Annotated in this window: 94 protein-coding genes, 1 tRNA gene, 2 pseudogenes, 1 CRISPR repeat array, 3 riboswitches and 1 other annotated feature (1 of these 102 running past the window's edge); of the genes and pseudogenes, 72 read left to right on the forward strand and 25 right to left on the reverse strand. The window is 37.9% G+C overall.

Annotated elements, in window-relative coordinates; all coding sequences use genetic code 11:
- Positions 1 to 987: 987 nt before the first annotated feature.
- The 7 genes from CBF29_RS02820 (at position 988) to CBF29_RS02850 (ending at position 9,614) form a co-directional block, all read left to right on the forward strand.
- Positions 988 to 2,793 (forward strand): nucleoside-diphosphate sugar epimerase/dehydratase, encoded by a 1,806-nt coding sequence (locus CBF29_RS02820; protein ID WP_126807416.1) that lies wholly within the window; start codon positions 988 to 990, stop codon positions 2,791 to 2,793.
- A 15-nt stretch (positions 2,794 to 2,808) separates the two neighbouring features.
- Complete coding sequence (locus tag CBF29_RS02825) at positions 2,809 to 3,921, forward strand: DegT/DnrJ/EryC1/StrS family aminotransferase (protein WP_126807105.1); 1,113 nt, start codon at positions 2,809 to 2,811, stop codon at positions 3,919 to 3,921.
- The gene (locus CBF29_RS02830; RefSeq protein WP_281272906.1) at positions 3,918 to 4,604 is read left to right on the forward strand and encodes a sugar transferase; all 687 of its coding nucleotides are present in this window, start codon (positions 3,918 to 3,920) and stop codon (positions 4,602 to 4,604) included. Before CBF29_RS02825 ends, CBF29_RS02830 begins: the two co-directional genes overlap by 4 nt.
- Positions 4,605 to 5,259: 655 nt before the next feature.
- Complete coding sequence (locus CBF29_RS02835) at positions 5,260 to 6,408, forward strand: glycosyltransferase (RefSeq protein WP_126807109.1); 1,149 nt, start codon at positions 5,260 to 5,262, stop codon at positions 6,406 to 6,408.
- A 12-nt stretch (positions 6,409 to 6,420) separates the two neighbouring features.
- Complete coding sequence (locus CBF29_RS02840; protein WP_126807111.1) at positions 6,421 to 7,557, forward strand: glycosyltransferase WbsX family protein; 1,137 nt, start codon at positions 6,421 to 6,423, stop codon at positions 7,555 to 7,557.
- Complete coding sequence (locus tag CBF29_RS02845; protein ID WP_126807113.1) at positions 7,544 to 8,458, forward strand: glycosyltransferase family 2 protein; 915 nt, start codon at positions 7,544 to 7,546, stop codon at positions 8,456 to 8,458. Before CBF29_RS02840 ends, CBF29_RS02845 begins: the two co-directional genes overlap by 14 nt.
- 22 nt (positions 8,459 to 8,480) lie before the next feature.
- The gene (locus CBF29_RS02850; RefSeq protein ID WP_126807116.1) at positions 8,481 to 9,614 is read left to right on the forward strand and encodes an EpsG family protein; all 1,134 of its coding nucleotides are present in this window, start codon (positions 8,481 to 8,483) and stop codon (positions 9,612 to 9,614) included.
- Positions 9,615 to 9,681: 67 nt separating this feature from the next.
- On the opposite strand, the pseudogene CBF29_RS02855 reads toward CBF29_RS02850, so the two are convergent.
- The 4 genes and pseudogenes from CBF29_RS02855 to CBF29_RS02870 form a co-directional block, all read right to left on the reverse strand.
- A pseudogene (locus CBF29_RS02855) lies at positions 9,682 to 9,983 on the reverse strand (transposase); the annotation flags it as partial.
- Between the two features lie 157 nt (positions 9,984 to 10,140).
- Positions 10,141 to 10,353, reverse strand: coding sequence for a DUF2922 domain-containing protein (locus CBF29_RS02860; protein WP_126807118.1), 213 nt, complete (start codon positions 10,351 to 10,353; stop codon positions 10,141 to 10,143).
- Between the two features lie 22 nt (positions 10,354 to 10,375).
- Complete coding sequence (locus tag CBF29_RS02865) at positions 10,376 to 10,582, reverse strand: hypothetical protein (RefSeq protein ID WP_126807120.1); 207 nt, start codon at positions 10,580 to 10,582, stop codon at positions 10,376 to 10,378.
- Between the two features lie 118 nt (positions 10,583 to 10,700).
- Positions 10,701 to 11,219, reverse strand: a complete 519-nt coding sequence (locus CBF29_RS02870) for a sigma-70 family RNA polymerase sigma factor (protein ID WP_126807122.1) — start codon at positions 11,217 to 11,219, stop codon at positions 10,701 to 10,703.
- A gap of 274 nt (positions 11,220 to 11,493) precedes the next feature.
- On the opposite strand from CBF29_RS02870, the gene CBF29_RS02875 reads away from it, so the two are divergent.
- The 4 genes from CBF29_RS02875 (at position 11,494) to ntdP (ending at position 15,257) form a co-directional block, all read left to right on the forward strand.
- Positions 11,494 to 12,276 (forward strand): hypothetical protein, encoded by a 783-nt coding sequence (locus tag CBF29_RS02875; protein ID WP_126807124.1) that lies wholly within the window; start codon positions 11,494 to 11,496, stop codon positions 12,274 to 12,276.
- A gap of 306 nt (positions 12,277 to 12,582) precedes the next feature.
- Positions 12,583 to 13,380 (forward strand): recombination regulator RecX, encoded by a 798-nt coding sequence (gene recX / locus CBF29_RS02880; protein ID WP_126807126.1) that lies wholly within the window; start codon positions 12,583 to 12,585, stop codon positions 13,378 to 13,380.
- Between the two features lie 25 nt (positions 13,381 to 13,405).
- A complete protein-coding gene (gene mutY, locus CBF29_RS02885; RefSeq protein WP_126807418.1) occupies positions 13,406 to 14,623 on the forward strand; it encodes an A/G-specific adenine glycosylase in 1,218 nt (405 codons plus the stop codon).
- A gap of 100 nt (positions 14,624 to 14,723) precedes the next feature.
- Positions 14,724 to 15,257, forward strand: a complete 534-nt coding sequence (gene ntdP / locus CBF29_RS02890; protein ID WP_126807128.1) for a nucleoside tri-diphosphate phosphatase — start codon at positions 14,724 to 14,726, stop codon at positions 15,255 to 15,257.
- Positions 15,258 to 15,412: 155 nt separating this feature from the next.
- On the opposite strand, the gene CBF29_RS02895 is transcribed toward ntdP, so the two are convergent.
- A complete protein-coding gene (locus CBF29_RS02895; protein ID WP_126807130.1) occupies positions 15,413 to 15,862 on the reverse strand; it encodes a GNAT family N-acetyltransferase in 450 nt (149 codons plus the stop codon).
- Positions 15,863 to 16,044: 182 nt separating this feature from the next.
- Here CBF29_RS02895 and CBF29_RS02900 point away from each other — a divergent pair, with 182 nt between their 5' ends.
- Positions 16,045 to 17,208 (forward strand): AI-2E family transporter, encoded by a 1,164-nt coding sequence (locus tag CBF29_RS02900; protein WP_126807132.1) that lies wholly within the window; start codon positions 16,045 to 16,047, stop codon positions 17,206 to 17,208.
- A gap of 196 nt (positions 17,209 to 17,404) precedes the next feature.
- Complete coding sequence (locus CBF29_RS02905; protein WP_126807134.1) at positions 17,405 to 18,754, forward strand: hemolysin family protein; 1,350 nt, start codon at positions 17,405 to 17,407, stop codon at positions 18,752 to 18,754.
- Between the two features lie 235 nt (positions 18,755 to 18,989).
- Here the strand turns inward: CBF29_RS02905 and dhaS are convergent, their stop codons facing one another.
- Positions 18,990 to 19,541, reverse strand: a complete 552-nt coding sequence (gene dhaS, locus CBF29_RS02910; protein ID WP_126807137.1) for a dihydroxyacetone kinase transcriptional activator DhaS — start codon at positions 19,539 to 19,541, stop codon at positions 18,990 to 18,992.
- 161 nt (positions 19,542 to 19,702) lie between these two features.
- On the opposite strand from dhaS, the gene dhaK reads away from it, so the two are divergent.
- The 7 genes from dhaK (at position 19,703) to CBF29_RS02945 (ending at position 26,938) form a co-directional block, all read left to right on the forward strand.
- Complete coding sequence (gene dhaK / locus CBF29_RS02915; protein WP_126807139.1) at positions 19,703 to 20,689, forward strand: dihydroxyacetone kinase subunit DhaK; 987 nt, start codon at positions 19,703 to 19,705, stop codon at positions 20,687 to 20,689.
- Positions 20,690 to 20,709: 20 nt separating this feature from the next.
- A complete protein-coding gene (gene dhaL / locus CBF29_RS02920; RefSeq protein WP_126807141.1) occupies positions 20,710 to 21,288 on the forward strand; it encodes a dihydroxyacetone kinase subunit DhaL in 579 nt (192 codons plus the stop codon).
- A gap of 1 nt (position 21,289) precedes the next feature.
- Positions 21,290 to 21,658, forward strand: a complete 369-nt coding sequence (gene dhaM / locus CBF29_RS02925) for a dihydroxyacetone kinase phosphoryl donor subunit DhaM (RefSeq protein ID WP_126807143.1) — start codon at positions 21,290 to 21,292, stop codon at positions 21,656 to 21,658.
- Positions 21,659 to 21,795: 137 nt separating this feature from the next.
- Complete coding sequence (gene dhaQ, locus CBF29_RS02930; RefSeq protein WP_126807145.1) at positions 21,796 to 22,797, forward strand: DhaKLM operon coactivator DhaQ; 1,002 nt, start codon at positions 21,796 to 21,798, stop codon at positions 22,795 to 22,797.
- Between the two features lie 128 nt (positions 22,798 to 22,925).
- Entirely contained in the window at positions 22,926 to 24,638 is a 1,713-nt protein-coding gene (locus CBF29_RS02935; protein ID WP_126807420.1) for a phospho-sugar mutase, read from the forward strand.
- 69 nt (positions 24,639 to 24,707) lie between these two features.
- Entirely contained in the window at positions 24,708 to 25,034 is a 327-nt protein-coding gene (locus tag CBF29_RS02940; RefSeq protein ID WP_126807147.1) for an ArsR/SmtB family transcription factor, read from the forward strand.
- 326 nt (positions 25,035 to 25,360) lie between these two features.
- Positions 25,361 to 26,938, forward strand: coding sequence for a peptide chain release factor 3 (locus tag CBF29_RS02945; RefSeq protein WP_126807149.1), 1,578 nt, complete (start codon positions 25,361 to 25,363; stop codon positions 26,936 to 26,938).
- 150 nt (positions 26,939 to 27,088) lie between these two features.
- Here CBF29_RS02945 and CBF29_RS02950 read toward each other — a convergent pair.
- Both CBF29_RS02950 and CBF29_RS02955 read right to left on the reverse strand, forming a co-directional pair.
- Positions 27,089 to 27,253: pseudogene (locus CBF29_RS02950) on the reverse strand (transposase); the annotation flags it as partial.
- Between the two features lie 122 nt (positions 27,254 to 27,375).
- The gene (locus CBF29_RS02955; RefSeq protein ID WP_126807151.1) at positions 27,376 to 27,849 is read right to left on the reverse strand and encodes a helix-turn-helix domain-containing protein; all 474 of its coding nucleotides are present in this window, start codon (positions 27,847 to 27,849) and stop codon (positions 27,376 to 27,378) included.
- 583 nt (positions 27,850 to 28,432) lie between these two features.
- On the opposite strand from CBF29_RS02955, the gene proS reads away from it, so the two are divergent.
- Together proS and CBF29_RS02965 are read left to right on the forward strand one after the other, a co-directional pair.
- Complete coding sequence (gene proS / locus CBF29_RS02960) at positions 28,433 to 29,875, forward strand: proline--tRNA ligase (RefSeq protein ID WP_126807153.1); 1,443 nt, start codon at positions 28,433 to 28,435, stop codon at positions 29,873 to 29,875.
- A gap of 242 nt (positions 29,876 to 30,117) precedes the next feature.
- Complete coding sequence (locus CBF29_RS02965; RefSeq protein ID WP_170169972.1) at positions 30,118 to 30,633, forward strand: DUF308 domain-containing protein; 516 nt, start codon at positions 30,118 to 30,120, stop codon at positions 30,631 to 30,633.
- Positions 30,634 to 30,784: 151 nt separating this feature from the next.
- On the opposite strand, the gene rlmD is transcribed toward CBF29_RS02965, so the two are convergent.
- On the reverse strand, positions 30,785 to 32,161 hold the full coding sequence (gene rlmD / locus CBF29_RS02970) for a 23S rRNA (uracil(1939)-C(5))-methyltransferase RlmD (protein ID WP_126807158.1): 1,377 nt from the start codon (positions 32,159 to 32,161) through the stop codon (positions 30,785 to 30,787).
- A gap of 230 nt (positions 32,162 to 32,391) precedes the next feature.
- Positions 32,392 to 32,645: a binding site (T-box leader), on the forward strand.
- Between the two features lie 53 nt (positions 32,646 to 32,698).
- Here rlmD and CBF29_RS02975 point away from each other — a divergent pair.
- The 12 genes from CBF29_RS02975 to CBF29_RS03030 all read left to right on the forward strand — a co-directional run bounded on the left by CBF29_RS02975 (position 32,699) and on the right by CBF29_RS03030 (position 45,668).
- Positions 32,699 to 34,363 carry a peptide ABC transporter substrate-binding protein gene (locus CBF29_RS02975; protein ID WP_126807160.1) on the forward strand — a complete coding sequence of 555 codons (1,665 nt, stop codon included), beginning with the start codon at positions 32,699 to 32,701 and terminating at the stop codon, positions 34,361 to 34,363.
- A gap of 89 nt (positions 34,364 to 34,452) precedes the next feature.
- Entirely contained in the window at positions 34,453 to 35,673 is a 1,221-nt protein-coding gene (gene pepT / locus CBF29_RS02980; RefSeq protein WP_126807422.1) for a peptidase T, read from the forward strand.
- A 192-nt stretch (positions 35,674 to 35,865) separates the two neighbouring features.
- A riboswitch (purine riboswitch) is annotated at positions 35,866 to 35,963 on the forward strand.
- A 90-nt stretch (positions 35,964 to 36,053) separates the two neighbouring features.
- Positions 36,054 to 36,635: a xanthine phosphoribosyltransferase gene (locus CBF29_RS02985; RefSeq protein WP_126807162.1), complete on the forward strand. Its 582-nt coding sequence runs from the start codon at positions 36,054 to 36,056 to the stop codon at positions 36,633 to 36,635.
- Positions 36,636 to 36,661: 26 nt separating this feature from the next.
- Entirely contained in the window at positions 36,662 to 37,960 is a 1,299-nt protein-coding gene (locus tag CBF29_RS02990) for a nucleobase:cation symporter-2 family protein (protein ID WP_425469882.1), read from the forward strand.
- 611 nt (positions 37,961 to 38,571) lie between these two features.
- Positions 38,572 to 38,835, forward strand: a complete 264-nt coding sequence (locus CBF29_RS13640) for a hypothetical protein (protein ID WP_148112406.1) — start codon at positions 38,572 to 38,574, stop codon at positions 38,833 to 38,835.
- Positions 38,836 to 38,910: 75 nt separating this feature from the next.
- Positions 38,911 to 39,351 carry a hypothetical protein gene (locus tag CBF29_RS03000; RefSeq protein WP_126807168.1) on the forward strand — a complete coding sequence of 147 codons (441 nt, stop codon included), beginning with the start codon at positions 38,911 to 38,913 and terminating at the stop codon, positions 39,349 to 39,351.
- Positions 39,275 to 39,697, forward strand: coding sequence for a beta propeller repeat protein (locus tag CBF29_RS03005; protein WP_126807170.1), 423 nt, complete (start codon positions 39,275 to 39,277; stop codon positions 39,695 to 39,697). The genes CBF29_RS03000 and CBF29_RS03005 overlap by 77 nt, the downstream gene beginning before the upstream one ends.
- 252 nt (positions 39,698 to 39,949) lie before the next feature.
- The gene (locus CBF29_RS03010; protein WP_170169973.1) at positions 39,950 to 40,498 is read left to right on the forward strand and encodes a nucleotidyltransferase family protein; all 549 of its coding nucleotides are present in this window, start codon (positions 39,950 to 39,952) and stop codon (positions 40,496 to 40,498) included.
- A 79-nt stretch (positions 40,499 to 40,577) separates the two neighbouring features.
- On the forward strand, positions 40,578 to 41,645 hold the full coding sequence (locus CBF29_RS03015) for a bifunctional transcriptional activator/DNA repair enzyme AdaA (RefSeq protein WP_126807174.1): 1,068 nt from the start codon (positions 40,578 to 40,580) through the stop codon (positions 41,643 to 41,645).
- The gene (locus CBF29_RS03020; RefSeq protein WP_126807176.1) at positions 41,626 to 42,186 is read left to right on the forward strand and encodes a DNA-3-methyladenine glycosylase I; all 561 of its coding nucleotides are present in this window, start codon (positions 41,626 to 41,628) and stop codon (positions 42,184 to 42,186) included. The genes CBF29_RS03015 and CBF29_RS03020 overlap by 20 nt, the downstream gene beginning before the upstream one ends.
- A 132-nt stretch (positions 42,187 to 42,318) precedes the next feature.
- Positions 42,319 to 42,933: a cyclase family protein gene (locus CBF29_RS03025; protein WP_126807178.1), complete on the forward strand. Its 615-nt coding sequence runs from the start codon at positions 42,319 to 42,321 to the stop codon at positions 42,931 to 42,933.
- Positions 42,934 to 43,070: 137 nt separating this feature from the next.
- Positions 43,071 to 45,668, forward strand: coding sequence for an HAD-IC family P-type ATPase (locus CBF29_RS03030; RefSeq protein WP_126807180.1), 2,598 nt, complete (start codon positions 43,071 to 43,073; stop codon positions 45,666 to 45,668).
- Positions 45,669 to 45,715: 47 nt separating this feature from the next.
- Here CBF29_RS03030 and CBF29_RS03035 read toward each other — a convergent pair whose 3' ends face one another.
- Both CBF29_RS03035 and CBF29_RS03040 read right to left on the reverse strand, forming a co-directional pair.
- Complete coding sequence (locus tag CBF29_RS03035; protein ID WP_126807183.1) at positions 45,716 to 46,570, reverse strand: hypothetical protein; 855 nt, start codon at positions 46,568 to 46,570, stop codon at positions 45,716 to 45,718.
- Between the two features lie 179 nt (positions 46,571 to 46,749).
- Positions 46,750 to 47,169: a helix-turn-helix domain-containing protein gene (locus CBF29_RS03040; protein WP_126807185.1), complete on the reverse strand. Its 420-nt coding sequence runs from the start codon at positions 47,167 to 47,169 to the stop codon at positions 46,750 to 46,752.
- Positions 47,170 to 47,914: 745 nt separating this feature from the next.
- Between CBF29_RS03040 and CBF29_RS03045 the strand changes: the two genes are divergently transcribed.
- Positions 47,915 to 50,557 carry an ABC transporter ATP-binding protein/permease gene (locus CBF29_RS03045; RefSeq protein WP_126807188.1) on the forward strand — a complete coding sequence of 881 codons (2,643 nt, stop codon included), beginning with the start codon at positions 47,915 to 47,917 and terminating at the stop codon, positions 50,555 to 50,557.
- Positions 50,558 to 50,669: 112 nt separating this feature from the next.
- Here CBF29_RS03045 and CBF29_RS03050 read toward each other — a convergent pair whose 3' ends face one another.
- The 4 genes from CBF29_RS03050 to CBF29_RS03065 form a co-directional block, all read right to left on the reverse strand.
- Positions 50,670 to 51,446, reverse strand: coding sequence for an ABC transporter permease (locus CBF29_RS03050; protein ID WP_126807190.1), 777 nt, complete (start codon positions 51,444 to 51,446; stop codon positions 50,670 to 50,672).
- Positions 51,424 to 52,080: an ABC transporter ATP-binding protein gene (locus CBF29_RS03055; RefSeq protein ID WP_126807192.1), complete on the reverse strand. Its 657-nt coding sequence runs from the start codon at positions 52,078 to 52,080 to the stop codon at positions 51,424 to 51,426. Before CBF29_RS03055 ends, CBF29_RS03050 begins: the two co-directional genes overlap by 23 nt.
- Positions 52,081 to 52,189: 109 nt before the next feature.
- Entirely contained in the window at positions 52,190 to 53,197 is a 1,008-nt protein-coding gene (locus CBF29_RS03060) for an alpha/beta hydrolase (protein WP_126807194.1), read from the reverse strand.
- 41 nt (positions 53,198 to 53,238) lie between these two features.
- Positions 53,239 to 53,991, reverse strand: coding sequence for a MurR/RpiR family transcriptional regulator (locus CBF29_RS03065; protein WP_126807196.1), 753 nt, complete (start codon positions 53,989 to 53,991; stop codon positions 53,239 to 53,241).
- A gap of 231 nt (positions 53,992 to 54,222) precedes the next feature.
- On the opposite strand from CBF29_RS03065, the gene CBF29_RS03070 reads away from it, so the two are divergent.
- The 10 genes from CBF29_RS03070 to CBF29_RS03115 all read left to right on the forward strand — a co-directional run bounded on the left by CBF29_RS03070 (position 54,223) and on the right by CBF29_RS03115 (position 66,224).
- Positions 54,223 to 55,557, forward strand: a complete 1,335-nt coding sequence (locus CBF29_RS03070; RefSeq protein WP_126807198.1) for a 6-phospho-beta-glucosidase — start codon at positions 54,223 to 54,225, stop codon at positions 55,555 to 55,557.
- Between the two features lie 230 nt (positions 55,558 to 55,787).
- Positions 55,788 to 56,561, forward strand: a complete 774-nt coding sequence (locus tag CBF29_RS03075; RefSeq protein WP_126807201.1) for an ABC transporter ATP-binding protein — start codon at positions 55,788 to 55,790, stop codon at positions 56,559 to 56,561.
- A gap of 1,374 nt (positions 56,562 to 57,935) precedes the next feature.
- Positions 57,936 to 59,294: an aspartate ammonia-lyase gene (locus tag CBF29_RS03080; protein WP_126807203.1), complete on the forward strand. Its 1,359-nt coding sequence runs from the start codon at positions 57,936 to 57,938 to the stop codon at positions 59,292 to 59,294.
- Positions 59,295 to 59,323: 29 nt separating this feature from the next.
- Positions 59,324 to 60,496 carry an NAD(P)-dependent malic enzyme gene (locus tag CBF29_RS03085; protein ID WP_126807205.1) on the forward strand — a complete coding sequence of 391 codons (1,173 nt, stop codon included), beginning with the start codon at positions 59,324 to 59,326 and terminating at the stop codon, positions 60,494 to 60,496.
- A gap of 82 nt (positions 60,497 to 60,578) precedes the next feature.
- The gene (gene fumC / locus CBF29_RS03090; protein WP_126807207.1) at positions 60,579 to 61,937 is read left to right on the forward strand and encodes a class II fumarate hydratase; all 1,359 of its coding nucleotides are present in this window, start codon (positions 60,579 to 60,581) and stop codon (positions 61,935 to 61,937) included.
- A 100-nt stretch (positions 61,938 to 62,037) separates the two neighbouring features.
- Complete coding sequence (locus CBF29_RS03095) at positions 62,038 to 62,388, forward strand: hypothetical protein (RefSeq protein ID WP_126807209.1); 351 nt, start codon at positions 62,038 to 62,040, stop codon at positions 62,386 to 62,388.
- 341 nt (positions 62,389 to 62,729) lie between these two features.
- Positions 62,730 to 63,101, forward strand: coding sequence for a GntR family transcriptional regulator (locus CBF29_RS03100; protein WP_126807211.1), 372 nt, complete (start codon positions 62,730 to 62,732; stop codon positions 63,099 to 63,101).
- Positions 63,102 to 63,103: 2 nt separating this feature from the next.
- Positions 63,104 to 63,955: an ABC transporter ATP-binding protein gene (locus CBF29_RS03105; RefSeq protein WP_126807213.1), complete on the forward strand. Its 852-nt coding sequence runs from the start codon at positions 63,104 to 63,106 to the stop codon at positions 63,953 to 63,955.
- Positions 63,952 to 64,602 carry an ABC-2 transporter permease gene (locus CBF29_RS03110; RefSeq protein WP_126807216.1) on the forward strand — a complete coding sequence of 217 codons (651 nt, stop codon included), beginning with the start codon at positions 63,952 to 63,954 and terminating at the stop codon, positions 64,600 to 64,602. Before CBF29_RS03105 ends, CBF29_RS03110 begins: the two co-directional genes overlap by 4 nt.
- A 160-nt stretch (positions 64,603 to 64,762) precedes the next feature.
- Positions 64,763 to 64,835: riboswitch (Fluoride riboswitch) on the forward strand.
- Between the two features lie 186 nt (positions 64,836 to 65,021).
- Positions 65,022 to 66,224, forward strand: coding sequence for a chloride channel protein (locus tag CBF29_RS03115; protein ID WP_126807218.1), 1,203 nt, complete (start codon positions 65,022 to 65,024; stop codon positions 66,222 to 66,224).
- A 346-nt stretch (positions 66,225 to 66,570) separates the two neighbouring features.
- On the opposite strand, the gene asnA is transcribed toward CBF29_RS03115, so the two are convergent.
- A complete protein-coding gene (asnA, locus tag CBF29_RS03120; RefSeq protein WP_126807220.1) occupies positions 66,571 to 67,575 on the reverse strand; it encodes an aspartate--ammonia ligase in 1,005 nt (334 codons plus the stop codon).
- A gap of 256 nt (positions 67,576 to 67,831) precedes the next feature.
- Between asnA and CBF29_RS03125 the strand changes: the two genes are divergently transcribed.
- The 11 genes from CBF29_RS03125 (at position 67,832) to CBF29_RS03175 (ending at position 80,041) form a co-directional block, all read left to right on the forward strand.
- Positions 67,832 to 68,581, forward strand: a complete 750-nt coding sequence (locus CBF29_RS03125; RefSeq protein WP_211334241.1) for a tRNA 2-thiocytidine biosynthesis TtcA family protein — start codon at positions 67,832 to 67,834, stop codon at positions 68,579 to 68,581.
- Between the two features lie 154 nt (positions 68,582 to 68,735).
- Positions 68,736 to 70,310 (forward strand): glucosyltransferase domain-containing protein, encoded by a 1,575-nt coding sequence (locus tag CBF29_RS03130; protein ID WP_126807222.1) that lies wholly within the window; start codon positions 68,736 to 68,738, stop codon positions 70,308 to 70,310.
- Positions 70,311 to 71,019: 709 nt separating this feature from the next.
- A complete protein-coding gene (locus tag CBF29_RS03135) occupies positions 71,020 to 72,075 on the forward strand; it encodes an ABC transporter substrate-binding protein (protein WP_126807224.1) in 1,056 nt (351 codons plus the stop codon).
- A 98-nt stretch (positions 72,076 to 72,173) separates the two neighbouring features.
- Positions 72,174 to 73,832, forward strand: coding sequence for an ABC transporter permease (locus CBF29_RS03140; RefSeq protein WP_126807226.1), 1,659 nt, complete (start codon positions 72,174 to 72,176; stop codon positions 73,830 to 73,832).
- Complete coding sequence (locus tag CBF29_RS03145) at positions 73,807 to 74,754, forward strand: ABC transporter ATP-binding protein (protein WP_126807228.1); 948 nt, start codon at positions 73,807 to 73,809, stop codon at positions 74,752 to 74,754. The genes CBF29_RS03140 and CBF29_RS03145 overlap by 26 nt, the downstream gene beginning before the upstream one ends.
- Positions 74,755 to 75,990: a glycosyltransferase family 4 protein gene (locus CBF29_RS03150; RefSeq protein ID WP_126807230.1), complete on the forward strand. Its 1,236-nt coding sequence runs from the start codon at positions 74,755 to 74,757 to the stop codon at positions 75,988 to 75,990.
- 467 nt (positions 75,991 to 76,457) lie between these two features.
- Positions 76,458 to 76,853, forward strand: coding sequence for a hypothetical protein (locus CBF29_RS03155; RefSeq protein ID WP_126807237.1), 396 nt, complete (start codon positions 76,458 to 76,460; stop codon positions 76,851 to 76,853).
- Positions 76,837 to 77,238 (forward strand): acetyl-CoA carboxylase biotin carboxyl carrier protein subunit, encoded by a 402-nt coding sequence (locus CBF29_RS03160; RefSeq protein ID WP_126807239.1) that lies wholly within the window; start codon positions 76,837 to 76,839, stop codon positions 77,236 to 77,238. Before CBF29_RS03155 ends, CBF29_RS03160 begins: the two co-directional genes overlap by 17 nt.
- Positions 77,239 to 77,256: 18 nt before the next feature.
- The gene (locus tag CBF29_RS03165) at positions 77,257 to 78,378 is read left to right on the forward strand and encodes a sodium ion-translocating decarboxylase subunit beta (RefSeq protein WP_126807241.1); all 1,122 of its coding nucleotides are present in this window, start codon (positions 77,257 to 77,259) and stop codon (positions 78,376 to 78,378) included.
- A 30-nt stretch (positions 78,379 to 78,408) separates the two neighbouring features.
- Positions 78,409 to 78,546, forward strand: coding sequence for an OadG-related small transporter subunit (locus CBF29_RS03170; RefSeq protein ID WP_126807244.1), 138 nt, complete (start codon positions 78,409 to 78,411; stop codon positions 78,544 to 78,546).
- Between the two features lie 103 nt (positions 78,547 to 78,649).
- Entirely contained in the window at positions 78,650 to 80,041 is a 1,392-nt protein-coding gene (locus CBF29_RS03175) for an oxaloacetate decarboxylase subunit alpha (RefSeq protein ID WP_126807246.1), read from the forward strand.
- Positions 80,042 to 80,132: 91 nt separating this feature from the next.
- On the opposite strand, the gene CBF29_RS03180 is transcribed toward CBF29_RS03175, so the two are convergent.
- Together CBF29_RS03180 and CBF29_RS03185 are read right to left on the reverse strand one after the other, a co-directional pair.
- The gene (locus CBF29_RS03180) at positions 80,133 to 81,440 is read right to left on the reverse strand and encodes a PTS sugar transporter subunit IIC (RefSeq protein WP_126807249.1); all 1,308 of its coding nucleotides are present in this window, start codon (positions 81,438 to 81,440) and stop codon (positions 80,133 to 80,135) included.
- 18 nt (positions 81,441 to 81,458) lie between these two features.
- Positions 81,459 to 82,832 (reverse strand): glycoside hydrolase family 1 protein, encoded by a 1,374-nt coding sequence (locus tag CBF29_RS03185; RefSeq protein ID WP_281272907.1) that lies wholly within the window; start codon positions 82,830 to 82,832, stop codon positions 81,459 to 81,461.
- A gap of 165 nt (positions 82,833 to 82,997) precedes the next feature.
- On the opposite strand from CBF29_RS03185, the gene CBF29_RS03190 reads away from it, so the two are divergent.
- Together CBF29_RS03190 and CBF29_RS03195 are read left to right on the forward strand one after the other, a co-directional pair.
- Positions 82,998 to 83,795 carry a MurR/RpiR family transcriptional regulator gene (locus CBF29_RS03190; RefSeq protein WP_126807253.1) on the forward strand — a complete coding sequence of 266 codons (798 nt, stop codon included), beginning with the start codon at positions 82,998 to 83,000 and terminating at the stop codon, positions 83,793 to 83,795.
- A 60-nt stretch (positions 83,796 to 83,855) separates the two neighbouring features.
- Entirely contained in the window at positions 83,856 to 85,943 is a 2,088-nt protein-coding gene (locus tag CBF29_RS03195) for a cation:proton antiporter (RefSeq protein WP_126807256.1), read from the forward strand.
- Between the two features lie 228 nt (positions 85,944 to 86,171).
- Here the strand turns inward: CBF29_RS03195 and CBF29_RS03200 are convergent.
- The 3 genes from CBF29_RS03200 to CBF29_RS03210 all read right to left on the reverse strand — a co-directional run bounded on the left by CBF29_RS03200 (position 86,172) and on the right by CBF29_RS03210 (position 87,455).
- A tRNA-Leu gene (locus CBF29_RS03200) sits at positions 86,172 to 86,255 on the reverse strand.
- 143 nt (positions 86,256 to 86,398) lie between these two features.
- Entirely contained in the window at positions 86,399 to 86,854 is a 456-nt protein-coding gene (locus CBF29_RS03205) for a pyridoxamine 5'-phosphate oxidase family protein (RefSeq protein WP_126807258.1), read from the reverse strand.
- On the reverse strand, positions 86,844 to 87,455 hold the full coding sequence (locus CBF29_RS03210; protein ID WP_126807260.1) for an ECF transporter S component: 612 nt from the start codon (positions 87,453 to 87,455) through the stop codon (positions 86,844 to 86,846). Before CBF29_RS03210 ends, CBF29_RS03205 begins: the two co-directional genes overlap by 11 nt.
- A gap of 101 nt (positions 87,456 to 87,556) precedes the next feature.
- A riboswitch (FMN riboswitch) is annotated at positions 87,557 to 87,672 on the reverse strand.
- A 196-nt stretch (positions 87,673 to 87,868) separates the two neighbouring features.
- On the opposite strand from CBF29_RS03210, the gene CBF29_RS03215 reads away from it, so the two are divergent.
- Complete coding sequence (locus tag CBF29_RS03215) at positions 87,869 to 88,615, forward strand: nitroreductase family protein (protein ID WP_126807263.1); 747 nt, start codon at positions 87,869 to 87,871, stop codon at positions 88,613 to 88,615.
- A gap of 475 nt (positions 88,616 to 89,090) precedes the next feature.
- On the opposite strand, the gene CBF29_RS03220 is transcribed toward CBF29_RS03215, so the two are convergent.
- A complete protein-coding gene (locus tag CBF29_RS03220) occupies positions 89,091 to 90,719 on the reverse strand; it encodes a peptide ABC transporter substrate-binding protein (protein WP_126807265.1) in 1,629 nt (542 codons plus the stop codon).
- A 313-nt stretch (positions 90,720 to 91,032) separates the two neighbouring features.
- Here CBF29_RS03220 and cas9 point away from each other — a divergent pair, with 313 nt between their 5' ends.
- The 4 genes from cas9 to CBF29_RS03240 all read left to right on the forward strand — a co-directional run bounded on the left by cas9 (position 91,033) and on the right by CBF29_RS03240 (position 96,999).
- Positions 91,033 to 94,443, forward strand: coding sequence for a type II CRISPR RNA-guided endonuclease Cas9 (gene cas9, locus CBF29_RS03225; protein ID WP_126807267.1), 3,411 nt, complete (start codon positions 91,033 to 91,035; stop codon positions 94,441 to 94,443).
- A gap of 281 nt (positions 94,444 to 94,724) precedes the next feature.
- Entirely contained in the window at positions 94,725 to 95,639 is a 915-nt protein-coding gene (gene cas1 / locus CBF29_RS03230) for a type II CRISPR-associated endonuclease Cas1 (RefSeq protein WP_126807269.1), read from the forward strand.
- Positions 95,640 to 95,665: 26 nt separating this feature from the next.
- Positions 95,666 to 95,959, forward strand: a complete 294-nt coding sequence (gene cas2, locus CBF29_RS03235; RefSeq protein ID WP_211334243.1) for a CRISPR-associated endonuclease Cas2 — start codon at positions 95,666 to 95,668, stop codon at positions 95,957 to 95,959.
- A complete protein-coding gene (locus CBF29_RS03240; protein ID WP_126807272.1) occupies positions 95,959 to 96,999 on the forward strand; it encodes a P-loop NTPase family protein in 1,041 nt (346 codons plus the stop codon). The genes cas2 and CBF29_RS03240 overlap by 1 nt, the downstream gene beginning before the upstream one ends.
- A 23-nt stretch (positions 97,000 to 97,022) precedes the next feature.
- Positions 97,023 to 97,324: direct repeats of the CRISPR family, unit length 37 nt; unit sequence GTTTTTGTACCCTATATAATTTCCTATCAGTAAAACT.
- 213 nt (positions 97,325 to 97,537) lie between these two features.
- Here CBF29_RS03240 and CBF29_RS03245 read toward each other — a convergent pair.
- Positions 97,538 to 98,719, reverse strand: coding sequence for an ROK family transcriptional regulator (locus tag CBF29_RS03245; protein WP_126807275.1), 1,182 nt, complete (start codon positions 98,717 to 98,719; stop codon positions 97,538 to 97,540).
- 209 nt (positions 98,720 to 98,928) lie between these two features.
- On the opposite strand from CBF29_RS03245, the gene CBF29_RS03250 reads away from it, so the two are divergent.
- Positions 98,929 to 99,828, forward strand: a complete 900-nt coding sequence (locus CBF29_RS03250; protein WP_126807277.1) for a DUF7916 family protein — start codon at positions 98,929 to 98,931, stop codon at positions 99,826 to 99,828.
- 37 nt (positions 99,829 to 99,865) lie between these two features.
- On the forward strand, positions 99,866 to 101,146 hold the full coding sequence (locus tag CBF29_RS03255; RefSeq protein ID WP_126807279.1) for a PTS sugar transporter subunit IIC: 1,281 nt from the start codon (positions 99,866 to 99,868) through the stop codon (positions 101,144 to 101,146).
- Positions 101,147 to 101,511: 365 nt separating this feature from the next.
- Here CBF29_RS03255 and CBF29_RS03260 read toward each other — a convergent pair whose 3' ends face one another.
- Positions 101,512 to 102,870 carry an aminotransferase-like domain-containing protein gene (locus tag CBF29_RS03260; RefSeq protein WP_126807281.1) on the reverse strand — a complete coding sequence of 453 codons (1,359 nt, stop codon included), beginning with the start codon at positions 102,868 to 102,870 and terminating at the stop codon, positions 101,512 to 101,514.
- Between the two features lie 131 nt (positions 102,871 to 103,001).
- Between CBF29_RS03260 and CBF29_RS03265 the strand changes: the two genes are divergently transcribed.
- The 4 genes from CBF29_RS03265 to CBF29_RS03280 all read left to right on the forward strand — a co-directional run bounded on the left by CBF29_RS03265 (position 103,002) and on the right by CBF29_RS03280 (position 109,903).
- Positions 103,002 to 104,324 (forward strand): PTS sugar transporter subunit IIC, encoded by a 1,323-nt coding sequence (locus CBF29_RS03265; protein WP_126807283.1) that lies wholly within the window; start codon positions 103,002 to 103,004, stop codon positions 104,322 to 104,324.
- Positions 104,325 to 104,342: 18 nt separating this feature from the next.
- The gene (locus CBF29_RS03270; protein WP_126807285.1) at positions 104,343 to 105,248 is read left to right on the forward strand and encodes a DUF7916 family protein; all 906 of its coding nucleotides are present in this window, start codon (positions 104,343 to 104,345) and stop codon (positions 105,246 to 105,248) included.
- A gap of 408 nt (positions 105,249 to 105,656) precedes the next feature.
- Positions 105,657 to 107,615 (forward strand): heavy metal translocating P-type ATPase, encoded by a 1,959-nt coding sequence (locus tag CBF29_RS03275; RefSeq protein ID WP_126807287.1) that lies wholly within the window; start codon positions 105,657 to 105,659, stop codon positions 107,613 to 107,615.
- A 635-nt stretch (positions 107,616 to 108,250) separates the two neighbouring features.
- Positions 108,251 to 109,903 carry a peptide ABC transporter substrate-binding protein gene (locus tag CBF29_RS03280; protein ID WP_170169974.1) on the forward strand — a complete coding sequence of 551 codons (1,653 nt, stop codon included), beginning with the start codon at positions 108,251 to 108,253 and terminating at the stop codon, positions 109,901 to 109,903.
- A 269-nt stretch (positions 109,904 to 110,172) separates the two neighbouring features.
- Here CBF29_RS03280 and CBF29_RS03285 read toward each other — a convergent pair whose 3' ends face one another.
- On the reverse strand, positions 110,173 to 110,928 hold the full coding sequence (locus CBF29_RS03285) for an alpha/beta fold hydrolase (protein ID WP_126807292.1): 756 nt from the start codon (positions 110,926 to 110,928) through the stop codon (positions 110,173 to 110,175).
- Positions 110,929 to 111,090: 162 nt separating this feature from the next.
- Between CBF29_RS03285 and CBF29_RS03290 the strand changes: the two genes are divergently transcribed.
- From CBF29_RS03290 to nagB, 3 genes are all read left to right on the forward strand, one after another.
- A complete protein-coding gene (locus tag CBF29_RS03290) occupies positions 111,091 to 112,443 on the forward strand; it encodes a DEAD/DEAH box helicase (RefSeq protein WP_126807294.1) in 1,353 nt (450 codons plus the stop codon).
- Between the two features lie 326 nt (positions 112,444 to 112,769).
- Complete coding sequence (gene glmS, locus CBF29_RS03295; RefSeq protein ID WP_126807297.1) at positions 112,770 to 114,590, forward strand: glutamine--fructose-6-phosphate transaminase (isomerizing); 1,821 nt, start codon at positions 112,770 to 112,772, stop codon at positions 114,588 to 114,590.
- 148 nt (positions 114,591 to 114,738) lie between these two features.
- Positions 114,739 to 115,343: the 5' portion of a glucosamine-6-phosphate deaminase gene (gene nagB / locus CBF29_RS03300; protein WP_126807299.1), read on the forward strand. The gene runs 106 nt beyond the window's last position; 605 of the gene's 711 nt are visible here — the first part of the coding sequence; its start codon is at positions 114,739 to 114,741; its stop codon lies beyond the right edge, outside the window.

Raw genomic sequence — 115,343 nt, forward strand, 5'->3', positions numbered from 1 at the left:
TTAGGCGCTTTAACCATAACAGATTGGGGCTCTTTTTGTACACCCAAAGGGTGTTAAAATAAAACAAGATAAACACCGTCACAAAAGTGTTTATCTTGTTTTTTCAAATAAGTATGAATTATCCAGGATAAAGATAAAAAAGTATTCAAATTAATGACAGAATTTCCCTTTATATTTGTTGAGAATATGTGATCTTTTATAAGAACCTAATTTCTTAGTGAATTATCCGGGAAAAAATGATACAATATTAATGTTATTGTATTAATTTGGTAAAATACCGTTTTTTTAAAAATACAGTCTACTGATAAAATAATGTACCGGTAAAAAACAAAGAAATTAGAGTTTGGTGGTCAGGAAACTATGACAGTTGATTTGCTGTTCTGAGTTTGTCAATCGATGCACACTAATAATTGTTTTTCAACTGCTGAGGAAGTACTTCCCAAAGCAGTGAAGTTGCATTGTTGATCTTTTGGAATAATTGGTATTTTAAAGTGCGACTGAGACATTACTTAAAAAAACCGTATTATTCGAAGAAATAATCACCAGTGACGAATATTAACATAAGAAGAGTCAACTTCCTGTCTGCTATTTTAAACGCAAACTTCAAATGGCTGGAAAACCTGTCATAAATTAATTACTTATTGGAGAGAGACAATAAAAACTTATTTGGTATATAGACTTGGGAGAAAACTTTTTTGGAGCAATCCGTGAGTACGTTTCAAAAAATGCTGATTAATTATTCTGAATATTGTGTATAATTTTTTTGTTTTTATACAGTCAGCATCTAAGGACATCTGAGTTTTGGAATCCAAAGCAACCTTTGCAGGTGTATTTACTGCAACGGGCAGGAGGAAGGTTAGAGAAAAAACTGTACATCTTAGAAGTTACCGAGGATTAATTGTTACCGAGTTGTGTTTCAAAAAAGGGGCGAATGATATATTCGGAGAAATATATCATTCTAAAAAAAGTTTGGAAGAGTGGTTTTTTATGTCCAGAAGGGTGAAAATTTGTTTAATTTTTTTTATTGATTCATTGTTTATTGTTATGGCAAACTTATTTGCACATATCTATATGAATCCTTTGGTATTTATTACTCCTAAAACATGGATGCTGACCTTAATGGTTCAATTAGGTATCTATTGGATTTTAGGAGCAGTGCTTAACATTTTTAATAGGGTTAACCGTCAAGCCAACTTGAGGGAGATCATTGCCATTTCCACATCACTATTTGTGGGGCTGATCGTGGAGTTGGCATTTTTGGCCGTAGTCGGTGACAGTTATAGTCTTCGTTATGTTTTGCTGACATATGTATTTAGTGTGATTCTGATATGCGGCAGCCGTATCGGCTGGAAACTCTTTATTGAATATCGCATCCAACATGGGAATAAAATTTCTCATGGGAAAAGGACCTTGATTATTGGTGCCGGTGCCGGTGGAATAATTTTGATTGAAACGTTGAAACATTCTGTTACAAATGATGAGATTGATGTAGTAGGTTTTATCGACGATGATAAAGACAAACACGGCATTGTTATTTGCGGAAAATCAGTACTAGGTACGATAGATGACTTGCCCCAAGTTATTGATGATTACGAGATAGAGCAGTTAACGGTGGCCATACCTTCTTTACCTCCATCCGGCTATGAAAAAATTGTTGATATTGCTCAGCAAAAGCATATTAAAGTGAACTCCATGCCATCTATTGAAGACATCGCTTCTGGGGAAGTGCGTATGAATAAGTTGCGGGAGATTGATGTGGTTGATTTGTTGGGGCGTGAAGAAGTGGAATTAGACATGGCTATTATTTCTAATCAACTAACGGACAAGGTCGTGATGGTGACAGGTGCAGGCGGGTCAATCGGTTCTGAAATATGCCGGCAAGTCCTGCGTTTTTCTCCCAAACAGTTGCTGCTTTTAGGCCATGGAGAAAACTCTATTTATCAGATCAATCGTGAGTTAAATAAAGTAAATACTAAAACAGAAATTATTCCTTTAATAGCAGATATTAGAGATTACAATCGCATGTTTGAGGTTATGAGCAGGTATCGTCCAAATAAGGTTTACCATGCGGCGGCTCATAAGCATGTTCCCATGATGGAGTATAACCCGGGAGAAGCATTAAAAAATAATGTTTACGGTACTAAAAATACAGCAGAAGCAGCAGTAGCTAACAATATAGATTCTTTTGTGATGATTTCCACAGATAAAGCAACTAATCCACCGAATGTGATGGGAGCAACAAAAAGGATTGCTGAGATGCTCATAACAGGACTGAATGGTAGAGGAAAAACAAAATTTTCTGCGGTACGTTTTGGCAATGTTTTAGGCAGCCGTGGCAGTGTGGTTCCGGTGTTCAAAGAGCAAATCGAAAGTGGTGGTCCAGTGACCGTGACAGATTTTGAAATGACCCGCTACTTTATGACGATTCCTGAGGCAAGTCGGTTAGTTCTTCAAGCAGGAGCCTTAGCAAAAGGTGGAGAAATATTTATTCTCGATATGGGCGAGCCAGTGAAAATATATGATTTGGCCAAAAAAATGATTCAGCTGAGTGGCTATTCTACTGATGATATTGAGATCGTGGAATCAGGTATCCGCCCAGGTGAAAAGCTCTATGAAGAGTTATTGGTGGATAAAGAAAGAGCCGATGTGCAAGTATATGATAAAATATTTGTTGGGAATGTCAACGGGTTTGGCTACGATGAAGTATTAGCGCGAGTAGAAAAATTTAATAAAGAGAATGAGAAACAGTTAACGAAAGAAATCATAATGCTGGCGAATGAGTCGATAAATTAAGGAGTAAATAAACTTATGAATGAGAGAGTTTTTTTATCTTCTCCTCATATGAGTGAAGAAGGTTACGAAAAGGAATATATCAATGAAGCGTTTGAAACAAATTGGATAGCTCCTTTAGGAGAAAATGTGAATAAGTTTGAAGAAGAATTGGCACATTATGTGGGAGTCAGATATGCCGCAGCATTGTCATCCGGAACAGCTGCCATTCACTTAGCTTTAAAGGCTGTAGGAGTGAAAGCAGGAGATATTGTATTTTGCCAAAGTTTGACTTTTTCTGCGACAGCAAATCCTATTCTTTATGAAGGAGCTGTGCCTGTTTTTATTGACAGTGAAAGAGAAAGCTGGAATATGGACCCAGTAGCATTAGAAGAAGCGTTTCAGAAATATACGCCTAAAGCAGTGTTGGTGGTTCATCTTTATGGGCACCCAGCTAAATTAGATGAAATTAAATCAATTTGTGATAAATATCATACGGTACTTATTGAAGATGCTGCCGAAAGTTTGGGAACAACTTATAAAGGACAATTAACAGGCTCGATTGGCGAATATGGTATTTTCTCTTTCAATGGCAATAAAATTATTACGACATCAGGTGGGGGTATGCTAGTCTCCAATCATGAAGAACGTATCAATAAGGTGCGTTTTTGGGCGACACAAAGTCGCGATAATGCTCCTCACTATCAACACTCGGAAATTGGTTACAACTACCGTATGAGCAATGTGTTGGCCGGGATAGGAAGAGGACAGCTGAAAGTTTTGGAACAAAGAGTGGATAAAAAAAGGGCGGTTTTTCACCGATATCGGGATGAATTATCTGATTTGTCAGGTGTATCATTTCCAGAAGATTTCTCATGGGGAGTTTCCAATCATTGGCTAAGTGTCATGACGATAGATGGTGATATTACGCCAACTATGATTAGAGAAGAACTAGAAAAGCATAATATCGAAAGCCGTCCTATTTGGAAACCTATGCATATACAACCAATTTTCAAGAAATACGAATATTTTGGCAGTGGAGTATCAGAAGAGTTGTTTGCTAAGGGAATTTGTTTACCAAGTGATACTAAAATGACTGAAGAGCAGCAAGATGAAGTTATCAAAATTATTAAGAATTTATGGGATAGATAAATATGAAACAAACTTTTTACTGTAAATACGGGAAGAGATTTTTGGATATAGTTTTATCGGGATTGGCTCTATTAGTATTTTCACCGGTTATTTTATTTGTTGGAATCTTAGTGAGAGTTAAATTAGGATCTCCGGTAATTTTTTCGCAAAGTCGTCCAGGATTAAACGAGAAAATATTTAAAATGTATAAATTTAGGACTATGACTGCTGAAGAAGATCAAGATGGAAATTTGCTTCCAGATGAACAAAGATTGACAAGGTTTGGGAAATTATTAAGAGCCACCAGCTTAGATGAATTACCTGAATTGTGGAATATATTAAAGGGTGATATGTCCATTGTGGGGCCAAGGCCACAGTTAATAAAGGATTTGCACTTCATGTCAAGTGTAGAAAAAAAAAGGCAAGCTGTCTTACCAGGATTAACTGGTCTTGCTCAAGTGAATGGTAGAAATGCAATAAGCTGGGGGAAAAAATTAAACTACGATTTAATTTATATAAAAAACATCACATTTTTCAATGACTTAAAAATAATTTTATTAACAGTAGGAAAAGTATTTAAACGAGAAAATATTTCAGCTGATGGGATGGAAACAGCAGAGGATTTAGGCGACTATCTCTTAAGGATGAATAAAATATCACAAGAAGAGTACAACAAAATATTAGGAGAAATTTTAAATGATTGAAAAATATACCTCAAAAAAAGTATCCATTATCACAGCTGTTTTTAAAACAATTGGAGCACAGAGATATTTATTTTGAAGTACAAGTCATGTCATAAACTTTTTTATTAAATCTTTTGAGTATTTAAACACATACACATATACATTGAAAAAGACTTATTTTACCAATAATTAGAGTAGAAGTTAGAAACATAAGTCCCCAATTATTTGAGATAGCTCCCCTTCTCATGACTGAAGCTCATTCTATTGGTGTTGTAAAAATATTGAATTGAAAAGCAAAAGATAATAAGCAAATAAGACATTATATTTGAGCTCTTATAAGGATTGGATAAGCGTTGTGCTTCACCATCAGGTCTTAATAGAATAACGTTTAAAGAGAATATGTGCTCCTTATTAGAGAAGAAGGGGACTCTCCAATAAATAAATTTGAATTTAAATTATTTTTTGATTATGAATAAAAATCCCTTCTCCTTATATTTCAGTAAATGAATAATTTGTAAACAAGTATATTATTCACATATTTATAAACTCCATACAATGTGGATAGGTTAAAAAGATTATGACTATTTATTTCAGATTAGATTTCTAGAAAATTTGACTGAGAACATTATTGAATTTTAGTTGGATAATATTGAATTAATTTAAAGGGGTGAATGATTTGAAAAAAGCTCTAATTGTGTCATCTGTTGCTTCGATGATTAAAATTTTTAATATGGACAATATCAGGATCTTACTGAGTCTAGGTTATGAAGTTGACGTTGCAACTAACTTTGATAATCCGGGAACAATTAGTTTAGCTGATTCAAAAAAACTCATAGAAGAACTGAGGGAAATGTCTGTTGGTTGTTTTCAAATTGATTTTTCAAGAAATGTTACTGATTTTAAAATGATAATTAAATCCTTTAAGCAATTACGTCAATTATCGCTTAAAGACTATGATATAATGCACTGTCATTCCCCTATTGGTGGAGCATTAGCACGAATGGCCTTCAAAAACAAGAAGACAAGTATCATGTATACAGCACATGGATTTCATTTTTTTCGAGGGGGTCCTATAAAGGATTGGATATTATACTATCCAGTTGAGAGATACCTGTCTAGATATACGGATTATTTACTTATAATAAATGATGGCGATGCATCTGTCGCTAAAAAATTTAAAGCAACTCAGGTTATTCAACTTCCGGGAGTAGGAATTGATTGGGAAAAGTATAATATTGTAATTAGTGAAAATGAAAAAAAAGAATTAAAAAGAAAATTTAAAATTGATAAATCTACAAAAGTAATGATATCTGTTGGGGAACTGAACAATAATAAGAATCATATTTTGGGGATTAAAGCAGTCAAGGAACTCTCTAAGTATGATTTAGAATATATCATATGTGGAATTGGACAAGAGAGAGAGAGTTTAATAGAAAAATCTAAAGAACTTGGAGTTATAGACAAAGTTCATTTACTAGGATTTCGAAATGATATTGAAAAAATTTATAAAATATGTGATATATGTTTATTTCCATCTAAAAGGGAAGGACTTGGACTCGCAGGACTTGAAGCTATGGCATCAGGTTTACCTTTAGTTACCTCAAGTGTGGGCGGAATAAAAGATTATATGACTAACGGAAGAACGGGGTACATGTTTAGTGATTTAGTCAATCCTAAAGAACTTGTTGCTGCTGTAGAAAAAATTTTAGAAATGGACTCTTTAAAGCTAAATGAGATTTCAAACTACAACAAAGCTGTTTCTAAAAAGTATGATAAAGAAAATGTCTCTGGTCTCATGAGAAAAATTTACAAAGAAATTCATTAAAGGAGCTTAACTTTGAAAGTAATTGCATTTTATTTACCACAATTTCATCCGACTGAATTAAACAATAAATATTGGGGGGAAGGATTTACCGAATGGGTAAATGTAAAAAGAGCGAAACCACTATTTAATAATCATAGACAACCAAGAATACCATTGGAACAAAATTATTATGATTTATTGGATATAAGTACGTTGGAATGGCAAGCTGATATTGCACAAAAATACGGCATCTATGGTTTTTGTTTTTATCATTATTGGTTTAATGGAACACTTCAATTAGAAAAACCTGCAGAGTTGCTTTTAAATAATAAAAGTATTGATATTAATTATTGTTTTAGTTGGGCAAATGAACCGTGGACTCAAGCATGGGTTTCTAAAAGTGACTCGATTATAATGCCTCAGAAGTATGGCGGAAAAAAAGATTGGAAACTTCATTTTGAATATTTACTCTCTTTTTTTAAAGATGAGCGCTATATAAAGAATAATGGAAAACCATTACTCATAATCTATCGTCCAGAACAAATAGATTGTTTAAATGAAATGTTAGATTTTTTTGTGGAACTAGCACTAGCAAATGGATTTCCGGGAATTGAATTTGCCTATCAACATATTGATTTTGACAAAATGAAAGTGAAAGATGATAGTAGATTTTCGTATAATATTGAGTATGAACCATTGTATAGTCTAGACAGATTCATCGAGCAGTCCAATATGAAATTTATTTTTAACGTTATGAAAAAAGTTGATGATGTACTATTTAAATTTTTCAATAAAAAATTTTCTACATTATATTTAAAAAAGGTAAGAACTTATGATTATGATACGATTTGGGAGAAGTCTTTTCAAAATGAGAACATCACATCTAAGAATATTGCCGGAGCATTTGTTGACTGGGATAATACACCAAGAAGGGGAAGTAAAGGGGTTGCTTACATCGGGGCAAATCCAACCAAATTTAAAAAATATTTCGAAAGAAAAGTAAATCAAGTGAAAAAAGATTATAGTAATGATATGCTTTTCATATTTTCGTGGAATGAGTGGGCCGAGGGAGGATATCTAGAGCCGGATACGGAATTTGGTTTCCAGTATTTGGAGGCCATCAAAGAGACTCTGGACAAAGCAGGTGAAAATCCTTATGAAAGAGACTGAAAAAATTAGAGTTGCCGTTTTGATGTCAACGTATAATGGAGAAAGATATTTACAGACACAAATCGATTCAATTTTGAAGCAGAAAGGTTATTTTACGTTGGATTTAATTGTCAGAGATGATGGATCAACAGATGGCACACTTAAGATTTTAGAAAATTATCAAAATAAAGGAAAGTTAAAATATTTTGAAGGGAAAAACTTAGGTCCAGCTCAAAGTTTTTTGGACTTATTAAGTAAGGTCCAAAACTATGATTACTACGCATTTTCTGATCAAGATGATTTTTGGCTAGAGGATAAGATTTTGAGAGCTACTAATTGTTTGCACCGTATAGAGGAAAATAAGATGAAAATGTATCATTCAGCTACAACTTTGACCGATAAAGATTTAAATATAATAGAAGATATGTACATGAAAAAAGAAAAATGGGATTATGTTGATTTTTTAATACGAAATAATGTTACGGGGTGTACACTGGTTATTAGTCGAGAACTAGCAAGTTTAATAAATGATTATAGACCAAAAAAAATTATGATGCATGATCATTGGATAGCTCTTTTATGTACGGTAATGAATGGTGAGTTAATTTACGATAAAGAATCAAGAATATTATATAGACAACATGAAAATAATGTCCTTGGTCATAAAAAGAATAACTATAAGAAACTTTTAGATAATTCAATATTTCAGAAAAGAACAAATAATCGAAGTATGATGATTAAAGAACTAACAAGAGGGTATTCAAAGTTAATTCCCATAAATAATTTGCGATTGCTACAACAAGCGATATCTTCGACTGACTCACTTAATAATGCAGTCAAATTTCTAAGTAACAAACAGGTTAGGTTATCAAAAAACTACTCAATGTGGTTCTGTATTGCCGTATTATTGAAAAAATTCTAAAAATGATCTAAGGAGAAACAATTTGGGAACATTATCAGAGTCTGCCACGTATATACTGTACTATTCGTTGTTTATAAGTACGGTTTTTCTTTCGATGATTTCATCACTTTTAAAAAAATATAAAAAAAAGTATCAATTTTGGTTAGGTTCAGTATCTTTTGTGATAAACTATTTAACCTTAACATTAGTTGTTGGCCTCCGTGCGTACGGAATAGACCATACTAACTATCATAACATGTATACTCAAATAAATGAAAGTGGATTTTCATATAAAGGTTTCCCTGAACCCTTATTTTATTTGATCAATAAAGTTGTTTCATTTACAACAGGTAATTTTCTTGATATATATTTAATATGTGCTATTTTAACTTTTTCATTCTTTTTTGCGGCTTTTAAAGAAAGAATAGGCGTAAATAGCTATCCAATAATAGTGTCTACTTTTTTCTTGGTCTTCTATTTTTATTCTTTTGGTTTAATCAGAATGCTTGTTTCTGTTTCACTCTTGACATACGCACACAAATATCTATGCAGTAATAATTTAAAAAAATATCTTATTTATGGAATAATAGCGGGGGGATTTCATTATAGTGCGTTCGTAATTGTTCCGATAATTATTTTTTCTGAAAAATTATATAGAAAACGATTTAAGTTCAGAGAGATTTTCGGTGTCTATGTACTGTTGTTACCTTTGCTATTCATTATATTTACCCAGTTGTTTAAGTATTTTATTAGATATGTTCCTTGGTTGTATAGATATAGCGATTATTTAAATTTAAATTTTGAACCAGCAATTATAAAAAATTATTTTTGGATTTTACCTGCAATAATAATATTGATGTTATTTGGAAAGCAAATTAGGGAGATTAACTATGATGGAGAAATTCTTATTAATCTGTTCTGTTTACTTTGTTCGCTGATGATAATATCATCTTTTTTCCGAATTTTTAGATTAACATTTTATTTGTATTATCCTGTTATATATATATATGGTTCTTTATTCAAGTTATCACCTTTTAAAAAAAACAGGGAAATCATAGTGGTTTTTTGGATTTTTTTTGTAATATTTGGATTTTTTTATTTAAGAGAAATGTTCTTTGACAGCATTTATATTGATCCATTTATAATACCATTTATGTTTAGAGTATTGACTAGGTAGTCAAAAGGTAGTCGGTAGCGTCAAGAATTATGTGTAAATAGAATAGTCCATCCTGTCTTATGAGTTTAAACATTGATTCCAATGTATCTTGAATTTCTTTGAACCCTTTATGAATACATCCTAAACAATTTGATTATAATCATTGAATTGAGAAACCAAGAATCTTTCTAAAGATTCTTCATTAGGAAATTGTTCTTTTCTCTTTGTATATTTTTTCAGCTGTTTATTAAAGCATTCAATCAGATTAATAGAATAAATGGTTCGTCTGATCGAGGGAGGAAAATTGAAAAATGTTAGTATGGCAGGATTCAGGAGTAGTTTGCCCACTCTTGGATACTGCTTTTTCCATTTTTCACTCATCGAATGTATTTGATTGATCGTTTCTTCTGGGAGTGTACAATATTTTAAAATTTATGCTGAGTTCTACACAGAAAGATGCAACGCTTTTATTATTAGAAATCACTTTAATCAAATACTATATATCAAAAAAACCAGCCGAGGATTTTTCCCCTGGCTGGTTTTCATTTTAAAACAACTCTGTCACAATGGTTTCCACATAATCAGCACTTTGCGGTAATTCGTATTGCAGTATCCCATCCTTGCTGATCAGTTTTAATGCTGCAACGCCATCCATAAATCCTTTGACAACTTCACCTGTCAATTCTTGATGACAATTTGTCTGATTAAAAGTAACTTTCTTCCCATCGGCATTCAAAAATACCATTCGTAATTTTTTCATGTTTTATCCCTGCTTTCTTTTTTTATGCGTGAATTCGACTTTTATTGACAACGACTGTGGAGATATATTTGTTGGTGTCTGGTGTGATTTGGTCTAGTAACAGACCAAAAGCTTTGATGTCTTCTTCAACAGGTGTCTCAATCACATTGCTGATTGTTTGTTTTTTTGCTTTTTCTTGCCCGTCTATGCCAAAATAATACTCTAAGCCAGTTGATTCCCAAAGTTTCATTTTCTTCATTCCTTCCATTTATCATATGTTTGGTAAGTCTCGCGAGTGCTTACATCTATAAAGACGTTTCAGCTCATTAAAGTGTTACCCCTTGGACAAAATTATTTGATTCCCTCTACTACTTAAAAATATATTTTGCTGCTTTCAAAGCAAGTGAATTGCGCCATTTATAAACTGTCTTTCGAGACGTATGGTATTTCTTCGCAATAGCTGTGATATTATTATCCTCAAAATAAGTTTCCTTAAAAAAGATACGCTCATTCTCAGTTAAATATGGCCATAGCTTTTCCATCATGAGTTTGATTGAAATCACATCGGTCATAGTTTCCTTTGTGGACTCACCTTCATCACTGTCTTTAGTGGTTTCCATACAGAACTCTTTTGTTTTCTGCCGGTTTTGCTTTCTTAGTTCGTCTAATATCCGCCAACGAATATGGGTGTAGAGATACCCGCGGAATTTTTCATCGTCAAGCTCAGGAGTAAAGGTTTGACGGGTCAAGAGTTCCCAAAGTGACAGGCGACCAATTTGAAGCAAATCTTCATAATTAGCTGCGAATGGATAGATGGACAATTTTGCGAGAACACCGTAAACAATTTCTTCGTACATTTCATACTGTTTCTTTGTGTCATCAAACATGAGGTTTTCATCCCTTATTTTTAAATTCCAACCGGTTGTTAGAGAAACTATAGATTATCAGCTAGGGGTTTGACAAAAACCGAAAAAATGAAATGGGGACCAATAATTATCGTTCGGGATGAAAACGCTTCCTGATGACGGTGAGATATGCTAAAATATTTAAAAATAGACCGTTTTATAAGAGGAAATGAGGAATTGTTTGAGAATTTTTGAAATTCTAAAAGGTCATTGTGTACAGTAGCGTAAGAAGAAATCAATGTAAGGAGTTGCTCATATGTCAAAGACTGATAAAGCGCCTAAAAAGCTGGTTTTTGCGGATAGTAAGCAAGATGAAGAGATGAATGATTTGGAAGTGGTGGCATCAATGGAACTCACTAAAGAAACTCTCTTTGCGAAAGAAATCGAAATAGAGGGGAAAAAATGTACAATTTTGTACAATAAAAACCAATCACCCAAACTTATTTTTGAGTGTTCCGCTAATTTGATCAAGCGACTGGACTATGGACGCCCTCACTCCAATCAAGTGCTGGTGGATGTGTTTTCTGATGTTTTAAAAGTGAATGGTTACTGCAACCCCTATTTGAGCCACAAAGGTTTATTTGCTCCCTGCGGTGCGCCGTCAAAAGGAGGATGCAGCTGGTTTGATGTGATGGAAATCGTCAGGATAGACACGTTTAAAAATACTGTCCATTCAGAAAGTAAAACGCTCTGTACATTTTGCGATGGTCTTCAAGTGGTTTTTTCCAAGTCTAAAAATGATTTTAAGAAAAAGTTGAAGAAAAATTTAGATCTCTATTTAGCATATAACATTTATGAAACGAGAATTCATAAGTTTGAAGGACTCATTTCTATTGATCGCTCCGAAGAAATATATGATCTTTATCTTAAGCTAATCGGAAGAACTTGTATGGAGCATTTTAGGATGAATACTGAGCAAGTAACGGCAGAGTTGCATAAAACATCCTATTTTACGAAACAAATAAATGAATCTGGAAAATATAGTAAAAAAGAGCTTAACCAGATCATAAAAAATGTAGAGAAAGATTACAGGATATAATCAGCGGGAAATTAAGATTTCACGTCCTTCTTATCTAAAATAATCCTCTGACAGCTGTTACCCTCTGAATCATTTCAGAGGCTTTTTAATGCCCCCCTAAGAGCAATTGAACGTTGCTGTATGCCAAGAGCAGTTGTTTCTTCTGAAACTAACCGATTTTTGCCATAAAAACAAGTGAACTGATAGGTGGGACTATCCGTGACACTGTTAGACAGTGTAGTCTTTTGTCAGATTGTTTGATTTTATATTTTTCAATAACATGATAGTATGATAGATGGACTTGAAAATAAGAAATGAAGTGACTGGATGGAAAAAATAATTAGTGTAACAAAAAATAAAGGTGCAGGGTATCAGATACAACTGGCATCGGGAGAAGCTATTGAAGTTTCAGAAGATGTACTGGTGCGGCATCGTCTGTTGAAAGGACAGGAAGTTTCTTCAGATTTTTTGCGTCAAATAAAAAAAGACAGTCAGCAGGATTTAGGCTATCAGCTGAGTCTAAATTATTTGAGTTATCAGCTTCGGACTGAAAAAGAAGTAAAAGATTATCTTATCACTAAAAAGATTGCTATCGAGGATATCCCTGACATTATCCAAAGACTCAAAACGTTGAAGTTGGTAGATGATTTGGTCTATGGTGAAAGTTACGTGAGGACACAAATCAGATTAAGTGATAAGGGTCCTGGGGTTTTGCAGCAGCAGTTATTCAAAAAAGGGCTGAGACAAGAAACTGTGGAAAAAGCTTTAAGGCTATATACACCTGAACTCCAGTTGGAATTGGCAGTAAAAGCAGCGAAGAAATCAGCAAAGAAACATCGTCAGAAAACTTTTCAGATTCAAAGACAAAAAGTTCAGCAGACACTGATGACAAAAGGTTTTTCCGCTGAGATCATCAAAGAAGCAATGGCTCTGCTTGCATTGGAAAAAGACGAAGCCAAGGAAAGCGACTTGGTAATGATTGATGGAGAAAAAATCTGGCAAAAAAACAAGCGTTTTGATTTTTCGCAGCGTAAGCAAAAAACTATTCAGGGCTTGATTAGAAAAGGTTTTGATTATGATTTGATTCAAGAGTTTCTCAGCGGAAAAGAGAGTGACGATGAGTAAAGAACAACAATCTGAAACATTAGATATGAACCAGCTGGTGGATGGATGGGACGATGAAAAAGTAAGAGAGTTTCAAGAAACTTTCTTAACTTGGTATGATGAGGAAAAACGCTGGCTGCCTTGGCGAGTCAGTAAGGAACCTTACGGGATATGGGTCTCGGAAATCATGCTGCAGCAAACGCAGGTGGCTACGGTGATTCCTTATTATGAAAGATTTATGGAGTGGTTTCCTACGGTGGCAGACTTAGCTGCTGCTCCTGAAGAAAGGCTGCTGAAAGCTTGGGAAGGTTTGGGCTATTATTCCCGTGTGAGAAATATGCAGTTTGCTGCAAGACAAATCATGGATGAGTTCGGCGGCAACTTTCCCCAGACAGTGAAAGAACTTAAAAAGTTAAAAGGTATTGGTCCCTATACTGCCGGAGCTATCGCCAGCATCTCTTTTGATGCGCCTGAGCCGGCGGTAGACGGCAATGTGATGAGAGTCTTTAGCCGTTTGTTTGGCATTAAACAAGATATTGCCAAATCAGGCACGCTGAAATTTTTTGATTTTGTGGTGCGTCATGTCATCTCCCATGATGCGCCGGGAGATATGAATCAAGCGACTATGGATTTGGGTGCCAGTCTTTGCACCCCGACTTCTCCCCAATGTTCGTCATGTCCTTTGAAAAATTATTGTTTGGCAAATCGTGAAGGAACTCAGGAAAACTATCCGGTCAAATCAAAAAAAATCAAAGTGAAGCCGATGTATTATATCGGGCTCGCTAAAGAGAATGCTCAAGGAGCGTTTGAATTTGTCCAAAGGGCGGGCACAGGACTGCTTGCCAATATGTGGACTTTTCCCCTAATAGAAGTGACGAAAAAAGAGTATGAAATTTTCCGACAAGAGTGGCAGAGATATTTAAACGAACCAAGGGGACAAGAAACATTAGATTTGGTTGCAGAGGAAGACTGGAGATTATCTGATTGGTTAGACGCCCAAGATTCAGAGACGGTATGGAAAAAAATGCCTGTAGGTGAGGTAACTCACGTGTTCAGTCATTTAAAGTGGCATGTGTTAGTTGTTTATGGACGTAGAAAGCTTGCTGATATCACTGGAAAAGAAATTTCTGAGGTGGGGCAAGAGACACATTGGCTGTCCGTCGAAGATTTTGAAAGCCGCCCATTGCCTAAACCCCAAGAGAAAATGACTCACCTTTTGATTCAGCAAGGCTATTTTGAGAAAATGATTTCTGCGGATAAATAATTCTCGGCAGTGAAATATTTTATGCTATAATGTCTATGATGTCTATGTCTTATAGATTTTTAGCGAAAGCTTAAACGTGTTAGAAGAAAGTAGGGTTTCGATGCGTGTTCCTAAAGAAGGGGAATTCATCACGATACAGAGCTATAAACACGACGGTAATTTACATAGAATTTGGCGCGATACCATGGTATTGAAAACTAGCGAACATTCGCTGATCGGGGTGAACGATCATACTTTAGTCATCGAGTCGGACGGTAGGCGCTGGGTCACTCGAGAACCGGCCATCGTTTATTTTCATAATAAGTTTTGGTTTAATGTGATTGCAATGATCAGAGACAACGGCGTTTCTTATTACTGTAATCTTGCTTCACCGTTTTTGATCGACAAAGAAGCGTTGAAGTATATTGATTATGACTTAGATATTAAAGTTTTTCCTGATGGTGAAAAGCGTTTGTTGGATGTAGATGAATACGAAGCACACCGCAGAAAAATGAACTACCCGCCTGAGATTGATTTTATCCTGAAAGAAAACGTCAAAATTTTGGTTGATTGGATTAATCACGGCAAGGGACCTTTTTCACCAGAATACATTGAGCTATGGTATGGACGCTATCGCCAGTTGTCGCGTAAATAGTTATCTGCCTCTGTTTCAGCAGGCAGAGGGTTGAATTCTGTTTAACTTAAAACCACTTCTCAAAAGAGAAGTGGTTTTTCTGATGTTTTGCAGTTTGTAGGGTAACTATCCCCTTATGAGACTCAATTGTGTGTTTAGAGAGAAGTTGGACTTTTTTAAGAGGCACTAGTTTCTAGGTTTTTCTCCATTTGACGGTGAGGGATGCCGGCATCGTCAAATTCTTCACTGCTGACATGGTAGCCCAAAGACTCGTAGAAACCGATCGAGGACACTTGTGCCCCCAGAGTAATACTTGCGATATGATTTTCTTTAGCGATAGCTTCGATGTGCTTTAGCAGAAGCTGTCCCAGGTGTTGTTTTCGCTTATTCTTTTTGACCGCTACTCGCTGAAGTTTCCATTGTTGGTCGGCTAGAGGATAGACACGGCTAGTAGCTATTGGCGTCCCGTCATCAGCGTAAAGAACAAAATGCAGACACTCGTTTTCGAGTTCATCGATTTCCAGCTCCTCGGGAACATTTTGTTCGCGAATAAATACCTCTTTGCGGAGATTTAAAGCATCTTGATATATTTTTGTTTGCAGCTCAGTGGTTTGCTTGATTTCCATAGAGACACTCCTTTAAAATATTTTATTAAAATGATGAAATAGTTTTGACAAATCAATTGAAAAACTGGATACTATTCTCATACTGACTGTTTGACAGCTTTGTGGTCAAATGAGAGTCTGCTTAGAGTATACTACAAAAAGAAATGATAAAAAATATTGTTTTCTTAAAAGGGAGTTTTCAAATGTTTGAAAAAATAAAAAATTCAAAACTGATGTTCTGGTCGTTAGAATTACTGATTTTAGCAACATTGGTCTTGGTGTCAACAAAAATCGATTTTGTCTTTTCTCCCATCGTCACATTTTTTAGTACGTTGTTTGCCCCAATCTTGATTGCAGGGTTTTTGTACTATATGGTGAACCCTTTAGTGAGTTTCCTAGAGAGAAAGTTTGAGATGAAACGGACCCTTGCAGTGGTCATTGTGTTTCTGTTGCTGATAGGCTTACTGGTTTTAGCAGTAAGTACGATTATCCCAGCCCTTGCTTTCCAAGTGAGTGAGCTGATTTCCAGCCTGCCTCAGTTTATTTCGGCTATCGAGCAGTGGAGCAAGGAAATGATGGATCATCCATGGGTTCAGCAAGTGGATTTAGAAGCTGCGCTAGGAAAACTTGATTTGAACATTGGTACAATCATTAAGAATTTCATCAATGGTTTGTCTTCCAGTTTAGGCTCGATCATGGGAACGGTCATCAATGTAGCCCTGACTTTAGTAACAGTACCTTTCATTTTATTCTATATGTTGAAAGATGGTCATCGCTTGATTCCAACCGTAAGTAAATTTTTACCGGACAGTTATGCAGATGAAGTCATTCATTTGCTGCAAAAGATGGGTCAGACGATTTCAAAATATATTAGCGGACAGGTCATAGAATGTACATTTGTGGGAATTGCTACGGCTATCGGCTATTATCTGATTGGCGTGGAGTACGCCATTTTATTTGGGACGATTGCTGGTATCACGAATATGATTCCTTATATCGGTCCTTATCTTGGTCTGGCACCGGCTGTTCTTGTGACGCTTTTCAGCAATCAGGAAAATGTGCTACTTAAAGTATTTTTGGCCTGTATCGTGGTGTTAGTCGTACAGCAGATTGACGGGAATTTTATTTTCCCTAATGTTATCGGCAAAAGTTTGGATATCCATCCTCTGACGATTATTTTTATTTTATTGGTCGCCGGAAATATCGCAGGACTGCTGGGAATGATTTTAGGTGTGCCTTTCTATGCTGTTTGTCGCACCATTGTTTCCCATGTGTATGATATCATTCAAATCAGAAAGGGAAAAATGCTCAGGGAAAGTTTCGCTATCACCCAAGAAGATAAAAAATCGGGATTAAAAAATAAATAGCCCAGCACGTGTATATTGAAGTTTCAGGATTTTTGTGATACAGTTATTGTGGAAAAAAATAAAGTAAAATAGGAGTGTCATGAACAGCAGCTGGCACCTGCAGTCATGATTGTCGTGAAGTTTTTATAGTCAGATCAGGAACTATCTGGTATAAAAGTCTTTCGGCGTTGAAGAAGAATTAAGGAGAGAATGGCTTATGAATGCTGACCCCGAGAGTCAGTCGATAATTATGTTGATTTTGATTTTAGCCGTGTTGACGTTACTGAATGCTTTTTTTGCAGCGGCGGAGATTGCGGTAGTATCACTAAATAAGAACAGAATTCAGCAAAAAGCTGAAAGTGGCGACAAAGCTGCTCAGCGACTAGCCAAATTATTAAAAAACACAGGAAATTTCCTGTCTACGATCCAAGTTGGGATCACGCTTGTCAATATTTTATCAGGGGCCTCTTTGGCCGACAGTTTTGCAAAAAAACTGGCGCCGTTATTTGGCGGGGCACCTTGGGCGATGAAACTTGCTAATGTTTTAGTATTGATTATGTTGACGTATATTTCTATCGTTTTTGGGGAATTATATCCCAAGCGGATTGCTTTGAGTAAATCAGAAGAGGTGGCAAAATTTGCCGTAGGGCCGATTCAAGCAATCGGTGTTATCACACGTCCATTTGTATGGCTGTTATCTGTGTCTACTGATTTTTTAGGCCGGATTACTCCGATGAAGTTTGATGATGATGATAATAAGATGACTCGTGATGAGATGCGCTACTTGCTTGAGGCTGAGGGTGTACTGGAACATGACGAACTAGAGATGGTACAGGGAGTTTTCTCACTGGACACCACAGTGGCTCGTGAGGTGATGGTACCTCGTACAGATGCGTTCATGATTGATTTGTTGGACCCCATCGAAGAAAACCTTGGGAAAATCATGTCGCAAAATTATTCCCGTATCCCTGTGTATGAAGATGACAAAGACCGAGTAATCGGTGTTTTGCACGTGAAGAGCTTGTTGAAAGCTGCTCATAAACAAGGGTTTGAGGATTTAGACTTGATGAATATCATTACGGAGCCGTTGTTTGTTCCTGAAACGATTTTTACCGATGATTTACTGCTTGAATTCAAACGTACACAAAACCAAATGGGTATCCTTTTGGATGAGTATGGCGGGATGGTAGGAATCGTTACTTTAGAAGACTTGTTGGAGGAAATCGTCGGGGAAATCGATGATGAATCAGACGAAGTTGAAAATATTTACACTAAGATTTCTGATACGGAATACTTGATTCAAGGCCGGATGCCGATTGATGAATTCAATGAGGCATTTAATACAGATTTGGATATGAATGACGTAGACTCCATGGCAGGCTATTTGATTACTGCTTTGGGAACAATCCCTGATGAAGGTGAAAATCTGTCTTATCATGTGGATAATGTGACACTGATTTCGGAACAAATGGAAGGTTCACGTGTCTTGTCTTTAAGAGTAATATTTGACGAAAACCCTGAAAAATTTAATCATAAGGGATTTTCTGTTGACGAAGATGAGGAATGAAAAGTTCCGTTAAAAAAGTTTTACCGATAGAATGTTGCTAGTCATTGAAGTGTCAAAATATTAAAAGTCGAAATATTAAAAGAGGTATGTTGACCATGCCTCTTTTTTTATCCTTGAAAAGGGCGAGGAGACTTTTTCGAGGAGCCTTTTTAAAAATATTATCTTATTTTAACCACAAAACATCATTATCTGGCAACTATAAGCGGAAACTAGGAAATCTGTAACGAAAAACATTTTAACTCAGTTTATCAGCCATGCGGATCAGATATTCCTTTATTTCCTCTAGCGGTGCCTGACAATCATTCAACACCCAGTCTTTGATAATCCCTGTGGCTGCAAAAGCATAAAACCTGCTAATCTCAAATCGTTCTGCTTCTGTGATAGATTTTTTTCTATCAGCAGAAGTATTTTTTTCGGTCATAATCCGCAACATTAAATCTTCGATTTGAGGGAGTAGAGTTAAATCAAGGAGTTGCTGATTGCCCGAGATAAGTATTTTTTTATAGAAAAGTTTATTTTTATTAAAATAGAGTAGGAGCCGTCCAAGGATATCCGTCCAGTGTTCGTAACCGATAAAATGTTGGATATTTTCTGTGATTTCCTGTTCACAAATCCATAACACCAGCTGTTCTTTATCAACAAAGTAGTCGTAAAAAGTTTGGCGACGGTATCCTGCATCAGCCATGATTTCTTTAATGGAAATCTTATGATATTCTTTTTCTTTTAGGGAATTTTTAAACGCATAAGCGATGATTTTTTTTGTAATCAACGAGCCTTCTCTGTTCATTTTTTCACTTCCCTTGCTTTATCTATTTAAGAATAACAATTTCTTGTGGTCTTGACAAATAATTTAAGAAAGCGGACACATAATCAAGTTTGTCCGTTACCAAGAAAGCCTTTTCGTTATACAATGAAAGAGTAAAAATAAACATGAGGGGAAGAAGCATCATGAAAAAAATCATTAATCAGCCTGAGGACGTCGTCAATGAAATGTTGGAAGGATTGACCTATGCCTATGATCAACTAATCGAACGGGTTCCGGGAACAACTGTGGTTGCTAAAAAAAATAAGGAGCAGGGAAAAGTCGGCATTGTCAGCGGAGGCGGAAGCGGGCATGAACCCTCCCACGCTGGTTTTGTGGGGAAAGGCATGCTGGGAGCAGCAGTTTGCGGTGAGGTCTTTACTTCTCCTACACCAGACCAAGTATTGGAAGGGATCAAGGCTGCGGACCAAGGTGCAGGAGTTTTTCTAGTCATTAAAAATTACTCTGGGGATGTAATGAACTTTGAGATGGCGAAGGACTTGGCTGAGATGGAAGGGATCAGCGTTGAGCAGGTAATTGTTGATGACGATATTGCTGTTGAGGACAGCACGTATACGGCAGGTCGCCGAGGGGTTGCGGGCACGGTTTTGGTCCATAAAATTTTAGGAGCGGCTGCTGATCAAGGGAAATCTTTAGCAGAAGTCAAAGAACTGGCAGATAAATTGGTGCCAAACATTAAAACTTTAGGGGTCGCACTTTTTGGTGCCACTGTTCCTGCGGTGGGTCGTCCCGGCTTTGTTCTGGAAGATGACGAGCTGGAGTTTGGTGTGGGAATTCACGGAGAACCGGGCTACAAAAAAGAAAAACTTCAGCCCTCTAAAGCGTTGGCACAGGAAATTGTGGCAAAATTAAAAAAAGAATTTGCTTGGGAACAAGGGGAAAAATTTGGTGTGTTGGTTAATGGCTTAGGAAGTACCCCTTTGATGGAGCAATTTATTTTTATGAACGATGTTAAAGCTTTGCTTGAAGCAGATGGGTTAGTCATTGAATTTAAAAAAGTTGGGGATCTGATGACTGCTATTGATATGGCAGGCTTGTCGCTAACGATGATTCGGCTGGAAGATGACTGGCTGGCACAATTAAACCATCCGGTGACAACCATTGCTTGGTAATTTGAGAGGGGAAGATGGGAATGAACAAAGACAATGTTTTGAAGTGGCTGGAATTATTTGCGGAAAAAATCATAGAAAATAAAGACTATTTGAGTGATTTGGATACGGCGATTGGAGATGGCGACCATGGGACGAATATGGCTCGTGGGGTCACAGAAGTCATGAAAGCTCTTGAAGATAAAAAACCTGAAACAGTCACAGATATTTTTAAATTAACGGCCATGACTCTTATCAGCAAAGTAGGGGGAGCTTCCGGTCCTTTGTACGGTTCTGCTTTTATGGGAATGACTAAAACATCCATGACCACAGATGATTTAGTAGAAATTTTATCAAGCGGATTAGCAGATATTCAAAAAAGAGGAAAAGCTGTCTCAGGTGAAAAAACAATGATCGATATATGGGTTCCAGTTATTGAAGCGTTGAAAAACGGTGAATTGACTGCGGAAAAAATAAAGACATTTGCTGAGGCAACAAAGGACTTGAAAGCGACAAAAGGCCGGGCATCTTATCTAGGTGAGCGTTCTATCGGTCATATCGATCCAGGAGCAGTTTCCAGTGCCTATTTATTTGAGACGATGTTGGAAGCCGGGGTGAAATAAGATGGCAATAGGTATTGTGATTGTCTCTCATGTTGCGGAGATTGCTGCAGGACTGAAACGACTGGTAAAAGAAGTTGCCGCTGATGTTCCGATTACTACCGCAGGAGGAACAGATGACGGGGGCGTGGGGACAAGCTTTGAAAAAATCATGAAAGCCTTCGAGGAAAATCCAGCGGAAACAATCCTTGCTTTTTATGACTTAGGCAGTGCAAAAATGAATTTAGAAATGGCAATGGAGATGACTGAAAAAGAAGTCAAACTCTACGATACAGCCATGATTGAGAGTTGCTACACAGCTGCAGCATTAGCGCAGGCTGGCGTTGAGTTGGACGCAATCGACCAGCAGCTGAAACCCTTAAAGGTGAAGTAGATTTTCTCTATTATGCTGGTAGTCTTAGCTAAGGGGGAGTGTCTGATTGCTTGCTCTTAGCTATTTTTACATTTAAAATCGTCTAAAGCCGAGATAAGCAAAGGAGCTTCTAAGCTGAAAGAAGGGAGGGAAAAGAGTTGTCGCAAATTATTAATCGAAAAAAAGACATGATTAGTCAAACGCTTAATGGTGTGGCATTTATTCATCAGGAAACTCTGCAAAGAGTGCCTAAGACAGGAATCATTAAGCGAAAAAATATCGCTGAGTCGAAAAATAAAGTCGCCTTGATCAGCGGTGGCGGGAGCGGTCATGAACCTGCTCATTTTGGTTATGTGGGCAAGGGGATGCTGTCGGCTAGCGTCAGCGGCCCGATATTTGTGCCTCCTTCAGCAGATGAAATTTTGCAGGCTATCCAATCGGTGGGGCAAGAAGCAGGGGTCTTACTGATTATTAAAAACTTTGAAGCGGACGTGAGCGTATTTTTGGAAGCTAAGGCAGCAGCTCACGCGTTGGGCATTGCGGTGGAACATGTGCTCGTTAATGATGACTGTTCGATTGAAGAAGGAAGTTTCAAGAAGCGCCGCCGTGGTGTGGCTGGAACAGTCTTGGTCCATAAAATACTTGGGGCAGCAGCAGAAGAAGGGGCAACTTTACAAGAATTGGTCCATCTAGGTCAACGAGTGGTGGAATCCATGAATACCCTAGGGGTTGCACTGAACCCCGGTAATATGATTGCTGACGAGCGCCAGTTATTCGAATTAGGCGATGGGGAAATTTCTTTTGGCATAGGTATTCACGGAGAAGCAGGTTACAGGACAGAGACTTTTTACTCTTCAGAATACTTGGCTAACGAATTAGTCAATAAATTACTGGTACAATATGAGATACCTGAAGGTAAGGATTTTGCTATATTGATCAATGGCTTGGGCAGTACGACACTGATGGAACAATTTATATTTGCCAACGATATTCAGCGGTTGTTAACATTGGCAAGTATCAAAGTGGTTTTTCAAAAAGCAGGTAACTTTATGACATCTACCAATATGGCTGGTGTATCTTTGACGTTTTTAGAGTTAAAAGAAAAGAAGTGGCTGGACTATTTGAGCGCTCCTACTGAAGCCTTTGCATGGCAGCAGTAATCAAGTCGAGACCGATTGATAATTAATTCAAGAAGTCTCTATTTCCTTAGACAATCGGATTTTTTTACGGTGGTGTTCATGATATAATAGAAGGGTAGAACCAGAAAAAAATGACTGGAGTTGAGGAAATGGACTGGGGAGAGACTTATAAGTTATGGTTGGAGTTTCCTGATTTACTGCCGGAGTTAACATTGGAATTGGACGAAATGGCAAGTGATGAGGCTAAAGTAAAAGATGCTTTCTATGCGCCTTTGGAATTTGGGACCGCGGGAATGCGCGGCATCATCGGTGCTGGCATCAATCGAATGAATATTTACACGATTCGTCAGGCGACTGCTGGGTTAGCACAATTGATTGTAGATAAAGGAGAAGAAGCAAAAAAAAGAGGCGTGGTCATCGCATATGATTCTCGTCATAAATCTCCTGAGTTCGCCATGGAATCAGCAAGAGTCTTAGCTCATTATGGCATCAAAGCGTATGTTTTTGAAAGCCTGCGTCCGACGCCGGAGTTGTCTTTTGCGGTGAGAGAATTAAACGGTATTGCTGGTATCATGATTACTGCCAGTCATAATCCTAAAGAATATAACGGTTATAAAGTTTATGGTGAAGATGGAGGACAGATGCCTCCAGCAGATGCAAATACAGTCATTTCTTATATCAGAAAAATTGATAATCCGCTCACAGTGCCTCATGCGGAAGAAAATCATGAGTTGATCGAAATGATTGGGGAAGCAATCGATGCACGATATTTGTCTGAAATGAAAAGCGTCACAATTGACCCTGAATTAATCAAGAGAGCAGGGAAAAATTTAAAATTAGTGTATACGCCTCTACATGGTACGGGAAAAATGTTGGCTGAAAAAGCTTTGAAGCAAGCCGGATTTGAAGAGTTTTCCATCGTCCCTGAACAGGCAGAACCTGATCCGGATTTTTCTACGGTGGTTTCACCAAATCCAGAGGAATATTCAGCCTTTGAGTATGCCATCAAGTTATCCGAAAAAATCGAAGCCGATGTGCTGATGGCGACTGACCCTGATGCAGACCGTTTAGGAGCGGCTGTTCAGTTAGCTAACGGGGAATATAAAATTTTATCAGGCAATCAGCTAGGTGTGCTGATGATTGATTATTTGCTGAATGCTAAAAAGGATCAAGGGATTTTGCCGGAAAATGGCGTAGTATTGAAGTCGATTGTTTCTACTGAGATGGCCAGGGCGGTTTGTGAGTCCTACGGTATTAAATTAGTAGATGTGTTGACTGGCTTCAAGTTTATTGCTGAAAAAATCGAAGAATATACTGTGGAACAGTCCCAAACCTTTTTATTTGGTTTTGAGGAAAGCTATGGGTATTTAGTCAAACCGTTTGCTAGAGATAAAGACGCGATTCAAGCGTTGATTTTGCTTGCTGAAGTGGCAGCATACTACAAAGAAAAGGGTTTATCATTGTATGATGGCTTGATTTCTCTGTATAAAACTTATGGTTATTATGATGAAGAAACTATTTCAGTCACGATGCCGGGAATCGAAGGACTGGAAAAAATCAAGACTTTGATGGAAAATACGCGTAAACTGGGCATGGAAGGGTTTGGCGGTATCAAAGTAACAGTAACAGAAGATTATCTGACCGGTACTCGGACCACTCTTGACGGTAAATCAGAAACTATCGATCAGCCTAGCTCCGATGTTTTGAAATACTATTTAGCTGACGGCAGCTGGGTAGCTATCCGTCCTTCCGGTACGGAGCCTAAAATCAAATTTTACATTGCAGCTAAAGGCTCTACCCATGAAGATGTGGCTGAAAAAATCGAAAAGATCAAAGAAACTATTGAGGAATTGCAGAAATAGCTTTCTTTTACTCGTACAGATGATGATATCTATGAATAATCAACCAAAAAAGCAGAAGGATGTGAGAAAATGTCTGAGGACACTATAGAGCTGCACCCCACACCACAATTGATTGACGCTGTCAGCAAACTGTATAAAGCGTTGGGTGACCCGACACGTTTGAAAATTTTAACAGCTCTGACTGAATCGGAATTAAATGTGAGTACTATTAGCGAGAAAATTGGTTTAGAACAATCAGCAGTTTCTCACCAGTTAAAAGTTTTGCGAACCAATCATTTGGTTGCTTCCCGCAAAGAAGGGAAAACAGTTTATTATTTTCTAGATGATCATCACGTAATGGAGATTTTAGCCCAAACATTCAAGCACGTTGAACATAGCAGACAACAATTAGACTAAAATTCATATCTGCCTCTAATTGTTTCTCAAGATTAAAAACACGGTGAATTTTTCATGTTCGCCGTGTTTTTTGCCGTTTTTTGTTCTCTGGAAATCTTTCCTCCAGTTCTTCTTCGTGATATACTAGCTAAGGTGAATTTTTTACTTTCATAGGCTATGAGGGGGAAGATGAGTTGTGATAAAGGACTGATTAAGTCAGTGAACCTGACCAATTGTTTAAATAGTCATTGGTCCCTTACTTTTATCGATCTGTTCCTCATGAGCACGGAGATAGTTTAAATATTAGTTGTGATGATAATATTGGCATGAAGATAAAGGAGACATAAATGAAAACAAAATTAAAGGAAGATGTAGATATTAGACGTACATTTGCGATTATTTCTCACCCTGACGCAGGGAAAACGACGATTACTGAAAAGCTGTTGCTTTTTGGCGGGGCGATTCGCAATGCGGGGACAGTCAAAGGGAAAAAGTCCGGTCAATTTGCTAAATCTGATTGGATGGAAATCGAGAAGCAAAGAGGTATTTCTGTCACAAGTTCCGTAATGCAGTTTGATTACGAAGGCAAACGAGTCAATATACTGGATACCCCAGGACATGAAGATTTTTCTGAGGATACTTATCGGACCTTAATGGCCGTGGATGCGGCGGTGATGGTCATTGATACAGCAAAAGGTATTGAAGCCCAAACAAAAAAACTGTTTCAAGTGTGTCGGATGCGGGGAATTCCGATTTTTACTTTTATGAATAAGCTGGACCGTGATGGGCGGGAACCTTTGGACTTGTTGGAAGAATTGGAAGAGGTTTTGGAAATAGATTCTTATCCCATGAACTGGCCAATCGGTATGGGGAAAGGTTTGGAAGGGATTTATGATATTTTCCATCATCGTATCGAGCTGTATCATCCGGAAAAATATGATGGGGAACGTTTTGTTTCGTTAAACGAAGCGGGAGAAATTGAAGGGGACCACGCTCTGGCACAGGACAGTATTTACGGTCAAGTTTTAGAGGAAGTGGAATTAGTCAAAGAAGCCGGCAATCAGTTTGATGAAGAGATGGTAGCAGCTGGAAAAATGACACCGGTCTTTTTTGGTTCGGCATTGACAAACTTTGGGGTGCAGACATTTTTGGAGACATTTTTGACATTTGCACCAAAACCTTCAGACCATGAAACTCAAGAAGGACAAAAAGTCAGTCCCTATGAGGAAGATTTTTCCGGATTTGTTTTTAAAATTCAGGCCAATATGAATCCTGCACACCGTGACAGAATTGCTTTTGTTCGTATTTGTTCAGGAGAATTCACTCGAGGCATGGATATTATTTTGCAGCGGACAGGCAAGAAAATCAAGTTGGCTAATGTGACTCAGTTTATGGCGGATACACGTGAGAATGTGGAAAATGCTGTGGCAGGGGATATCATCGGATTGTATGATACAGGAAATTATCAAATCGGCGATACGATTTATACCGGCAAGTTGAACATTGCTTATCAGGAGTTGCCTCAGTTTACTCCAGAGTTATTTATGAAAGTGACCGCAAAAAATGTCTTGAAACAAAAATCATTCCATAAAGGGATGGCTCAACTGGTGCAGGAGGGAGCTATTCAGCTTTACCGTACGTTCCATACGGGTGATTATATCATTGGTGCAGTCGGTCAGCTGCAGTTTGAAGTGTTCCAGCATCGGATGTTGAATGAGTACCACACAGAAGTCATTATGACGGCGATGGGCAATAAAACAGCTCGTTGGATTGATCCGGAAGACTTAGATGAGAAAATGAGTTCCAGTCGGAATATTTTAGTGAAAGACCGTTTTGACCAGCCGTTGTTCCTGTTTGAAAACCAGTTTGCCATGAGATGGTTTGCAGATAAATATCCGGATGTGGAGCTGAAAAGTTTGTTGTAAAAAGGGTGATGTAGGGGTGCTTACAAGGGGTAATTAGTAAGAAATATCAATCGTAAAAAGATAGATACGTTGGTTTGTAGGAAGTCCTTTTTAAAGTTGTTCCTCAAATGATGTGTAAGTCTAGAATTTAATCGGATTTAAGTAACAAACTTAGGCAACTTCGCTTAAACAGGTGGGGTTGTCTTTTTGGTCCCTAAGTTTAAAACTGATATGAATGCGGTGTGTGAAAAGCCAAAAGCCATGATAGCCATAAGCAGTATGTTTAATTGCTTTGATGTTAGTGATAAGTCCCTCAAGAGGTCCGTTAGAAAAAAATGCTTGAAGGTATTTTCAATTCTCTTCAAGGTTATCTTTTTTTATAGAAAAATAGGTGTGAATGTCTTTCTTTATCCACACCTAAAATTATACAACTGATTTTCTGGCCAGCATCTTTTTGCTTATTTTTTTAAAATAGCCACCAAATATCGGATGCCCGTTACTAGAAAAACAATGATACCTGCAAATAAAAAGACAAATCCAATGGGAAGTAAATAAAAATTCTCATGCAGGATTCCAGAGGCATCGATATATTCAACAGAATTTGCTTTGATGAATATAAATGAAAAACCGAGAAGCAGCAAAAAAGTTCCTATGAGGGTAGATATGAGATTGAGTTTTGCCCGTCTTGTCTCACTTCCATCCTTAATAAGTTTCTTTGTCATATCGTTCACTTGGGTTCCTCCTAAAGTTAATTCATCAAGTGAAAGGTGAAAAAAATTAGCAATCATTATCAGCATTTCTAAATCAGGGAGATTTCTGTTGTTCTCCCAATTTGAAACAGCTTGCCGAGTGACATTTAATTTATTGGCGAATTGTTCTTGTGTCAATTGATGCTCTTTGCGAATTTCTTTTATTTGTTCTCCAAATTCCATTTTTCGTTTCCTTTCGCTGATGTGATTTTATCATAGAAAAAACAGTTCTATTTTTCAAGAAAGCATGGCTTGCCTACTGATAAAACAGGGGACAGCCTCCCTTGCTTTTTATATTTTTCCATTACAGTGCCGGAAAATAAATATTATCATATAAACTCTAGAATGATAAGGCAAGACAATCTAAATACTGAAAAGTTATAGTTTTTTTACGATTAAAACTTCATGAAGGTTATCAACTTACCCCGCCATTTTTATTCTAATGTTTTTTATGATTCACTTTGATTTTCAGGAAATCTGTTTGACTTCTTTTTTTTTAGATGATATAGTTTGAACGAACTAGCAGATATTTTGCTGGCGATCATTCAACGGATTAGTAAAGGCAACTTTAAGATTACAGAAAAGAAATCACTGCTGAGAGATTTCATCCGAGAGCCCTTGAACCTGCCGAATAATTGAACAGGTCTGATACCTTTATCATCATTTTAAGTCGTAAAGTCAACATACTTTGAAACAAGGTGGTACCGCCAATTTTGGTCCTTGTACAAAGTGTGTTTTTATTTTTTTATAAAAAGGAGATTGAAGAATGTCAAAACAAGAATTTGTTAAAGAAATAACGAAAAGAGATGATGATTTTGCCCAGTGGTACACAGATATCGTGTTAAAAGCTGAGTTAGCTTCTTATTCCAGTGTGAAAGGGAGCATGGTCGTGCGTCCTACCGGTACAGCTCTGTGGGAAAATATCAAACAGGTCATCGACACACGCTTGAAAGAATTAAATCATGAAAATGTGATGATGCCTTTATTAATTCCAGAACATTTATTGTTGAAGGAAGCAGAGCATGTGGAAGGATTTGCTCCTGAAGTCGCTTGGGTGACTCACGGAGGTGAAAGCGAACTTGCGGAACGTTTGGCGATTAGGCCGACTTCAGAAGTTTTATTTGCGGAACATTTCAAAGATATCATTCATTCCTATCGTGATTTGCCAAAGCTGTATAATCAGTGGGCGAATGTGGTGCGTTGGGAAAAAACAACGCGTCCATTTTTGAGAACCACAGAGTTCTTTTGGCAGGAAGGTCATACTTGCCACGAAACCTTTGAGGATGCCGACAAAGAAGCACGCCGTATTTTAGAAGTTTACCGTGAAGTGTGTGAAGATTATCTGGCGATTCCAGTGGTTCAGGGAAATAAGACTCAGAGCGAAAAATTTGCTGGAGCGGTAGAGACGTACACAAATGAAACACTGATGTATGACGGCAAAGCCTTGCAGATTGCCACGTCTCATCATTTGGGAGATAATTTTTCCAAGGCGTACGGTATTTCCTATCTGGATAAAGAAGGCAAAGAACAGTTTGTTCAACAAACTTCTTGGGGGATTACTACTCGTTCTATCGGTGGCATGATCATGGTTCATGGAGACGACCGCGGCTTAGTAATGCCGCCAAGAATCGCGCCGACACAAATTATGATTATCCCGATTGCCCAGCATAAAGAAGGTGTGCTGGATAAAGCCTATGAATTGATGACCAGCCTGAAAGAAAACTTTAGAGTAAAAATTGATGACAGTGATAAAAAACCAGGTTGGAAATTTAATGAATCTGAGATGAGAGGAATTCCAGTCAGAATAGAAATCGGCCCGCGGGATATAGAAAATCAGCAAGTTACTGTGGCGCGCCGGGATACTTTGGAGAAGGTGACATTTCCTTTAGACGAAACATTGAGTGATAACATTCAGCGTCTGGTAGATGATATCCATCACAACATGTTTCAGGCAGCTAAAAAACGTCAAGATGAAAAGACCCATCATGCGGAAACCATGGAAGAATTTATCAAGTATATCAAAGAAGGCGGATTTGTTATTGCTCCTTGGGCTGGCGATGAGAGCGTTGAGGAAGCAATCAAGGAAGAAACAGGAGCCACTCCTCGTGTGATTCGTTTTGAAGATCAGACACTAGATTTGACAGGTTTGAAAGATATTTGGAACGGAGAGCCTGCTAAATACATGGTCTATTGGGCAAGAGCTTATTAAAATTGCATTTTTAAATAGTTAAATAGCTGAACTCTGGCAGAATTCTTGTTTGCCGGAGTTTGGCTTTTTTGTGTAAAAAAATCGCTGATCAGCTGTTATAATAAAACTGTCGTCTGAACAACCCTGTTTCGTTCTAATCAGTGTTTGTTCATACCTTCTTCAAAAAATAACCAAACAAACTTCCTGTTTTTTTACCATATTTCGGTTATAATGAAGATAAAAATATGAGACGGGATGACAAGATGAAAAATTTGTTAGCATCTTTAAAAAAATATGTTTTACTTCAAGGGCTTTTTTATCTGCTTTTTGGCATCATCATAGTCATGAGGCCCGGAGCCACGATGAATATTTTTATCAAAGTGATTGCCGGCTATTTTTTGGTGATGGGATTGATTAGTATCGTTCGCGGCTTAAAGTATAAGGAAGAAGTTCTGTATTCGCGGATGTCCCTGATGGGCGGTGTGCTGTATTTGATTATTGCCGGTGCAGCCGTGTTGTTTATGAGGACTTTGATAGGCTTGCTGCCCATATTACTGGGGATTTTTATCATCGTGAGCGGCATCAACAAATGGGTGTACTTGAATCAATTTCACATGGCAGAAAAACGTTCTTATATTTATATCGGTATAATGGTAGCGCTGGGAATTATTCTGCTGTTCAATCCTTTTGGAGCGGTGCTGGTAGCCTTTCGAATATTCGGGGTGATTTTGATTGTTATGGGAATCGCTGAATTGTGGAACTATGTTACCTATCGCTAAATAAAAAACATGACAGAATACATTGACCTCTCAAATGTTAGGCTGAAACTCTAACATTTGAGAGGTCTTTTTTTGGTCAAGTGTTATTTTCTTTCAATCATTTTTTTCATGAAAGTTTATGGTTGAATTAGACTCCTGTCACTATATGAAATCATGATTTCAGCACTAATTTTGCAACGACTTCTGCCCGGGCAGTTTGGGGAAACATGTCCACAGACTGCAGATAAACGACTTGATATTTTTGTGTCAATTTTACTAAATCTCGCGCCAAGGTAGAGGGGTTACAGGAAATATAGACTAACTTTTGGCTGGGGAAGTTAAGTAACGTGGTTATCAGCTTATCATCCAACCCAGTGCGAGGAGGGGCAACAACAATAGCATCAGGTTTAAAACCGCTTTTCAGCCACGCCGGAATCAGAGTTTCTGCCGTCCCTTCTTCGTACAGCGTGTTGGCTACCCCTAAACGCAAGGCGTTTTTTTTAGCATCCTCAATCGCTGCAGGGATTGTATCCATACCGCGGACTTCTTTGACTTTTTTGGCAAGGCTTAAGCCAATGGTCCCTACACCGCAATAGGCATCGATGATTCGGTCTTCTGGTTTGGGCTCTAATGCTTTTCTGGCTTCTTCATACAGAACGGCTGTCTGCTCCGGATTCAACTGGAAAAAGGCTCTGGCTGACAAGTCAAAGTGAATTTCTCCCAGTGTGTCAGTCAAACTTTCTTTTCCCCAAAGGCGCATGGTTTCTTCGCCCATTATCACCGAACTTTTAGTTGGCTGGACATTTTGCATGATGGAGACAAGCTCGGGACACTGTTCACGCAGCTCAGTCATCAACTGTTTTTTATTCGGTAATTTTTTACTGTGAGTGATAAAGACCAGCTGAGTCTCCCCAGTGTTTATACCTGTGCGGACCATCAACGTTTTTGCGATGCCGCTGTTCCTTCGTTCATCGTAAATCGGCACCTGATATTTATTGAGTAAATCAACTGCGACTTTGAGAACCTTCATCGTAGCCGGCTGCTGCACGAGACAATCAGTTATTTCGACTAAATGGTGAGAGTTGGGCTGGTACAAACCAGCAATGACCCGCCCATCTTTTTCTCCTAACTGAAACTGAAGTTTGTTGCGGTAGTTCCAAGGAGATGTCATGCCCTTGGCAGGTAAAAGCTTAAACTTTTGATAGCCTTGAGGCTTATATTTGGCTAAGGCCTGCTTGACTATATCCACTTTAAAAGCAAGCTGTCCAGCATAAGAAAGGTGCTGAAGTTGGCAGCCGCCGCACTCTTCGTAAATAGGACATGGCGGAATAACTCGTTCGGATGATTTTTTATTAACTTTGAGTAATTTTGCTTCGACAAAATTTCTTGCTGTGTTCGTGATTTCAGCAGTCACTGTTTCTGCGGGCAAGGCTCCCGGTACAAATACCACCGTTTTTTTATAATAACCGATGCCCTCCCCATTGATGCCCAGTCTTTTAATCGGCAGGGTGACTTTTTGTTTTATTTTTAACGAATGTTGTGGTTTCATCTTTTTCTTCCTTTGTTTTGTTCTTATTCACGATTTTAACACAGAGAAAATCAAAAGAAAATCAAAGGTGTATGATTCGTGTGTTTTGAAGGATTTCTGACATCGTTGAGAAATCATACTGAGATTACTGAGAAATCACACTGAAACTGAAAATTATTTCAGAAAAATCATTTGAAAGGTTGACAATCGGAGATTAAGTTTATATAATGAGCGTTGAATAAGATATCTATGAGAATACCGTGAGAAGGTAAGTACATTACTCTAAAAGATTTTAACAGAGAGCCTCAGGTGCTGAAAAGAGGTAAAATCAAAGAGATGGAAAATGGCCTTTTAGTATTTATTTTTCGAGTTGCTGCAATAAGAAAAATACAGGAGTGCCTGTTACAGCACTAGGACATAAGCACCATTGCTGTGTCTGACAAGTGGGCGATGATTAATCGCCAAAAAAGGTGGTACCACGAGAAGAGTTATTCACGTCCTTTATCCGTTAAAATCGGGTAAAGGGCGTTTTTTTTATATTACAAGGAGGGATAAATAATGAAGAAAAAATTTTTAACAGGAATTATTTTAGCTAGCACCACATGGTTACTGGCTGCTTGTGGCGGTTCAGGTACACAGCCGACAGATACAACAAAGGAACAGGGAAAGACACAGGGGACGGATACTGCTGAACAGGTCATCGAGATCGGGGTACCTACAGAGATCGTCACCATTGATACAATACAGGCAACAGATAAAAACACGTTCACGGTACTCCATCAAATTTATGAAGGCTTGTATCGTTTGGATCACAATAGTCAGCCGGTACCGGCAATTGCCAAGGATGTTGCTATCAGCGATGACGGCAAAGAATATGTGTTTACCTTGAGAGAGGATGCCAAATGGAGCAATGGGGAACAAATCACAGCCGATGATTTTGTCTATGCGTGGAAAAAATTAGTTGATCCGGACACTGGTGCGCCTAATGCCTACTTGCTTGACAATGTCGCTAATAGTTTAGCTATTCGGACAGAAAAGCAGCCGGTAGATGACTTAGGCGTGTCCGCCCCAGAACCTGATCAATTCAAGGTAGTGTTGGAACAGCCCCAAGCATCGTTTTTAACTTTATTGTCGATTGTTTGGCTGGCGCCTCAAAATCAAAGTTATGTTGAAGAACAGGACAAAGATTTTGGTATCGACAGCGAGCATGCCTTATTCAACGGGCCATTTATTTTGACAGAATGGGAACAAGGCGGAGATACGTGGACGTTGAAAAAAAATCCGGAGTATTATAGAGCAGATGAAGTCAAGTTGTCTGAAGTCAAAGGGCAGACGATGAAAGAAGAAAATACTGGCATCAACTTGTATCAGACAGGAGACATTGATTTAACGAAAATCAGCGGCCAGTACGTGGCAGAGTTGCAAGATGACCCGGGCTTTGTCAGTCATTCGGATATTGCCAATAATTTTATTGATTTTAACCAAAAAGAAGGCACGCCTCTAGCGAATGTCCATCTGCGTAAAGCTATCAGCCTTGCTATTGATAAGGAAGGATTGGCTCAAAATGTTTTGAACGATGGTGCTAAACCATTAAACGGTTTGATTCCCCATGATTTGTTCACTCATCCGGAAACTAAGGAAGAATTTCGTTCCTATAGCGGAGAATATGCGTTGCATGATGTGAAAAAAGCACAAAAAGAATGGACAGAAGCACAAAAAGAGCTTGGGAAAGAAATCACTTTATCTTTACTAGTCTCGGATGATGACAGTGGACGTAAAGTTTCTGAATACGTGCAAAACCAGCTGCAAGAAAATCTTGAAGGATTAAGCATCGAAATCCACCAGCAGCCAAAGACCAATGTCAATCAGTCTCGACGTGAAAAAGACTATGAATTGTCGATTTCAGGTTGGCTTGCGGGAGATAATAATTTGGATATTTACTTCAATTTATATGTGACAGACTCCGCTTATAATTATGCAGGATATTCTAATCAAAGTTATGATGAACTAACAAAAGCGGCAAAAACAGTTAATGCAAATGATGTGACGAAAATGTTTGAAGATTACAAAAAAGCTGAGAAAATTTTGCTAGAAGAAGATGCGGCACAAGTACCATTGTACCAAAGTGCTTCTAACTATTTGATCAATCCAAAAATTAAAGAAATCGGCTACCCATCATACGGATGCTACTTCTACTTAGGGGATGCCTATCTGGAAGAATAAATCAGGGAATCAGAGTAATCACTGCCGGATTTTCTGCGAACAATTCGGCAGTGTTTTTTTAAAAAGGAGACGATAAAGTGGCAGAATCAATGCTGGAGCGATTTATTCGTTATGTAAAAATAAATACCCGTTCAGATGCAAAGAGTCAGACTGTGCCCTCCACCGCAAGTCAAGTTGCTTTCGCAAAAATGCTAGCTGAAGATTTAAAGCAGTTGGGTCTGTCTGAAGTAGAGTACTTGGAAAAAAATGGGTTTGTTGTGGCAACCTTGCCTTCTAATCTTTCGAAAAGTATCCCAACGATAGGTTTCATTGCTCATATTGATACGGCAGATTACCGGGCAGAAAATATTTCTCCTCAAGTACATGAGAATTATGATGGTAGAGATATTTTATTGAATGAGGCAGAAGGACTTTCTTTAACTGTGTCAGATTTTCCTCAGTTAAAAAATTATAAAGGGCAGACCTTGATTACCACTGACGGCACTACCTTGCTGGGGGCGGATGATAAAGCCGGAATTGTGGAAATTTTGGCAGCCATGGAATATTTTTTGTCACACCCAGAAGTCCCTCACGGCGAAATTCGTTTGGCTTTCGGGCCTGATGAGGAAATCGGACGGGGTGCAGATTTGTTTGATGCCCCCCATTTCCGTGCAGCCTATGCTTACACTGTGGACAGCGGAACGGTGGGGCGCTTTGAATACGCAACCTTTAATGCTTCCCAAGCTACCATCACGATTGAAGGAATCAGTGTCCATCCCGGCACCGCCAAAGACAGCATGGTCCATGCGGGACGTTTGGCAACAGAGTTTGATCGTTCCTTGCCTAGCGAAGAAGTGCCTGAGAAAACAGAAGGTTACGAAGGCTTTTATATGTTGGCACATATTTCTGGCTCGGTCGACTCAGCCACCTTAGTTTATATTATCCGCGATCATGATAGAAGTAAATTTCAGGAGCGCAAAGAAGTGATTGAAAAGCTGGTTTCAAGTTTTAATCAGCGTTTTGATCGGCCTAGACTCAGACTGGAATTTTCAGATCAGTACTATAATATGGGCGAAATTATTGAAAAAAATCCTTACCCAGTGACATTGGCAAAAAAAGCCATGAATAATCTGGGAATCGAACCTATCATTGAACCTTTCAGAGGTGGGACGGATGGCTCTAAAATATCATTTATGGGCATTCCTACGCCCAATCTCTTCACTGGCGGAGAGAATTTTCACGGCCAATTTGAATTTATTTCTTTGCAGTCCATGGAAGCTGCTAGAGATACGATTATCGAAATCATTTGTGAACACAGTGAAAACGGTTAAACAATGTGCTAAAAACAGCAGTCTCTGACTCAATGTCAGGTGCTGCTGTTTTTGCTCGTATATAAATATTGGCTAATGTGTCTAAAGAGACATCATTAATCGGAGATACCAAACAATTTTTTTGTGTAAGAGAAACTTTTTTTATGTAACCGTTTTTCACTTGTTGCTATTTTATAAAATTAAGAGATAATAGAAGTATCCGATTTTACAACTTGTATATGGTCAAAATAAGGTTGACTGTCTCTACCCGGCACCGTAAATGCTGGACTATAAGTGAAAAAGAGCTGATACTCCCTTTTTTGCTTTGAAAAAGGGCTTTTTTTATTTTTGACCGTTATTTGAATTGGAGAATAGAACGAAAAGAGGAAAGGGAGAAATACATGAAAGAATTAGTGAACAGAATAGAAAAGGATGGTCGAATACTAGGTGAAGATGTTCTAAAAGTTGACAGCTTTTTGACTCATCAAGTCGATCCTTTATTAATAAAACAGGTTGGTTATCGTTTTGCTTCTCATTTTGCTGAGGCAAAAGTTTCTAAAATTGTCACACTGGAAACATCTGGCATCGCTCCGGCAGTTTTTGCAGCGGAAAAATTAGGTGTTCCTTTGATTATCGCAAGGAAATCCAAGAGTTTGACTATGAAAGAGGAATTATTGACGTCTTCTGTCTACTCTTTTACTAAGCAAGAAACGAATCAAATTTCTATTTCCAGCAAGTTTTTATCTAAAGAAGATCACGTGCTGATCATTGACGACTTTTTGGCTAACGGTCAGGCGGCTAAAGGGCTGATAGAACTTTGCTCTCAAGCTGGGGCGACTGTGGAAGCTGTGGGCATCGTAATAGAAAAATCATTCCAAGAAGGACGGCAGTTGATTGAAGATATGGGCACCAATGTTGTCTCCTTGGCACGGATTGCCTCGTTAGGTGATGGGGCGATCAGTTTTCTGGAAGGAGATGCCTAATCATGACAGAAAATAAAACTCCAGCCGTGGAAAAAACAACCAATGACGTCACAACAGCTCAAGCAGCTGTTCTAGGGCTCCAACATTTATTAGCCATGTATGCCGGAGCCGTAGCAGTACCATTATTAATCGGGCAGGCGCTGAATTTCACTTCGGAACAAATGACTTATTTGATTTCTATTGATATATTTATGTGCGGAGTTGCCACGCTTTTACAATTAGTGGTGACTAAATATTTTGGTATTGGGTTGCCAGTGGTTTTAGGGTGTGCGATTCAAGCAGTTGCGCCACTTATTATGATTGGCAGCAACAAAGGTATCGGCGCGATGTATGGTTCGATAATCGCAGCTGGTGTAGTTATCGTGCTAATCGCCGGAATGTTTTCAAAAGTGAAAAAATTATTTCCTCCGCTAGTGACCGGTACTGTAATCACAACCATCGGATTGACGTTGATTCCTGTGGCAATCGAAAAAATGGGCGGCGGTTCGGCGGCGAGTAAAGAGTTTGGCAGTCTGGAGAATTTAGGTCTCGCCTTTTTCACTATCATTTTGATTTTGTTGACACAAATTTTAGGCAAAGGATTCGTTCAGTCGATTTCCGTTTTAGTTGGTCTGGTAGGAGGGACACTTCTAGCCGTGGCAATGGGGATGGTCTCCTTTGACATTATTCATGAGGCACAGTGGGTACATATCCCTCAGCCATTTTATTTCGGCAAACCGATTTTCGATATTTCCTCCATTATTTTGATGGTGATTATTTCTATTGTAAGCATGGTGGAATCCACAGGGGTCTATTTTGCTTTAGGAGACATTACAGGAAAACATATTGGAGAAGAAGAACTGAAACGAGGGTATCGTGCTGAAGGGTTAGCGGTCATTCTTGGCGGTATATTCAATACTTTCCCCTACACCGGTTTTTCTCAAAATGTGGGATTGGTGCAGTTGTCAGGTATCAAAACTCGTAAGCCGGTATTTTTCTCGGCAGCATTTTTAATCACTTTAGGATTATTGCCAAAAATCGGGGCAATGGCTCAGATGATTCCCGAGCCAGTTCTAGGGGGAGGCATGCTGGTAATGTTTGGCATGGTTGCTGTCCAAGGGATGCGTATGTTAGCAAAAGTTGATTTTAACAATGATAAGAATTTGTTGATCGTAGCAGTATCTATCGGATTTGGCTTAGGTTTTGCCATTATGCCGGAATTATTTCAAAAGATGCCAGAAACTATCAGTATGTTTGCAGGAAATGGCATCGTTATGAGCAGTTTGATAGCTATTGTTTTAAATGTCAGCTTGAATGGCTTATCTGCAGGTGAAGAAACAGCATAGAGCACATAAATAAAAATTAGGGAAACGTCGTCTTTAGATGACGTTTTTTTGGCTAATAGGGAAGTATGGCATTTAAGATTGAGATAGCGTTTGTCACTTTCTTGTTAAATACTATCATGAATTAATAATTTTTAAATAAATTTTATTCTATCTTATTAAAGTTCATTTTATTTTTACTATACTAGCATTAGAATATCCAAAAATTTTCATTTTATTGGGAGGGATGAATCAAAATGAAAGAGGATAAGTCCACTTTAAGAATAAAAAAATTAATAAAGTTTTACTAGTGTTCATTTTAAGTGTCTATTTCTTTTTTATGTATCGGTTATCTGAATTGTGTCAGTTCGGAGGTCTCTCTAGTCATTTATTTATCCTCATTTCTTTATTTACTATTCTTGTTGTGGGGGGGGTTAGTTTATGTTTATTTAAAGATTAAATTTTTTAACAAAGGAGAGCAAAAGCGTGGAAGTCCTCGTTTCTTTTATGTAATGATAATTAGCTTTATTTTGACCACTTTTTTTTTGGGAGGAAAAATTGTTATTTCTGCTATTCCTTATAATGGGGCTTTATCGTGGAAACTAGAAGCATTCTTTCGTAAAAAAGAGGTTCCGATGACAGACCCTTATTTTTTTAAAGAGGGTCTCAATGGGATTATAAAAGATTTAGATAAAAGTTTAGATTTACCTGATAAATTATATATAGTAGATGATTTTTCTATTCAAATGGACGAAAATGGTAAGATTAAAAAAATTAATTCTTTTTTGTATGGAAGAGATGAGAAAGAACAAAAAAAGACTTTCCTTATTAGTTATGATGTCTCTAAAAACAAAAATCAAATGGAGGTTTGGTTAGATTATGAGACGAATTCTGATTGATGAAGATAAAGTTCTTGAACCAATGGGGAAGATTTTAAAAAAGCCGATTTCCAAAAAAGAATAGAAAATTGGTCTATGCAGTTTGGAGCTGCAACGTATGAGATTTTATATTATGGTAAAAGAAACTTTGATACACCTGAAGGTTTAGTATCTATTTATAAAGAGGGCATTAATAATGAACCTATTACCCTTTTATATGGAGGTTCAGTGACTGGATTTGAAGTTTCGGTACATATTCCAGCAAAAAATGAAATAACGCCTGTGAGATATATTATGGAACCCGAGTTTATCTCTCAGGAAACGACCAATGAGCAAAGAGTCAAAGTACAAGAAAACGAAGCGAAATTAGCAGAGAGATGGACGACAGATATTAGCAATGGCACTGTAAATTTTTTCTTAAAAGATAACCATAATTTTGGCTGGCAACTTGAGGTAGTTGATGCGGCACTTGGTACAAGATATTACCAACTCAATCAAACTAGAGACGGGGGGGGAAACTTGGACAATCAAAAATGACAATCCTTTTTCAGGAACAGGGGGCGTAGCAATCGGTATCGAATTTTTTGATTCAAGCTATGGATATATTGGTATTTCGGGAGCTTCTGGCAATAAATCTAAAATTTGGCTCACTAGAGACGGCGGTGAAAGCTTTACAGAAATACAACTGCCTATGGAAGCAGTCGATAAATTACCAGCAGAAGGAGAAAAGTATGGCTTATCAATAGAAGATTATCAATATCTTAGTATGCCGGAATATGATAATAAAAGTTTAACTATTAAAGTTATGACAAACTCTGAAGAGGATACAGGTATTCTGTTTGAATCATTGGATAAAGGAGCAAGTTGGAAATTAAAGAATTAGGTTATCAGTCCTTCTGACATTGAGAATAAATTCCTCATCAAGTTTAATCCAACAATAAGGAATGAAAATATTACAAATAAAGAATAATAGAAAAATGTCATTTCTGTGTCAAACTCGTTAAAGCCAAGCAATGACCATATACTTAATAATCGGTATTTCCTCATTCCCTATATTAAAATTTATAACCGTGTTCGGCTGTTTCTGGCTTGACTCTTTGATAGAATGATAGTAACGAAACTGGAGATGATGACATTGGACAGAGAGGCATTTATATCACTGATAATAGCCGACCGGGATATTCTGACGCTACTGGAAATTATTGAAACACTGGACTTGCCACAAGTCTGCCTTTGTGCAGGAACGATTCGCACTCATGTTTGGGATACCTTATCAGGGAAAACAAGCAATTATGCAGGAGATGTAGATATTGCATTTTTCGACCCGTCTGCTACCCAAAACGAAACTGCGGTGATTGAAGAATTTTTGAAAAAAAATCATCCTCAATTTGATTGGGAAGTGAAAAATCAAGCGCACATGCATTTGTCTAACGATGCTTCAGAGCCTTATGGTGGCGTAGTTGATGCATTGGGGAAATTTCCGGAGACATGCACTGCTGTAGGTATCTATAAAACTCAGGATGAGTTTAAATTGCTTGCACCCCATGGCATCGAAGATATTTTAAATTTTGTGGTGCGGCCGACGCCTTATTTTCTGAAATCTCCACAAAGAATGAAGAAGTATTATCAAAGGCAAGAAAAGAAACAGTGGCACAAATATTGGGAGAGAATACAGTACCGATAAAAATTGCCTGTTTAGTTTTCGTAGGCAGCGCTTAGTATCGAAAGGTATACTAGAGAAAATGACAAAGGAGATTTTTCCGATGGGGATCAGTGAAAAAAAACAAAAAGAGTATTATCAGGCTTTTTTGAATCGGGATAGCACTTATGATGGCATCTTTTTTATAGGAATCAAAACTACAGGCATCTTTTGTCATGCCACTTGTTCTGCACGAAAACCGAAATTTGAGAATTGTGATTTTTTCAACGATGCGGAGTCCGCATTGATTGCAGGGTACCGTCCATGCAAAAAATGTCTTCCTCTATCCTTTCCGGGAGAAATGCCCGAAGAGGTCCGCGTAATGGTGGAAGCAGTGGAGCAAGAGCCGGAAAAACGGTGGACTGAAAAAGATTTTGAAGCTTTGGGGATGCATTCAGCCACGGCAAGAAGGAAATTCAAACAGTTTTACGGAATGACTTTTGTTCAATATGCCCGTTCGAGACGTATGGGACTGGCATTTTCAGCTATCAGAAAAGGGCAAAAGGTGATTGATAATCAATTAGAGGCAGGGTACGAATCTTCAAGCGGATTTCATGATGCGTTTACTAAAATTATGGGAGATGTGCCTAGCAAAGCCAAAGATTTACGTATTTTGTTTGCCGATTGGTTCAATACGCCTTTAGGTCCCATGGTCAGTGTCGCAGATGACGATTTTTTATATTTATTGGAATTTGCGGATAGAAGGGCACTGGAGCGAGAAATAGAACGGCTGAGAAAGCGGATGAAGGTGCGGATTCTTCCCGGTAAAACAAAAATCAGCCAGCAGATTGCTGAAGAAATGGGACAGTATTTTACTGGAAATCTACGGACGTTTAAGACACCTCTGTTTCTATCGGGCACTCCCTTTCAACAAAAGGTTTGGCAGGCATTGACAACAATCCCTTATGGCGAAACAAAAAGTTACAAAGACTTAGCTCAGGCCGTTGGTATTCCCACAGGGTATCGGGCCATCGGGAATGCGAATGGTGCCAATCAGCTGGCGATTATTATCCCTTGTCATCGGGTAGTAAAGTCAAGCGGAGAGTTGGGCGGTTACGGCGGGAAACCGTACCGTAAAGAATGGCTGTTAAATTTTGAAAAGGGTGAACTGGATGGAAAAGGTAAGATGTGACTGGGCCAATCAAAGCGAGATCGAAAGAATATACCACGATACGCAGTGGGGAAGGCCTGCCCACGAGGATGGTTATTTATTTGAGATGCTGGTACTGGAATCCATGCAGGCGGGACTGAGTTGGAAAACTATTTTGGATAAACGGGAAGCTTTTAGAGAAGCTTTTGACCAATTTGATATTGAAAAAGTCAGCCGTTACGATGAAAAAAAGATTGCAGAATTATTATCTAATCCCAAAATTATTCGCAACAAACTAAAAATACAGGCGGCAGTGAACAATGCGGAAATGTTTCTAAAAATACAAAAAGACCATGGTTCCTTTGACCAGTTTATTTGGTCTTATGTCAATCATCAGCCTGTTGTAAATAATTTTTATAGCCTCTCGGAGGTGCCAAGCACAACGGAACTGGCGGAGAGAATTACTAAAGACTTAAAGAAAGCCGGGTTTAAATTTATTGGACCTACAATCATTTATGCTTATATGCAGAGTATCGGAATGGTCAATGATCATTTACTCACTTGTGAGTTTAGACATTGTTGATTTTTTCTCATAATTTGATAAATACAGGGAAAGATGTCAAATCCAACTGGTGCCGATTGGGCGCTGTGAGTGCTATGTGCCCATACTGTGACGGGAAAGCAAACTGTTTTACTGAATATGAAGAGGTGAAAAATGGCTATTATTGATATTTCACAACCATTAAATGGGGAGACACCCATTTATCCGGGGGATGAGCCTTTAATTTTATATGAACAGCAGACAGTTGAAAGGGATGGATACAGTACCTTTTTCTTGTCTTCTAATTTACATGCGGGCACCCATCTCGATGTCCCCATGCATTTGATTAAAGATGAGCGAACTGTGGCAGATTTTCCGTTGGAGCAGTTTATGGGAGAAGGGGTGCTGCTGGATGTTAGAGGAGAGGCGGTCATTGACTATCAAGTTGCCTATGAAGAGCTGATTCAGCCACAAGCTATCGTGTTGCTTTACACGGGACATGATACTTTTTATTACCAGTCAGATTATTTTACAGACCACCCTACGGTAAGTGAAGAGCTGGCGGACTTTTTTGTCAGAAAGGAAATCAAGATGCTGGGGATGGATATGCCTTCACCCGATTATCACCCGTTTGAGATTCATCAACGATTGTTCCAAGCGGATATTCCGTTGTTGGAAAATTTAACCAATTTGGAAAAATTACTGGCAGTCAACAATTTTCAAGTAATGGCATTGCCCCTTAAAATCGAAGCAGAAGCAAGTTTTGTCCGGGCGGTCTGCTTAACATAGAAAAAACAGAAAAACATGCAGCCGCTGGTTTGCATGTTTTTTCATGTCTGTATGAAAAAATTGGCAAAAATAAAATTGGTTTGTTTATTATACTCTAGTCTGAATATAAAAATAATGAGATAAAGGAAGTGATAAACATGACATGGTATAAGTATACAGTGAATAGAGTGTTGGAAATGCTAGGCAGCAGTTTGTCAGGATTGAGTGAGCATGAGAGAGCCTTGCGTTTAAAGAAACATGGGATGAATACATTAGCTGAAAAAGAGGAGCAGAAGCTTTGGCGGAAAATAGGCAAGCACTTTGTTGATTTATTGATGATCATCTTGATTGTTGCAGCTATCCTAAAGGGACTCACTGGGAGCTATGTTGAAATGTTTATCATTTTGGCAGTCGTTTTAATCAACGGACTGATCGGTTATTTTCAGGAAAGAAAAGCTGAGGAGTCATTGAATGGGTTAAAACAGATGATGGGGCAAGAATCTATTGTGTTATCTGACGGGGTGAGACAAACTATGGACAGCGAGGTGCTGGTTCCAGGGGATATCGTTGTTTTACAATCCGGAGATATTGTACCGGCAGATTTACGTTTGTTTGAAGTACATGACTTGCTAATTGAGGAGTCGGTATTAACAGGAGAGTCTCTGCCTGTCGAAAAGAATCCGGCAAGATTTAATGAGGAGACTCCCTTAGGAGATAGGCTCAATATGGCTTTTTCCGGCACGTTAGTTAAGTCAGGAACAGGAAAAGGCATAGTTGTTGAAACGGGGGATGCCACTGAAATCGGTCAAATCAATCAAGCGCTTCAAACAGTTGAAAAGCAGACAACTCCTTTGATTTTAAAAATCAATCAGCTGAATAAGCAAATATTTAAAGGTTTGATGGGACTGATAGTCTTTTTGATATTTTTCACGACCTTTCGCTATGGCATGGACTTGGGAATGTTGCTGTCCACAGTTATCGCTTTGATTGTTGCGGTTATCCCAGAGGGTTTGCCGGCAGTGCTGACCATGATTTTATCTATGGGAGTCAATGAGATGGCAGAAAAGCAAGCGATTGTTAAAAGTATGCCGGCGGTTGAGACCTTAGGAGCTATGACGGTCATCTGTTCTGATAAAACAGGGACACTGACAAAAAATGAAATGTCTGTGACGGAGGTCATCACACTTCATGGAGCAAAGAAGTTTTCCGATATGGATAAAGTTTCGGAAGACGGTATTTTATCAATTATGAACAATTGTCAGGAATTGAAACTAAGTCCAGAGCAGAAGATTGAAGAGTTGTCCGGCAATCCCACAGAGTTGGCGTTGTTGAAATTTGCGGCACAATATGATGTTCCATATTTGCCGATTGTCGATAAAATTCCTTTTAGTTCAGAGTATAAATATATGGCGACCATTCATCAGCTGGCAACAGGAGAGCGAGTGTTATTTGTGAAAGGTGCGCCGGAAGTATTATTGTCCAGAAGCAGTGTTTCCTCGGAGCAGGCGGAATTCTGGAATAAAGAGGGAGCGGCTTTGGCGAAAAAAGGACAACGAGTGTTAGGTCTGGCTATGAAGTCTTTTTCTCAAGAAGCAACCTTGTCTCATGAAGCTATTGCTGATTTGGAGCTAGTTGCTTTGGCGGGAATCATGGATCCGCCAAAAGAGTCGGCCGTTCAGGCGGTCAAAGAATCTCGTCAAGCAGGGATATCCGTCAAAATGATTACGGGAGACCATAAAGATACCGCTCAAGCCATCGGCAAACAAATTGGATTGGCCCATGTCTCAAACGTAATAGAAGGAAAAGACCTTGATCAGATGGATGAGCAGGAGTTACAGCAGCGAGTGAAAGAAGTGGATGTTTTTGCCAGAACGACACCAGAGCATAAATTGCGTATTGTCAGCGCATTGCAAAAAAACGGAGAAATCGTGGGCATGACCGGTGACGGTGTCAATGATGCCCCTGCTTTGAAAAAAGCTGATATCGGCATTGCCATGGGAATCAAGGGCAGTGAAGTCAGCAAGCAGGCCGCTGATATGGTCTTGGCAGATGATAATTTTGCGACAATCGCTGCAGCAGTCAAAGAAGGGCGACGTATTTATGACAATTTGAAGAAGACAATCAAATTCTTTCTTCCTACAGCTTTGGCTCAAGGCTTAATCGTCATTTTCGCCTTGCTGACTAACCGTCCTCTACCGCTGACACCTGTTCAGATTTTGTGGGTGAACATGGCAACAACCATCACCTTGTCCTATGCTCTCGGATTTGAGGCGGCCAACAAAACGATTATGAAGCGTCAGCCGAGAGATCCCCAAGCGCCTATTCTTTCCGGTTATAGTTTATTTAGAATAGGTTATGTCTCGTTGTTGATTACCATTCCCTCTTATTTATTGTCGATACAAGCAGAAACAGCTTTAGTCCAGCAGACAATATTGTTACAAAGTATCGTACTAGCCCAAGCTTTCTACATGATCAATTGTCGGGAGCTGACAGACCCTGCGATTAATAAGGGACTATTTAGAAATAAGGCTTTGCTCGTATCATTGGGGGGACTTGTGATTTTACAAGGAACGGTTCTCATGTTGCCTGCCGCTCAAGAGATTATCGGCACAACACATCTTACATTAGAGCAGCATGTGTCGGCAGTGCTGATTGGCCTGGGGATTTTTGTCATAGTAGAAGTAGAAAAGATGATTACTAAGCGATGGGCTGCACGACAAAAAACATTGATAGCCCAGAAAGAATGTAATAACTAAAACAATCGGAAATGTTGCTCAAAGGAGTCAACTTTTCCGATTGTTTTTTAAAAATACATTTGATTGATGTTTTCTTTAATCATTTGGAGTTCCTTAGCACTTGGAATGAGAGAAATATAGAATATCTCTTGGGAAAAGGAAACTTCAATCGGATAGTTTGAAATAATGATGTCTTTTTTTTCAAGTTTACTTTCCTGAAGCTGGGAGAGACTGGCGTCGATTAATTGAACTCGAGTTCCCAATAAATCAGTCAGTTCTTTTAATAAGAAACTTTTCCATGCAGGTTCTCCCTGAAAGATAAAGTAAGCATTTATTTTGGGCGGATTTACTTTCATGATGGCTTCTTGTATCAGCAGGGTGGCTGTATTGACAATATAATTTGACCGAGGCAGATTTTCCAACAAATCACTTTTCTCGATTTCTTCAAAGACGTAAGTATAAATGCTTAAAAATCGGTGATAGCCAATATCCAAAATGTCCTGAGACTCAGAAAAAATATCGGAAAGTTGTTTTGATTCGTGATACTTTAAAAAAAATAAAAATAAATTTTCGTTTAAATTAGTCGTAAATAATTTTGGCTGCTCGATAGCCTCCCCGATGCGGTAAACAGCTCGGGTACACCGTTCATTCATATCATAATAGTTTTCATGAAACATCAAAGAAAGTTTTTCTGGCCAGTGATTATTGTAATTCCAGCTTTCCAGATAACAAAAAAAGCTGAAAAACTCTTCTTCTCTTTTTAAGATGATTCCTTCCATGGCGTACAACGCATTTAATTCTTCTCGGTACAAGTTAAAAAGCGGGTCCTTCTCATTAAAAATGAATTGGCTGATACTGCACCCTGCTTTGATGCGGATGGCATTGACGAAAAACCAGCAAGTGCCAAATATTTCTTCTGTCATCACGTGAATATTTTTCTTGCTTAACCGGGTGATGAAGCGGATATAATTGACTTGATGGACAGGGTAGTTTTCAAAAAAGAAGTTATTATGAGTGAAAGGGACCAATAGTCGCTGATAAAAGACCCTGATATTGATTTCTTCCCCCAGCCATTGCAGTGTGCTGTGGTTTAATTGAATCGCTAAATTATATATTGTTCCAACTGCCGGTTTAGCTTGATAACGTGTCTTCTAAGGGTTTCATAGGAGGTGCCGAATTCAGTGATAAAGTGATGGGTGTGGATTTTTTTTCGATACAGCAGAGATTTGGCTAATTGTATCCCAAGAGACATTTTCATAAAGTGTTCCCACACTTTCGAGATTGGGTGGTGATTATCAGAATGCAAGATTAAGCCCGTGTTTCCTTCAGATTCTATACGCCATCCTTCCGGCAGCAAGAGACGAATGGAATGAATGTCATTAAAAACAGTCCTTTCGGAAGAGCTGATAGCGTGGGCTATTTCTTTAGCTGTCGATTGTTGCTGCTCCATCAAGAGTTCCAGTATCCTGATTTGCCGCCGTAAATCTTTTTCCGTAATCAATTCTTTCGCAAGTGAATACATACTTACTCCTTTCTGGAAATATAACGATTATTATCAATCGAAATGTTTAATTTACTGATTTTAACTCTAGGATATCGTCCCTCCTTCAGAGCATCTGCTAATATTACTTCCTTTGTTTAAATAACGGATTCCAGCCAATAAATAACATGATTATATTATATCATGTTCGTCTGTCAAGTTAAAAATATTATTACTAAATATAAATGGGCATCTTTTTTTAAACAAATAATCGTTTATTTATTGAGGTTGTAGTTATGCTGTAGTTGATTTTGTCTGATAATAATTATTTTTTATCAAATGTTTTGGATTGTTAGCAGGGTTGATAAATATAACGTTATCTAGATGAGTTTCGTAAATGGGACCTTAGGGGAAAAGTTTGAGAAAGATCATCAAAGAAAGTATGGAAATGAAAGTGTAAAATACAGGTCAGGGGAAAGTAAATAACGTATTTTAAAAAAATAAAAGCTAGGCAGATGGCAGTTAGTAGAGTTTTTTTTAAAACTTTGATAAGCTATAACACATCAACGATTGAAAGAATTATATCTGTTATAATAAAACTTGTGTGAAAAAATGAGGAAAGATTCGTTGTTTCCAGAACTTTATCAGCGGACACGCTTGCCCCACTAGATTTAAACAATACGAGCGGTCATGCTCAGTGTCTTGCATACATGACAAAAACGAACACACAACTGGAATTGTTTCATCATAGATGATGCTCAGGGGCTAATGGAAAGGAAAGATAATGATGCTTCAATTAAAAAATATTAGAAAAGTTTATGAAACTGGCGACACAGAAGTAGAAGCGTTAAAAGAAATTGATTTGTCTTTTAGAAAAAGCGAGTTTGTTTCTATATTGGGTCCGTCTGGCTGTGGTAAAACAACCTTGCTGAATATCATTGGAGGTTTGGACCGTTATACTAGCGGAGATTTGATTATCGACGGGGTGTCAACAAAAGAGTATAAGGATGCCGACTGGGATATTTACCGCAACAACTCCATCGGTTTTGTTTTTCAAAGTTACAATCTGATTCCTCACCAAACGGTTTTGTCTAACGTAGAGCTTGCGTTGACCTTGGCTGGTGTGTCAAGGGAAGAACGGAAAAAAAGAGCAGTGGAAGCTTTGGAAAAAGTCGGGTTATCAGATCAGCTGAATAAAAAACCTAACCAAATGTCCGGGGGACAAATGCAGCGTGTGGCGATTGCCAGAGCTTTGGTCAATAATCCTGAGATTTTATTGGCAGATGAGCCTACCGGTGCTTTGGATTCTGAAACAAGTGTCCAAATTATGGAATTACTGAAAGAAATCGCCAAAGATCGTTTGATTATCATGGTTACCCACAATGCTGATTTAGCTGAGAAATATTCTACCAGAATCGTTCGATTGCTTGACGGTTCAATCCTGAGCGATGACAACCCTTATATGATTGATGAACAGAAAAGTCAATTGAAAAAGAAAAAAAAGAAAGTGTCCATGTCATTTATGACAGCCTTGTCTTTGAGCCTTAAAAATTTGCTGACGAAAAAAACGCGGACACTGTTGACGGCTTTTGCCGGAAGTATCGGGATTATTGGTATTGCCTTGATTTTATCCCTGTCCAGCGGTATGCAATCGTATATTTCCAGTATGGAAGAAGACACATTATCCAACTATCCCATTGAAATCCAAAGTCAATCAGTAGATATCGCCAGTATGATGGGTTCGATGATGGAAGCCAATAATAAGAGCGGCGTGGATCATAAGCTGGATAAAATATACTCCAATAACATCACCACCAACATGGTCAATACCATGTCTGAGCAGTTATCCAACAATGATTTAAAACAATTTAAATCTCATGTTGAAGATTCTAAAAAATTTAAAGAGCTGACGAATTCGATCAAGTTTGGTTACGATGTCCAACCGCAAATTTTTCAATCTGATACAGATGAGAAAATTTTACAAGTTAACCCAAGTGATATTTATGAGAAGTTGGGATTCAACAGTGCAATGGGTTCAACCGGCGAAAGCAACAATATGTCGGCAGGTGTCTCCATGCCCGGCAGTGAGACTTGGGAAGAATTAATAGACAATCCCAAACTGCTGGAATCTCAGTATGATGTACTAAAAGGTACTTGGCCCAAAAAATTCAATGAAGTTGTGTTAGTGATTGACCAAAATAACGAAGTCAGCGATTCTGTTCTATATTCTCTTGGCTTGATGGACAGCAGCGAGTTGGAAGAAACTGTTAAAGAAATCAAGGAAGGAAAAGAAAACATAGAAACCAAGTCTGAAGTTTCCTCTTTCAGTTACGATGAGATTCTGCAGACGCACTTTAAGCTAGTATCGAATACTGACTACTATGTGGCAGAAGATGGCAGATGGCTTGATAAAAAAGAAGACATTGATTATATGAAAGATTTGATTGGCAAGGGGACAGATATCAACATCGTAGGAATCATCCGTCAAAAAGAAGAAGTGACCTCTACTTCAATCAGCGGTTCCATCGGCTATCTGCCTGAATTGACCAATTTCGTCATTGAAAATAATCGAAAAAGCGAGATTGCGCAAGCCCAGCTGGCGGACAAGGAGACAAATGTCTTCACTGGCAAATCTTTTGATAAAGAAACCTATACCCAAGGGCTGACCATAGAAGATGTAAAACAATATGTGGCTACTCTGCCCATGAAAGAACAGGAGCAAGCGCAAACGATGATGCAGATGATGCCGGAAGAGGAAGTTGTGGCGATGATGTCAGAACAGCTGGCCAACAACTTTGACGAAACGGCAACTTATGACACGAATATCAGCACCTTGGGAATTATTGATTTAGAAAACCCAAGCAGTATCAAGCTGTATCCGAAAGATTTTGAATCAAAAGAAGAACTGCAAAACTTGATTAAAAAGTACAATGACAAACAGAAAAAAGCCGGACATGATGAATATGTCATCAATTATACAGATATCGTCGGGGTAATGATTGCCTCTATGACATCGGTTATCGATATCATTTCTTATGTGTTGATTGCTTTCGTAGCGATTTCTCTAGTGGTATCTTCTATCATGATTGGTATCATTACTTATATCTCTGTTCTTGAACGGACGAAAGAGATTGGTATTTTGAGAAGTATCGGTGCTTCTAAAAAGGATATTTCAAGAGTCTTTAATGCTGAGACGGTGATTGAAGGTTTTGCGGCAGGAATCATTGGTATTTTAATGACCCTTGCGTTGAATATTCCAATCAACATGGTCATCAAGTCTTTAGTCGGCGTTTCCAATATTTCTGTCCTGCCAGTTTATGGAGGGGTAGGGCTGATTATCATCAGTATTATCTTGACCGTCGTTGCCGGCTTTATTCCAGCCAAGGTGGCTGCGAAGAAAGACCCTGTGGAAGCTTTACGGACAGAATAATTTAACGGACACACCGAAAGATGAAAAAATTATCGGAAAAATAAATAAACTCACTAGCAAACATTTGGTCTCCCATTGTTTTCTAGTGAGTTTTTATAGTTTTGATAAGATACTATTCAGTTTCTTCTTCATCTAGTAATTGAAGGTCGTGGTTAAAATAATTTTTATAGGCATGATACCCTGCAATAATCGACCCTAGGCTGGTGGTGGACAAGAGCATAAAAGTGACCATGATTTGATATTTGATTGCATGGAGAGGGTCGACACCGGCAAACATCAGGCCTGACATCATACCGGGAAGACTGACAAGACCCACTGTTTTTGCAGAGTCAATCGTCGGCTGCATACCGGTTTTAATGCTCTCTCGTAAAATCGGCAGAGAGGCCAGTTTGATTGTAGCCCCAAGTGCCAGTTTTTCCAGCACTTGTTGACGCTGGTCATGAAACTGTTTATTGAGACTGCGATAGCACAATCCGATGGCTACCATTGAATTGCTGGCAATCATTCCGCTGATAGGGACAATTTGAGAAGGAATAAATCGAATAGCCCCTGATAACACTAAAATTCCGAGAGTGATATATGTACTGATAAAAATAGCAGAAAACGAATGCCAGTAATTTTTTTGAGTGCTGGGATTTCTTTTATAGGCATTCCATGAGGCATTGACGACGATAAATAAACTCATGGCTGAAGTCAGGACGAGATTATTTAGTTGAAAAATATAGGTGAGCACGTATCCAATGATCGAAAGCTGGATGACGGCCCGGACAATCCCGTAAAGAATATCTTTTGAGAGACCCAATTTCTCTTTGCTGCTCACGAAAACAGCGACTAAGACCAAGGCAAATGCCAAAACAAGAGAAAGATTATTCACCGCCAGCTGTTCCATTTAAAATCTCTCCTTTCACGATAGTGATAATATGCTCTGCTTCCTGAATTTCGATTTCATCGTGGGTTACTTTTAGAACGGTGACTCCTTTAGTGTGAATCAAGCGAATAAGTTCAAGGACGATTTCTTTGCTTTTTTCATCTAGTCCTGAAGTAACTTCGTCCAGCAAGAGTATTTTTGGTAAAAATAAAATATTGCGTATTAAAGCCACCCGTTGTTTTTCACCGCCGGAAATCTCAGTGATTTTTTTATCCAAAAAACTTGTGGGCAAGTCGACCAGTTCCAAATGTTCCTGCACCATCTCTTGGTTGAATTCTTCATCTCTGACTAAAAAAGGAAAAACCAGATTGTCCTTGACCGTAGCGCCAAAAAGAGCGGGCTGTTGGAAGCAGTAGGAAACTTGCTGGCGATAGTCAGTCAACTGGAACGAGGACTGAAACTGATTTTCAAATAAGATTTTTCCGTCCGTTGGTGTGATAAGAGAAGCTATCAGTTTAAGCAGAGTGCTTTTTCCGCTGCCTGAAGGCCCTGTCAGGGTCAGAAAGGCTCCTTCTTCGACAGATAAATCAATGTTTTTTATGATTTTTTGCTGTTTGCTTTCAAATGACACATTTTCAAGAGTTAAAATAGGCATAGTCTGCATCCTTTCTTAATTGTGACATGATTCATTATAGTTATACCGGACGAAACAATCAATTGTTGTTTGATAAGATAGCTGAGTCAGCAAAAAGAGATGTTAAAACTTACACATCCCTTTCAAAGACCTTTTGAATAAATTGGACTGTTTTTTCAAAACTAACTTTTGCTTCCTCGGTGGTAAAATCAAATTGATAATCGTGTTTCACTGATTTTCCGTAATCTTCGTAGAAAAGCGAGGTTACAGGGACATCTAATTTATTGAGCACTTGGACCAAAGCCATTCCTTGCTTGCTAAAAGAAAATGAGTTGCCGTCTGTGATATAGGAAGGCGGAAAATCTTTCGTAACCTTATCCAGCAGAGAGGCTTCTAAAAGTTCAGGTTGCTGCTGCCATTTCTTGGTCCCCAGCAACGCCCATGCCACGGTGTCAGCTAAAAACTTTTGAATGAATGAGACCTGATGTCTTTCTGTCATTTGTTTTAAATCATAGGGACCGCAACATAAAATTGCCCCCTTTAACACATGGGCAGGTAACACTTGGGACATACCGATTTTTTTGCCATAGGCGGCGTTTGTTTGAGTGATGATAAATTGAGCTGCTATTTGGGCACCGGCAGAATCTCCACCAAAGAGCAGTTGAGAAAAATCAAGCATTGGAAATTTTTCCTGATTTTGATAAAAACAGTCAAACATTTCTTTCGTTTGCTTCAACTGGCCGGGATAAGTAGAGCTTGGAGCCAATTCGTATCCCATAGCGACAACTGCAATTTTCCCTGCATTAGCCAAATAGACAGCAAATTCTTCCACATTTTCTTTGCCGCCAGAAATAAACCCGCCGCCGTGAATCCAAAACAACACAGGGAAAGGCCCTTCCTCGTCAGGATAATAAATATCTGCCTGATGGTTTTTAAATTGGGAAGTGTAAGAAACGTCAGCGATTTTCTTGATGTTCTTTCGTTCCAGCTGAAACCTTTCCGGACAACTGATATTTTTCGTCAGACGGAAGAAAAAATCAAGAACTTTTACAGACAAGGTCAAGGATGACGTTACACTTAGTACAATAACTGCTCCCAGAAGAAAGATGCCAGAAGCAAAAAGAATCAAGTTAGGCATAATGAAAACTCCTGCTATATTTTGATAGGTGCTATGTTGACTTAGGAAGAGTGCTTCTGATTGTAAACACGTTTAGCTAAAATCTCTAATATATAAGTTACAGGAAGTTGAGAAGTGATATTCGTGTCCTGAAACATTTCTGTACCAGTATAATAAGGAATATTGACATCGGACATGTTCGAAATAGTTGAATTCGAGCTGTTTGTGATAGAAATTATTTTTGCCTGATGGATTTTCAACTGATTAATGTAATCAATAAGGTCTTGATTTTCCCCCGACACAGAAAGAGAAACAAGACAAATCCGCTTGTTCAACTCACGAGAGATGTTAGTCAGCGGTGTGTTTAGCGGGTCCGTAATCGGCAAGGCTAACGTAAACATCGACGAAAATAGCATCGCACCATAAGCTGCAATGATGCCTGAAGAGCCGATTCCAACAAAAAGTACTAAGTCCACTTCCAATAAAATTTCTGCGGCTTCATCTATTTTTTGTTGAAAACTGTCATTGGTCGTCCGTCTTAAAAAATCGATGTAGGGCATTTCGTCCACTCTTTGAATATCTTGGTGTTTTTCAGTTTGTTCTTTCACATATTGCTGCAATTTTAATTTGAAATCTGTGAAGCCTTCGCATTCAAATTTTTTACAAAAACGTAAAATAGTTGTCGTGCTGACATGTGTGGCACTGGCCAAATCTCTGATACGCATATAGATGACTTTATCGACATTGGCGGCAATATAATTATAAATATCGATTTCCACATTTTTCAATTCTACTTTATGAGGCAGAAATAGCAAAACAGCCCCTCCTTTTATCAGTTTTTTTTCACTTGTTATCTAGGTTATCTTCCCTTGATTATAAAAAACCAGCGGATGTCAGTCAAGCGTGAATGTGACAAGTTGTTTTTTTATGTGAATTTTTACTTTAAATGTGATACTCTCCGTTTTCTCTCCAAAGTATTTACAGTCAGAGATTTGGCAGATATAGTAAAAGAAAGACAACGACTGAAATGAGAGAGAGGCATTGAGATGGCAAAAAAACTAAAAGTGGTAACGATTGGCGGAGGTTCCAGCTATACGCCAGAGCTTGTGGAAGGATTTATTCAACGATACGAGGAATTTCCGATTTCAGAATTATGGCTGGTAGATATTGAAGAAGGGAAAGAAAAGCTATCTATAGTAGGTGAAATGGCAAAACGGATGATTAAGGCGGCAAAAATCCCTTGCGAGGTCCATTTAACATTGGATCGACGTGCGGCTTTAAAGGACGCAGACTTCGTTACGACACAATTAAGAGTAGGGTTGCTTGACGCCCGTATTTTAGATGAAAGAATTCCGTTGAGTCACGGGATGATTGGTCAGGAAACGAATGGCGCTGGCGGTATTTTTAAAGCCTTGCGGACAATTCCGGTGATTTTATCGATTGTAGAGGACATGAAAGAACTGTGTCCTGACGCTTGGTTGATTAATTTTACCAATCCTGCCGGAATGGTGACAGAGGCTGTCCTACGCTACGGAAAATGGGATAAAGTCATTGGTTTGTGCAATATCCCCGTGAATGCCGTAGTAGAAGAAACAGAACTCTTGGGAGAAAAATCTGGCGATGTCTTTTTCCATTTTTCCGGTATCAATCATTTGCACTGGCACACTGCAGTGGATAAAAAAGGCAATGACCGGACAGATGAATTGATTCGCAAAATGTACGGGAAAGATCACAATCCATCAATTGTAGCCAACATCAAGGATAACCGGCTGATTTATGAGCAGGTGGCTAATTTGCACATGGTGCCTTGTCCCTATCATAATTATTATTATTACACAGATAAAATGCTGGCAGAAGAATTGGAAGACTTTAAAGCACATGGCACACGGGCAGAAAAGGTCAAGAAAATCGAAGCAGAATTATTTGAATTGTATCGCAATCCTGAATTGGACTATAAACCTAAACAGTTGGCTGAACGAGGAGGCGCCCGCTACAGTGATGCCGCTTGTGAAGTCATCAGCTCTATTTACAACGACAAGCAGAAAATCATGACTGTCAGCACATTGAACAATGGAACGATCACTGATTTACCGGATGATTGTGCCGTAGAAGTAACGTCTCTTATCACAGCTAGAGGGGCAGTGCCCTTCAACTTTGGCAGTTTCGAACCTAAACAGCGAGGGTTGCTGCAAGTGATGAAAGCCATGGAACAGCTGACGATCGAAGCAGCGGTGACAGGAGACAGAGGCACATTACTGCAGGCATTTATGATGAATCCCCTCATTACTAGCGGGGACATTGCACAAGTAGTCATGGAAGAGATGTTAGAAGCGCATAAGAAATATTTGCCGATCTTTTTTGACGAGACTACCACAGTCTAAAAATGAGTATAAAATGAGTTTGGAAAGCACCGGTTTTTGAGAAGAATTCAGCATAAAAATTTTATTTAATATTAAAGCAGCTTAGTGACAGGGCTGCTTTTTTGATTTAATCTAATAGAAACTTGTTTAGAGATTTGTACTGATGCTTACTAATATTTTCTAGACTGTTATAGCGAACTAATTAATGGTAAAATGAAAATTAAATGAGAAAACTTGAAAAGGGTGGTTAAATGTTTGAATTTAAAGGAGTTTCTTTTGAAAGAGAAGATGCCCTCATTCTAAAAGAAATTGACTGGCAGATGAAAAAGGGAGAACATTGGGCTATTTTAGGTCTGAATGGCTCGGGAAAAACGACTCTTTTAAAAATGCTTAATGGTTATTTGTGGCCATCTAAGGGAGAGTTGACGGTTTTAGGTCACAGATTTGGCAAGACTTCTATTCCGGAATTACGGAAAAATATCGGCTGGATCAGTTCGGATTTGCAGGAGCAGCTAAGAGCGCACGATATAGCCGAAGATATTGTGTTGAGCGGCAAGTTTGCCAGCATCGGCGTGTGGGTGCCGACGACCAGCGGGGAAAAAAATAAAGCAAAGCAGACACTTATCGAGTGCGGCGGTGAGCATTTGATTGGTAAAAAATACGGTATTCTTTCTCAAGGGGAGCAACAGCTGGTCTTGATTGCACGGGCATTGATGGCAAACCCGTCATTGCTTGTTTTTGATGAACCGTGTAACGGTTTGGATTTATTTGCCCGGGATGCTCTTTTAAAAAGGATTGACACTATCGGACAGAAAAAATCTGACATTGGTTTGATTTTTGTGACTCACTATATCGAGGAGATTCCAGAAGCTTTTGACAATGTGCTATTGTTAAAAGAAGGTGAAATTTTCGCTAAAGGCAAACGAGATGACATGTTTCAGCCAGAGTTATTGAGTCAGTTTTATGATGAAAAGGTAAATGTGGTAGAGCTTGCTCCCAATAGAATCACAATCACACTAGAATAATATCAACCTAAAAAAACACTAATCAAAGTGTTTTTTTTATTTTTTTATAAATCTGCGGGGGAGGAGACACTAGAGAATAGAAACTTTAGATTTTTTGAATTACGTTACGATTGCTTAACGTTCGTAACAAAAATATTACGCTTTTATGAAACATTTGCAAAAATGGATAAAAATTGTTGCGTATTTACATTAAATAGTATATTTTAGAACAATCAACAAAACGTTGTTATTTAATTTCGGAAAATATTTTTTGATGATGAAAAAAAGTGTGATTTTTTTTGATGAATGATTAGATTGAATGGTGATTTTTTTAATTGGATTCCATAGGGGTTTATTTGCTAATATAAAATAAAACATTGGTGATACAAGGGTTTTGTTTCTAGTGATTGTCATTGAAGAGTACTAATCAAGTCATGGCTGTCTGGGGAATCTAATGAAAAAATTTTCAGAAACATTTTTATTTATTCGCCAACTGTCTGAAAAGTGATTATAAACAATAATATTTTAGTTATTTATTAAGGATGGGGAATAATTTATGCTATCTGTATTCAATGGATAAAATTTTAAAGACTTATTAATCGAAAAATCAGCAATTATTTTATTTATTATTTAAAGGACTGTTTTTCTTTGATAAGAAAAGTACGATTGCTATGGAGGCATAGAAATTATTCAAGAGGACATAGCAGAGGGTCAAATAAATACTTTTTAATCGAGAGGACAGCATTTCAATGTGACGAAGCAGATGGATTTTGGCTATTTATCAAAATAAAGGGGCAGATGTATCAATGTCGACTCCCCTCAACACTACTGATACATACTGGCATGTGATGTTTTTAAAAGAACGTGGCATGATTTCATGACATTCCCAACAAATATCAGAGCCCTTTATTTTGAATTGACGATAGATAACGGAGGTGAGGCTAAGACAAACAAGCAAATGAAAATAGTAACTATGGATTATTCTAAACAGAGGATGCATCCGAGAAGTCTGACGAGATGCATTCTTTTTATGTTTATCGACGAAAGTTTCAACAACTTAGTTTGGATTTAAGCTGCTTCTCGATACATCCATCCTGATAATTCAGAAATTAAAACTTAGTGAGAGTCACGGTTTTCTATTATGTAAGAAAACTGCGGCTTTTTTTGTGTTTATTAAATATTTTTTAGTAAGTGTCTTTAAAAAAGAAAGTTTATCATAGATTATTAATGAGCTCCTCTAAATTATTGAAAAGCATAGCCTAAGTTAAGGATAATGGTATAATAAAATAAAGCGTTATCAATACCCTTGGGGTTTATTTAACGAACATAATAATCATGTGTTAAAAAATGGGATTGAGTTGCAGGAAAAATAAAAAGCAAAGAGGTAGAGGTTAGATGAGCAGAATTGAACGAGACAGTGTTGGAGAGTTAGCAGTTCCAAAAAACAGTTATTACGGTGTGCATTCACTAAGAGCAAAGAGGAATTTTGATATCACAGGTCAGGCATTTTCCACAGATTTTATTCAAAGCTTGGCGCAGGTCAAGAAAGCAGCTGCCCTCGCTAATTATCGTTTGGGTTTATTGAGTGAAGAAAAAATGACTGCTATCACGAAAGCGGCGACAGAAATCATTGAGGGGCAATTTCATGATCAGTTTATCGTGGACCCAGTCCAAGGAGGAGCCGGCACCAGCAGCAACATGAATATCAATGAAATGATTGCCAATCGGGGCATTGAAATTTTAGGGGGAGAAAAAGGAGATTTTTCTATTCTTCATCCTATTGATGATGTGAATATGGGGCAATCAACTAATGATGTTTTTCCAACGGCAGGCAAGCTGACAATTTTGAAGCAGATTCCGTTATTGCTGGAACAGTTGGAAGGATTGAGCCGCAGTTTTAAAAATAAATCTGAAGAATTTAAAGATGTTCTGAAGTTAGGGCGGACACAGTTGAGTGATGCCGTTCCTTTAACACTAGGACAGGAATTTCATGCATATTACTCTGTGACTGAAAGAGGAATTAAGCGTTTGAAAGCTGCAGTTTTTGAGATGGAAAGCATAAATCTTGGCGGGACGGCTATCGGTACAGGGATTACAGCAGATCCGTTATTGTCTGAGACCGTTTTACCAATTTTAAATGATATAACGGGTGAAAATCTGACGATAGCAGAAGATTTAATTGATGGAACACAAAATATTGATTGTTATTTAGTCATCTCCAATGTCCTGAAAACAATTGCTTTAAGTTTATCAAAAGTAGCAAATGACATCCGGCTGCTTTCTTCAGGACCGCGGGCGGGAATCGGCGAAATCATCATTCCTTCTAGACAAAATGGTTCTTCTATCATGCCGGGAAAAATAAATCCCGTCATTCCGGAGGTCTTGACTCAATGTGCTTTTGTGGTGGCGGGAAACGATACTACCATCAGTATGGCAGTTGAAGCAGGACAGTTGGAGCTGAATGCCTTTGAGCCCGTTATTTTTTATAAATTATTAGAATCTTTCCTATTGCTGACGAATGGGATACATACTTTCACAGTCAACTGTGTGGACGGGATTCAGGCAGATGAGGTCCGTTGTCAGGAAAATTTGGAACGCAGCACGTATTTAGCAACAGTTCTTTCTAAAACTATCGGTTACACTGAGTCGGCAGATATCGCTCAGGAAAGTCTGGAAACAGGGATGAGCATCAGAGAAGTTGCCCGCAAGCATGGTGTTAAGGATGAAATACTCGATCGTCTTTCTTACAACTAATGAAATGTGCAAAATGAAAGGAAGAAATTATGACAACTATTGAGAGAGCTTTAAAAATGCACGAAGAACATCAAGGGAAAATCAGTGTGGAAAGCAAAGTGGCGGTCACAAACAGAGAAGAACTAGCCTTGGCTTATACGCCGGGAGTGGCCGAACCATGTAAGCGAATTGAAAAGAATCCTGAAGACAGTTATCGCTACACTAGTCGCGGCAATCTCGTAGGGGTAGTGACAGATGGCAGTGCTGTACTGGGGTTAGGAAATATCGGTCCTTTGGCTTCGATGCCAGTGATGGAAGGGAAGTCATTATTATTTAAACAATTCGGGAAAATCGATGCTTTTCCAGTGGCTTTAGCAGAACAGGATCCTGATAAATTAGTTGAGATCATCACAGCTCTTGCGCCGACATTTGGAGGCATTAACTTGGAAGATATTTCTGCTCCAAAGTGTTTCGAGATTGAAAAAAAATTGCAGGAATCTCTAGAGATCCCAGTTTTTCATGATGACCAACACGGCACTGCCATTGTTGTGGCAGCAGGACTTATCAATAGTTTGAAGATTGTGAATAAAAAAATCAATGAGATTAAAGTTGTCCTTAATGGTCCGGGGGCGGCTGGAACGGCAATTATTTATTTATTATTGCATTTAGGAGTAACAGATATTATTGCTTGCGACAGCAAGGGATTAATTTATGAAGGCAGAGAAGGATTGGCGGGAACTTATAAAGAAGACTTAGCTCAAAAGACCAATCAAAAGAAAATCAAAGGAAAGCTGTCAGATGCCATCAAAGGAGCAGATGTCTTTATCGGGGTGTCTATCGCAGGGGCGTTGACTGTCGAGATGGTCAAAACAATGAAAAAAGATCCAATCGTCTTTGCCATGGCTAACCCGACACCTGAAATCATGCCCGACGAAGCTGCCAAAGCTGGAGTCAAAGTCATGGGGACGGGGCGTTCCGACTTTCCTAATCAGATTAATAATGTCTTGGCTTTTCCAGGGATTTTTAGGGGAGCATTTGATGCAGGGGCCAAAAAAATCAATGCAGAAATGAAAGAGGCGGCAGTCTATGCTATTGCAGAATTGATTGAAGCTGATAAGCTTTCTCCGGAATATGTTATTCCCGATGTGTTTGATGAGCGGGTTTGTCAGTCTGTTGCAGAAAAAGTAGCAGAAGCTGCCCGGAAAAGCGGTGCAGTTTATTAGTTAATGTTGTGTATGTGGAACTTTCTAACTTGTCAATTAAAAAATATTAGCCATCATAAAATATAAAAAAGGAGCATCACACATGGAGTATCGGATAGAACGGGACTCGCTTGGAGAAGTAAAAGTTGATGCCTCAAAATTTTGGGGAGCCCAAACGGAGCGCAGTAAATTTTATTTTAATATTGGCGAAGACAACATGCCTTTAGACGTTATTTACGGTCTTGTGCAAATCAAAAAAGCTGCGGCAATTGTTAACCACCAGATGGGAAGACTACCAAGAGAGGCCAAGGAAACAATCGTGTCTGTTTGTGATGACATACTAAAGGGAACATGGGATGACCAGTTTCCGCTGAAAGTATATCAGACTGGCAGCGGCACTCAGAGTAATATGAATACCAACGAAGTCATTGCTCATTTGGCAAATCAAAAGGGCAAGGATATCCATCCTAATGACCATGTAAACATGTCTCAAAGTTCCAATGATACTTTTCCGACGGCGATGCACATTGCCGCTTATACAGCGATCAAGCATGAATTAATACCTGAATTGGAAAAATGGTTAGCATTGCTGAAGGAGATGGAGGAGAAATATCAAAAAGTTATCAAAATCGGCCGCACTCATTTACAAGATGCAACACCTTTGACTTTTGGACAGGAAGTCAGCGGCTGGCGTACAATGATTGAAAAATCTTTAACCTTCATCAATGAAAGTAGTCAAAGTCTCCGTTACTTAACGATTGGGGGAACTGCAGTCGGTACGGGTCTAAATGCTCCTGAAAACTTTGATTTGGCAATGGTTGCCCAACTCAGTGAGCTGACAGAATTAGATTTTATTGTTGAAAAAAATAAGTATTATGGATTGACCAGCCATTCGGCTCTGTCCTACACTCATGGGGCATTGAGAGCACTCGCAGGTGATGTGATGAAGATTGCCAATGACATTCGCTGGCTTGCAGGCGGACCAAGAGCGGGATTGGGAGAAATCAGCCTGCCTGAAAATGAACCGGGCAGTTCCATTATGCCGGGAAAAATCAATCCGACACAGGCAGAGGCTTTGACAATGGTGGCTGTCCAAGTGATGGGAAATGATACAACGATACAAATAGCCAGCAGTCAAGGAAATTTTGAGTTGAACGTCTTTAAACCGGTAATCATCCATAATTTTTTACAGTCGGTCACGTTATTATCAGCAGCTATGTTATCTTTTAGAAAGCATTGTCTGGCAGGGATAAAAGTCAATCGTGACATGATGGCTGAAGGGGTAGAGAAATCCTTGATGTTGGTGACGGCGTTGAGTCCGCATATCGGTTATGACAACAGTGCGAAAGTAGCGAAATTTGCCTATCAAAATCATTTGACATTGAAAGAAGCAGTCCAGCAGCTAGGGTATGCTACAGCTGAAGAGTATGATCAGTGGGTCGTTCCTGAAAAAATGGTGTAAGCAATAGAAAATGATGCCTTTGGATTTTCTGTATTATAGAAGCTACGGAGTATTCTTTCTCAAATAATGCTTCGGTCAGTTTTAGAAGGAGTGATAATAAATGGGAGATAGGGAAAGGCAAAGAAAATTTGATGAAAGTTCAAATATCAGAAAAAGTGAGTTCGACAGGCATAATACGAACATGACAAGACAAACTAATCCTATCGGGAAGGGGCAAAATTTTTTACCCACCAATCCCAAAGCGAAAAAGACAAGGTCAGGAGAATTGCTGTTCCAATTGCTTAGCGGTATTTTAGGCGTAGCTTGCTTTTTATTGATTAGTTTTTTAGGAAAAAAATTGTTGCCATACGACCGTTACTCCAGTTTATTTTTTCTTTTTATTACCCTGATTATATCTTCAACTGTTGCCTATGTGTGTTTTAAATTTTTTAAAAAACGATTTAAGTTGTAAATTTTATAGTATCAGCCAAATGAAGTCATCTATGTACACTCCTATGATTCTTTCAATAGAATGATAGCAAGTACCGCATGGATGACTTTTTTTATTTGTTTTTTAACAAGATAATCACCAATCATTTAAAATTTTTAAGAGCACAAATGGACGTTTAAAAAAAGGGATGTTTGTTTGTTAAAAGATTCTCCCCCAAGAAATAAGAATCATCTGCTGAAACGATAGTAACAATTTTTTCTTCTTGGTTATCTCCTGAAATCCTTGTGATAAGCAGGCGATAATTCAAAATTTCTTGACAAGTGTTATATGCTGTTATACACTGTTTGTGAAGGAGGAAAGTGATGAAAATAATTATTAATAATTCACTGATGATTCCTATCTATGAACAAGTCGTTGAACAAATAAAAAAACAAATTATCGAAGGTCGTCTTAGTGATGGGGAAGCTCTTCCTTCGGTCAGAAGTTTAGCCAAAGAGTTGCGTATCAGTGCATTGACGGTTAAAAAAGCTTATGATTTTTTAGAACAAGAAGGTTTTATATCGACGGTTCACGGTAAAGGCAGCTATGTTAATGACTTAAATCCTACGATACTTGTCGAGGAACAAAAGAAAGAAATCGAAGATGAATTGGAAACTTTAATCAAACGGGCCAGGTTGGTGGGACTATCCGATGAAGAATTAGAAGTATTGTTTAAGATGCTATTGGAGGGATGAAAATGATAAGGATGACGAAAGCGCAAAAAAAATACGGGGATTTCCAACTGAATTGTAGTCTTGATGTCCCGGCAGGCAGTATTACTGGACTAATCGGCGGTAACGGGTCTGGAAAAAGTACGACTTTCAAACTACTTTTAGGTTTGATTTCTGCTGAGGGTGGAGAAATTAAGATTTTAGGGAAAAATCCCAACAAATTAAGTGCCAATGATAGAGAAAAAATTGGAGTGGTTATGACAGATACTGGTTTCAGCGATTATCTTAACGTTAAAGAAATCCGCCAAATTCTTAAATCATTGTACTCTACTTTTGATGAAGAATTGTTTAATTCCCTATGTATCAGGTTCGATCTCCCGGAAGAAAAGAAAATTTTGGATTTTTCAACTGGGATGAAAGCTAAGTTGAAAACGATTGTCGCGGTCACTCATGATGCTAATTTGTTGATACTTGATGAGGTAACGGCAGGGCTAGATGTTATCGTGAGAAATGAAATTTTAGATTTGCTGAGAGAATACATGGAAAAAAATGAGGAGCGCAATATTTTAATCAGTTCTCATATCTCATCAGACTTAGAAAACTTGTGTGATGATATTTATATGATTAAAAATGGTGAAATTGTTTTCTACGAAGAAGTCGATGAATTACTTGGGCAATACGCTGTGTTGAAATTAAGTGAAGAGCAATATGCCCAAATAGAAAAAGAATATATTCTTTTCTATAAAAAAGAACCCTATGGCTATTTATGCTTGACTAATCAAAAGCAGTACTATTTGGACAACTATCCAGACGTTGTCATTGAAAAATCAACGATCGATGAACTTATGATTGTTATTAATCGGGGGGAAGAATCATGACAGGTTTATTGAAAAAAGATTTGTTTGTTTTAAAATCACAAAGAGTTTCCGTCACCATCGGCCTTTTTATGGTGCTTGCTCTGGTAATGGGAAATGAAGAGCCTATCTTGGGAGTATTTGCTATAGCCTTTTTAAGTGCCACATTGGGAGTCTCGACCATTGCCTATGATGAGTTCAATAACAGCAATGCCTTTTTATTTACCCTTCCTATAACTCGTTCATTATATACTGTGGAGAAGTATGTCTTCAGTTTTATATTTACCACTGTTATCTCTCTTTTCTCCAGTGTCCTTTTGTTTCTGCTTTATCGGCAAAGGGTTTTAGCTTATGGTTTATCTTTATGGCTGTTGCTGATTGTTGGTTCTATATTTGTTTCACTGATTATTCCAGCGCTGCTGATTCCAATCAACTTGAAGTTTGGCAGTGAAAAAGGACGAATGGTTATGATCATATTATTTGTTTTTATTGGCGTCTTGTCACCCAATATCTCAAAAATAATTCCAAAAAAAAGCTTAGTTACTTTTATAAATTTTATCAGCGGTCTGAGTCCGATACAACTTTTGCTGTTAGTAATAGTGATTATTTTAGGTTTTTCCACAATATCTGCTTTGATCAGTAAACAAATCATGGCTAAAAAGGAATTTTAAGATAGAAACTATGGGAAGTAAAAAAATCAGTTGAAAAACTGCTTGGAATTTATAAAAAATCTTGCCATACTTTGAGGTTGTTCTGACTAACGTGGTGACGATAGATGTATATTAAAATATCGTAAATTGACAAAAAATGGTTCTTATATCATAATTAAATAGTCGAATAGGGAATGAATGTCTCCCGCAGTTTTTACTGAAACCGCACTTTTGCTAATGACTTCTATCACTTTTTTAGTGGATAGGAGTCATTATTTTTATGGTTTAATGTAAAAAAGCGTGAGCGATAATTATTGTGAAAAGAAAAATTGCTTAATGAAACACGAACAAGAAGGGTTTTACAGATTTCCCCCTTAATAGGCTGTTTTGAGAAATTTGTTAGAAACAATAAACTTGCTAAAAAGGAATGTGATCATGTTATGAGTATCAAGTTTACTAAGTTATACAAACTGATTTACTTCATTTTGCTCAGTATAGTCATTGGAGTTGTGGTGGGAGGGATTGATGCACTTTTTGGAAGAGTTCTTATTTCTCTATCTGATTTTAGGGTGCAGCATTTTATGTTTCTTATTCCATTTTTATCTGTGGCAGGCATGATTTTTCTTTATTTTTTTTCTAGATTTGGCGAGAAGAGTCAAAAAGGGATGGATTTAGTTTTTCTGGCAGGCCATGGGGAAGAAAATGAAATACCGGTAAGATTGATTCCTTTTGTAATGATTGGCACATGGTTGGCACATTTATTTGGTGCTAGTGTAGGCAGAGAAGGTGTCGCGGTCCAATTAGGTGCAACGATTGCTAATTGGTTTGGGAGGAAATTAAAGCTTGAAAATCATTCCAGTTATTTGATTGTTGTAGGAATGGCCGCCGGTTTTGCAGGTCTTTTTGGTACGCCGCTTGCTGCTGCTTTTTTTGCTTTGGAAGTGTTAGTGGTAGGAAGATTGAAACACGAAGCTTTGTTGCCTGCATTAATCGCAGCATACACTGCCAGTATCACTTCACAATCGTTAGGGCTAGAGAAGTTCAATGTTCCGCTTGCTGCTTCACTTCAGCTTGATTTTTTCTTGTTTGGAAAATTGGTCATGCTAGGGATTGTTTTTGGACTGACAGGAGCAGCGTTTGCTAGGCTTCTTGGAAAATCCAAATCATTTCTAAAAGAAAAAATCCCCCATTCAATCATCCGAATTGGGGTTGGCGGAGTAGTATTGACCCTATCGTTGATGTTACTTTATCAAGGCAGATATTCCGGCTTAGGAACCAATCTAATCGAAGCCAGTTTTTCCAATGAAAAAATATATGCCTATGATTGGCTGTTAAAAATGCTGTTGACCATTCTGACAGTTAGTGTGGGCTTTTTAGGCGGAGAGGTAACACCTCTATTTAGTGTCGGCGCCACATTAGGTGTTTTATTAGCACATCTTACGGGACTTCCGATAGAATTTGTTGCGGCACTAGGTTATGCCAGTGTCTTTGGAGGTGCGACAAGAACCTTGTTGGCTCCGATTTTTATTGGTGGAGAAGTTTTTGGTTTTCAGTATTTACCCTATTTCATCATAGTTTGTTCCGTTGCTTATTCTTTTAGTAAAAATCATTCAATCTATGGACTGCAAAAAGTAGTAGAGTAGACTGTTTTTTGTTTTACTATGCCTTCTACCTTTTTTCGTATAGAGCGATAAGCTTCTCGATTAGAAGATGACTTTTTTAAGTTCAACTCAATTAAAAGAATCCAGTCAGGGACATCATTTTTTGAAAGAAGATGGTTAATCGTTGGCAACATAGTCATATCTTCACACTAAAATTGATAATAGATACCATCATTAAAATATTTTCATATCTCAATTATTTATAAGTCCGTCTATCGTCTGAATAAGCACACCCAGTCTTTTATCTACCGGAATATAAAAAAGCATTGTCGGAATAAATCTGACAATGCTTAATTGCTGATGAAAATTTATTTTGAGACACGCAGGCTTATAGTAAGAAAACCTTGTCTTTGCATGCTTCGATAGTTTCATCATCCCAAAGAGAGACTTGTACTTCGCCAATATGAGCTTTGCCTAAAAGCAGCATGCACATACGACTTTGACCAATACCTCCTCCAATAGTCAGAGGCAATTCATTGTTTGCAACTTGTTGGTGAAAATCAAACATCATGCGGTCTTCTGCATCGGCTTTTTTCAGCTGCTCCAGCAAGGATTTATCATCGACCCTGATCCCCATACTGGACAGTTCCATGGCGCATTGGAGAGTGTCGTGCCAGAAAAGCAAATCTCCATTTAGAGACCAGTCGTCATAGTCGGGTGCCCGGTGGTCATGTGGCTGGCCGCTTTCAAGCACGTCACCTATTTGGAGGATGAACGTGGTGGGGTGTTCTTTTACATAGGCATGTTCCCGTTCCTTTGGAGTAAAATCAGGATAAAGATTTTCCAGCTCCTGACTAGTGATAAAGGATATCTCAGTGTCGATAGAAATATTGACATTGGGATATTTTGTTCTCAATCGGCTGGCAGTTTCAGCGATGGCATTCACCAAACTTTGCACCACTTTTTTCAAATAGTCCATCGTTCGTTGTTCCTCTGAGATGACACGCTCCCAGTCCCACTGATCCACATAAATTGAATGCAGATTATCTGGAATCTCATCTCTTCGAATCGCATTCATATCAGCGTAGAGGCCATTTCCCGGATGAAAGTCGTATTGTTTTAGTGCCACACGCTTCCATTTTGCTAGAGAATGTACTACCTCACCGTCATCATTCAGTGACGGTACATCAAATCGAACAGGCCTTTCGACACCGCTCAAATTATCATTTAATCCTGACTGCCCGTTGACAAAAAGCGGAGCAGAGACTCTTTTAAGTTTTAGGCTGCCTGTCATAGCTTCCTCAAAACAACGTTTAATAAAGCCGATAGCGGTTTGTGTGTCATAAACATTTAAAATAGATTGATAGTTAGTTGGAATTATCGTCTTGCTGATACGTCATGCACCTCGTTCTAATCATTTTCTAATTTAGTGTACCACAAAATTGAGAAATAACTAGCCTATTTTTTATTTTTGTACCAGATATTTGATGCAAAACAGTACTTTTAGGAATAGCTTTTATGCTATAAAGAGAAAGAAGCTGGTGAAGTATTTTTAAACAACTGTATTTCAGATATGACTGGGAAAAAAGCAGATAATTATTTATAATATTTTTATTACTTCAAGTTGTTGTAGAAAGGGAGTTTGATTTTTGACTTTTACAAAAAGAGATAACCAACGTTTTTTTAATCCGCTGGGCAGAGCAGTTATGAATTACGGAATGATTGCCCCAAACGAAAAAATCGCTGTGGGAATGTCAGGGGGAAAAGACAGTACAACCCTGTTTTATTTGCTGGATACGATTAGAAAACAGAAGAGATGGGGCTTTGATTTTGAACTGTATCCCATCACTCTTGATATGGGCATGGGGATGGATATCCAACCGCTAGTCGATTTTTGTCATTCCCTTGGTTACGTTATAGATGTGGTGCCGACGGATATCGCGCCAGTAGTATTTGATATTCGTCAAGAAAGCAATCCTTGCTCTTTGTGTGCTAATTTGCGCAGAGGCTATTTGTATGAGAGGGCGAGGACAGCGGGGTGTCAAAAAGTCGCCTTGGGTCACCATTTAGATGATGCCATCGAAACATATTTTATGAATTTTTTGATTCATGGAAAATTAGCGAGTTTTGAGCCTATGACATACCTTGACAGGACAGATGTGACAGTCATTCGTCCTCTTATCTATATCGAAGAAAAAGAAATCATGTCTTTGGTTAAGCGAGATAGTTTGCCAGTGATTTTTAATCCTTGTCCAGTAGATAAACAGACAAAAAGAGAAGAAATGAAACAGCTGGTGACCCGACTTGGCAAGGACTACAAAGATATTCGCCAAAAGTTTGTTAAGGGGATGGAAACAGGCGCAGATCAAAATTTTTGGACGAGTAAATTGGAAGAATGAACGATGTAAGCTGATTATTTACTTGAAAAATATAGATTATTATATGTTTGCAACCGAAACTGTTATATTGTAAGATGAGTCTAATCAATTATTTTGAATCATAAAGCCATTTTTTTTGAGGGAACTGGTTTTTGTCTATTAATGGAGGACTATTATGATGCGTTTTTTTTCGAAAAGCAATGGTTTTTTATCATTTATAAAAAATAATGTTAGTTTGACGATTTTTACATTCATATTGACATTTGCCCTATATAGTATTAAATTAGTCAATCGTTCATTTGGCATGGATACTAATACTTATATAACTGATTATCATGATTATTTGAACCACTGGTACTCGATTTCCAGATTTGGTGAAGTATTTTTAAAAAAATTACTATGGGGTCCTTATACTAATATATATTTGCTGAATTTTTTAGCTATCATTTTATTCGCCCTGTCTTCTTTACTGATTTGTTATCTATTTACGGAAATAGTTGATAATGAACATATAAAGTATTATATGTTCATTATCCCAAGTTTATTTTTAACCAGCACTTTTTTTGTAGCACAATTTTATTTTGTTTTACAAAATTTTGAATATACATTAGCAATGGCTTTTGTGATTTTGTCAGTTATTTTAATTCAGCAGCAGACAGCTGACAAAATTTTTACAATAATGAAGTATGCAGGTGCTGTGTTACTGTTGACTTTTTCAATTGCAGTCTACCAGACATTTATTTTATTTTTTGTCATATTAGTAGCGGCTCTTTTTTTACTGGAAATTAGAGAAAGCTTTGAAAAAAATCAGCCTTATTGTTTTCGCAAGCTTTTTTATCGGTGTCTTCCATATGTTTTAATTTTGTTAATCAGTGTTGCTAGTTATTTTGTGTTTGATAAGTTGCTATTGAACTACTTGGCTTTGGAAAGTAAACAACATGCCGAAAATATGATGATTTGGAAATCTGCGGGTTTTAAAGAAGGTATTGTTTCATTACGGATGGTGTTGCAGGATATTATTTTTAAACCCAATGATCTTAGAAGATATCTGGTTTATAATTTTGGGTTTTTAGCGACTATACTCCTACTGATTCCGCTGATGGGCAAATTTTTATTAGCGAAGAATAAATATTTTCTAACCACATTAGTTTGTCTAGTAACTCTTTTTGTTGGCGGACTTGGAGTTGCTATTGCCATGGGCGCTTTACCTACGCCGCGAAGTATGGCGCCTCAATTTCCGTTTCTATTAGCATTCTTATTCTTTTATATCAGTTTATGTTACAAAAACAAATACTTGAAAATTTTTATTATTGGTCTGGTTCTCTTTTTTGGAGTTACACAGTTTAAAACTTCAAGCAATTCGCTTTTTTCTGAACAAATGACCTATGAAGAAGATGAGCGTAAAATGATTCAGATTGATCAGAGTATTAAAAATTTACAATTGGAAAATGCTGATTCTTATAAATTAATTATCATAGGCACATCTCCATCCACGAATAAATTCAATTTGAATATTTTTTCTGATTTAGTAGGACTTTCCATGTTCCAATTTGGTGAATCAGAACAGGTGGGTTCTTATTATATAACTCTAAATATTATCTCTATCATGGACTCTCTAGGTATGTCCTATAATAACCCTACTTTACAAGAGTATATGGATGTTTGGAAAAATAAAACTACATTAGAGAATTCAAAAGTTGATTTTGGAATTGAAGTCATTGATGATTTCATAATAGTTAAAATTGCTTAGATTAATTTTGACATGTATAGTCTTACTAATAAACGAATTTCCTAGGAAAATTTGTAGAATAGTTATTACTTATTTAATAAAGCCGAAGAAGATACCTTAAACAGTATATTCTTTTGGCTTTATGTGCTTTTGAAGTCAGTTTTTTTCAATTTACAAAGTCGCTCCTAATTTTATTTCATCTTTTTTCACAATTATATTCAATTGATTTCTGAAAAGACACAATTGAATTCATATTTTAAACTGTCGCTTTATCTATTTTTTCAATAACGCTTGTTCCCAAAATATAAAATTAAAGTTTACCTGGAAATGATTGCTTTGCTGTTGAAAAATACTATATACTTAAGGGTAGCGGTTACTTTTTAAATAGTTTAAATGACTGCCTTCCAAGGAGGTGAAAGAATGATTGTCAAAAAGAAATATCAGTCAGGAATCTGTTGATTTTATCATGAGTTATTCTTAGAAGGTTCTAAGGTCAGAGTAACAAGTCGTTCTTTCGCTAAATATGTTAGTAATGTTAACAAAAATAAGTTTCGTCATGAGAAGTTTTATAAGAAGACATTAAATAATCGCAGAAAATCTTAGATGTCCTATGATGACGTGCACTATAATCGGGTAAAAAATCCTAGAGATGCTAGTGACAGTCTGAGGAATTGTTTCATGATATGTTTGATGTCTAAAAGATAACCACTGGAGAAGATGGGGAGATAAAATGAAAAAAATAATAAAGTTTTTAAGTGTTTCAATAATTACCGCTGTGTTATTTACAGGATGTGGCAAAGGTGAAGAAAAAACACCTGCAGAATCTTCAGAAAAAATAGAGGAAACTAAGAAAGATTTTTCCGGACAAACAATGAATGTGGTCACAACTTCTGAAGCCTATATAGAATTATTTGATAAATTTTCGGAAGAAACGGGCGCCAAAGTTGAATTTTTATCGATGTCAAGCGGAGAAGTCATTTCCCGCATGAAAGCTGAAAAAGATAAACCAATGGCAGACTTATGGTTTGGCGGCGGTCTGGATGCTTTTATACAGGCTAAAGACGATGGTTTGCTTGAAAAATATACCTCTCCGGCACTGGATGACGTTCCTGAGACGTATAAAGATGAGGATGGTTACTGGTTGTCCAAGGGAATCACTGTCGCTGGTTTGTTAGTGAATAATGGTGTCATCGAGGAAAAAGGATTGGACGTACCGAAAACATGGGCCGACTTGACTGACCCTCAGTATAAAGATGAAGTTATCATGAGTGATCCAGCAGTTTCAGGCACCATGTATGCCGTTGTGAAAGGTCTTTTAGATAAAAATGGAGATGAAGGCTGGGATTACTGGGAAAAAGTCAATGACAACATTTCCTTTTATGGCAAGCGAGGAAAAGACCCTCAGGAAAAGACAGCCGCAGGGGAATTTGCCGTAGGGATTATTCCAGTTGATAAAAGTGCCTTTGATGCGGCAGAAGAAGAGGACTTGACCGTTATTTATCCTGAAGATGGTGTGCCTTGGGTGCCGGAAGGTGTGGCAATTTTTAAAAACAGTGAGGGCACAGAAATAGCAAAAGCTTTTGTAGACTTTATGCTAGAAGATGAAAATTTAGCTTTGCTGGCAAAATTAGATGGCAAGGATTCTGATCAAGTGGTGAAGCCAGGAATCAAGGGACTGGATTTAGGTTTGGCTAAAGAGGATTTGATTGAGGAAGATTTGACCACCTTTGGCTCCAGCCGTACTGAAATTTTAAAAACATGGGCTGAGATGGTAGGAGACAAATAATTTCTCCAATGAAAAGGTCATTGTGTATCGCAATGACCTTTTCATTTCGTTAAGGAAACATGCTTGATTGACAGGTTTAAGTACAGGAGAAGATTTTAATGAATCAAAAAAAATGGCACCCGTATCATCTACTAGATAAATTATTGCAGACTACAGTTATCCTTTTGGTTTTGCTGTTTATTTTGTATCCCTTTATCATGGTGTTTAAAGAGGCGATGACAGACGCTGGCAATCGGTTTGATTTGTCCGAGTTTGTTTTGTATTTCAGCTCGAATATTTCTTTGTTAAAAAACTCTTTGCTGGTTGCTTCTGTGACGATGCTTTTAACCACATTATTTTCAGTCATCGTGGCGGTTTATCATTTTATATCGGGACCGCTCATGAAAAAGATAATTACTGCCACCTTGGCATTGACAATGATTTCACCTCCTTTTGTCACTTCTTTAGCCTACATCAATTTGTTTGGCAAGAGAGGGTTTATTTCTCATGATTTGCTTCAGCTCACTTATAATCCTTACGGGGCACATGGGATTATTTTGATGCAGACGATTGGTTTTGTGTCATTGAATGCCCTTCTTCTGGTAGGTGTGATGAAGAAAATAGATGTATCTGTCATAGAAAGCGCACAATCCCTCGGAGCAAAAACCAATGCAGTGATTAAAGATATGCTGATTCCTTTGATGAAGCAGGGAATTTTAGTTGTAGCGCTGTTGAGTTTTATTCGAAGTTTGGCAGATTTTACCACCCCCAGTATTATTGGCGGGTCCTTCAGAGTGCTGGCTACCGAGGGTTATTTAAGTATTATTGCACAGGGAAATATCAAACAGGCGGCAATGATCAATATTATTATTTTTCTGCCATCTATCGCAGCATTTATGGTGTATATCCGCAACCACAAAATATTTACAAGTCGGACACAGGGGATGAGTTTTTCTCAGCTGCAATTAAAACGGCAGGGATGGCTTTACAAGGTGTGCCGACTACTGACATTTTTTATCTTAGGCTGTTTATTTTTGCAGTATGGGTCAATATTTTTAACGGCGGTTACTACCAAATATAGAGGGAATCTCAGTTTTTCTTTGCAAAATATTTTGGATAGTCGGCCATATATTTCAAGTACGTTTACCCGCAGCATTATTTATGCGTTGATTGCCGGGGTACTGGGCAGTATGTTAAGTTTTATCATTCTTTATTATAGTCAGGTAAAAAATCTGAAGTGGATGAAATGGATCGACTTTATCGCTACGATGCCTTATATTTTGCCGGGAACCTTTTTCGGTTTAGGCTATATTTTTGCTTTTTCTAATGAGCCGTTAAAACTTACCGGTACGTCAATGATAGTTATCTTGAATGTGCTGTTTAGACAGCTGTCATTTTCTACCAAAACCGCTAGTGCTGCACTGAGCCAAATTAATCCAGAAATATTTGATAGTGTGCAGGATTTGGGTGGAAGTCGTATCCATGAGCTGAAAGATGTGGTCTTTCCCCTTTCAAAAGAAGGGTTGTATGTGTCTTTTGTGAATGGCTTTACTTCTACAATGACCACTATCGGTTCGATTATTTTTCTAGTTTATCCAAGTCAAAAGGTTATTACGCTGGTGCTATTTGATGTAGTCCAAAGCGGCAAGTACCGGATTGCCTCCGCCATTGCCTGCTACATCATACTCATTTGTTTGGCAGTGAATGGACTGGGGTATTTGATGATCAATAAAAAGAGGGGGAGGGAAAGAGATGTTTCTGACAGTCGAGCAGCTTAGAAAAGATTTTGGCAGTAAAACTGTTCTTCATGACATCAACTTTACGATGGCAGAGGGAGAATTACTGTCGATTCTCGGCCCTAGCGGCTGCGGGAAAAGTACACTTTTACGATGTATTGGCGGTTTTGAGTCTCTTTCCAACGGTTCGATTAAATTAGATGGAGAAGAATTATCTTCTGTGCCCGCTGAAGATCGACCTGTTGCCACCGTGTTTCAGACGTATGGCCTATTTCCCCACATGACAGTATTGAACAATATTATTTACGGATTAAAATTCAAGCAAGTCTCAAAAAAAGAGGCAATAGAACGGGGCAGAGACATCCTTAAATTGCTTGAACTTGAGGGATATCAACATAAACGCATTCAAGAATTAAGCGGGGGAGAGCAGCAGCGAGTTGCTTTGGGAAGAAGCTTGATTGTAAAACCTCAACTATTATTATTGGACGAACCTTTGTCCAACTTGGATGAACGTCTGCGTGTTTCCATGAGAGAGGAAATCAAAAAAATCCAGCAGAAATTTAACATAGCGACTATTTTTGTGACTCACGATCAGGAAGAGGCCTTTGCTATCGCAGATCGAATCATTTTGATGGAGAGTGGGAGAATATCTCAAATGGGAACGGCAGAAGAGATTTATAATCACCCGGCATCCTCGTTCTCTTTGGCGTTTATTGGGCAATCCAACGTGTTGGAAACATCAGGCTGTTACGTCAGACCGGAGAAAATCAAGATAACGAATCAGACACCTGTCAATGGCAGTATTGTGAGAAAACAATTTAAAGGCGATACCATCGAATATAGGGTGGCTTACGAAGAAAATCAGTTTTTAGATATTTTAGTATTGAACAACGGAGAAAATGAATTTGAACTTTATGAAGAAGTTTATATCGAATTTGAACCTCAAAAAATAAGGAGAAGATAAATGAAACTTTTACACATACAAGCCCAACTGCCTTCCCGGACTGGCAGTGGTGTGTACTTTAGCAATGTGATCAAAGGTTTGGCAGCTGAACATGAGCAAGCCTGTGTTTTTGGATGCTACGAAAATTACGAAGCTGATTTGCCATCAGACGTAAAAAAATATCCACTAGTTTTTCCGAATCAAAGTTGTTGTTTTCATTTGCCGGGGATGAGTGACGTGATGCCTTATCCAACGACGATTTATGGTGAAATGACAGATGAAATGATTCAAAATTGGCAGAAGACTTTTGAACAAGTGATTACTCAGGCCTACGAAGAGTTTCAGCCGGATATTATTGTCTGTCATCATCTGTGGTTTTTGACGAGTTTGGTGTGTCGCATGTTTCCTGAAAAAAACATTTGGGCATTTTGTCATGGGACGGACATTCGTCAGGCTGAGCAGCACCCTCATCTTCTCCAAGGGTACGTCAAAGATTTAGATCAGCTGACGGGCGTTTTCGCGTTGAGTCAGCTTCAATTAGAAGAAATCGAACGTATTTATAAAATAGAAAAACAAAAAATAACAGTTGCTGGAGGAGGATTTGATGAAACTATTTTTTATCCTCCCGTTGAAAAAAAAGCAAAAGACAAGATTCAGTTAGTTTATGCTGGTAAAATTTCCAAAGCAAAAGGGATTTTCCAATTAGTTGAAGTCTTCGATGAGATTTGCAGCGTGAAAAATAATATCAGTCTTTCTATCATAGGCGTTGCTAACGAGGAAGCTCAAACATTTATGACGCCTTATTTACTAAAAAATCCCCAGCTGCATCTTTATAATGTAGCAAATCAAGTGCTTTTGGCAGAAGAATTGCGCAAAGGCGATATTTTCATCTTACCTTCTTATTTTGAAGGGCTGGGTCTTGTAGCCATCGAAAGCTTGGCTTGCGGAATGCGGACAGTAACAACAGAAATTCCTGCACTGAAAGCACAACTGGGGGAGACAATCAATCAAAGCGGTCTTATCGAATACGTAAAATTGCCACGACTTTTTAATCAAGACGAACCCTATTCGGAAGACTTGCCGGAATTTCGTTCAAATTTAAAACAAGGAATAATCAAACAAATCGAACGGGTAGAAAAGCAGGAAACCGCTGCCGAAAATCTTCAGCAGGAAATCATGAAAAGTTCTTGGAGAGAATTAATCAAGGGCATTGAAAACCGTCTTATATCTTCATACAAGTTGAAGGGACGATCATAGTTGACCTTCATTTGTCAGGAGTGTATCAATAGAGGAAAGAACTAAAAGGGTAACTTCGCTCAACCTGCTGACAGTCAAAACTGTAAGAAACACTTGTACTTGCATCACAGTGTTCCTTACAGTTTTTTTATATAATCAAGATTTTCAGGGAACTTTTCACTATTTGCGTTATAATTAATTCTATAGTCGAAGTCAAAAGGTGATGCTTGGCGTACAACTTTTTTTCTAATGTAATGTTAACGTGATTTTATACCTATATTTTGGTAAAATTAAGATGTAGTGAAGTTTATGTGTTATAAAAGAATGTGTTGTCAAATGAGCGCGTGTTTTATAAGCAACGGGCATAAAAGATATAACATAATGATAACGCTTTCTTTTATTTGTATATCATTAAATTTTTAAGGAATAGGTGAAGTAAAAAGTGTTTACTTTACAAACACGACTAAAGAAGAGGGAGGAGGGGAAAAATGAGTTTTTTTAGACGTTTATTTTCTAAAAAAGAGCAACCATCAGATAGTTTAATAGAAAAAGAGAGTATAGGGAGACAAGAAAAAGAAATTCAATTTAGAAAAAGAGGAAGCTCAGAGAGTTTAGAATCTGAATGGAGGACTGTTCCTAATTATATAGCAGCTGATGAAGAGGAATATGAGATTGTTTCCTTGATTGTGACAGCAATAGCCGCAGGAGACAAACCAGAAAGCCAATTTAAAATTAAAAAAATAATGAAAGTAAACCCGGAAGTAGAGCTTGTTTCGGTGATTGCAGCTGCTATAGCGGCAGGAGATAATTCAGAGCGTAAATATATTGTGAAGTCAGTTAAACAGAAAAATGACAGGAGGATGGATGATGTTAAGGAAATTTAAAATCAAAATTGACGGGAAAGAATATTTAGTAGAAATGGAGGAAATTGGTGGGGTGCAGCCTCAGGCTATTCCTGCCGCACCAGTACCAACAGCTCCAGTTTTACCAGTTACTCCAGCAGTTGAGGAAGCTGCACCAGCCTCTCCTCCGCCGTCATCGACGACTTCTGCAGAAGATGACGCTATGAAGGCGCCCATGCCCGGGACTATCTTGAGGGTCTTAGTTAATGACGGAGATACTGTCAAAGAAAATCAGCCTTTGATGATCTTGGAAGCCATGAAAATGGAAAATGAGATTGTCGCAGAAAAAGCAGGAAAAGTGATTGGTGTCCATGTTACCCAAGGACAAATTGTCAATGCCGGTGATGCATTGATTACTATCAGATAATGAAAAGGGGTTGACGGAGTGGAGACATTAATTCAAGGCATTACATCAATAACTGGAGGACAAATTGCCATGATGGCGATTGGCGCTTTATTGATGTTTTTAGGGATAAAAAAAGAATATGAACCGACATTGTTAGTGCCGATGGGCTTAGGGACAATACTGGTCAATTTTCCCAGCTCGGGTGTATTGACCCAAGTATTTGGCGGGGTAGAACAAAAAGGTGTTTTTGAAATATTATTTGACGCAGGCATTAGGACCGAATTATTTCCTTTGCTGATTTTTATTGGCATCGGCGCCATGATCGACTTTGGTCCACTGCTGCAAAATCCGTTTATGCTGTTATTTGGTGCTGCGGCTCAGTTTGGGATATTTTTTACAGTTATTGTTGCAATTTTATTTGGTTTTAATATTCAAGAAGCAGCCTCGATTGGCATTATCGGTGCGGCTGATGGGCCAACAGCTATTTTTGTGGCGAACACACTGGCAGAAAACCTGCTTGGACCAATCACGGTCGCCGCATACTCCTATATGGCCTTAGTCCCGATTATTCAGCCGATAGCTATTAAAGCAGTGACAACAAAAAAAGAACGCCAAATCAGAATGACGTATAAAGCTGAAAGTGTGTCTAAAATGACTAAGATTCTGTTCCCGATCATCATCACGATTGTGGCAGGATTTATCGCACCGATTTCATTGCCTCTTGTGGGATTTTTAATGTTTGGTAATTTACTGCGTGAATGTGGTGTGCTGGATCGCTTATCTTTTACCGCTCAAAATGAATTGGTCAATATTGTCAGCATATTATTGGGGTTGACGATTTCATATAAAATGCAAGCAGATGAGTTTCTTAATGTGCAAACATTGATGATTATCGCTTTTGGTTTGGTTGCGTTTGTGATGGATTCTATCGGTGGAGTATTATTTGCCAAGTTATTGAATTTGTTCAGAAAAGAAAAAATCAATCCGATGATCGGGGCAGCAGGTATTTCGGCTTTCCCGATGTCAAGTCGTGTCATTCAGAAAATGGCAACAGAAGAAGACCCGCAAAATTTTTTATTGATGTACGCAGTGGGGGCAAACGTGTCAGGACAGATTGCTTCAGTCATCGCAGGCGGGTTATTGCTGGCTTTCTTTGCTTAGATTTTTTTGAGAGAGAGAAGGGAGAATATTATGAATATAGAGGCATTAAAAATCGGTTTCGAATTGATGCTCTTTGGAATGGGCGGAGTTTTTTTAGTGTTATTTTTACTCTACTTGGTTTCGATTGCTTTATTAAAATTATTTCCGGCAAAACAAAAGATAAAATGATGAATGCTGCTGGAAGAATATACAAATTAGAGATAAGACGGTTAACAAATCAAGTTGCCAAAATCAAAATAGACTTTAGTGATGCTGCAGAAAGGAGAAGTGTATGACGGGAAAAGTACTTTTTACAGAAACTGTTCTTAGAGATGGTCAACAAAGTCAAATTGCTACGCGAATGCCGATAGAAGATATGCTGCCGATTTTGCAAACCATGGACACAGCCGGATACCATGCTTTAGAAGTATGGGGAGGGGCGACATTCGATGCGTGCTTGCGATTTCTCAATGAAGATCCATGGGAAAGATTACGAAAAATCAGAGCAGCAGTTAAAAAAACAAAGTTACAGATGTTATTGAGAGGACAAAACTTGCTGGGATATAAAAACTATCCTGACGATGTGGTTGAATGTTTTATTCAAAAGTCGATAGAAAATGGTATCGACATCATCAGAGTTTTTGATGCCTTAAATGATACACGAAATTTGATGACTTCCATTGAAGCCACTCGAAAGTATGGGGGCCATTGTCAGTCGGCAATTTCCTATACAACAAGTGATTTCCATACCATTGAGTATTATGCAAAATTGGCCAAAGAACTGGAACAAATGGGGTCAGATTCTATTTGTATCAAAGATATGGCTGGAATTTTAACACCTCAAGATGCTTATCAACTTGTTTCGGCAATCAAAGCTGAAATCGATGTGCCGTTGGAAGTTCATACTCATGCTACAAGCGGTATTTCGGAGATGACTTACTTGAAATCAGTGGAGGCAGGTGCAGAAATCATTGACACAGCTATTTCTTCTTTTTCTGGTGGAACAAGTCAACCGGCCACTGAATCACTGGCAATTGCCTTGGGGACGTTAGGTTATGAGACGGGCTTGGATATGGAGAAAATTGCGGCCATTGCCAACTACTTTAACCCAATCAGAGATAAGTATCGTAAAGAAGGTTTGCTGAATCCTAAAGTTAAAGATACGGAGCCTAAAGCACTTATTTACCAAGTACCAGGTGGGATGTTGTCAAACTTATTAAGTCAGTTGGAAGACCAAGGATTGAGCGACAAATATGAGGCTGTGCTGATGGAAGTTCCTAAAGTACGTTCAGAGTTAGGATATCCTCCTTTAGTGACGCCACTTTCCCAAATGGTGGGGACCCAAGCAGTCATGAATGTTGTCAGCGGCGAGCGCTATAAGATGGTACCAACAGAGATCAAAGATTACGTCAAAGGATTATATGGCAGACCGCCAGTTCCAATTTCAGAAGAAATTGTTAAATTAATTGCTGGCGATGAAGAAATCATCACAGCACGTCCGGCAGATTTATTGAAACCTGCCATGGAAATATACAAAGAAGAAATCAAAGATTATGCACATACAACAGAAGATGTTCTGCTCTATGCACTGTTTCCAAAGCAAGGCAAGGATTTTCTAGGCAGACGGGAAGATCGTTTTTATGACGTGCCAGTGCAGACGGTAAATGTTGAGATAAGTATATAAAATCAAGAAATAAAATGCATTAATATTTTTTGAAGACCCGTTAACAAAAATGCTAGGGAAAAATCCCTAGCATTTTTGTTTAAATATTATATTAGTTCAATTCAGCAGCTTGCTGTATTGATACTCGTTCACTAATTTTGAGGAACGGAAGATAAACAACTACCCCTAATGCAATCAGCAGAACTTGCAAGACCGGTGCTCGCCAATCTCCCCCAGTGGCGAGCCATCCACTGATGATTGGTGGAGTAATCCACGGCACCATTACAACGGTTTTACTTACCATTCCTGCAGCGGTCGCTGCATAGGCAATGATCGTTTGCAAAGCAGGAAGTACAACAAAAGGAATCATCATCGGTAAGTTAAAGACGATTGGCAAACCGAAAATAACGGGCTCGTTGATTTCGAATAATCCCGGAGCAACCGCAAGCTTTGCAATTTCTCGGTAAGGTCGGAATTTTGAAAACAAGAATATAGCAACCAATAATGAAATAGTTGCTCCAGTTCCTCCCATTTGAGCGAATGCTGTTTGGAATGGAGCTGTTAGGATATGAGGCGGCTCGGTTCCATTAGAAAATGCCAGCATATTGTCGGTAATGTTTTGAGTCATAAAAGGTTCGGTGAAGGATCCATTGATAACAGATTGATGGATACCGAAAGTGAACAGGAAGTTACCTAAACTGTACAAGAATAAATAACCAGGTAAACTTGTTCCAATTCCTCTTAACGGTTCCTGAATCAGTGTGACAATAAGTGTAACCAAATCTTTACCAAGGGTAATATCTAAAATTAATGCTAATGCTGCAAATAATGAGATACTTATCAAAGATGGAATCAGCACGTTAAAGGACTTTTCAACTGCCGGAGGAACACCTTCTCCTAAATTGATTTTCAATTTCTTTCTGTTGGATAAAAAAATCAATAACTCAGTTTCAACTAAGCCAATAATAATTCCGGCGAACATAGAAGATGTTCCAAGGTTGCTGAAAGTTAAGATGCCGCTTGTTACGATTTCTACATCACCAGAAACAGAAGTGACAGAAACGCTTAAAGGCATCATCACCACTAATGTAGCTAATGCCATGAGTGCTGCTGAAATCGGGTTTTCAAACAAACGGTTTTTAGACAGGAAATAAGCGATGGCCGGACACAATAATAAACCGGCTATATTTAAAGTACCGTTAGTAATGCTGTTTCCAAATTGTTGCAAGGTAACTAATGTATCACCATCTGCGATCCATGGGAATAAAACGTTGTTTACCATCACAGCAAGACCTGCCAAAATAAACAACGGCATAATCGTAGCAAAGGCATCTCGCAATGAACGTAAATGAATTTGCCCTCCAAGCTTTGAAGCGATTTCTACAAACTTATCCATTTTACTACTTTTTTGAGTTTCCATAATGTGACCTCCTTTGATTTATTCCAATTTTTCTCCATTAGATTTTATTACTTGCTGCAACCATTGATAACTTTTTTTAGGAGTACGTTTTAAATCTTTCAAGTCGTGATTTTCCCGGTTAACGTAAACCACACCATAACGTTTGCGCATATCTCCTTGAGAACTGAGAATATCGATTAGTCCCCACCCAAGATAGCCTAAAATATCAACGCCATCTAATTCAACAGCATCTTTCATCGCTTGGAAATGTTTACGATGGTAGTCAATACGATAATCATCTTCAATAGGATTTTTGCCATCCCATTCCTCAATAACGCCAATGCCGTTTTCTATCGGGAAGACGGGTAAATTGTAACGATAATACATTTTATTAAGAATATCTCTGAACCCTGTGGAATCTATTTGCCAATTCCATTCGGTGGTGTCAAGGTAAGGATTGTCTTGTTTTCCTTTTTGTAAATAGTAGTTAGGTGCTGTTCCTGCCGGGACATTTTTGTGATTGACAGTTGTACTGGCGTAGTAGCTAAACGTTAAGTAATCACTGTAAACTTTTGCTAATTCTTCCAGTTCTCCTGCCATGATGTTCAGATCAATTCCCTGATTTTTAACAAATGTCAGGTAATATTCAGGATATTTTCCTCTAGTAAATACTTCAAGCAAGGAATGATTGACAAATTCATCAAATTCTCTGGCTAATCTGACATCTTCTGGATGACAAGTAGCTGGATAGACTTCTTGATAAGCTAACATGCCGCTGATTTGGCAATCGGTATGTTCATGAATGTAATTTGCAACGTATGCATGTGCCAACATGGTGTTGTGCTGAATCTGATATAATTCTTCAAGAGTTTCTTCTCCATCAAGGTAGCCGGCAGTTCTGAAACCTTCTGGTAAATGGAAACAGTTTTGCTCATTGAAAGTCAACCAGTGTTTCACTTTGTGTCCAAATCTTTTAACCATTTCAATTCCGTAACGTTTGAAAGCTTCCACGACTTCTTTGCCCAAAAAGCCATTATATTTTTTAGCCAAGTTGAGCGGCATGTCAAAGTGGTAAAGGCAAATCATTGGTTCGATGCCTCTGGCAATCAGTGCATCAATAAAAATGTCGTAAAACTTGATGCCTTCTTCGTTCCATTCACCGTCCCCCATGGGGTTGACACGACTCCAGGATATTTGGAAACGATACATATTCATGCCTAAATCTGCCATGTAATCAAAGTCTTCAAGATAACGGTGGTAACTATCGGTGGCCACTTTCCAATCTGACGCATGTTCGCTGGCTTCCCTGATATCGTAAACTGATAAACCTTTCCCTCCTTCATTCCAAGCACCTTCAGTTTGCATGCTAGATACTGAATTACCCCAATAAAAATTTTTCTTTAGCAAAATAATACCTCCATTTCTAATAATTATCTCTATTATATCTCGTTTATAAAGCGCTTTCGTTTCGTAATTAACCAACATTTTCAGAATTTCTAATTTGTTTCATAATATGAAACGTTTTATGGTATAATCGTCTTGGAAATCACGTCTTATAGATAGAAGGAGAAGGTGCATATGAAGTATGATTTGTTGCTCCGGCTGCAGCGCTTCAATAATCATTATCAAGATCAAGACGATATAGACACACGTATTTTGAAATATTTGATGAACCACATGAATTTGGGTACGATTACTTTAAGGCACATTGCTGAGGAATGTTATACTTCCAAGTCCAGTGTGCACCGCTTTATAAAAAAACTCGGCTATGCCAGCTTTTCAGAATTTCAAATGAGTTATTATAATATTCCGACCACTCGACGGGAAGCGAAAATTGATGCTCAAATTGTCGCTAAAGGAAACAACAGTAATGATAACGAATTTATCCGTCACCGGTTTGATTTGATTTTAAACGATTTAAACGCCTATCGCGAAGAAATCAATTTAGCTCAAATTGAATATGTTGCTGATTTGATTCATCAGTATAAACACGTACATATCTACTCGACCATGATACCGGGAAATTTGGCGGAGATTCTACAGTTTCAACTGCTGGCTGCTGAAAAACACATCGAATATTTTCCGCTCCTTGGTGATCAAATAAAAATGGCAGAAACATTGGATAAAGATAGTTTAGCTATTTTTATTTCATTGGAAGGAAGCTATATCAGTAATAAAGAACTGACATTAAAAATCATAGCTTCAGATGCTTACAGGCTTCTCATCACACAAAATCCTAATATGAAGTTCTCCAATCTTTTCGACAAAGTGGTTCCGCTAGGTTCCCACCACCATGAACTTTCAGGAAAGTACAAACTTTTGATATTTATCGAATTTTTGATTCATAAGTATCATTTAAAGTATGGCAATATCTAGGTCAAGACCATAAAAAAGCATTATTGCAAAAAATAGTTGCTCTATGGAAGGGGTTAATCTATGACGCTTTTAGCACAAATTTTTTTATTTATCGTATTGGTTATGTTATCAAATCTGCTGAACCACTACATCAATGCTGTTCCGCTTGCACTTATTCAAATAGCTTTAGGACTTTTGACAGCTCTCCTGTTTGATTTTGAGCTTTTGATACCCTCGGATTTATTCTTACTTTTTTTCGTGGCACCGTTGCTCTTTCACGCCGGTCGCCGTTTTCCAGTCAAACAAATAAAAATTTTGACTTGGCCTACCATTGCATTTTCAACACTACTTGTTTTTGTGACGGCTTTTTTTGGTGGGGCAGCTATTCAGGCTTTTATTCCAGCCTTGCCTCTTGCCGGGGGAATTGCCCTGATGAGTATTTTAGCGCCTATCGACCATATTATGGTGGACGAAAATATCAAGCTGGTTCCTTTGCCTCAAAAAATTCTTCGTCTGGTTGAAGGGGAGGCTCTTGTCAATGAAGTGAGCGGATTGACCGCGTTTAAGTTTGCGATTTTGGCGATTACTACCGGTCATTTTTCAATGCGGGAAGCATCCGCAAATTTTTTCTATAGTTTAGTTGCGGGGTTTATTATTGGATATTTTCTCATCAATGTGATTAATATTTTTGAAAGCTGGGTCATTGAGGAGGGCATCAACGACACTATTTTCATGACACTTATCCAGCTCGTCACGCCCTTTTTTATTTATTATGTTGCGGAGCATTTGCTGCATGCTTCCGGAGGGATTGCCGTTGTGACAGCGGGAGTTTTATCACAAAATACGCCCTTGAAGATTGGCAATCTCATCCCTGATTTGCTGATTACGAGAGAGCATGTTTGGCATTTGGCAGTTTATTTATTGACCGGAGTGATTTTTATTATATTGGGCATGGAATTTGTTATCGCTTTTCAGCATGTCTCATCTCCCACCGCTAGTTTTTTGGTAACGGTCGCTTTTTGCATTATTTTAGCCTATTTGATTTTGTCTCTGATTCGTTTTCTTTGGACGTGGGGATACATCAAGCTGGAGCAGCGAAAGCCTTATACTTATGATCAGCCGTGGCTCACAGCTCTGACAGCTACATTGATTGGCAGTCGAGGTGCCATCAATATGGCCTCTGTTTTGTCTATCCCTTTATTGGTTGATACGGGACAGCCATTTCCTCACCGGGACTTTATTATTATTGTTTCTGCCGGTGTTATCGGTTTGAGTATTATTGTTCCGCCATTGTTTGTTCCATTTTTATCAAAGCGCTTGGCAGGTTCAAACACGACATGGGTCACTGCTTCCCACCAAAGAGGCTTATCTTTAGAGACTTTGGAAGAATATGAAGCGCGTAAAATGATTGTTTCACGAGCCATTGATTATTTAGAGAAAGTGAATGAAAAAGAAGATCAGTTGGCAATTCTTGACTTGCTGACAGAATACCAGATTTTATCAAGAAAAATAGACAGGGAAATCATGTTGTTGCAGACAGAAAACAGCAATGGTTTTGAAGATGAGGAAGAAGAAGCAGTCAACTTTGCCCTGAACAGCGAAGTCAGGTATTTAAATCAATTGTTAATAGAAAAAGAAATCGATCAGACGCTTTACCGCTTTTTTAAAAGTAATATTGTCCGTAAAAAGCAGCAGTTCAAGACCAAAAAGATGACGTTCATCACCCGTCTTAAACAGATGATTATCTTGCAATTCAAACTAGATCAACTTGCAAAGCTTTTTATTAAGAAGCAGTCGGATTTTATTAATGAAGAAAAAATTTATCAGGTAGAATTGGATTGTTCCCTCAAAGCTATTGAAGACATTGAAAAAGAAATTCGAGCTCAGAAAGATAAAAAAAATCACTATGTGGTAACTTTAGACTATTTGATAAAAGAATATCAGAATAATATCGAGAGAATTTATCTTTACGGTGCGGATAAAATGGAGGATTACTTGTTTGAATTGTATGAACTGCATGTTCAAACATTGACCGCTGAACGGGCATTTATCCAGCAGTTGTATGAAGAAGGGCGCATTTCTAGAACTTTGGCTGCAAAACTGCGTCAATTTGTAAATTACTCGGAGATCTCGATGATGGCAATCATCCACAGTGACGAATCTTTTTAATCGGTAGTGACGGTGTGTGACAAGAGATTTTTTTTATGATTGCTTGAATCAGCTTGAGAAAAAATCATATGAAGTTTTCTTTATACGTTTATCCTATTGACCATGAGAAAAGTAAAAATGAACTGATGAGTTGTTTATAGTTGATATTTTGAAAGAGACAGATAAATTAAAACCAGACATCTTCTCCTAATCTGAGAGAAAATATCTGGTTTAGAATTTAAAAAGCAATGCGGCCGAGAAGACTCGAACTTCCACGATATTGCTACCACTAGCGCCTGAAGCTAGCGCGTCTGCCAATTCCGCCACGACCGCATAGGTACATAATAATACTATTTTTCCAGTAATTCAAGTTTTTTCATGTTCCAAACTATCCGTTAAAAAAGACGGTATGATAAATAAGAAGAAAAAAATTATGCCGCTTTTTTGCAAGAAAGGGCATAATTTTTACGTCATAGTTAGTCATACAAACATTTTTCTGCTGTTTTATTACCCACATCAATCAGGACTTGAAACCCATGATTATTCTCATCTTGATCCCAAATTTCGATAAACTGGGGAACAACTTCAATTAAGATTTCTGTTTTTTCATGGGGGTAAGCAGTATAGCTGTTTTTCCAATGTTGTTCATACAATTCTTGAAAAAATTTATTTTCTTCCAAAACGACTAACCCGTGGTTTAATGCCACTCCTTCGATTTGGACTCCCCAGTGACAGATGGCAACATTAGGGTTTTCAAGTAATTGTTTAGTTTTAGGAAAATTTTTATCCGTTTTAAAATATATTTTTTTATCATGAATGATGCAGCTGACATTTCTTACAGAAACTTTATCGTCTAAAGAAGAACCGAGAGCCATGATTTTTTTCTTTCCTAATTTATGAAAGCATTGCTCCATTGCCAAACTAAACTCCATGGGTTTCTCTCCTTTTATTGAAAATAACTGATAATTTCTTGAAAAGACCAACGACAATCGTTGCATTGACACCTAATTTTATCAGGTTGAAAGGAATAATTCCTAGCATGACCAGTCTAGGAACGCTATTCACATAAGGATTGACAGCTTGTGTCATTTTAATGATAGCTTCCATGGATAACCCGTACAAACGGCTGTAAAAAGGGATGATGAAGTAGATATTTGACAAGCAAGCAATAAAGGTTGTAAAAATTACGCCTGAAAAAATGCCTAATGACAGTGAGGCGTTGGTTTGCTTCTTCCGATAAACGAACCATACCGGCAAAACAAAACTGCTGCTGAGAATAAAATTTTGAATTTCTCCTGTAAACATTGAACTTGAACCGACTGTAGCGATTTTTATCAACAATTTGATCGTCACTACCCCCACTCCTGAAAGTGGGCCGTATAAAAGAGTTGCTAAGAGTTCGGGAATCGCTGCTAAATCAAAGTCCATGAATGGGGGCATAAAAGGGAGTGGAAACTTCAGCAACATCAGTAAATACGCAATAGCTCCCAAGAAAGCAACCGTCACCATTTTTTGTGTTTTTTCATTCCGCATTAATTGTCATCTTCCTTTCCAAATAAAAAAGCTCTGCAAATAATTCTGCAGAGCGTACTAATTAAAGTATTTTACCTAGGATAAATTCTAGGTATACCAAATTGTTCCTTCTTTCATCCAGACTTTACTGTCGGTTTCAGAATTTCACTGAATCAACCATTTAAGGTTCGCGGACTTTACCGCCGGTCGGGAATTTCACCCTGCCCTGAAGAACTATTCTATTGTGAATATTTTCTCATGACCAAGAAGATTTGTCAATGCTTCTCTTTTTAAAGCTATTTGTAGTGATAGTTGAATCTGTTTAGCAAAAAATCACGACTTAAACCGTTGCTTTTGTGATTTTTCTTTTAAACTGTCGCCGATTAAACTAGAATAGAGGATGAAGAGATAATAACCGACTGGAGGTCAGAAAGATGAACGATATTATTCAAAGCTTATTTGATAGGAAGTCGATGCGAGTGTATTTAGAGAAAAAAATCCCAGACGAAGCTAAGGCATTGATTTTGGAATCAGCTATTCAAGCACCAAGTGCAGGGAACCAATTAATGTATACCATTTTGGATATTACAAACAAAGAATTGTTGAAGAAATTATCAGTCAGTTGTGATAACCAGCCATTTATTGCTGATGCAGCGATGGCACTGATTTTTTGTGCCGATTACCAGAAATGGATCGATACTTTTTCTCTAGTTGAAGACACCCCAAGAAAACCGGGAGTTGGTGAACTGTTGCTGGCATGTAATGACGCACTGATTGCCGCCCAAAATAGTGTGGTAGCAGCTGAAAGTTTGGGGATTGGCTCATGTTATATTGGTGATATCATGGAAAAATTTGAGTATCATAAAGAATTGCTGAATCTTCCGCAGTATGTTTTTCCAGTGACCATGCTAGTCTTTGGCTATCCTATTGAAAAACAAAAAAGACGGCCAAAGCCTAATCGTTTCGCTAAAAAATATATTGTGCACGAAAATACTTATCATCGTTTGGATGAGAATTCACTGCGTACAATGTTTGAGGAGAGAGCGGCATTGTCGCCGAAAACATCATTTGACTTTGAAAAATGGGTGCAGGCTTTTTATCGCCGAAAATTTGACTCTGATTTTTCAAAAGAGATGACTCGTTCTGTTGGGTTGTATATTGAGGAGTTTACAAAGGATTAGCAGTGGTTGAAAGAGTGGTTAGAGAAGTTGTTGATTTTAAAAATAGTTTAGTTGTTGAAAGAATAGAATGATTTTCTAAAAAAGCCACTCTGGGGTGATTTATGGTTTTTTGATTAAAAAGTAAGTCTTTTTAGGATGTGTGCACAATGTTCCTAAGGAATTCAAAATATGTTAGAATCAATGTTTTAATTTAGGAAGCAGGATGAGTTGTTCCATTTATTTATACTTCTTACGATAGTTAAGGAAAGGATGAATTTGGAGGCTGAGATTGGCTAGCTACGTCAAAAATATTTTAAAAATGGATATATTTCTTAAAAAGTTATTTTATCTTCAAGATAAGTGATTCATTTTTTGTCATATGGTAAGATAAAAAGCATTTTATTGCTTGAAAAACACCTCTGGATGTTAACCTGCTTAGGTGCAGACATCCAGAGGTGTTTTATATTAAAATAGAGAATTTAGGTAGTGTTAAGATCTACTCTTCCACATAAGCATTTTTATAGTCAAATTGTGCTCCTGTACTGTGTGAGATGACACCTTTCAAATTAGGATTTCTCAAGCGTGCTTCCGCTTTTTGGAAAATAGGATTGATGGCAGCTTCCCCTAGTAAGATGTTTTCAGCCTGAACATAATCATCCCATCTTTTATTTTCATCTGCCACATCAGTAGTTGCGGCTTTTTTAACTAATTCATCGTAGTCTGTATTACTATATTTCCCATAATTGTGCGGGGAGTCCGTAGTAAACAGATCCATAAAGCTGCTTGGGTCAGCATAGTCTGCGCTCCAACCGAACAGGAACAAATCAAATTCTGTTTTCTGTCCTTTTTCGATAGCCACTGACACAGGTACGATACTGACGTCAATTTTTGCGCCGTCTAAATTATCTTCGATAGAGAATTGGATTGCTTCAGCTAATTTTTTAATAGCATCATCATCATAAGCCAATAAATCTAAAGTAATCTCAGTAGTTCCTGTTTCTTTTTTAGCTTCTTCCCATAACTTTTTAGCTTCTTCAATGTCTTCCTTCACAAAATTAGTTGTTTCATCAGCAAAATCTTTTTGGTTCGCAGGGCTAAAAGACATGCCACTAGGTACCAAACCTTTGGGAACGACGGAACCATTGGCCAGTATCTGATCAACGATTTGTTTTCTGTCTAAGACAAGTAAGATAGCCTTGCGAGCTTTTTCATTTTTGAAAAAATCATTAGTATGGTTGTAGGAAATATACGTCGTTCCAGCTTTGTCTAAAGAAAGAAATGCTTCATCGTCTTGATACTGCTGGGCGAGTTCGCCTGTCAACGCTAAATCATCTACTTCGCCCGCTTCAAATAATTTAACACTTGTTCCGGGTTCTTTGATGACACGGTTTGAGATACGATCCAATGTTACTTTATCCTTATCCCAGTACTGGTCATTTTTAACATAGGTCCATTCAGTATCTGTGCCGGGCCCGTCAAATTCTTCTAAGACAAACGGCCCGTTGTAAATCAGGTTTGTGTTTGTTTTTGCGTATTCGCTTTTTTCTTTCTCAACAAATTCTTTGTTTTGAGGAAAGAAGGTTGGAAATGCTAGGAGACTTTCAAAATAAGGTGTTGGCTGGGCTAAAGATACTTCCAGTTCGTAGTCATCCTTGGCGACAATTCCTAGCGTGTCAGGGTCGGCTTTTCCTTCAATGATATCACTGGCATTTTCAATACTGTTAAATAAGTAATTATATTCTGATCCAGTGTCAGGAGAAACTGCTTTTTGCCAAGCGAAAACATAGTCGTTTGCCGTAACAGGCGTACCATTTGACCAAGTCGCCTCTTCATTTAGTTTGATAGAATATGTCAGCAAGTCCTCGCTGATTTCAGGTAATTCTTTGGCACCTGCAGGAATGATAGTGTTACTTTCGTCTAAGCGATACAGTCCCTCCATGACATTGTTCAATGCCGTAATCCCGTATGTGTCTGTAGCCAAAGTCGAATCAAGCGTGGATAATTCCTGATCAACTACGATGGCGATTTCTTGACGGGTGTTCTCTTTGTTTTCTTGCCCGTTTTCTGTTTTAGCACAACCCGTCAAAAAAACAGATAAAATTGCAAATGTTAATATTTTTTTCATACTCTCACTCCTTTTCTAATCATTTTATAATATTAAGTGTTTTAAGTCAAAATTATAAGGCTCAAGCAGATGAAGAATATACTTCACTTTACTATCTATGTTTATGCAGCATTTTTATAGTTTCTTTTTATTAAAGAGGCTGATTTTAATAGAGTATTACGTTATAATATTTTTTATAAGCTTAAGTCACACGATAGTATACCGATTGATAAAAATCGATGTTTTATTTTTTAGTTTTTTTGTCAGATTTTGGTAGCGGTTTCTTTTCAGGCGTAAATCAGGTGCTTATGAATAATTTAATGGGGTGAACTAATTGTACAGTATAGGGTTAGATATTGGAATTGCCAGTGTTGGCTGGTCAGTTATTAATGATTCAACTGGCAGAATTGAAGATTTAGGAGTACGGCTATTTAGTGCTCAAAATAGTGCCAACAACTTGGAAAGGCGGAGTCAAAGAGGGGGAAGGCGTTTGACTCGCCGACGCAAAACAAGATTAAAGGATGCTAAAAAAATTCTAGCGTCGCTCCAGATGAACAATGATAGCAAACTGAAAGATTCCAATCCTTATGAACTCAGAGTAAAGGGTCTTGAAGAACAACTGTCAAAGGGAGAGATTTATAAAGTTGTTGTTCATATTCTAAAAAAACGTGGCATCAGTTATTTAGATGAAGAGAGTCATGAAGGAGTAGAGGACATTGAAAACTATAAAACACAGGTTCAAAAAAACTGGGATTTAGAAAGAAAATTGACGCCTGGGCAAATTCAGCTTTCTCGTCTAAAAGAGAACAGAAGAATCAAAACAGGACTTAATGCTCATGGGGAGTATCAGCTCAATATATTTACTGTAGGTGCCTATGCTCGTGAGTTGGAAATGATCTTAAGAAAGCAACAATCTTTCTATCCGGAAATCACTGAAGAGGTAATTCAAAAATTTGTTGAGAACAATACTGCTGAAAAAGCAGGACTAGCTTATCGGAAAAGACCTTATTATCATGGACCGGGAAATGCGGCTAATCCTAGTCCGTATGGCCGTTGGAAAGATTATAAAATAAATGGGAAACCGGCAGAAAATATTTTTGATCAGCTGATTGGCACAGACTTACAGGGAGAACTTCGTGCCAGCGGTATTAGTTTGAGTGCCCAGCAATTTAATCTTTTGAATGATTTGAATAATCTTGTGTTGCCTACGGAAAACAAAAAAATAACCACAGAGGAAAAAGAAAAGATTTTGACAACTTTAATGGAAAAAGACATCAAAGTTTTTGGGCCAACACAATTAGCTAAAATGCTGGGTTTTAAAAAAGAAGACATCAAAGGCTGGCGAGTGGATAAAAAAGGAAAACCAGAAATCCATGCTTTAAAATCTTATAGGGAATGGCGTAAAGTTTTCAAAGCAAACGGACTGGAGTTGAACGGAATCTCTGTGGAAGTTGTTGACAAGTTAGCAACGATTGTGACACTTAATACTGACCGTGAAGGCATTGAGAACACTTTGACAGTTGAGTTGCCTGACTTATCCGAGGAAATCAAAACAATTGTCATGGAAAATTTTAGTGTGTTAGGTAAAGCAAACAGCAATAAAGCTTGGCACAGTTTCTCAATCAAAACGCTGAATCTATTAATTCCTGAATTACTGCATACCTCAGATGAACAAAATACTATTCTGGAAAGATTGCAGTTGAAAAAAAATATTCGAAATAAATATGCAGAATATCAAAGATTGCCCTTTATGGAAGTTTTGGAAGAAATTTATAATCCCACAGTTAAAACTTCTGTGAGGCAGGCGTTTAGAGTCATGAATGATTTATTAAAAAAATATGGGAAAGACAGTATTAGCTATGTCACAGTGGAGATGCCAAGGGATAAGAATGAGGAAGACCAGAGAAAAACCATTAAAAATATTCAAGCGGCTAATGAACAAAGGAAAAAGGCAAGCGAAAAATATTTTTTGGAAAATTCAGGCTGGAGTGCAGCTCAATTGGAGCTAGAATTACGCCGCAAAGGATTTGCTGCAAAATTAGGCTATTATTATGAGCAGCAAGGAAGATGTGCTTACAGCGGGAAAAAAATAAGTGCAGAGGATTTGAAAACAGCTGCAACTGAAATTGACCATGTGATTCCTTTGTCTATTAGTTTAGATGATTCGATTAATAATAAAGTTCTTGTAAAAGCCAGCGCTAATCAGGAGAAAGGACAACGTTCGCCGTATCAAGCATTCATGGACGGTGCTGAGTTGGGTCAGACATGGTCCGATTATCAGTCATGGGTGAATCAAACGATAAAAAAACTTCATAAAAGAAAAATAATGCTAGAGACTCGAGATATATTTGATCCTGAGGTTCGTGAAGGGTTTATTGCCAGAAATCTTAATGATACACGTTACTCCAGTAGAGTAATTTTAAACACACTTCAGAGTTTTTTCAATCAAAGTGAGACAAAAGTAAAAGTTGTTACAGGCAGCTTTACACATACCCTCAGAAAGAAATGGGGAGATGCTCTAGAAAAAAGTAGGGAGACCCATCATCACCATGCTGTTGATGCTACTTTGTGTGCGGTAGCTCCTTTTGTAGAAATCAGTCGTTTTAAGTATCATTATAGTGATGATGGAGAAAAGTCCATGGTTGATACAATCACAGGAGAAAAAATACCTTATCGAGAATTTAAAAAAATGAAGCCAGATGAACGAAAAACATATATTCCGAAATGGGATGATTTCATCAGTCAATTAGTACCATTAAATCTGTATGACAAAATAGAATTTTCCCATCAAGTAGATAAAAAGTGGAATCGTAAAGTAAGCGATGCAACTCTTTATTCAACTCGTGAAGTTGAAAAAGTAGAAATCAAGCGGAACAGAGAAGTTAAAACCAATGAAACATTTATTATCGGAAAAATAGATAATATTTACACAGTGCAAGGATGGAAAGATTTTGAAAAGAAAAAAGATAAACTGTTAATGAGAGACATCGATGAAAAAACTTACAACCATTTGTTAGACATTGCTTCAAACTACCCAGATTTTGAGGAAATAGAGGAAGTAAACGGGAAAATAAAAAAAGTTGAGCGTTCACCATTCGAAAGATATTGCCATGAGAATCATGTTTCGGGAATCCAAAAATATTCCAAAAAAGGCAATGGTCCTTTAATCAGAAGTCTGAAGTATTATGACAAAAAACTGGGAAATCACATCAACATTACAAGGGATGAAAAAGGAAATCGTGTAGAGAAGAATAAGCATAATAAAAAAACAGTTTTACTTTCACTTAATCCTTGGCGGACGGATGTTTACTTTAATCCAGATAATAAACAGTATGAGCTGCTTGGAATAAAATATAATCATCTTCAGTTTGTGAGCAATCAATATGGTATCCCGAAAACTACTTATGAAAACCTTAAAAAAGAAGAAAAAATTGGAGAAAATAGTAATTTTTGTTTTAGTTTGTATCGAAAAGATGGGATAAAAATTGAATACGGAGAAGAAGTTTTCGAAGGACTGTTTCATTCCAGAACAACGTCCAATCGCAACTATTTTGAAGCTAAACCCATTCATAAAAGTAAATGGGATGATAAAGAAGAATTGCCTATTTTTGGGAAAGTATCATCAGGGAGATTTATTAAAGGATTAAAAACTGGTATGAATTTAGTGAAATTCAATACTGATTGTTTGGGGAGGAGATATTACGTAACCCATGAACAACTGAAAGATATTATAGAAGACAAGTAGAACTTGGGATTGTTAGAAAGGTAAGAATAAGCAAGACTAGAGGTCGGGTTATATTTTAAAATTATTTTTAGAAAAGGTCTTTTCAACGGAGTTTTTTTATGATAATCTAAGGGTGTAGCCGACGGGCTGCCGTGTTCGACGGAACACGAATTTGATAATAATTTACTGATAGGAAATTATTATAGGATCTACAAAAATAAGGCTTTATGCCGAATTTATCACCCACCATCAGGTAGGGTGATTTTTTTGTAAATTTTTTTAGAAATGAGGGGAAGTGAAGTATGGGATTTCGAACAATATTTGTAAAAAATGGCGATTCATTACGATTAAAATTGGACAATTTGGAAATATATAAAAAAGGTGAAACCTATAGTATTCCGTTGCCTGATGTTGAAAGCGTTATTTTAGAAGGTGGTGATACGGTTATAACAAACAGAATTTTAACAAGATTAGCTCAATATCATATTGATGTCGTTGTTTGTGATAACAAATATATGCCGGCTGGGATTTACTTAGGCATGGGACAATACCATCGGAGTGCTAAACGAGCCCTTTGGCAGACCAACTGGGATGAAAATCTGAAAAAAGAAGCTTGGACTAGAATTGTAAGACAGAAAATAATGAATCAAATAGGCTTTGCCCATTATCAGGGAATTGAAGAGGAACGTTTGATCAATTTAGAAGACCTATGTGAAGCGATACTCCCCGGAGATGAATCAAATCGTGAGGGTCATGTAGCAAAAGTTTATTTTAATTCCTTATATGGTTTGGGGTTTACGAGGGAGGAAGATTGTTTTCCAAATGCGTGTATGGATTATGGCTACGCGATTATTCGTGCTCAGATGGCTAGAAGCGCTGTTTCGTTAGGATTGCTGCCAATGTTGGGCGTTTTCCATAAAAATGAATACAATTCATTTAACTTAATTGATGATCTGATGGAGCCATTTAGACCATTAATGGATTATTATATTCACCAAACAGTTTTGAGTGAAACAGAACAGTATTTAACATACGAAAAGCGTTTGACTTTAATTGATTTTTTAAATCAAAAAATAAAAGTGAATAATAAAAAAGTTTATATCAATCATGCAATGACAGAATTCGTATCATCTTTTATAAAAGCGATGGAATCAAAAAATTTCAATCATTTACACGAGATAACATTCAGTGGTTTTGTGGAGTGTGGAAGAAAGTGAGTTATGAAAGAGTGAGATTAATATGTATGTTTGATTTGCCGTCTGAAACAAAACGGGAGCAGAGGGAATATCGAACTTTCCGTAAACATTTAATAGAAAATGGTTTTGTTATGCTACAGTACTCTATTTATTATCGCAGTTTGCCTAATCGCAGCGCATTAAAGAAATATGAAACGATACTAAAAGCCAAATTGCCAAAAGTTGGGAATATCAGATTGTTATATGTTTCAGAAACCCAGTTTGAAGATATGATTTTGCTTGCTGGCAGTCGGAGTCGTCAAGAAGAAGTAGTTGGCATTAAAAGACTGGTGGTGATTTGATGGCAGAATTTAGGATTGAATATGAAAACGGGAAATTTATTACTCTTGACCTTCAAGATTATTTATTTTTTTACGGTGGGCAAAATGCATGGAAACGCAAAATTATTCGAACGCTTAAACGTTTTTCCTATGCAAAATCTTTAAGTGAACTGGAAGAAACAGTTTATGGAGAAAATGGTATTGAAATTTATTATGATGGTAAGTTGCTAAATGCCAAAAATATGACTGTTTATTTTCTTGAAGATAACACCAGTGTATTTAGTCAGTTAGCATTTTTAAAAGATACTCTGATGTATGAAGAGTTGGAAAGTTTACAAAATAATTTTGAGGTAGGGAAACAAATGGAGTTAATCAATGAAGATATTCTCCACCTTGAAACCATTATCAGCAAGCGTGTCGGCTGCTATTCAAATAATATCGCCTGCACTTTAAGTCCGCTTAATTTTATCGACTTATTAAAAAGACATCTGATATTGAAGTATATAGACGATAATATGGATTACCCTTTATCAATGATGAACTCGAGTGAGTTACTCGATGAGTTTATATATTTGATTAAGGCAAAAATCAAACGTGAAGAACGAATGACTTGGATCGTGTTGGCAAATCCGGAAAGATTTTTGGAAAGAAAAGATATTTCCTATCTATTTGGTCAGCTTCACGATATCGCCACCGAAACTAAACAGCTTAAATTTTTTATTTTAAATAATTCTAGTTTAGTACTGGATTATACAACGGAAGATATCGATAAAACAGTTTTATTGTTTGACGATTATCAACAATTACCAAGTTTTGAAATTTTTAGAGAAAGTATCGAAAGAAATTATCCCGACAAATTTTCTTTAGATGAGTGTCAATTGGTTTCTTCATTTTATAGGGTTTGTAATTTCATCGGTGAATCTAGACACGATATTTACATCAATCCCAAGGATATGGTACTATTACGAGTGATGAAGGAATTATTGATGGATGAAAGCAGGATTGAGACGTCATTTCAGCCTCTCACCCAGTTAGAGAAACAATTTTTAAAAGATTGGTAAAGTTAGCATAATTTAAATTTGAGGTTTTTGTACCCTATATAATTTCCTATCAGTAAAACTTGCAGATGTAATACGATTGACTGTGTCGGCGTTTTTGTACCCTATATAATTTCCTATCAGTAAAACTCAATGATGTGGCTGGCCGAGTGTCAGCCTGTTTTTGTACCCTATATAATTTCCTATCAGTAAAACTTAGACGCCTTTCGTCTTCCCCTATACTTCGTTTTTGTACCCTATATAATTTCCTATCAGTAAAACCACTATATGCTTCCTGTAACTGCCCATTCCGTTTTTGTACCCTATATAATTTCCTATCAATAAAACTAATTTGATAAAATTGTCGACTATAATGGGTATGCTAATGGCTTTCATGAATTTTATTTTAAAACATATATGGACAGCCCTTTGCCTAAAATTTGAAAAATGCGTTCGGACCTTACATCCGAACGCATTTTTCTATTCACTTACTTTGCTGTTAGCTTCAGGAATCTATCGTCAGCCTAAACGCAATTCAGGGTATTCAGTCATATCTAAACAGTTAAGTTAATAAATGTCGACTGACACATAAGCCGCAAGCCGCAACCGCGCCGTTTGTTATATGATATTTTTTCAGTTTAAGCTGTTGTTTTTTCTCTTTAGCCAGTAAAGTAATTTGTTGCTCCATATATTCTTTTAATAAAGCCAGCAATTGAGGTTCATTGAAGAGTCGTCCGTGGATGAGCATTTTATTGGAATCAATCATCATTGAAACATTGTTGATGGTAATCGACAAATATTTGATGGCATTGTGGAGAATATTAATAACCCCTTCATCCCCAAGTTGGTAGGCTTTGAGTATTTTTTCTATGGAAACATCTTCTCTGGATGAGCTCAACTGCCGTAAATAGGTTGACTCAGAATTGTCAAACAGTATTTGCGATTTTTTTATAATCCAGGCTTCGCTAGCATAGGTCTGCAGGCACCCTCTTCTGCCGCATTCGCACAATTCCCCCTCGGGATGTACAATAATATGTCCAATTTCACCCACAAGGATATTTTCTGTTCCATACAGTTGTCCTTGATAAATACTGGAGCAAAACATTCCCCGGGCAACATGAAGGAAGGTGAAATTTTCATCGTGGGAATTTTCCCCAAATAATCTTTCTGTTATCGCCATACACTCCACATTGTTTTCAAAATAAATTGGTAATTCAAATGCTTCTATCATTTTTTTAAAATGAAATTTTTTCCAAAATGGATTATTGGTTTGAATGGTCAGATTTCCCTCATCAAAGTGACCAGGCAATGCAATGCCGATAGCACTCGGTTGGTAAGCATGGCATTCTTGCAGAAAAGTTTGAGTTTCTCTATATAAATTTTCTTCATTCACTACATCAGGAAACGATGTTGTCTGAAATTCTTTTTTCTCATATATTTCCCCGAGATTATCGCAAAGAACGAGAGACAGAAATTTTTCTGATAATTCGATGCCTATGTAGAAACTATGCCTTCCAGAAATATTTAGGAGTATTTTTTTTCTTCCTGATCTTACTTCCTTTGGATTTTCTTCCCCCAGTTCATAAATCAGTTTTTCTTCGATCATATCGGCAGTGATATCACTGACAGTTGCTGGAGTAATACCCGTTTGTTGAGAGATATCAATTCTCGAAAGCGGTCCTTTAGCATATATTTTATCCAATACTTTTATTCTTCTCTCATGCTGGATTTTGGTCATCTTCATCTTTATCCCTCGCTTGTCATCATCATAGATATTATAACATATTGGTTATTTTATATAAACAACTATTTAATTAAAACGATTTGTAAGGGTTGACAAATTATAAAAAATTATTTATCATATAATTAATAACTAAATAGAACTAAATAGTAAAATACAAACGTTTTATTCTTTTATTTAATTATTAAATATAAACAAAAGGAGAGAGATAAATGGTTAAAAGATTGATTAGTGCGAACGCTTCCGATATTTTGCAAATGACAGCTGCTGAATTAAAACAAAGTATCAAAGCTAGTGAAGGGCGAGTGATTGTTTCTGAAAATGTGGTGCCGCGGGAGTCTTTTATTGGAGATATAACCAATGCGGAGATCGCAAGAGCATTTGGTGCAGACTTAATATTGCTGAATGGGTTGGATATTTTGAATCCAGTTGTTGCAGGTCTTCCTAAAACTGACCACTCTATTGTTGATGAGCTGCATAGATTGGTTGGTCGTCCGATTGGGGTTAACTTAGAACCTGTGGATGAAGAAGCGGAGATGGCAGAGGATCGCTTGGAAATTGCTGAGGGCCGAAAAGCAAATGAAAAAACTATTAAAGAACTGGAAAAATTAAATTTTGATTTTGTTTGTTTGACAGGAAATCCTGGGACTGGGGTAAGCAATCATCAAATTGTGAAAACTATCGCCGTCGTCAAAAAATTATTTTCCGGATTAATTATTGCGGGGAAAATGCATGGTGCAGGAGCCTCTGAGAAAATAATCGATCTTGAAACAGTAGAAGCTTTTATTCAAGCTGGAGCAGATGTGATTTTAGTGCCTGCAGTTGGAACAGTGCCGGGGTTTGATGAAGATGAGTTGAAAACCGTGGTTAAAAAAGCTCATGAAAAAAATACATTGGTGATGACCGCGATCGGCACAAGTCAGGAAAGTTCTGATCAGGATACAATCAAACAGCTAGCCATCCGGAACAAAATTTGTGGGGTAGATATTCAACATATTGGAGATGCAGGTTATGCAGGTCTAGCGCCAGTGGAAAATATTTTTGCTTTAAGCAAAGCATTGAGAGGTATGAGACATACAGTTTCCATGGTGGCAAGGTCAATCAACAGATAGCTGAAAGACTCAAAAGAATAATTTAGGAGGCAGGGAAATGAATAAAGTCAATAAATTTTTAGAAGAAAAAATGTTACCAATTGCTGCAAAACTTGGAGCTAACAAGTTTTTGGTTGCTATCCGTGATGGTATCACAATTGCTATGCCGTTAATTATCATCGGCTCTTTATTTATGGTGATAGCTAGTTTTCCGGCACCAGGTTGGGAAGACTGGTTGGGTGAAATAGGAGTCTCCCAGTATCTATGGAAAGGTGTAGACAGTAGTTTTGGATTGATCGGTTTAGTTGCCAGTTTTGGAATCGCGTATAGTTTGGCAGGACAATACAAAGTGGATGGTATTGGTTCAGGTATTATTTCTTTATCAGCGTTTATTACTGTAACACCGTTTATTTCATCTGATGCGGGTGCTGGTATGCCTACCGGTTATATGGCAGCTAAAGGACTATTTATTGCAATTATTTTAGGATTGGTGAACGGTTATATCTATCAGTGGTTTGTGAATCGTAATATTATTATTAAATTACCGGATACTGTTCCGCCAGCAGTTTCAAAAAGTTTTAGCGCTATTATTCCGGGAGCTGTTATCATTACCTCTTGGCTGATTATTTTCTCATTATTGGACAAATTTACCTTACCAAATCTACATGAAATCGCAGCGGTGGTTCTCGGAAAGCCTTTAGGATTGCTGGGGAATAATGTTTTTGGCACGATGATCGTGGTAGGTTTAAACAGTTTGTTCTGGTTTGTTGGGATACACGGAGGAAATGTAGTTAATTCTGTGATGCAGCCGATTTGGTTGGCCAATATTGATGCTAACCGGGAGGCGTATCAAGCAGGGGAAGCTCTCCCTCATATTTTCACCGTATCTTTTATGGATAATTTAGTCTATATCGGTGGAGGCGGCGCAACGCTAGGTTTGGTTTTGGTTTTAGGCTATCTTGCCCGCAAGAAAAAAACCAGTCAACAGACAAAAATTTTAGCACCGCTGACAGTAGTCCCTGGGTTGTTTAATATCAATGAGCCGGCAATGTTTGGCTTGCCTGTGGTTTTGAATGTGATGCTGATTATTCCATTTGTTTTAGCTCCAATGGTCAATGTTGTGGTGGCATATTTAGCTATGATGTCAGGGCTTGTTCCGCTGACTAAGACGGTTGCGACTTGGACCATGCCGCCAGTCATCAGTGGTTTTCTGATTACAGGAAGTATTAGGGGATCGATTTTACAAGTGGTATTGATTATTTTGGATGTGTTACTATACTTACCTTTCTTTTTAGCAGTTGAGAAACGATTCAAAGCTGAAGAGTCTGGCGAAATGTAAAATAGAGCATCTGGTCTATATATGAAAGCAGACCAGATGTTTTCTATATGTGATTCTGTTTGAAAGAAGTTGATTGTTGTGAAAATGGTAAAAAAGAGTTTTACTAAGCATTAAGTCATCAGTTTAACCTGATAGGTTGGAATTTATTTCTCGTAGATGTTACCAAATATTTGCGAAAAAGACTGGTTGATATTATCATGACGGATAAACACTAGTATGTTTTACATTAAATAGTATGGCATAAAAAGACTCGTTTCATTATATGAAATGAGCCTTTTTGTCATTTACCAATTCCTTTTGATAATAATTGAAACCCCTATAAATAAAGTTTTAGCTATGTAAATTAAAGCCAACGACACTCCCTATTATTCATTGTGGGCTGTTCGTTTCAGATAGAGTGCCTGTGCAGTGATGTAGATGGTTTTTAATATAGTCGGCAGACTTTCGCTATCAATACGGGCGACACTGATTCTAATAGAGTGGCTATAGGGGTGATCACTAGTATAAAAACATTTTGTTGTGCTCGTAACTAAAATATTTTCCTTTTTAAGCTCTTTTTTGAGTTGAGCGATGGAGACTAAGGGGTTGAAACAAATGATACTGTAAAAGCCGGTATTGCTAGGGATAGGCCTCGCAATTTTGGGATCCCATCCAGTTGTTAGTTCAGAAATTTTCTTCTTCTTACTTATCACATCTTTATTCAGATGCTCGGTAAATTTGAGGAGTAAGTTATTTTTTAAAATAATTTCCAGCGTTGCCTGTGAAATGATTGCCGGTGCGAAGTATCCTTCAGAGTAGTAATCTGATACCATTTGATTAAATATGTTTATTTTTGATTCAGGAACAACCATATAGCCAATACGCAAATAAGGGATAATTTTCGTGAAGCTGGATAGATAAATACAATGGTTACGTGCATTTTCGAAAATGGTTTGATAACCTGCATGTGTTTGGGCATCACCAAAATAATCATTTTCCAGTACCAACACATGGTACTTTTCAGCAAGAGCTGCGATTGCTTGAATTTGTTTTTTATCTAAATTGGTTCCCAAAGGATTGTGATTCCGCGGGATTGTATAAAAAAAGCGGATGTTTCCTTCTTTAAACAAGGTTTCAAGTGTTTTAAGTGAGAGACCTTTTGCCGTTCTTTGGATGGATTTTACTGGAATTTTTTTACTTTTCAAATACTGAACGGTGTGGGAGTAACTTGGATTCTCAATCAAAATATAGGAATCTTTGGGCCAATCCAGCTGACAGATAGCCACTACTGTTTGATGGATACCTTGAGAGAGGAAAATCTGACCATGTCTGGAAAAAATATTTCTGTTATACAGATGTTTTTCAATCGCCATCACCAATGAGTGGATGCCTTGCAGATCATAGTTCAGTGTCTGGAACTGGTAGTTTTCCAGTGCTTGAACTAAGCTGGTTTGTGCTTCTGCCAGGGGGAAATAATTGACGTAGGTATTGCCTGTAGTTAAATTATAAACTTTTTCCGGATTTGTAGAAAATGAAACAGGCTTAGCAATATAGTAACCACTTTGTCGTTTAGAATATAAAATATGCTCAGCCAGTAATTGGTCATAGGCTCGAATCACTGTTCCCTTGGCACATTGATAGTGGTTAGCGGCTTCAATAATAGAAAGTACGCGATCACCTTCTGTATAAAAGCCTGTGTCAATCTTTCTTTTCATATCTTTGACAATAAATTCGTATTTTTTCATGACTCTGTCCTCTGATGTTTTATGAGTACTATATCATGATAATTGTACTAGTACAAACTCTCGAATCACTCATTGTTTGTAAAATAAATAGGGCTTATTATAAACTCATCACGATAAAGGAGAGATATACCATGAAAAAGTTTACAAGTTGGTTAGAAAAAACGATTATACCGATCGCGACTGTGTTAAATAGCAATCGCTTTCTAGCAGCCATAAGAGATGGTTTCATATTAACCTTTCCATTGACTATGGCAACCTCTATTGTTGCACTCATTAATTCTTTGTTTCTTGATCCGGAAAGTTTAGTCGCAAGACTATTATTCTTACCCAAGTTATTTCCGAATCTTACCGATGCTCAAAGTGTCCTGTCAACTGTCATGTATGGAACAATCAATATTATGTCCTTATTCATTGTTTTCCTAGTGGCTGAACATCTAGCTAAACATCACAAAGCGGATTCTACAACTGTGGGAATTACGGCTGTGGCATCATTTATGATTATTTATCCAATACCTGAATGGACAGAAAATGGTTCCTTTCTAAAAACAGATTATCTGGGAGCCAAAGGTCTTTTTGTTGCAATGTTGATAGGGTGCCTTGTGGGAGAATTTTTACCTAAGTTAACGCGAAATGAAAAGCTGAAAATCAAGTTACCGGAAATGGTGCCGCCAGCAGTTAGCCGTTCCTTTTCTGCCTTGATTCCAGTATTATTAACAATTTTGATAACCACAATTATTGCTTTTATAGGAACAAAATTTGCCGGAGATGGTTTGAATGAACTTGTGTATACTTGGATCCAAACACCTCTAAGAAAATTAGGGGCTAATATCTTTGGTGTGTATATCATTACCTTTATGTTAGGCTTGTTGTGGTTCTTTGGTATCCATGGTCCAGCAACTTTAAATCCGATTATAAGTGCTATTTTTACAGAATCAGATTTAATTAATTCAGAACATATTCTTGCAGGCAAGCCCCTTGCTGACGTTCCGTATCCAGACACATATGCCATGCTTTCCGGTGCTTACGCATATATGGGAGGTGCTGGTATGACGCTGGGACTACTGATTGCAATTTTAGCGGTATCCAAACGAAGTGATTATCGTGAAGTAGCTAAAATGGGCTTAGTGCCAGGCATATTCAACATTAATGAACCTGTCATTTTTGGTTTACCATTAGTGTTAAATCCGATTATGGCGGTGCCGTTTATTTTAACACCGATTGTCAGTATGTCTATTGCCTACGTTGCAACTGTTGTTCTAAAATGGGTAGTGCCTGCAGGAATTGGTGTTCCTTGGACCACACCTGGACCGATACTTTCATTTTTAGCGACTGGGGGTACGTGGCAGGGATTATTATTAGGAGTTGTTTGTTTGCTCAGTTCAGTGTTAATCTACATACCATTCTTGAAAGCAGCGGATAAGTATGCAGGTGCAGAAGAAAGTAAAACTAATTAATAAAGGGGAATTTTAGTGATGGTTAAGCGTTTTTTAAGTGCAGATGCAAGCGAAATACTAGAAATGAATAAAGAAGAATTAAAACAGTCTATTAAAGCATCTGCTGGACGTATCATTTGTTCAGAAGTCATTGGGAATATGCAACCGATTATTGGAGATATCACCAATGCTGAAGTGGCAGTCTCTTATGGGGCAGATTTGATTTTAATGAATGGTTTCGATTGTTATGCGCCGAAAATTAATGGTTTAGCTCAGTGTGACGAAAGTCAAATAATCCAGCAAGTAAGGGAATATACTGGACGTCCTGTTGGAATCAATTTAGAACCACTGGATGATACAGCAGATTTTTTAGAAAATCGTATCGAGATTCCGGCTGGGCGTGCTTGTTCTGTGGAAACTCTTGAATTGGCAGATAAGTTGGGTTTGGACTTCATTTGTCTAACTGGGAATCCGGGGACAGGAGTGACAAATAAAAGTATCCAGCAGGGCATTAAACTGGCGAAAAATCATTTTTCTGGAATGATTATTGCTGGCAAAATGCACAGTGCAGGGGTAGATGAACCAGTCGTATCGAAGGAAGCTATCCAAGCATTTGTAGAAGCTGGTGCAGACGTCATTTTAATGCCGGCAGTAGGCTCAATTCCCGGATTTACTGACGAGGAACTGATCGAAGGGGTCAAGTATGCTAAGGCACACGGTGCATTGACGATGTCTGCTATTGGCACAAGTCAGGAAAGTGCTGACCAAGAAACAATTAAGCATATTGCTTTACGCAATAAAATTGCCGGTGTTGATATTCAGCACATCGGTGACGGCGGTTATGCTGCGGGTGTGGCTACCTTAGAAAATATTTATGCGATGTCAGTTGCCATCAGAGGGGTTCGACATACGATGAGCAGAGTTGCTCGTTCAGTAAAACGCTAAAATCAAAAGCCCATTTGGAGGATTCAACTTCTCTAGATGGGCTTTTATATGATTCTAAAAGTTAATTTTAAATAACTCAAATGATTATATTTAAATAGTTTCCAAAGATGTTATTTTCTTCACTAGATAGCATCTTTGGAGTTTTTTATTTTCTCTATTTTAAAAAATTTAAAGTCATTTTATTTTTTCGTGAATTAAACTCATTCAGGGACAGGTGGACTTTAATCATAAAATTTTCAATGTTTTGACATCCAATCTCTTTGGCAAATCAATAATAATCGGAATCATTTCTGTTTTGGCAGATTACTTGCAATCCCCGTGGAAAGAGTTATAATTAATATATGAATAGTTGTTCATGTGTTGAGAATGATTATTGATTAGAAATAAATAGAAAAGGAGAGAATAAAAATGGAACAAACAAGTTATAGTAAACAAGCCCCAAAAGAATATAGTTCTGGAAGCGGTCGTCAGTGCGGACACAATCAAGCAGATGGTCATGAACATGGGAAATTGCCTGTTATCTTATATTTTATCGGTTTGGCTGTTTTTATCGCAGCATTATTTTTAAAAGAAAAAAGTTTGATACAAAATGTTTTGTATCTGACTGCGATGATTATGACAGGCTATCATATCACTGCAGAAGGCTTCTCAGAAACTTATCATGAGACAATTGAGAAGAAAAGATTTAGCCCGAATGTTCATATTTTGATGACTTTAGCAGCAGTCGGTGCAATGATCATTGGGGATTTTTTTGAAGGTTCTCTTCTGATTTTGATTTTTTCTAGTTCACATTTCCTTGAAGAGTATGCAGAAGGTAAAAGTAAACGTGAAATTTCGAATTTGATGAGTATGAATCCTACAGAAGCACGTCTTTTGGATGATGAGGGGCACACGACCACCGTGTCTGTAAAAGAATTGAAAATCGGTGATCGTCTGCAAGTGTTGAATGGGGATCAGATTCCTACTGATGGAGTGATTATCTCAGGTATAAGCTCAATTGATGAATCTTCTATCAGCGGGGAAAGTATTCCAAGAGAAAAAGCTGCAGGGGATGAGGTTTTCGGCAGTACGATTAATGGGACAGGAACTTTTGTTATGGAAGTTACCAAGGACAGTTCAGATACTCTTTTTGCCAAGATTATTGATTTAGTGAATCAATCACAAAGTAATCAGTCAAAGACAGCTACAAAAATTCAAAAGCTTGAACCAATATATGTCAATACCGTTCTAATTATTGTTCCTTTGTTCATCTTACTTGGAGGAACTGTTCTAGGCTGGTCATGGTACCAAAGTTTCTATAAAGGGATGGTCTTTCTGACCGTTGCTTCCCCTTGTGCGTTAGCAGCCAGTGCCGTGCCCGCCACCCTATCAGCGATTTCTAATTTAGCTAAAAAGGGAGTTTTGTTTAAAGGCGGTTCTTTCCTTGCAAACTTTGCAGGTATTCAAGCGATCGCTTTCGATAAAACAGGCACCTTAACAAAAGGCGAACCAAAAGTTACCGATGTTTATTTTATTGACGATGTGGATGAACAAGCCACTGTCAATGTGATTGTTGCGATGGAACAACAAGCCAATCACCCTCTTGCTCATGCAATATTGGAAAACTTTGAGGCAGATAAAGCTCTCAATCTTGAAGTTGAAAACATGATCGGCAGAGGCCTGACTGCTAAACATTTTGATGATGAGTATGAAATCGGCAAGCCTTCTGGATTTGAAAACGTTCCAGAAAAAATTGCTGCTCACAATGTACAATATGCTGAAGAAGGCAAAACTGTGGTATATGTGGCGAAAAATAATGAAGTAGTCGGTCTTATTGCCATGATGGATGTTCCAAATGAACATGCAAAAGGCGTAATCAGTTACTTGAAAGAGCAAGGAATTCACACAGTCATGATTACAGGAGATTCTGAAAAAACAGGTCGGGCTGTGGGTGATTTGGTCGGTATTGATGAGGTCATCGGCAACGTCTTGCCGGAGAATAAATCAATTATTGTCAATCGGTTGAAAAAGCAATATGGCATTGTAGCCATGCTGGGAGACGGGGTCAATGATGCACCTGCAATCGTCGAATCCGATATCGGAATTGCCATGGGAGAAGGAACTGATGTGGCAATGGATGTGGCAGACGCAGTCTTGATGCAAAATGATTTGCGAAATTTAGCTTACACTCATCAAGTATCCAAGAAATTGGATAAAGTCGTTTGGCAAAATATTTTCTTCGCCATGGCAGTGGTCGTTATCCTTGTGGTGTTGAACTTCATCGGAAAAATGAATTTGCCTATAGGTGTCCTGTTCCATGAAGGAAGCACGGTTTTGGTCATATTGAATGGCTTGAGACTTCTAGCACCGGTCAGACAAACTAAATAATAAAAAAGAAAAGCAGTTTGATAAGTGATTTACCTTTATAAGTTGGATTTTCTCCTAACTTTTTAGGTTTACTACAAAATCAAACTGCTTTTTTATTATGTTACTAAAAGCTTGAAACATATAAGTGATACTCAAACTATTGAGATAATAAGACTTGAAACGTCAAAAAACATAAATACGAAGGCAATTGTCAAGTTTTCAATTAGTTTACTTACATTAAGTTGTCTATCATAGAAAGTTTGATTATTCAGTGTCGAAAAGAATGAAAACCAAGCAGTTTTTTAACGTTTATTGTTGAAATGGGGTAAAATAAACATGATATTTGCGAGGTACCTGTTATTAGAAGTAATTTTTTTATATTAGAAGTAATATTTTCAGAAAATATAAAGGCATTTAGGGAGCTGCAAATATCATTCTGGACTGAAAGAGTCTTGTAAAACATAACTAAAGACTGAGGTGAAAAATGAAGGTCACTTTAATAAATAGAAAACGATGTTGATAAAGTCAACGTAGTCTTAAAGAAGCTCTAAAAAATGTTTTCCTCAAATAATAAAGCTGTTTTTAAACAGTATGTCATAGTATCCCTGTTTGAAGACAGTTTAAAAATAATTTATTCGCCTGAAAGGAGTCGTCAAATGAAAAAGACAATGACTTTATTTGCATTCGTATTAACCACAATGGTTTTTTTGACCGCTTGCTATCCTAAGAAAAATATACCTGAAAAAACTGAACAAGGAACAACGGAAGCGGTGGTTATAAATGTGACTCAAGAACTAAATACATTAGATCCTGCCAATTCCGTTGATGTGAACACCATTATTGTAATCAACAATGTTTATGAAGGATTATATCGCCTAGATGCTGGCAACCAACCACTACCAGCTGGAGCTGTAGAGTTGCCGGCAATCAGTGAAGATGGTTTGACTTACACGATTAAATTAAGAAAAGAAGCTAAGTGGTCCAATGAAACACCGGTGACGGCGCACGACTATGTTTTTGCTTGGCAACGTGCCCATGCAGATACGAATGCCGGCGAAAACGCTCATTTATTTAGCAGCATCAAAAATTCTGAAGCTATTATCTTTGGCGACAAACCGGCAACAGAATTGGGCATCAGTGCCATCGATGATTATACACTGAAAGTAGAACTGACCTATCCAACGCCTTATTTTACCGCTTTGTTAGCTTCCTCAGCGTTCTTTCCTCTGAATGAAGCCTATGTAAAAGAACAGGGAAAGGAATTTGGCGCTAACAGTGAACAAGCTATTTATAATGGTCCATTTGTTTTAGCAGAATTTGCCGGTCCCGGTAGTGGCAGTAACTGGGAATATCATAAAAACCCGGCATATTGGGATCAAGAATCTGTAAAAACAGATACTATCAAAGTCAATGTGGTCAAAGAAATCTCTACGAATGTCAGCTTGTTTGAAAGTGGCGAAACCGATGACGTAAATATCACGGGCGAATTTGTCAAAAATAACTTGGATAACCCGGCGTTCGTTTCTGAAAAGCCGGTACAAACTATCTTCATTGGTTACAACCATACCAAGGATTTTTTCCGCAATAAAAAAATTCGTCAGGCAGTCTCTTTAGTCGTAGATCGTCGGGAAATAACAGATAATTTACTTAACAATGGGGCAGTACCAGCCAGCGGCTTGATTTTTGATGGTCTTTACAGTCATTCTGAAACCGGTGAAGACTTTGCCAAGGCTAGCGGAAATGTCCTGAAAATGGATGTCAGCAAGGCTAAACAATTATGGCTGGAAGGGAAGAAGGAGCTTGGGTTATCTGAAACGGATGAAGTACCCATCCATCTAATCACTTTTGAAAGTGAAGATATGCGTAAAATGGGCGAGTATCTGCAAGCAGTTTTTAAAGAACATTTGCCCGGAGCAAAAATAGAAGCGTCAGTTTATCCTACGTCGGTCTTTATGGAAAGTGCAGCGAAACAAGATTTTGACCTTTACCTAGTTAGTTGGGGCGTTGATTATCCAGACCCTACCAGTCTCTTTCAGTTATTTCAAAGTAGTGTTGCGCACAACTGGGGGAAATACAACAGCCAAGCTTATGATGAAGCATTGAGAAAAGCGAATGAGGATGATGTGCTGGATGTGGATAAACGGTGGGATGATTTGCTGACTGCCGAAAAAATTCTAATGGAGGAACAAGGTGTGACGCCGCTCTATTTTAGCGGGCCTAACCACTTGCGCAATCCCAAGTTAAAAGGAGTGAAATATCATAATGCCGGCCCTCGTTTTGAGTATAAGGCTGCTTACTTAGAACCGTAACAGTCCTTTTGGCAGAGGGATTAGGGAAAAAATGGATGTACGGTTATTGGCAATTGTTTTTAGCTTTGACTTTCTTGGCTAAGTTCAACAGGCACCACCTATTTTTTTAATGATAGGTGGTGCCTGTTAGTTTATTATCTTTTTATTTTTTAGTTCGTTGAAAATTGTAGACAGGGGATAAAATTATTTATCATCTGATAGCTTTGATGCTGAAATAGTTCCAATACCGGATCACTTCATTATTTCTCTAGAGCTCAGGGGTGGTCTGATTATAAATTTGCTGTAAAAAAATCAGTGATGGTATCCATCAGTTCAGTCGTAACCAAATGTCCTTCCTCTTTTCCGGTGAGAAAAATGGTGCGTTCTGCGTAGCTTTGTTCTTTGATATTGTCATAAAATTTTTTTGTCAGTGTGTAAGGAATCCGGTCATCTAACGTTCCGTGCCAGAGGAGAAAAGGACGACCGTCAATTTTTTCAGGGTGTCGACCTAAATCAACATCTTTGACCCATTGCAAGATAAGTGTCAGTTCATCTGGCAAAAGATAGTTAGTATCTTTGATACGACTCTTCATTAAGTTAAAATATGCCCAAGGTTGAGACGTTCCCATAATACTTGCAGCTGCGGAAATTTCCGGATGTGATGTCAATAAGGCGGAGGTCGTGATACCGCCCATCGAATAACCGCTGACACCAATCCGATGGTCTAAAATCCAGTTTTTCTTATGAGCGTAATCTAAAATAATTGAAAATTCCAAAAGATTGTACGCAATCGTAGTCCAAAAGGTCAATGAAGGAATAGAAGATCTGTCCCACTGGTTTCGTTTACCATGAAACATCGCATCTGGGATGATGACGCGAAAGTTATTTGCAGCTAATCTTCTAGCCTGAGTCAGTGAGAGTTCTTTTGTGTTTTGCCAGCCATGGTAAAATATAATCAGCGGCAACGGCGCAGAGGATTTATTTTCAGGGACAACTTCGAGCACAGGGATTTCTTTAATCATTCGTTTGTGTATAGTTAGTTTCATGTAATCCATCCTTTACAGCATCTTCATTAAAATCTCTTTCTCTAGTATACGTAAGGGGTAACTAGAAGCCAAAGTTAAAGCACTTTTGCAAAATAAAGAGTTTGGGATCACTTGTTTTTATGATATAATGCTACAGGAAATGGATGAGGAAGAGGTGAGAGAATGACAACATTTAAACAGATGGACTTAGCCGATTATTTATTGCGAGCTATCGAGGCCAAAGGATTTAGACAACCAACAGAAGTGCAAGAGCGGTTGATTCCGTTGATTAAAAATGGAAGAAGCGTTGTTGGGCAGTCTCAAACTGGGACAGGAAAAACACATACTTTTTTACTGCCTTTAATGAGTCGGGCGACTGCTGAAAAAGATGAAGTTCAAGTAGTGGTGACGGCACCCAGTCGTGAATTGGCCACTCAAATTTATGACGAGGCACTAAGGCTGGCAAGTTTCAGCGATGAAGAACTGCGTGTGTCTTTGCTAGTCGGGGGAACGGATAAACAGCGACAGTTGGAAAAGTTGGAAAATAACCAACCCCACATTGTCATTGGGACTCCCGGACGAATTTTGGATATGCTCAATGAGCAAGCGTTAAAAATTCATACAGCGTCATCTTTCGTAATTGATGAAGCAGATATGACACTTGATATGGGTTTCCTAAAGGAAGTCGATCAGATTGCAGGCAAGCTGCCGGAAAAACTTCAAATGTTAGTTTTTTCTGCGACCATACCTGAAAGTTTACGTCCTTTTTTGAAAAAATACATGAAAAACCCTCATATCGAAGTTGTGGCATCGAAAGAAGTGATTTCCGAGACGATTGAGAACTGGCTGATTTCCACCAAGGGACAAAACAGTAACCAGCTGATTGCTAACTTGTTACGGGTCGGTCATCCTTATTTAGCGATTATTTTTGCTAATACAAAGGTCAGGGTAGATGAAATCACTGAATACCTGAAAACACAAGAGTTTAAAGTGGCGAAAATCCATGGGGATATTACTCCTCGGGAACGTAAACGGGTCATGCGCCAGATACAAAATCTGGAGTATCAATTTGTTGTTGCTACTGACTTGGCAGCGCGAGGAATAGATATTGAAGGTGTTTCTCATATCATAAATGCTGAAGTACCGAAAGAACTGGATTTCTTTATCCATCGCGTAGGAAGAACAGGTAGACAAGGGTTGCCTGGCACGGCAATCACCTTGTATGAACCGGGAGATGAAGAGGCTATCGTCCAGCTTGAAAAAATGGGAATAGTCTTTCAACCAAAAGAATTTCGTAAGGGCGAACTTGTGGATACCTATGATCGTAACCGTAGAAAACAGCGAGAGAAACAAACCCAAGAGCTTGATCCTAAAATCAAAGGGATGGTAAAGAAGAAAAAGAAAAAAATCAAACCCGGCTATAAGAAAAAAATCAAACAAGCCATCTCTGAGCAAGAACGAAAACAGCGGAAAATCAGCAGTCGTACACTGCAACGGGCAGACAGAAAAAAACGTAGAGACCAATTTAAAAAATAAACCGTGGCAACACGGTTTATTTTTTTTGTTTAACTTTTTAAATTACATCTATACCATTTTAAAAGATGGTTGACAAACTAGTCTTGTTTAGATAACATTTAAAATGTTTCCAAAAGTAAAATCAAAGGAGGATAGGTGTATACCATTTGTGGATAGCGCCAGTTCTGTTGAGACAGAAGACGAGGAGAGAACTAATCGAAGTGTCGGCGGGTAGTTCTAGGGAGTGCACTCTAGAGATTTTTAACAAATAGAATCGCAAGGTTCAAACAAAATAAAAATCACGCACTGGAAACACATAACGTTAAACAAGAAAGTTGGTTAAAGTAATGTGTGGTATTGTCGGATTAATAAGCAAGACAGATATTGTGGATGGATTAGTGAATGGTTTGGAAAAATTGGAATATCGGGGCTATGATTCAGCAGGTATTTTTGTGGATTCTAATGGAACTAAGGACTATTTAATCAAGACAAAAGGAGGCATAAAAGAGCTGAAGTCAGAAATGATGACAACTGGAAATGTCAGGGGAACTAGAGGGATTGGGCACACACGGTGGGCAACTCACGGTTTTCCCACCAAGGAAAATGCTCATCCCCATGTATCTTATGACGGACGTTTCGTTTTGGTCCATAATGGGGTCATCGAAAACTTTCAAATGATTCAATCTGATTTACTACAAACGGACTGGATGCAAGGACAGACAGATACAGAAATGATCGTGCATCTTATCGCAAAATTTGCCCAAGAAGATCATCTTTCAGCGAAAGAAGCCTTTTTAAAAGTTTTGGCGATGATTGAAGGCTCCTATGCCTTCGCCCTTATCGACAGATTGGAGCCAGAAGTGCTGTATGGCGCAAAAAATAAAAGCCCCTTACTGGTTGCTATAGGAGATCAGTTTAATGGTTTGTGCAGCGATGCATTGGCCATGACTGGTCTGACACAAGAATTTATGGAGATAAAAGATAAAGAGTTAATCATCGCTACTAAAGATACGGTTACTATTGAAAATTATGAAGGACATCATCAGAGCAGAAAGTCCTTTGAGTTTTCTACTGGGTCAAATGAAATAGAGCTGGGTTCATACGATTGCTATATGATGAAGGAAATCGAGGAACAGCCAGCGGTGATGCGGAAGATTGTGTCTGCCTACACGACAGAAAATGGGCAAGTGGCAATCGACGAACGAATTATTTCTAGTCTGCTGGCAAGTGACCGTATATATATTATTGCCTGCGGAACAAGTTGGCATGCAGGACTGATTGGGAAAAATTTATTGGAAAAACTGGCAGAAATCCCAACTGAAGTTCATTTGTCTAGTGAATTTGGCTATCATACGCCGCTGCTTTCGGAGAAACCATTTTTTATATATTTAAGTCAAAGTGGAGAAACTGCAGATAGTCGTCAAGTGTTGGTCCAGACAAATAAATGGGCTTATCCTTCCTTGACTATCACCAATGTTTTAGGTTCCACCTTGTCTCGTGAAGCTTCCTTTACCCTGCCTTTGTATGCAGGACCGGAAATAGCAGTGGCCTCTACGAAGGCATACACAGCACAAATTGCGGTGTTATCGATTTTGGCTAGCGTAGTCGGAAGAGCAAAGAAGATAATGGCGGCAGAAACCTTTGATGTCGCTTCTGAATTAAGTCTAGCCGCCCATCAAATGGATACGTTGTTAACCAAACAGGGAAAATATCAAGACTTGGTAGAGAAAATGTTGAAGCAGACGAGAAATGCATTTTTTATTGGACGGGGAGCAGATTATTCCGTTTCCCTGGAAGGGGCGTTAAAATTAAAAGAAATATCCTATCTACAGTGTGAAGGATTCGCCTCGGGAGAATTAAAACACGGAACGATTGCTCTGATTGAAGAAAGAACGCCAGTATTTGCGCTGATTACAGGGCAATCAACTCATCTTCAGACAAGGAGTAATCTGAAGGAAGTTGAGAGTCGCGGTGCCGCAACATGTGCCATCGTGATGGAAGATTTGGCACAAGAGGGAGATGACATCATTTTGCCGAAGGTTCATGAATTATTTACGCCTTTAATGAGTGTCTTGCCCACCCAGTTGATAGCTTATTATACAGCGCTAATGAAAGGAAATAATGTAGACAAACCAAGAAATCTTGCTAAAAGTGTCACCGTAGAATAGAAATATTTGTGTTAGAAAGGGTTATTGAAGATGCTAGGAAAACAAAGTATGAGGGAGTTTTTATATTTAGTTAACAAAATTCTTGAAAAAAGGGCAGTTTTGCTTTATAATTGGACTATACCAAATGGATACGGAGGATGAGACATAAATGGATATCGTTGTGGTTAAAGATCAGATTGAAGGCGGAAAAAAAGCTTTTAATATCATAAAAGAAGAAATGAGTGCTGGACGGGTAAAGGTGTTAGGTTTAGCAACTGGGAGTACCCCGGTTACGTTATATGAAGAATTGGTCAAGAGTGATTTAGATTTCTCTGAGGTATCTTCTGTAAATTTAGATGAATACGTTGGTTTATCTGCTGATAATGATCAGAGTTATGATTATTTTATGCGTGAACATTTATTCGATAAAAAGCCATTCAAAGCCAATTATTTACCTAACGGGCTTGCTGAAGATATCGAAGCAGAATGCAAAAGGTATGATGAAGTTCTTAAAAACAATCCTATTGACATTCAGATTTTAGGAATAGGGGAAAATGCGCACATCGGCTTTAATGAGCCTGGGGCTTCTTTTGAAGCTACGACTCAAAAAGTTGCTTTGACTGATTCGACGATCGAAGCAAACAGCCGGAATTTCGAGAAAAAAGAAGATGTCCCAACATTTGCCATCTCAATGGGCATCAAGTCTATCATGTCTGCTAAAAAAATTGTGCTGCTAGCTTATGGAGAGAAAAAGGCGCAAGCGATTTTAGATAC

It is taken from the genome of Vagococcus elongatus (assembly GCF_003987645.1).
Classification (GTDB): domain Bacteria; phylum Bacillota; class Bacilli; order Lactobacillales; family Vagococcaceae; genus Vagococcus_A; species Vagococcus_A elongatus.

Coding starts and splice junctions, on each gene's coding strand:
- CBF29_RS03060 (WP_126807194.1), bottom strand. CDS start 53,197: ATGCCTAACTTGATTCTTTTTGCTTCTGGCATCTTTCTTCTGGGAGCA.
- cas1 (WP_126807269.1), top strand. CDS start 94,725: ATGGGATTTCGAACAATATTTGTAAAAAATGGCGATTCATTACGATTA.
- CBF29_RS03130 (WP_126807222.1), top strand. CDS start 68,736: ATGATGCGTTTTTTTTCGAAAAGCAATGGTTTTTTATCATTTATAAAA.
- CBF29_RS02865 (WP_126807120.1), bottom strand. CDS start 10,582: ATGAAACTTTGGGAATCAACTGGCTTAGAGTATTATTTTGGCATAGAC.
- CBF29_RS03215 (WP_126807263.1), top strand. CDS start 87,869: ATGAACGATATTATTCAAAGCTTATTTGATAGGAAGTCGATGCGAGTG.
- CBF29_RS02985 (WP_126807162.1), top strand. CDS start 36,054: ATGAAAGAATTAGTGAACAGAATAGAAAAGGATGGTCGAATACTAGGT.
- CBF29_RS03040 (WP_126807185.1), bottom strand. CDS start 47,169: ATGTATTCACTTGCGAAAGAATTGATTACGGAAAAAGATTTACGGCGG.
- CBF29_RS03110 (WP_126807216.1), top strand. CDS start 63,952: ATGACAGGTTTATTGAAAAAAGATTTGTTTGTTTTAAAATCACAAAGA.
- CBF29_RS02825 (WP_126807105.1), top strand. CDS start 2,809: ATGAATGAGAGAGTTTTTTTATCTTCTCCTCATATGAGTGAAGAAGGT.
- CBF29_RS03085 (WP_126807205.1), top strand. CDS start 59,324: ATGACAACTATTGAGAGAGCTTTAAAAATGCACGAAGAACATCAAGGG.
- glmS (WP_126807297.1), top strand. CDS start 112,770: ATGTGTGGTATTGTCGGATTAATAAGCAAGACAGATATTGTGGATGGA.
- CBF29_RS13640 (WP_148112406.1), top strand. CDS start 38,572: ATGACAGACCCTTATTTTTTTAAAGAGGGTCTCAATGGGATTATAAAA.
- CBF29_RS02895 (WP_126807130.1), bottom strand. CDS start 15,862: ATGGAAATCAAGCAAACCACTGAGCTGCAAACAAAAATATATCAAGAT.
- CBF29_RS03275 (WP_126807287.1), top strand. CDS start 105,657: ATGGAACAAACAAGTTATAGTAAACAAGCCCCAAAAGAATATAGTTCT.
- CBF29_RS02870 (WP_126807122.1), bottom strand. CDS start 11,219: ATGTTTGATGACACAAAGAAACAGTATGAAATGTACGAAGAAATTGTT.
- CBF29_RS02900 (WP_126807132.1), top strand. CDS start 16,045: ATGTTTGAAAAAATAAAAAATTCAAAACTGATGTTCTGGTCGTTAGAA.
- dhaK (WP_126807139.1), top strand. CDS start 19,703: ATGAAAAAAATCATTAATCAGCCTGAGGACGTCGTCAATGAAATGTTG.
- CBF29_RS02845 (WP_126807113.1), top strand. CDS start 7,544: ATGAAAGAGACTGAAAAAATTAGAGTTGCCGTTTTGATGTCAACGTAT.
- CBF29_RS03055 (WP_126807192.1), bottom strand. CDS start 52,080: ATGCCTATTTTAACTCTTGAAAATGTGTCATTTGAAAGCAAACAGCAA.
- CBF29_RS03070 (WP_126807198.1), top strand. CDS start 54,223: ATGGCAAAAAAACTAAAAGTGGTAACGATTGGCGGAGGTTCCAGCTAT.
- CBF29_RS03080 (WP_126807203.1), top strand. CDS start 57,936: ATGAGCAGAATTGAACGAGACAGTGTTGGAGAGTTAGCAGTTCCAAAA.
- CBF29_RS02975 (WP_126807160.1), top strand. CDS start 32,699: ATGAAGAAAAAATTTTTAACAGGAATTATTTTAGCTAGCACCACATGG.
- dhaL (WP_126807141.1), top strand. CDS start 20,710: ATGAACAAAGACAATGTTTTGAAGTGGCTGGAATTATTTGCGGAAAAA.
- dhaM (WP_126807143.1), top strand. CDS start 21,290: ATGGCAATAGGTATTGTGATTGTCTCTCATGTTGCGGAGATTGCTGCA.
- CBF29_RS02945 (WP_126807149.1), top strand. CDS start 25,361: ATGAAAACAAAATTAAAGGAAGATGTAGATATTAGACGTACATTTGCG.
- CBF29_RS03050 (WP_126807190.1), bottom strand. CDS start 51,446: ATGGAACAGCTGGCGGTGAATAATCTTTCTCTTGTTTTGGCATTTGCC.
- CBF29_RS03260 (WP_126807281.1), bottom strand. CDS start 102,870: ATGAAAAAATACGAATTTATTGTCAAAGATATGAAAAGAAAGATTGAC.
- CBF29_RS03240 (WP_126807272.1), top strand. CDS start 95,959: ATGGCAGAATTTAGGATTGAATATGAAAACGGGAAATTTATTACTCTT.
- CBF29_RS03265 (WP_126807283.1), top strand. CDS start 103,002: ATGAAAAAGTTTACAAGTTGGTTAGAAAAAACGATTATACCGATCGCG.
- CBF29_RS03195 (WP_126807256.1), top strand. CDS start 83,856: ATGACGCTTTTAGCACAAATTTTTTTATTTATCGTATTGGTTATGTTA.
- CBF29_RS03290 (WP_126807294.1), top strand. CDS start 111,091: ATGACAACATTTAAACAGATGGACTTAGCCGATTATTTATTGCGAGCT.
- CBF29_RS03015 (WP_126807174.1), top strand. CDS start 40,578: ATGGGGATCAGTGAAAAAAAACAAAAAGAGTATTATCAGGCTTTTTTG.
- CBF29_RS03005 (WP_126807170.1), top strand. CDS start 39,275: ATGCGGCACTTGGTACAAGATATTACCAACTCAATCAAACTAGAGACG.
- CBF29_RS03105 (WP_126807213.1), top strand. CDS start 63,104: ATGATAAGGATGACGAAAGCGCAAAAAAAATACGGGGATTTCCAACTG.
- mutY (WP_126807418.1), top strand. CDS start 13,406: ATGAACCAGCTGGTGGATGGATGGGACGATGAAAAAGTAAGAGAGTTT.
- CBF29_RS03255 (WP_126807279.1), top strand. CDS start 99,866: ATGAATAAAGTCAATAAATTTTTAGAAGAAAAAATGTTACCAATTGCT.
- CBF29_RS03000 (WP_126807168.1), top strand. CDS start 38,911: ATGCAGTTTGGAGCTGCAACGTATGAGATTTTATATTATGGTAAAAGA.
- CBF29_RS03135 (WP_126807224.1), top strand. CDS start 71,020: ATGAAAAAAATAATAAAGTTTTTAAGTGTTTCAATAATTACCGCTGTG.
- CBF29_RS03025 (WP_126807178.1), top strand. CDS start 42,319: ATGGCTATTATTGATATTTCACAACCATTAAATGGGGAGACACCCATT.
- CBF29_RS03045 (WP_126807188.1), top strand. CDS start 47,915: ATGCTTCAATTAAAAAATATTAGAAAAGTTTATGAAACTGGCGACACA.
- cas2 (WP_211334243.1), top strand. CDS start 95,666: ATGTTTGATTTGCCGTCTGAAACAAAACGGGAGCAGAGGGAATATCGA.
- CBF29_RS03100 (WP_126807211.1), top strand. CDS start 62,730: ATGAAAATAATTATTAATAATTCACTGATGATTCCTATCTATGAACAA.
- CBF29_RS03245 (WP_126807275.1), bottom strand. CDS start 98,719: ATGAAGATGACCAAAATCCAGCATGAGAGAAGAATAAAAGTATTGGAT.
- CBF29_RS03155 (WP_126807237.1), top strand. CDS start 76,458: ATGAGTTTTTTTAGACGTTTATTTTCTAAAAAAGAGCAACCATCAGAT.
- CBF29_RS03075 (WP_126807201.1), top strand. CDS start 55,788: ATGTTTGAATTTAAAGGAGTTTCTTTTGAAAGAGAAGATGCCCTCATT.
- CBF29_RS03145 (WP_126807228.1), top strand. CDS start 73,807: ATGTTTCTGACAGTCGAGCAGCTTAGAAAAGATTTTGGCAGTAAAACT.
- proS (WP_126807153.1), top strand. CDS start 28,433: ATGTCAAAACAAGAATTTGTTAAAGAAATAACGAAAAGAGATGATGAT.
- fumC (WP_126807207.1), top strand. CDS start 60,579: ATGGAGTATCGGATAGAACGGGACTCGCTTGGAGAAGTAAAAGTTGAT.
- CBF29_RS03220 (WP_126807265.1), bottom strand. CDS start 90,719: ATGAAAAAAATATTAACATTTGCAATTTTATCTGTTTTTTTGACGGGT.
- CBF29_RS02965 (WP_170169972.1), top strand. CDS start 30,118: ATGAAAAATTTGTTAGCATCTTTAAAAAAATATGTTTTACTTCAAGGG.
- CBF29_RS03170 (WP_126807244.1), top strand. CDS start 78,409: ATGAATATAGAGGCATTAAAAATCGGTTTCGAATTGATGCTCTTTGGA.
- CBF29_RS03115 (WP_126807218.1), top strand. CDS start 65,022: ATGAGTATCAAGTTTACTAAGTTATACAAACTGATTTACTTCATTTTG.
- CBF29_RS03020 (WP_126807176.1), top strand. CDS start 41,626: ATGGAAAAGGTAAGATGTGACTGGGCCAATCAAAGCGAGATCGAAAGA.
- CBF29_RS03210 (WP_126807260.1), bottom strand. CDS start 87,455: ATGCGGAATGAAAAAACACAAAAAATGGTGACGGTTGCTTTCTTGGGA.
- CBF29_RS03140 (WP_126807226.1), top strand. CDS start 72,174: ATGAATCAAAAAAAATGGCACCCGTATCATCTACTAGATAAATTATTG.
- CBF29_RS03190 (WP_126807253.1), top strand. CDS start 82,998: ATGAAGTATGATTTGTTGCTCCGGCTGCAGCGCTTCAATAATCATTAT.
- CBF29_RS02860 (WP_126807118.1), bottom strand. CDS start 10,353: ATGAAAAAATTACGAATGGTATTTTTGAATGCCGATGGGAAGAAAGTT.
- CBF29_RS02820 (WP_126807416.1), top strand. CDS start 988: ATGTCCAGAAGGGTGAAAATTTGTTTAATTTTTTTTATTGATTCATTG.
- CBF29_RS03270 (WP_126807285.1), top strand. CDS start 104,343: ATGGTTAAGCGTTTTTTAAGTGCAGATGCAAGCGAAATACTAGAAATG.
- CBF29_RS03150 (WP_126807230.1), top strand. CDS start 74,755: ATGAAACTTTTACACATACAAGCCCAACTGCCTTCCCGGACTGGCAGT.
- CBF29_RS02940 (WP_126807147.1), top strand. CDS start 24,708: ATGTCTGAGGACACTATAGAGCTGCACCCCACACCACAATTGATTGAC.
- CBF29_RS03280 (WP_170169974.1), top strand. CDS start 108,251: ATGAAAAAGACAATGACTTTATTTGCATTCGTATTAACCACAATGGTT.
- CBF29_RS02935 (WP_126807420.1), top strand. CDS start 22,926: ATGGACTGGGGAGAGACTTATAAGTTATGGTTGGAGTTTCCTGATTTA.
- CBF29_RS02955 (WP_126807151.1), bottom strand. CDS start 27,849: ATGGAATTTGGAGAACAAATAAAAGAAATTCGCAAAGAGCATCAATTG.
- CBF29_RS03205 (WP_126807258.1), bottom strand. CDS start 86,854: ATGGAGTTTAGTTTGGCAATGGAGCAATGCTTTCATAAATTAGGAAAG.
- rlmD (WP_126807158.1), bottom strand. CDS start 32,161: ATGAAACCACAACATTCGTTAAAAATAAAACAAAAAGTCACCCTGCCG.
- CBF29_RS03250 (WP_126807277.1), top strand. CDS start 98,929: ATGGTTAAAAGATTGATTAGTGCGAACGCTTCCGATATTTTGCAAATG.
- CBF29_RS03180 (WP_126807249.1), bottom strand. CDS start 81,440: ATGGAAACTCAAAAAAGTAGTAAAATGGATAAGTTTGTAGAAATCGCT.
- recX (WP_126807126.1), top strand. CDS start 12,583: ATGGAAAAAATAATTAGTGTAACAAAAAATAAAGGTGCAGGGTATCAG.
- CBF29_RS03175 (WP_126807246.1), top strand. CDS start 78,650: ATGACGGGAAAAGTACTTTTTACAGAAACTGTTCTTAGAGATGGTCAA.
- ntdP (WP_126807128.1), top strand. CDS start 14,724: ATGCGTGTTCCTAAAGAAGGGGAATTCATCACGATACAGAGCTATAAA.
- CBF29_RS03095 (WP_126807209.1), top strand. CDS start 62,038: ATGGGAGATAGGGAAAGGCAAAGAAAATTTGATGAAAGTTCAAATATC.
- CBF29_RS03160 (WP_126807239.1), top strand. CDS start 76,837: ATGTTAAGGAAATTTAAAATCAAAATTGACGGGAAAGAATATTTAGTA.
- CBF29_RS03285 (WP_126807292.1), bottom strand. CDS start 110,928: ATGAAACTAACTATACACAAACGAATGATTAAAGAAATCCCTGTGCTC.
- CBF29_RS03030 (WP_126807180.1), top strand. CDS start 43,071: ATGACATGGTATAAGTATACAGTGAATAGAGTGTTGGAAATGCTAGGC.
- dhaS (WP_126807137.1), bottom strand. CDS start 19,541: ATGAACAGAGAAGGCTCGTTGATTACAAAAAAAATCATCGCTTATGCG.
- CBF29_RS02875 (WP_126807124.1), top strand. CDS start 11,494: ATGTCAAAGACTGATAAAGCGCCTAAAAAGCTGGTTTTTGCGGATAGT.
- CBF29_RS03035 (WP_126807183.1), bottom strand. CDS start 46,570: ATGACAGAAGAAATATTTGGCACTTGCTGGTTTTTCGTCAATGCCATC.
- pepT (WP_126807422.1), top strand. CDS start 34,453: ATGCTGGAGCGATTTATTCGTTATGTAAAAATAAATACCCGTTCAGAT.
- CBF29_RS02905 (WP_126807134.1), top strand. CDS start 17,405: ATGAATGCTGACCCCGAGAGTCAGTCGATAATTATGTTGATTTTGATT.